Origin of the sequence: Acinetobacter towneri DSM 14962 = CIP 107472, from assembly GCF_000368785.1 — a bacterium.
GTDB classification, from domain to species: Bacteria; Pseudomonadota; Gammaproteobacteria; order Pseudomonadales; family Moraxellaceae; genus Acinetobacter; species Acinetobacter towneri.
This window is the reverse complement of the sequence record NZ_KB849688.1, coordinates 442,849-558,191: the sequence shown is the minus strand read 5'-3', so window position 1 is coordinate 558,191 and position 115,343 is coordinate 442,849. Positions and strand designations below refer to the sequence as shown.

111 protein-coding genes, 1 tRNA gene and 2 pseudogenes (1 of these 114 running past the window's edge) are annotated in these 115,343 nt (G+C 42.0%); 58 read left to right on the top strand and 56 right to left on the bottom strand.

The genetic code is table 11. The features are described from left to right. From F947_RS04190 to F947_RS04180, 3 genes are all read left to right on the top strand, one after another. On the top strand, nucleotides 1-447 hold the 3' end of the coding sequence (locus F947_RS04190; protein WP_004972445.1) for a nitrite/sulfite reductase. The gene continues 1,197 nt to the left of window position 1, outside the view; only the last 447 of its 1,644 coding nucleotides appear in the window; its start codon lies off the left edge, out of view; its stop codon occupies nucleotides 445-447. Beyond that, nucleotides 440-925 (top strand): DUF934 domain-containing protein, encoded by a 486-nt coding sequence (locus F947_RS04185; protein WP_004972443.1) that lies wholly within the window; start codon nucleotides 440-442, stop codon nucleotides 923-925. The genes F947_RS04190 and F947_RS04185 overlap by 8 nt, the downstream gene beginning before the upstream one ends. A gap of 307 nt (nucleotides 926-1,232) precedes the next feature. Then, nucleotides 1,233-2,219 carry a diaminopimelate dehydrogenase gene (locus F947_RS04180; RefSeq protein ID WP_004972441.1) on the top strand — a complete coding sequence of 329 codons (987 nt, stop codon included), beginning with the start codon at nucleotides 1,233-1,235 and terminating at the stop codon, nucleotides 2,217-2,219. A 131-nt stretch (nucleotides 2,220-2,350) separates the two neighbouring features. Here F947_RS04180 and F947_RS04175 read toward each other — a convergent pair whose 3' ends face one another. Together F947_RS04175 and F947_RS04170 are read right to left on the bottom strand one after the other, a co-directional pair. Beyond that, a complete protein-coding gene (locus F947_RS04175) occupies nucleotides 2,351-3,526 on the bottom strand; it encodes a thiolase family protein (RefSeq protein WP_004972439.1) in 1,176 nt (391 codons plus the stop codon). A gap of 130 nt (nucleotides 3,527-3,656) precedes the next feature. Then, a complete protein-coding gene (locus F947_RS04170) occupies nucleotides 3,657-4,175 on the bottom strand; it encodes a GspH/FimT family pseudopilin (RefSeq protein ID WP_004972436.1) in 519 nt (172 codons plus the stop codon). A 375-nt stretch (nucleotides 4,176-4,550) separates the two neighbouring features. Between F947_RS04170 and omp38 the strand changes: the two genes are divergently transcribed. Then, nucleotides 4,551-5,591, top strand: a complete 1,041-nt coding sequence (gene omp38, locus F947_RS04165; protein WP_004972434.1) for an outer membrane protein Omp38 — start codon at nucleotides 4,551-4,553, stop codon at nucleotides 5,589-5,591. Nucleotides 5,592-6,093: 502 nt separating this feature from the next. Here the strand turns inward: omp38 and F947_RS04160 are convergent. The 3 genes from F947_RS04160 to F947_RS04150 form a co-directional block, all read right to left on the bottom strand. Then, on the bottom strand, nucleotides 6,094-7,557 hold the full coding sequence (locus F947_RS04160) for an amino acid permease (protein ID WP_004972431.1): 1,464 nt from the start codon (nucleotides 7,555-7,557) through the stop codon (nucleotides 6,094-6,096). Then, nucleotides 7,557-8,591, bottom strand: coding sequence for a methyltransferase (locus F947_RS04155; protein ID WP_004972429.1), 1,035 nt, complete (start codon nucleotides 8,589-8,591; stop codon nucleotides 7,557-7,559). Before F947_RS04155 ends, F947_RS04160 begins: the two co-directional genes overlap by 1 nt. 65 nt (nucleotides 8,592-8,656) lie before the next feature. After that, nucleotides 8,657-10,027: a uracil-xanthine permease family protein gene (locus F947_RS04150; protein ID WP_004972426.1), complete on the bottom strand. Its 1,371-nt coding sequence runs from the start codon at nucleotides 10,025-10,027 to the stop codon at nucleotides 8,657-8,659. Nucleotides 10,028-10,199: 172 nt separating this feature from the next. Between F947_RS04150 and typA the strand changes: the two genes are divergently transcribed. Next, nucleotides 10,200-12,038 (top strand): translational GTPase TypA, encoded by a 1,839-nt coding sequence (gene typA / locus F947_RS04145; RefSeq protein ID WP_004972424.1) that lies wholly within the window; start codon nucleotides 10,200-10,202, stop codon nucleotides 12,036-12,038. A gap of 200 nt (nucleotides 12,039-12,238) precedes the next feature. After that, nucleotides 12,239-12,673, top strand: a complete 435-nt coding sequence (gene mscL / locus F947_RS04140) for a large conductance mechanosensitive channel protein MscL (protein ID WP_004972423.1) — start codon at nucleotides 12,239-12,241, stop codon at nucleotides 12,671-12,673. 91 nt (nucleotides 12,674-12,764) lie between these two features. Here the strand turns inward: mscL and F947_RS04135 are convergent, their stop codons facing one another. Both F947_RS04135 and mutM read right to left on the bottom strand, forming a co-directional pair. Then, nucleotides 12,765-13,043, bottom strand: a complete 279-nt coding sequence (locus F947_RS04135) for a peptidylprolyl isomerase (protein WP_004972420.1) — start codon at nucleotides 13,041-13,043, stop codon at nucleotides 12,765-12,767. After that, nucleotides 13,040-13,900 (bottom strand): bifunctional DNA-formamidopyrimidine glycosylase/DNA-(apurinic or apyrimidinic site) lyase, encoded by an 861-nt coding sequence (mutM, locus tag F947_RS04130; protein WP_004972419.1) that lies wholly within the window; start codon nucleotides 13,898-13,900, stop codon nucleotides 13,040-13,042. Before mutM ends, F947_RS04135 begins: the two co-directional genes overlap by 4 nt. Nucleotides 13,901-14,188: 288 nt before the next feature. Here mutM and F947_RS04125 point away from each other — a divergent pair, with 288 nt between their 5' ends. Together F947_RS04125 and F947_RS04120 are read left to right on the top strand one after the other, a co-directional pair. Further along, a complete protein-coding gene (locus F947_RS04125; protein WP_004972418.1) occupies nucleotides 14,189-15,325 on the top strand; it encodes an NADH:flavin oxidoreductase/NADH oxidase in 1,137 nt (378 codons plus the stop codon). A gap of 124 nt (nucleotides 15,326-15,449) precedes the next feature. Next, nucleotides 15,450-16,382, top strand: coding sequence for an AEC family transporter (locus F947_RS04120; RefSeq protein ID WP_004972414.1), 933 nt, complete (start codon nucleotides 15,450-15,452; stop codon nucleotides 16,380-16,382). A 101-nt stretch (nucleotides 16,383-16,483) separates the two neighbouring features. On the opposite strand, the gene F947_RS04115 is transcribed toward F947_RS04120, so the two are convergent. Next, a complete protein-coding gene (locus F947_RS04115) occupies nucleotides 16,484-17,290 on the bottom strand; it encodes a tetratricopeptide repeat protein (protein WP_026438287.1) in 807 nt (268 codons plus the stop codon). 190 nt (nucleotides 17,291-17,480) lie between these two features. Then, nucleotides 17,481-18,203, bottom strand: coding sequence for a CAF17-like 4Fe-4S cluster assembly/insertion protein YgfZ (gene ygfZ, locus F947_RS04110; protein ID WP_004972410.1), 723 nt, complete (start codon nucleotides 18,201-18,203; stop codon nucleotides 17,481-17,483). A 256-nt stretch (nucleotides 18,204-18,459) separates the two neighbouring features. Here ygfZ and acnD point away from each other — a divergent pair, with 256 nt between their 5' ends. From acnD to F947_RS04045, 14 genes are all read left to right on the top strand, one after another. Next, a complete protein-coding gene (gene acnD, locus F947_RS04105; RefSeq protein ID WP_004972407.1) occupies nucleotides 18,460-21,066 on the top strand; it encodes a Fe/S-dependent 2-methylisocitrate dehydratase AcnD in 2,607 nt (868 codons plus the stop codon). A 295-nt stretch (nucleotides 21,067-21,361) separates the two neighbouring features. Then, nucleotides 21,362-21,592, top strand: coding sequence for an antitoxin (locus F947_RS04100; RefSeq protein ID WP_004972406.1), 231 nt, complete (start codon nucleotides 21,362-21,364; stop codon nucleotides 21,590-21,592). Next, nucleotides 21,592-22,011: a type II toxin-antitoxin system tRNA(fMet)-specific endonuclease VapC gene (gene vapC / locus F947_RS04095; protein ID WP_004972405.1), complete on the top strand. Its 420-nt coding sequence runs from the start codon at nucleotides 21,592-21,594 to the stop codon at nucleotides 22,009-22,011. Before F947_RS04100 ends, vapC begins: the two co-directional genes overlap by 1 nt. Nucleotides 22,012-22,141: 130 nt before the next feature. Next, a complete protein-coding gene (locus F947_RS14185; protein ID WP_004972403.1) occupies nucleotides 22,142-22,285 on the top strand; it encodes a zinc ribbon-containing protein in 144 nt (47 codons plus the stop codon). A 106-nt stretch (nucleotides 22,286-22,391) separates the two neighbouring features. Further along, nucleotides 22,392-22,964 (top strand): DUF4126 domain-containing protein, encoded by a 573-nt coding sequence (locus F947_RS04090; protein ID WP_004972402.1) that lies wholly within the window; start codon nucleotides 22,392-22,394, stop codon nucleotides 22,962-22,964. 565 nt (nucleotides 22,965-23,529) lie between these two features. Continuing rightward, the gene (locus F947_RS04085; RefSeq protein WP_004972400.1) at nucleotides 23,530-23,781 is read left to right on the top strand and encodes a DUF6868 family protein; all 252 of its coding nucleotides are present in this window, start codon (nucleotides 23,530-23,532) and stop codon (nucleotides 23,779-23,781) included. 119 nt (nucleotides 23,782-23,900) lie between these two features. After that, nucleotides 23,901-24,614, top strand: a complete 714-nt coding sequence (locus F947_RS04080; RefSeq protein ID WP_004972399.1) for an SIMPL domain-containing protein — start codon at nucleotides 23,901-23,903, stop codon at nucleotides 24,612-24,614. A gap of 165 nt (nucleotides 24,615-24,779) precedes the next feature. Continuing rightward, on the top strand, nucleotides 24,780-25,445 hold the full coding sequence (locus F947_RS04075) for an RluA family pseudouridine synthase (protein ID WP_004972397.1): 666 nt from the start codon (nucleotides 24,780-24,782) through the stop codon (nucleotides 25,443-25,445). A 281-nt stretch (nucleotides 25,446-25,726) separates the two neighbouring features. Then, nucleotides 25,727-26,659: an SNIPE associated domain-containing protein gene (locus F947_RS04070; RefSeq protein WP_004972395.1), complete on the top strand. Its 933-nt coding sequence runs from the start codon at nucleotides 25,727-25,729 to the stop codon at nucleotides 26,657-26,659. Nucleotides 26,660-26,844: 185 nt separating this feature from the next. Next, nucleotides 26,845-27,222: a ribonuclease E inhibitor RraB gene (locus F947_RS04065; RefSeq protein ID WP_004972392.1), complete on the top strand. Its 378-nt coding sequence runs from the start codon at nucleotides 26,845-26,847 to the stop codon at nucleotides 27,220-27,222. A gap of 115 nt (nucleotides 27,223-27,337) precedes the next feature. Beyond that, a complete protein-coding gene (locus F947_RS04060) occupies nucleotides 27,338-27,703 on the top strand; it encodes a DUF488 domain-containing protein (protein ID WP_004972391.1) in 366 nt (121 codons plus the stop codon). Between the two features lie 93 nt (nucleotides 27,704-27,796). After that, the gene (locus F947_RS04055) at nucleotides 27,797-28,138 is read left to right on the top strand and encodes a zinc ribbon domain-containing protein YjdM (protein WP_004972388.1); all 342 of its coding nucleotides are present in this window, start codon (nucleotides 27,797-27,799) and stop codon (nucleotides 28,136-28,138) included. A 240-nt stretch (nucleotides 28,139-28,378) separates the two neighbouring features. Then, nucleotides 28,379-28,720, top strand: coding sequence for a YegP family protein (locus F947_RS04050; protein ID WP_004972386.1), 342 nt, complete (start codon nucleotides 28,379-28,381; stop codon nucleotides 28,718-28,720). A gap of 146 nt (nucleotides 28,721-28,866) precedes the next feature. Next, on the top strand, nucleotides 28,867-29,934 hold the full coding sequence (locus tag F947_RS04045; protein WP_004972381.1) for a DUF1176 domain-containing protein: 1,068 nt from the start codon (nucleotides 28,867-28,869) through the stop codon (nucleotides 29,932-29,934). A 331-nt stretch (nucleotides 29,935-30,265) separates the two neighbouring features. Here the strand turns inward: F947_RS04045 and F947_RS04040 are convergent, their stop codons facing one another. Both F947_RS04040 and F947_RS04035 read right to left on the bottom strand, forming a co-directional pair. Then, nucleotides 30,266-31,201: a tRNA dihydrouridine synthase gene (locus tag F947_RS04040; protein WP_026438289.1), complete on the bottom strand. Its 936-nt coding sequence runs from the start codon at nucleotides 31,199-31,201 to the stop codon at nucleotides 30,266-30,268. 316 nt (nucleotides 31,202-31,517) lie between these two features. After that, the gene (locus F947_RS04035; protein ID WP_004972376.1) at nucleotides 31,518-32,327 is read right to left on the bottom strand and encodes a cytochrome C assembly family protein; all 810 of its coding nucleotides are present in this window, start codon (nucleotides 32,325-32,327) and stop codon (nucleotides 31,518-31,520) included. A 139-nt stretch (nucleotides 32,328-32,466) separates the two neighbouring features. On the opposite strand from F947_RS04035, the gene ffh reads away from it, so the two are divergent. Then, a complete protein-coding gene (gene ffh / locus F947_RS04030; protein ID WP_004972374.1) occupies nucleotides 32,467-33,876 on the top strand; it encodes a signal recognition particle protein in 1,410 nt (469 codons plus the stop codon). 136 nt (nucleotides 33,877-34,012) lie between these two features. Here ffh and F947_RS04025 read toward each other — a convergent pair whose 3' ends face one another. Both F947_RS04025 and F947_RS04020 read right to left on the bottom strand, forming a co-directional pair. Then, nucleotides 34,013-34,753, bottom strand: coding sequence for a type III pantothenate kinase (locus tag F947_RS04025; protein ID WP_004972372.1), 741 nt, complete (start codon nucleotides 34,751-34,753; stop codon nucleotides 34,013-34,015). Next, nucleotides 34,750-35,517: a biotin--[acetyl-CoA-carboxylase] ligase gene (locus tag F947_RS04020; protein ID WP_004972369.1), complete on the bottom strand. Its 768-nt coding sequence runs from the start codon at nucleotides 35,515-35,517 to the stop codon at nucleotides 34,750-34,752. Before F947_RS04020 ends, F947_RS04025 begins: the two co-directional genes overlap by 4 nt. A gap of 28 nt (nucleotides 35,518-35,545) precedes the next feature. Here F947_RS04020 and F947_RS04015 point away from each other — a divergent pair, with 28 nt between their 5' ends. The 5 genes from F947_RS04015 (at nucleotide 35,546) to ligA (ending at nucleotide 44,017) form a co-directional block, all read left to right on the top strand. After that, entirely contained in the window at nucleotides 35,546-36,355 is an 810-nt protein-coding gene (locus F947_RS04015) for a sulfite exporter TauE/SafE family protein (RefSeq protein ID WP_004972366.1), read from the top strand. 219 nt (nucleotides 36,356-36,574) lie between these two features. Next, the gene (locus F947_RS04010) at nucleotides 36,575-37,270 is read left to right on the top strand and encodes a GntR family transcriptional regulator (RefSeq protein ID WP_004972365.1); all 696 of its coding nucleotides are present in this window, start codon (nucleotides 36,575-36,577) and stop codon (nucleotides 37,268-37,270) included. Between the two features lie 10 nt (nucleotides 37,271-37,280). Beyond that, a complete protein-coding gene (gene smc / locus F947_RS04005) occupies nucleotides 37,281-40,745 on the top strand; it encodes a chromosome segregation protein SMC (protein WP_004972364.1) in 3,465 nt (1,154 codons plus the stop codon). A 1-nt stretch (nucleotide 40,746) separates the two neighbouring features. Continuing rightward, on the top strand, nucleotides 40,747-41,796 hold the full coding sequence (locus tag F947_RS04000) for a cell division protein ZipA C-terminal FtsZ-binding domain-containing protein (RefSeq protein ID WP_004972361.1): 1,050 nt from the start codon (nucleotides 40,747-40,749) through the stop codon (nucleotides 41,794-41,796). A 184-nt stretch (nucleotides 41,797-41,980) separates the two neighbouring features. Beyond that, the gene (gene ligA, locus F947_RS03995; RefSeq protein WP_004972359.1) at nucleotides 41,981-44,017 is read left to right on the top strand and encodes an NAD-dependent DNA ligase LigA; all 2,037 of its coding nucleotides are present in this window, start codon (nucleotides 41,981-41,983) and stop codon (nucleotides 44,015-44,017) included. A gap of 88 nt (nucleotides 44,018-44,105) precedes the next feature. On the opposite strand, the gene F947_RS03990 is transcribed toward ligA, so the two are convergent. Then, nucleotides 44,106-45,167, bottom strand: coding sequence for an SDR family oxidoreductase (locus F947_RS03990; protein WP_004972358.1), 1,062 nt, complete (start codon nucleotides 45,165-45,167; stop codon nucleotides 44,106-44,108). Between the two features lie 324 nt (nucleotides 45,168-45,491). Here F947_RS03990 and ftn point away from each other — a divergent pair, with 324 nt between their 5' ends. The 6 genes from ftn to bioD all read left to right on the top strand — a co-directional run bounded on the left by ftn (nucleotide 45,492) and on the right by bioD (nucleotide 50,878). Then, nucleotides 45,492-45,956, top strand: coding sequence for a heteropolymeric bacterioferritin subunit Ftn (ftn, locus tag F947_RS03985; protein ID WP_004972356.1), 465 nt, complete (start codon nucleotides 45,492-45,494; stop codon nucleotides 45,954-45,956). A gap of 188 nt (nucleotides 45,957-46,144) precedes the next feature. Then, nucleotides 46,145-46,876, top strand: coding sequence for an alpha/beta hydrolase family protein (locus tag F947_RS03980; RefSeq protein WP_004972353.1), 732 nt, complete (start codon nucleotides 46,145-46,147; stop codon nucleotides 46,874-46,876). 99 nt (nucleotides 46,877-46,975) lie between these two features. Next, nucleotides 46,976-48,259: an adenosylmethionine--8-amino-7-oxononanoate transaminase gene (bioA, locus tag F947_RS03975; protein WP_026438290.1), complete on the top strand. Its 1,284-nt coding sequence runs from the start codon at nucleotides 46,976-46,978 to the stop codon at nucleotides 48,257-48,259. Then, the gene (locus F947_RS03970; RefSeq protein WP_004972348.1) at nucleotides 48,256-49,413 is read left to right on the top strand and encodes an 8-amino-7-oxononanoate synthase; all 1,158 of its coding nucleotides are present in this window, start codon (nucleotides 48,256-48,258) and stop codon (nucleotides 49,411-49,413) included. Before bioA ends, F947_RS03970 begins: the two co-directional genes overlap by 4 nt. A gap of 8 nt (nucleotides 49,414-49,421) precedes the next feature. Then, nucleotides 49,422-50,231, top strand: a complete 810-nt coding sequence (gene bioC / locus F947_RS03965; protein ID WP_004972347.1) for a malonyl-ACP O-methyltransferase BioC — start codon at nucleotides 49,422-49,424, stop codon at nucleotides 50,229-50,231. Then, entirely contained in the window at nucleotides 50,228-50,878 is a 651-nt protein-coding gene (gene bioD, locus F947_RS03960) for a dethiobiotin synthase (protein WP_004972346.1), read from the top strand. Before bioC ends, bioD begins: the two co-directional genes overlap by 4 nt. Before the next feature lie 367 nt (nucleotides 50,879-51,245). Here the strand turns inward: bioD and rluB are convergent. The 6 genes and pseudogenes from rluB to F947_RS03930 form a co-directional block, all read right to left on the bottom strand. Beyond that, nucleotides 51,246-52,166, bottom strand: a pseudogene (rluB, locus tag F947_RS03955) (23S rRNA pseudouridine(2605) synthase RluB); the annotation flags it as partial. A gap of 41 nt (nucleotides 52,167-52,207) precedes the next feature. Continuing rightward, complete coding sequence (scpB, locus tag F947_RS03950; protein ID WP_004972340.1) at nucleotides 52,208-52,801, bottom strand: SMC-Scp complex subunit ScpB; 594 nt, start codon at nucleotides 52,799-52,801, stop codon at nucleotides 52,208-52,210. After that, complete coding sequence (locus F947_RS03945; RefSeq protein ID WP_004972339.1) at nucleotides 52,798-53,592, bottom strand: segregation and condensation protein A; 795 nt, start codon at nucleotides 53,590-53,592, stop codon at nucleotides 52,798-52,800. The genes scpB and F947_RS03945 overlap by 4 nt, the downstream gene beginning before the upstream one ends. A 219-nt stretch (nucleotides 53,593-53,811) precedes the next feature. Then, nucleotides 53,812-54,093: a hypothetical protein gene (locus F947_RS03940; protein ID WP_004972337.1), complete on the bottom strand. Its 282-nt coding sequence runs from the start codon at nucleotides 54,091-54,093 to the stop codon at nucleotides 53,812-53,814. Between the two features lie 68 nt (nucleotides 54,094-54,161). Continuing rightward, complete coding sequence (locus tag F947_RS03935) at nucleotides 54,162-54,779, bottom strand: L-threonylcarbamoyladenylate synthase (protein ID WP_004972336.1); 618 nt, start codon at nucleotides 54,777-54,779, stop codon at nucleotides 54,162-54,164. Between the two features lie 91 nt (nucleotides 54,780-54,870). Then, nucleotides 54,871-55,533 (bottom strand): elongation factor P hydroxylase, encoded by a 663-nt coding sequence (locus tag F947_RS03930; protein ID WP_004972334.1) that lies wholly within the window; start codon nucleotides 55,531-55,533, stop codon nucleotides 54,871-54,873. Nucleotides 55,534-55,631: 98 nt separating this feature from the next. Here F947_RS03930 and F947_RS03925 point away from each other — a divergent pair, with 98 nt between their 5' ends. The 6 genes from F947_RS03925 (at nucleotide 55,632) to lysM (ending at nucleotide 59,415) form a co-directional block, all read left to right on the top strand. Next, nucleotides 55,632-56,189: a YceD family protein gene (locus F947_RS03925; protein ID WP_004972332.1), complete on the top strand. Its 558-nt coding sequence runs from the start codon at nucleotides 55,632-55,634 to the stop codon at nucleotides 56,187-56,189. Nucleotides 56,190-56,265: 76 nt separating this feature from the next. Next, nucleotides 56,266-56,448, top strand: a complete 183-nt coding sequence (gene rpmF / locus F947_RS03920) for a 50S ribosomal protein L32 (protein ID WP_004972331.1) — start codon at nucleotides 56,266-56,268, stop codon at nucleotides 56,446-56,448. Nucleotides 56,449-56,652: 204 nt separating this feature from the next. Further along, nucleotides 56,653-57,639 (top strand): ACP S-malonyltransferase, encoded by a 987-nt coding sequence (fabD, locus tag F947_RS03915; protein WP_004972330.1) that lies wholly within the window; start codon nucleotides 56,653-56,655, stop codon nucleotides 57,637-57,639. After that, nucleotides 57,636-58,370 (top strand): 3-oxoacyl-ACP reductase FabG, encoded by a 735-nt coding sequence (gene fabG, locus F947_RS03910; RefSeq protein ID WP_004972328.1) that lies wholly within the window; start codon nucleotides 57,636-57,638, stop codon nucleotides 58,368-58,370. Before fabD ends, fabG begins: the two co-directional genes overlap by 4 nt. A gap of 83 nt (nucleotides 58,371-58,453) precedes the next feature. Then, nucleotides 58,454-58,690 (top strand): acyl carrier protein, encoded by a 237-nt coding sequence (gene acpP, locus F947_RS03905; RefSeq protein WP_001279871.1) that lies wholly within the window; start codon nucleotides 58,454-58,456, stop codon nucleotides 58,688-58,690. A gap of 251 nt (nucleotides 58,691-58,941) precedes the next feature. Continuing rightward, nucleotides 58,942-59,415 carry a peptidoglycan-binding protein LysM gene (gene lysM / locus F947_RS03900; RefSeq protein WP_004972325.1) on the top strand — a complete coding sequence of 158 codons (474 nt, stop codon included), beginning with the start codon at nucleotides 58,942-58,944 and terminating at the stop codon, nucleotides 59,413-59,415. A 326-nt stretch (nucleotides 59,416-59,741) separates the two neighbouring features. On the opposite strand, the gene F947_RS03895 is transcribed toward lysM, so the two are convergent. The 3 genes from F947_RS03895 to F947_RS03890 form a co-directional block, all read right to left on the bottom strand. Further along, entirely contained in the window at nucleotides 59,742-61,025 is a 1,284-nt protein-coding gene (locus F947_RS03895) for a ribonucleotide-diphosphate reductase subunit beta (RefSeq protein ID WP_004972324.1), read from the bottom strand. A 139-nt stretch (nucleotides 61,026-61,164) separates the two neighbouring features. Continuing rightward, a complete protein-coding gene (locus tag F947_RS14955; RefSeq protein WP_004972322.1) occupies nucleotides 61,165-61,299 on the bottom strand; it encodes a hypothetical protein in 135 nt (44 codons plus the stop codon). A 196-nt stretch (nucleotides 61,300-61,495) separates the two neighbouring features. Continuing rightward, complete coding sequence (locus tag F947_RS03890; protein ID WP_004972320.1) at nucleotides 61,496-64,327, bottom strand: ribonucleoside-diphosphate reductase subunit alpha; 2,832 nt, start codon at nucleotides 64,325-64,327, stop codon at nucleotides 61,496-61,498. A 589-nt stretch (nucleotides 64,328-64,916) separates the two neighbouring features. Between F947_RS03890 and bfmR the strand changes: the two genes are divergently transcribed. Beyond that, nucleotides 64,917-65,633 carry a response regulator transcription factor BfmR gene (gene bfmR, locus F947_RS03885; RefSeq protein WP_004972318.1) on the top strand — a complete coding sequence of 239 codons (717 nt, stop codon included), beginning with the start codon at nucleotides 64,917-64,919 and terminating at the stop codon, nucleotides 65,631-65,633. 63 nt (nucleotides 65,634-65,696) lie between these two features. After that, nucleotides 65,697-67,364 carry a sensor histidine kinase BfmS gene (bfmS, locus tag F947_RS03880; protein WP_004972315.1) on the top strand — a complete coding sequence of 556 codons (1,668 nt, stop codon included), beginning with the start codon at nucleotides 65,697-65,699 and terminating at the stop codon, nucleotides 67,362-67,364. 99 nt (nucleotides 67,365-67,463) lie between these two features. On the opposite strand, the gene putP is transcribed toward bfmS, so the two are convergent. The 5 genes from putP to F947_RS03855 all read right to left on the bottom strand — a co-directional run bounded on the left by putP (nucleotide 67,464) and on the right by F947_RS03855 (nucleotide 72,285). After that, nucleotides 67,464-68,954, bottom strand: coding sequence for a sodium/proline symporter PutP (gene putP / locus F947_RS03875; protein WP_004972313.1), 1,491 nt, complete (start codon nucleotides 68,952-68,954; stop codon nucleotides 67,464-67,466). A gap of 221 nt (nucleotides 68,955-69,175) precedes the next feature. Beyond that, a complete protein-coding gene (locus tag F947_RS03870; protein ID WP_004972306.1) occupies nucleotides 69,176-70,033 on the bottom strand; it encodes an SPFH domain-containing protein in 858 nt (285 codons plus the stop codon). A gap of 1 nt (nucleotide 70,034) precedes the next feature. After that, complete coding sequence (locus F947_RS03865; protein WP_004972304.1) at nucleotides 70,035-70,520, bottom strand: NfeD family protein; 486 nt, start codon at nucleotides 70,518-70,520, stop codon at nucleotides 70,035-70,037. A 131-nt stretch (nucleotides 70,521-70,651) separates the two neighbouring features. Then, nucleotides 70,652-71,569 (bottom strand): patatin-like phospholipase family protein, encoded by a 918-nt coding sequence (locus F947_RS03860; RefSeq protein WP_004972301.1) that lies wholly within the window; start codon nucleotides 71,567-71,569, stop codon nucleotides 70,652-70,654. A 62-nt stretch (nucleotides 71,570-71,631) separates the two neighbouring features. Continuing rightward, a complete protein-coding gene (locus tag F947_RS03855; protein WP_004972299.1) occupies nucleotides 71,632-72,285 on the bottom strand; it encodes a 1-acyl-sn-glycerol-3-phosphate acyltransferase in 654 nt (217 codons plus the stop codon). A 227-nt stretch (nucleotides 72,286-72,512) separates the two neighbouring features. On the opposite strand from F947_RS03855, the gene F947_RS03850 reads away from it, so the two are divergent. After that, nucleotides 72,513-73,796, top strand: coding sequence for an MFS transporter (locus F947_RS03850; protein WP_004972297.1), 1,284 nt, complete (start codon nucleotides 72,513-72,515; stop codon nucleotides 73,794-73,796). 271 nt (nucleotides 73,797-74,067) lie between these two features. Here the strand turns inward: F947_RS03850 and F947_RS03845 are convergent, their stop codons facing one another. Further along, a complete protein-coding gene (locus F947_RS03845) occupies nucleotides 74,068-74,745 on the bottom strand; it encodes a YetF domain-containing protein (RefSeq protein WP_004972295.1) in 678 nt (225 codons plus the stop codon). 151 nt (nucleotides 74,746-74,896) lie between these two features. Here F947_RS03845 and F947_RS14455 point away from each other — a divergent pair. Then, nucleotides 74,897-75,152, top strand: a pseudogene (locus F947_RS14455) (endonuclease domain-containing protein); the annotation flags it as partial. 122 nt (nucleotides 75,153-75,274) lie between these two features. Here F947_RS14455 and F947_RS03835 read toward each other — a convergent pair. From F947_RS03835 to F947_RS03825, 3 genes are all read right to left on the bottom strand, one after another. After that, nucleotides 75,275-75,766, bottom strand: coding sequence for a hypothetical protein (locus F947_RS03835; protein WP_004972294.1), 492 nt, complete (start codon nucleotides 75,764-75,766; stop codon nucleotides 75,275-75,277). 4 nt (nucleotides 75,767-75,770) lie between these two features. Then, complete coding sequence (locus tag F947_RS03830) at nucleotides 75,771-77,009, bottom strand: AAA family ATPase (RefSeq protein WP_004972291.1); 1,239 nt, start codon at nucleotides 77,007-77,009, stop codon at nucleotides 75,771-75,773. 82 nt (nucleotides 77,010-77,091) lie between these two features. After that, complete coding sequence (locus tag F947_RS03825; protein ID WP_004972290.1) at nucleotides 77,092-79,986, bottom strand: valine--tRNA ligase; 2,895 nt, start codon at nucleotides 79,984-79,986, stop codon at nucleotides 77,092-77,094. Nucleotides 79,987-80,237: 251 nt separating this feature from the next. Here F947_RS03825 and F947_RS03820 point away from each other — a divergent pair, with 251 nt between their 5' ends. The 3 genes from F947_RS03820 to F947_RS03810 are packed head-to-tail and all read left to right on the top strand — an operon-like array spanning nucleotide 80,238 to nucleotide 82,609. Then, nucleotides 80,238-80,906 (top strand): hypothetical protein, encoded by a 669-nt coding sequence (locus tag F947_RS03820; RefSeq protein WP_004972289.1) that lies wholly within the window; start codon nucleotides 80,238-80,240, stop codon nucleotides 80,904-80,906. 42 nt (nucleotides 80,907-80,948) lie between these two features. Next, nucleotides 80,949-81,755 (top strand): SDR family NAD(P)-dependent oxidoreductase, encoded by an 807-nt coding sequence (locus tag F947_RS03815; protein ID WP_004972288.1) that lies wholly within the window; start codon nucleotides 80,949-80,951, stop codon nucleotides 81,753-81,755. A 56-nt stretch (nucleotides 81,756-81,811) separates the two neighbouring features. Further along, nucleotides 81,812-82,609 (top strand): PA3715 family protein, encoded by a 798-nt coding sequence (locus tag F947_RS03810; protein WP_004972287.1) that lies wholly within the window; start codon nucleotides 81,812-81,814, stop codon nucleotides 82,607-82,609. 27 nt (nucleotides 82,610-82,636) lie between these two features. Here the strand turns inward: F947_RS03810 and F947_RS03805 are convergent, their stop codons facing one another. The 8 genes from F947_RS03805 to sdsA all read right to left on the bottom strand — a co-directional run bounded on the left by F947_RS03805 (nucleotide 82,637) and on the right by sdsA (nucleotide 93,360). Beyond that, nucleotides 82,637-83,098, bottom strand: coding sequence for a YbjQ family protein (locus tag F947_RS03805; RefSeq protein WP_004972286.1), 462 nt, complete (start codon nucleotides 83,096-83,098; stop codon nucleotides 82,637-82,639). 31 nt (nucleotides 83,099-83,129) lie between these two features. Then, nucleotides 83,130-83,486 carry a YbjQ family protein gene (locus F947_RS03800; RefSeq protein ID WP_004972285.1) on the bottom strand — a complete coding sequence of 119 codons (357 nt, stop codon included), beginning with the start codon at nucleotides 83,484-83,486 and terminating at the stop codon, nucleotides 83,130-83,132. A 141-nt stretch (nucleotides 83,487-83,627) separates the two neighbouring features. Next, complete coding sequence (gene adeK, locus F947_RS03795; protein WP_004972284.1) at nucleotides 83,628-85,073, bottom strand: multidrug efflux RND transporter AdeIJK outer membrane channel subunit AdeK; 1,446 nt, start codon at nucleotides 85,071-85,073, stop codon at nucleotides 83,628-83,630. After that, nucleotides 85,073-88,252 carry an efflux RND transporter permease subunit gene (locus F947_RS03790; RefSeq protein WP_004972283.1) on the bottom strand — a complete coding sequence of 1,060 codons (3,180 nt, stop codon included), beginning with the start codon at nucleotides 88,250-88,252 and terminating at the stop codon, nucleotides 85,073-85,075. Before F947_RS03790 ends, adeK begins: the two co-directional genes overlap by 1 nt. 13 nt (nucleotides 88,253-88,265) lie before the next feature. Then, nucleotides 88,266-89,528, bottom strand: a complete 1,263-nt coding sequence (locus F947_RS03785; RefSeq protein WP_004972282.1) for an efflux RND transporter periplasmic adaptor subunit — start codon at nucleotides 89,526-89,528, stop codon at nucleotides 88,266-88,268. A 21-nt stretch (nucleotides 89,529-89,549) separates the two neighbouring features. Further along, nucleotides 89,550-90,167, bottom strand: a complete 618-nt coding sequence (locus tag F947_RS03780; protein ID WP_004972280.1) for a phosphatase PAP2 family protein — start codon at nucleotides 90,165-90,167, stop codon at nucleotides 89,550-89,552. A gap of 142 nt (nucleotides 90,168-90,309) precedes the next feature. Next, on the bottom strand, nucleotides 90,310-92,370 hold the full coding sequence (locus F947_RS03775; RefSeq protein WP_004972279.1) for a site-specific recombinase: 2,061 nt from the start codon (nucleotides 92,368-92,370) through the stop codon (nucleotides 90,310-90,312). Nucleotides 92,371-92,382: 12 nt separating this feature from the next. Continuing rightward, nucleotides 92,383-93,360 carry an All-trans-nonaprenyl-diphosphate synthase gene (gene sdsA, locus F947_RS03770; RefSeq protein WP_004972277.1) on the bottom strand — a complete coding sequence of 326 codons (978 nt, stop codon included), beginning with the start codon at nucleotides 93,358-93,360 and terminating at the stop codon, nucleotides 92,383-92,385. Nucleotides 93,361-93,832: 472 nt separating this feature from the next. Between sdsA and rplU the strand changes: the two genes are divergently transcribed. The 8 genes from rplU to F947_RS03730 all read left to right on the top strand — a co-directional run bounded on the left by rplU (nucleotide 93,833) and on the right by F947_RS03730 (nucleotide 100,432). After that, entirely contained in the window at nucleotides 93,833-94,144 is a 312-nt protein-coding gene (gene rplU, locus F947_RS03765; protein WP_004972275.1) for a 50S ribosomal protein L21, read from the top strand. Between the two features lie 19 nt (nucleotides 94,145-94,163). Then, nucleotides 94,164-94,418 (top strand): 50S ribosomal protein L27, encoded by a 255-nt coding sequence (gene rpmA, locus F947_RS03760; RefSeq protein WP_004972273.1) that lies wholly within the window; start codon nucleotides 94,164-94,166, stop codon nucleotides 94,416-94,418. A 230-nt stretch (nucleotides 94,419-94,648) separates the two neighbouring features. Further along, nucleotides 94,649-95,347 carry an outer membrane lipoprotein periplasmic chaperone LolA gene (gene lolA, locus F947_RS03755; RefSeq protein WP_004972272.1) on the top strand — a complete coding sequence of 233 codons (699 nt, stop codon included), beginning with the start codon at nucleotides 94,649-94,651 and terminating at the stop codon, nucleotides 95,345-95,347. Nucleotides 95,348-95,477: 130 nt separating this feature from the next. After that, nucleotides 95,478-95,816 (top strand): avidin-fold protein, encoded by a 339-nt coding sequence (locus F947_RS03750; protein WP_004972270.1) that lies wholly within the window; start codon nucleotides 95,478-95,480, stop codon nucleotides 95,814-95,816. A 420-nt stretch (nucleotides 95,817-96,236) separates the two neighbouring features. Beyond that, on the top strand, nucleotides 96,237-97,031 hold the full coding sequence (locus F947_RS03745) for an RsiV family protein (protein WP_004972268.1): 795 nt from the start codon (nucleotides 96,237-96,239) through the stop codon (nucleotides 97,029-97,031). 123 nt (nucleotides 97,032-97,154) lie between these two features. Continuing rightward, the gene (serS, locus tag F947_RS03740) at nucleotides 97,155-98,426 is read left to right on the top strand and encodes a serine--tRNA ligase (protein WP_004972265.1); all 1,272 of its coding nucleotides are present in this window, start codon (nucleotides 97,155-97,157) and stop codon (nucleotides 98,424-98,426) included. 63 nt (nucleotides 98,427-98,489) lie between these two features. Then, nucleotides 98,490-99,860, top strand: coding sequence for a siroheme synthase CysG (gene cysG / locus F947_RS03735; protein ID WP_004972262.1), 1,371 nt, complete (start codon nucleotides 98,490-98,492; stop codon nucleotides 99,858-99,860). Nucleotides 99,861-99,952: 92 nt separating this feature from the next. Further along, nucleotides 99,953-100,432: a tRNA (cytidine(34)-2'-O)-methyltransferase gene (locus F947_RS03730; RefSeq protein ID WP_004972260.1), complete on the top strand. Its 480-nt coding sequence runs from the start codon at nucleotides 99,953-99,955 to the stop codon at nucleotides 100,430-100,432. A gap of 195 nt (nucleotides 100,433-100,627) precedes the next feature. Here F947_RS03730 and F947_RS03725 read toward each other — a convergent pair whose 3' ends face one another. From F947_RS03725 to rpoD, 6 genes are all read right to left on the bottom strand, one after another. Then, nucleotides 100,628-102,022: an APC family permease gene (locus F947_RS03725; RefSeq protein WP_004972258.1), complete on the bottom strand. Its 1,395-nt coding sequence runs from the start codon at nucleotides 102,020-102,022 to the stop codon at nucleotides 100,628-100,630. Nucleotides 102,023-102,289: 267 nt separating this feature from the next. Continuing rightward, entirely contained in the window at nucleotides 102,290-103,474 is a 1,185-nt protein-coding gene (locus tag F947_RS03720) for an iron-containing alcohol dehydrogenase (protein ID WP_004972256.1), read from the bottom strand. 1 nt (nucleotide 103,475) lies between these two features. After that, on the bottom strand, nucleotides 103,476-104,009 hold the full coding sequence (locus F947_RS03715; protein WP_026438100.1) for a hypothetical protein: 534 nt from the start codon (nucleotides 104,007-104,009) through the stop codon (nucleotides 103,476-103,478). Nucleotides 104,010-104,084: 75 nt separating this feature from the next. Beyond that, nucleotides 104,085-104,741 (bottom strand): lipoyl(octanoyl) transferase LipB, encoded by a 657-nt coding sequence (lipB, locus tag F947_RS03710; RefSeq protein ID WP_004972253.1) that lies wholly within the window; start codon nucleotides 104,739-104,741, stop codon nucleotides 104,085-104,087. A 152-nt stretch (nucleotides 104,742-104,893) separates the two neighbouring features. Next, entirely contained in the window at nucleotides 104,894-105,187 is a 294-nt protein-coding gene (locus F947_RS03705; RefSeq protein ID WP_004972250.1) for a YbeD family protein, read from the bottom strand. A gap of 113 nt (nucleotides 105,188-105,300) precedes the next feature. Beyond that, entirely contained in the window at nucleotides 105,301-107,187 is a 1,887-nt protein-coding gene (gene rpoD / locus F947_RS03700; RefSeq protein ID WP_004972247.1) for an RNA polymerase sigma factor RpoD, read from the bottom strand. Between the two features lie 373 nt (nucleotides 107,188-107,560). Between rpoD and F947_RS03695 the strand changes: the two genes are divergently transcribed. Beyond that, nucleotides 107,561-107,770, top strand: a complete 210-nt coding sequence (locus tag F947_RS03695; RefSeq protein ID WP_004972246.1) for a PA3496 family putative envelope integrity protein — start codon at nucleotides 107,561-107,563, stop codon at nucleotides 107,768-107,770. Between the two features lie 68 nt (nucleotides 107,771-107,838). Continuing rightward, complete coding sequence (locus F947_RS03690) at nucleotides 107,839-108,363, top strand: YecA/YgfB family protein (RefSeq protein ID WP_004972244.1); 525 nt, start codon at nucleotides 107,839-107,841, stop codon at nucleotides 108,361-108,363. Between the two features lie 105 nt (nucleotides 108,364-108,468). Here the strand turns inward: F947_RS03690 and F947_RS03685 are convergent, their stop codons facing one another. From F947_RS03685 to trhO, 5 genes are all read right to left on the bottom strand, one after another. After that, a complete protein-coding gene (locus F947_RS03685; RefSeq protein WP_004972243.1) occupies nucleotides 108,469-109,011 on the bottom strand; it encodes a hypothetical protein in 543 nt (180 codons plus the stop codon). Between the two features lie 225 nt (nucleotides 109,012-109,236). Then, nucleotides 109,237-109,653, bottom strand: a complete 417-nt coding sequence (locus F947_RS03680; protein ID WP_004972241.1) for an ABZJ_00895 family protein — start codon at nucleotides 109,651-109,653, stop codon at nucleotides 109,237-109,239. Nucleotides 109,654-109,701: 48 nt separating this feature from the next. Further along, nucleotides 109,702-110,316, bottom strand: coding sequence for a DedA family protein (locus F947_RS03675; protein WP_004972240.1), 615 nt, complete (start codon nucleotides 110,314-110,316; stop codon nucleotides 109,702-109,704). 75 nt (nucleotides 110,317-110,391) lie between these two features. Further along, nucleotides 110,392-110,679 carry a hypothetical protein gene (locus F947_RS03670; RefSeq protein WP_004972238.1) on the bottom strand — a complete coding sequence of 96 codons (288 nt, stop codon included), beginning with the start codon at nucleotides 110,677-110,679 and terminating at the stop codon, nucleotides 110,392-110,394. A gap of 342 nt (nucleotides 110,680-111,021) precedes the next feature. After that, entirely contained in the window at nucleotides 111,022-111,954 is a 933-nt protein-coding gene (trhO, locus tag F947_RS03665) for an oxygen-dependent tRNA uridine(34) hydroxylase TrhO (RefSeq protein ID WP_004972236.1), read from the bottom strand. A 217-nt stretch (nucleotides 111,955-112,171) separates the two neighbouring features. Here trhO and F947_RS03660 point away from each other — a divergent pair, with 217 nt between their 5' ends. Beyond that, on the top strand, nucleotides 112,172-112,657 hold the full coding sequence (locus F947_RS03660) for a DUF1289 domain-containing protein (protein ID WP_004972234.1): 486 nt from the start codon (nucleotides 112,172-112,174) through the stop codon (nucleotides 112,655-112,657). A gap of 95 nt (nucleotides 112,658-112,752) precedes the next feature. Here the strand turns inward: F947_RS03660 and panD are convergent, their stop codons facing one another. From panD to F947_RS03635, 5 genes are all read right to left on the bottom strand, one after another. Continuing rightward, nucleotides 112,753-113,133 carry an aspartate 1-decarboxylase gene (gene panD, locus F947_RS03655; RefSeq protein WP_004972232.1) on the bottom strand — a complete coding sequence of 127 codons (381 nt, stop codon included), beginning with the start codon at nucleotides 113,131-113,133 and terminating at the stop codon, nucleotides 112,753-112,755. A 146-nt stretch (nucleotides 113,134-113,279) separates the two neighbouring features. Beyond that, nucleotides 113,280-113,861 (bottom strand): aminoacyl-tRNA hydrolase, encoded by a 582-nt coding sequence (gene pth, locus F947_RS03650; protein ID WP_004972230.1) that lies wholly within the window; start codon nucleotides 113,859-113,861, stop codon nucleotides 113,280-113,282. Nucleotides 113,862-113,879: 18 nt separating this feature from the next. Further along, entirely contained in the window at nucleotides 113,880-114,176 is a 297-nt protein-coding gene (rplY, locus tag F947_RS03645; protein WP_004972228.1) for a 50S ribosomal protein L25, read from the bottom strand. Between the two features lie 101 nt (nucleotides 114,177-114,277). Beyond that, entirely contained in the window at nucleotides 114,278-115,231 is a 954-nt protein-coding gene (locus tag F947_RS03640; RefSeq protein WP_004972226.1) for a ribose-phosphate pyrophosphokinase, read from the bottom strand. 36 nt (nucleotides 115,232-115,267) lie between these two features. Further along, nucleotides 115,268-115,342 (bottom strand) — tRNA-Gln (locus F947_RS03635). Between the last annotated feature and the right edge of the window lies 1 nt (nucleotide 115,343).

Here is a 115,343-nt window from a genome sequence, read left to right as displayed (position 1 = left end):
GCGCGCGCGCATATTGGCTTTATTACCGATATTATTTGCTGTCCGGGTGGTGATTTCTGTTCACTTGCCAATGCCAAATCTATTCCAATTTCAGAAGCCATTTCACGCCGTTTTGATGATTTGGATACCATTTATAATCTTGGCAAACTGGATTTAAATATTTCAGGTTGTATGAACGCTTGTGGTCATCACCACGTTGGTAATATCGGGATTTTAGGTGTCGATAAAAAAGGCGCGGAATTCTACCAAATCACTTTGGGCGGGCATGCAGACCATGATGCGTCAATCGGTGATATTTTAGGGCCATCTTTTGCTGCTGAAGTGATTCCTGATGTGGTGGAAGAAATTTTAAATACCTACTTAGATTTGCGTAGTGAAGGTGAAGACTTCATCGACACTTATCGCCGTGTCGGCATTCAACCATTTAAGGAGCGCGCTTATGCTTAATACTGCACTACCTGTGCTCGCAAAAGATGGCACGATTGCAGACAATACTTATCAAGTGATTGCTGAAGATGCAGCATTACCGCAAGGTGATGTGGTGCTCAGCGTTGAACAGCTTGATCAGTTGGCACAAATTTCAGGTAAAAAAGCCCTATATTTAACGGTAGATGCTTCGCCTGAAAACCATGAATTTCCATTGGCAGAACTGGATGCAATTTTTATTGAATTTTCAGGTTTTAACGATGGCCGTGGTTATTCTTTTGCGGCATTGTTACGCCGTCAAGGCTTTCAGGGTGAACTTCGCGCAGTCGGTGATGTCTTTAAAGACGTCTTAAATTATATGAAGCGTGCAGGTTTCGATACTTTCGTGATTAAAGAAGGTAAAGATGTGCAAGAAGCTGCAGCAGGTTTGGCGGACTTTACCCATCCTTATCAAGCTTCTACCGCAGTGCCAAAACCAAATTATCAAACAGGTGCGTAATATATTGATGATGGATTTCATCGAAATGTAGATAGATTTTATCGAAATATCGCGGTTCACACATTTACAAACAGCCTGCCATGTGCAGGCTTTTTGTTTGCCTTAAAATGATCAAACGGCTTGTTTTATCGCACTTCTTAATGATTTAATTTACCGCAAAGTGCTGTAGTATAAGCACGCTGATGTAGCATCGCAGTCTTATGTAGGCGTTATTTTTACATTATCAAAAATCAATCAAGACGATAATTTGATGTGATTATCCTCTGATTTATTTTTCAATTTTTTCATGATGAAGTGATTTGTCTTTATGCAAAATTCTATCCGTATTGGTATTGCTGGTTATGGCAACTTAGGTCGTGGCGTTGAAACGGCGATTCATAAAAACCCAGATTTACAATTGGTGGGTATTTTTACCCGTCGTGCGCCTGAAAGCGTTTCACCATGTTTTGCTGAAACAGCAGTGTTTCACATGGATTCATTGTCAGATTTTCAAGACAAAATTGATGTGCTGATTTTATGTGGTGGTTCAAAAGACGACTTGCCACAACAAGGTCCAGTACTGGCGAGCCAATTTAATATTGTCGATAGTTTCGATACGCATGCACGTATTCCTGAATATTATGCATCTGTAGATGCACCTGCGACAGCGAACAAGAAAACTGCACTCATCTCAATTGGTTGGGATCCAGGCATGTTCTCGATTAATCGTTTATTTGGTGAAGCGTTGTTACCAGATGGTGAAACCTATACTTTTTGGGGTAAAGGTTTAAGTCAGGGTCACTCAGATGCCATTCGTCGTGTTGATGGTGTAAAAGCAGGTGTGCAATATACCATTCCATCGAATGATGCCATTGAACAAGTGCGTAGCGGTGCGCGTCCTGTATTAAGCACCAAAGATAAACATACTCGTGAATGTTATGTCGTACTTGCAGAAGGTGCCGATGCTGCTGCGGTAGAGCAAGCGATTGTGACCATGCCAGATTATTTCGCTGACTACAACACAACCGTAAATTTCATTGATGAAGCGACTTTAGCCAAAGATCACCAACGCATGCCACATGGTGGTTTTGTCATTCGCAGTGGTAATACCAGCGATGAACAAAAACAAGTGCTTGAATTCTCATTGAAGTTAGACAGCAATCCTGAGTTTACCGCGAGTATTTTGGTGGCTTATGCACGTGCTTGCTATCGTTTAAACCAAATGCAGCAATATGGTGCAAAAACTGCTTATGATGTTGCGCCAGGTTTATTGTCAATGAAATCGCCTGAACAGTTGCGTGCAGAATTGCTCTAAACTTTTTAAAGCTATAAGCAAAAAGACGAATCAATGATTCGTCTTTTTACTTTTTGAATAAAGAAGGGTTAGGGAATGACTTTATTCAATCTACCTCAATCCCTCTTTACGAAATAGGGGTTGCAAGGCACTTAAAGTAATTCAATCGCGACCGCAGTTGCTTCACCACCACCAATACAGAGAGCAGCCACACCACGCTTGCCACCTGTACGTTTAAGCGCATGAATCAAAGTTAGGATAATACGTGAACCTGTAGAACCCACAGGATGCCCAAGCGCACATGCACCACCGTTAATATTCACTTTTTCAGGATCAAGCTTGAACTCATCCATTGGGCACATGGTGACCATAGCAAAAGCTTCATTAATTTCCCATAAATCTACATCTGCAACTTGCCAAGCTGCTTTATCCAATACTTTTTGAATCGCAGCAACAGGGGCGATGGTGAACTCCGATGGATGTTGTGAATTGGTGGCATAAGCCACAATTTTCGCCAATGGTTGCAAACCTTTGCTTGCTGCATTTTCTGCAGATGTCAGGACTAAAGCCGAAGCGCCATCCGAAATTGAGCTGGCATTGGCTGCGGTAATTGTGCCATCTTTGGCAAAAGCTGGACGAAGGGTTGGGATTTTTTCAATATTGGCATTAAACGGTTGTTCGTCTTTATCGACAACCACGTCACCTTTACGTGTTGAAACATGTACAGGCACAATTTCATCGGCAAAATAGCCTTCATTTACGGCAGTTTGCGCACGTTTAAGAGAGCGAATCGCAAAATCATCCATTTGTTCACGGGTATAGCCTTTGCTATTGGCCATATCTTGTGCGAATGAGCCCATTAAACGCCCTGTTTCTGCATCTTCTAAGCCATCTAAGAACATGTGATCTTTCACATCACCGTGTCCCATGCGGTAACCCGCACGTGCTTTAGTCAGAATATAAGGTGCATTACTCATTGACTCCATACCACCAGCGACAATGATTGAGGCAGAACCTGCTTTGATTGCATCGGCTGCTTGCATGACAGCTTTCATACCAGAACCACAGAGTTTGTTGATGGTGACCGCACCTGTAGAATCTGGTAAGCCTGCTTGACGCATCGCCTGACGAGCAGGGCCTTGCTTTAAGCCTGCAGGCAGGACGCAGCCCATAATGACTTCATCGATTTCTGTTGCTTGTACCCCCGCACGTTGAATGGCCGCTTGGATACTTGCCGCACCTAATTCTGGTGCAGTCACATTGGCTAAACTGCCTTGAAAGCCACCCATTGCAGTGCGTGCACCATTTACAATAACGATATCCGTCATTTTATTCTCCCAGTTTTTTATATGTGCTTTTGTCTAGATTTAATTCCAAGCAGGAATAGATCACTTCAGCAGTATAGGCAAAAAAAGATGAGAATAAAGTGACAATATAAAGATCATTTAGACTGCTCAGTTAACATCCATTGATGTCTTCAGCTCGAGTTTGCCCCATTTTACTAAGCACCAGTCGTTTGCTCGCGACGTGAGTAGAGCAGTAAAAGAAACTACCATTCGAGCCGATCGGCAAACCTTGTTGTGCATTAAAAGTTACACTGGGTATGTTTAAAGTGCCACGCCAATCCAGAGTTCCGTATTTAAGTGCAGTTTTTTCTGTATAAAGAATGTATTCATTGTTGTCTATCTGACGATTTTTATTTCGATCAATAAAAATCATAAAACCCGTATTCCAGTTTTGCTTACTGCATTGGCTAAAGTCATGTGTTGGACAGATCACAACATTACTATGATGGGTGAAGGCATGGGAGCGTGCTATTTTCAGGCTGGACTGTAATGAATACTGAATTCGCTTGAGTTCTTGTTCTGCCATCAGCTGATGAAAATAGGGCAGGGCAATCATGACTAAAATCGCACTAATTGCTAACGTGACGATCAATTCAAACAGCGTGAAGCCGTTTTTTCTTATATTCGACATAAGTCTTTACCTGTTATTGTTATGTTTTTTTATGATTAATTTGAGTAATTTGTTGTTTTATAGCACTTTATGTGTTGTATAATAATTACTAAACAACTTTTCGTGAAAGTGTTAGAATAAACCGCAAGAAAGATAGGCTATTCGCACCAAATAATTGAGTAAAAAGTTACCGAATTACAACGGAAATTGTAAGTAATTTTGTCAATAATTTACTTGATTAAAATTATCAAGCACTTGGAAAAGTAAAAAAGTGTTTGTATGATTCAAAGTGACTAGCTTAAAAATAATACTGGGGTATAAGAAAGCCTATCTCAGGGTAGTCGAAAATTTAGGCTTGAGCTTGAACAACAATTGTTATCTCTGGAGGATAAATCCATGAAAATGAGTCGTATTGCATTAGCAATGCTCGTAGCTGCTCCTTTAGCTGCTGCAAACGCGGGCGTAACTGTTACCCCATTAATGCTTGGTTATACTATGTTTGATACACAGCATAACAATGGTGGTAATGATGGTAGTTTAACAAGTGGCGCAGAACTTGATGATGACTTGTTCGTTGGTGCAGCACTTGGTGTTGAGCTTACTCCTTGGTTAGGTTTTGAAGCTGAATATAGCCAAATCAAAGGTGATGTGAGTAACGGTGGTGAATACAAGGGTCAAAATATCGCAGGTAACTTCTATGCGACTTCTGATCTAATCACTAAAAATTATGACAGCAAAATCAAGCCATACGTACTTTTAGGTGCTGGTCACTATAAATATGACGTAGAAGGTGCTAATGGTGTCGGTTATATCCGTGATGGTGAAGAAGGTACTTTAGGTAATGCAGGTGTGGGTGCGTTCTTCCGTTTGAACGATGCTTTATCTCTTCGTACTGAAGCACGTGGTACTTACCACTTTGATGAGCAATTCTGGAACTACACAGCTTTAGCTGGTCTTAACGTAGTTCTTGGTGGTCACTTGAAGCCAGCTGCTCCTGTAGTAGAAGTTGCCCCAGTTGAAACCGTTGCTCCAGTTCAACCTGCTCCACAAGAGTTGACTGAAGACTTGAACATGGAACTTCGTGTGTTCTTTGATACAAACAAATCAAACATCAAAGATCAGTACAAGCCAGAAATCGCTAAAGTTGCTGAGAAGTTAGTTGAATATCCAAACGCTACTGCTCGCATCGAAGGTCACACTGACAACACTGGTCCACGTGCATTGAACGAACGTTTATCTTTAGCTCGTGCGAACTCTGTTAAATCTTCACTTGTAAATGAATACAATGTAGATCCAGCTCGTTTGTCTACTCAAGGTTTCGCTTGGGATCAACCGATTGCTGACAACAACACTAAAGAAGGTCGTGCTATGAACCGTCGTGTATTCGCGACGATCACTGGCAGCCGTACAGTGACTGTTGAACAACAAGCTCAATAATTTGAGTTAAGTTGAAAAAACGACTCTTCGGAGTCGTTTTTTTATGCTTCTCTTTTATGAGGTGTCTGGATTAAAGAGTGCCTGAAATGATTTACATTCAATACGTTTAAAAAATATTGTAAAAGTATGATTATTAGAATAATGAGTAAATAAAGTAGAGGCTGATGGTGCTTAATATTTCGGTTTGTTGAATTGTAAACTAAGCCGAATTTTTATATCAAGTTTATCGTCAATTCATTTAAAAACTCCAAAGCGGTGCCCCAGATCAAATTTTGAAACAAGATATATGTACTGAATGTCTATCAGTCGATCAAGTCGTTGTTTAGCGATTATAAAATCAACATTGAGCAGTTTGTGATGTGATCTCTCGCCGTATTATCAATAATGAAAGTGCTTTAAAAATAAAATTTGTCTTAAATTTGCGCCATAAAAAAACAGCCAAATGTTGGCTGTTTTTAGAATCTTGGCTTCTCAAACGAAGTGCAATAGAAGAAGATTTACTTTAGTCATGATCAGGATGTAGTGGTTTCACATCCATCTCCTGATATGCAATCAGTTTGGTTTTGTGTTTCCATTTATAGCCTAACCAAATGACCAAGAACAAAAGAATACCAATATAAGTCGATAAAACAGCGAGCCATTCACCATCAAGTACAGCTTGGTAGTTTTGCCCTAATACAACAATCGCACATAAAATAAAGGCAAACCATGGCGCAAAAGGAAAGAATTTGGCGCGGTAATCTAAATCTTCAAGTTTGTAGCCTTGTGCCAAATAGCCTTTACGGAAGCGGTAATGCGATACAGCAATTCCGAGCCAAACGATAAAGCCACACATGCCTGACATATTCAGAAGCCAGTTAAATACTTGTTTTTCACCAATAAATGTTGTTAAAAAACATAGTGCAGCGATTGCTGTTGTGGCATACAGTGCATTCATTGGGACGCCACGAGCATCCAAGCGGGCAAAAGCTTTTGGTGCACTGCCTTTACGTGCCATATCAAATAGCATACGGGTCGATGAATACATACCCGAGTTACCAGCAGAAAGAATCGCAGTTAAAATTACTGCATTCATGACACTTGCGGCAAAGGCAAAGCCTGCCTGTTCATATAGTAAAGTAAACGGAGAGAGTGCAATGTTATCGGTGGCGGCTGCTTGAAGTAAACGTGGGTCATCATAGGCGATTAAGGTACCAATAATGAAAATACACACGATATAAAACAACAAAATACGCCAGAAGATTTGTTTAATTGCAATCGGAATTGTTTTCTTCGGATTTTTAGATTCACCCGCAGCAACCCCCACCATTTCTGTACCCTGAAATGAGAATCCTGCAATCATTGCTACCCCAATTAAGGCGGATAATCCACCTACAAATGGAGCTTCGCCTTTGCTCCAATTGGCAAAAGTAGCAACATCTGGAGTCAGCATGATTTTGACAATCATAAAAATACCGATAATGATGAATGCCACAATCGCAAGGACTTTGACCAGTGAGAAGAAAAACTCAGATTCCCCAAAACCTTTGACGGTTAAGGCATTAATACCAAATACAACCGCTAGAAATAAGGCGCTCCAATAGAAGCCAGGAATATCGGGAAACCAGAATTTCATAATGAATTGTACAGCCACCAATTCAAATGCCACGGTAATGGCCCAGTTGTACCAATAGTTCCAGCCGAGTGCGAAACCAAAACCACCCTCGACATATTTACTGCCATAGGTAAAGAAAGCCCCAGAGGTTGGATTGTGGGTGGCAAGTTCCCCTAAACTGGTCATCAAGAAATAAATCATCACACCAATGAGGGCATACGCAAGCAAGGCGCCACCAGGACCAGCGTTGGCAATGGTGGCCCCTGAAGCAAGGAATAAACCTGTACCAATTGAGCCACCAATGGCGATCATGTTTAAATGACGCGCACCGAGCTTACGCTGTAACTGTCGATTGTTTTGAGTTTCGCTCATCATGCGTCCTTCGTATTTTTTTGTGTACTGGCAAACAGCACTTTAAAGCCTTGTTGATCTGCCTTGATTGTGCATTGACCGAAACTTTGTTCAATTAAGAGTGGATAATTCAAAAAGCGATTAGCCACAATCCAAAGTTCACCACCCGATTTCAGGTGACGACGTGAGGTTTTACACAGATTTTCACTGGCATCGTAATGTGTTTGAATGCCTTGGTGGAACGGGGGATTACTCACGATGGCATGCAAAAATAGCGGTGCATCTTCAACGCCTGTCACGGCTTTAATTTCAAGTTGTTGTGGATTGAGCTGATTTTTTTCAAACGTCATTAGCGTTGACGCTAAAGCAAAGGCATCGACATCTAAAGCAAAAATACGATTTTCAGGGTTAAGTTTGGCTAAGTAAGCACTGATCACACCCGCACCACAGCCAAAATCTGCAATTTTCCCAGCAGTAACCTGATTCAAATAAGGCAGTAATACAGCCGTGCCAACATCCAAGTGTTTTTGGCTAAATACACCCGGCAAGGCACAAATCTGTAAATCGCCTTTAGGTGTAGCAACTGTATAGTTTTGCGCCCAATCTGCTAAGGCTTTAGTTTGAACCTTGCAGTCTAAAATCAGCTGCCATAGTTGGCAGTGGCGGGCGCTATCTAGTTTGAGTGTTTTGCCATAAGGTTGTAATTGCTTTGCAGCCCGTTCAATTCCTGCTTTCTTTTCACCGACTAAAAATACGCTGCTGCCTTGTGGGAGTTGTGCGGCAATGGTGTGAATCAGGTAATTGAGCAGTTCCTTGGATTTCGGCACAAAAATAACAGCCTGATCAAATTCACCTGCAGGCAATTCTGCACCAAAATGCACTTGCGCCTGTCGATTTTGAAAGTATTGATAGTCGTTAAAATTCCATGTCCAAACAGAAGCTTGGATTGAGTCACCCAATTCTGCGAGGAGTTGATCGGTCGGGGCATTGATCAGTAGAACGCGACCAGACAAATAGTCGTATTGTCTGAGTAAAACTTCGCTTTGGGGGTTCATGGTTCTCTCTCCAATAGAAAAACACTGTCTAAGTTCAGCTCAGACAGTGTTTTTTGGACATGCAATTACTTTTTAGTTTCAGGAAGCACAATATTTAAAATGAGTGCTGCAATACCGCCTGTTGCAACGCCTGAACTGAAAATATTACGGAATAATTCAGGTAAGTGTTCCAGAATTTGTGGCACTTGTGCAACACCTAAACCTAAGCCCAATGAAATTGCAATAATCAGCAAGGCACGACGATCTAAAGCGACACCTGAAAGAATATTGATTCCCGAAGCGGCAACAGCACCAAACATCACCATCACAGCACCACCTAATACGGCTTGAGGCACAGCCTGAATCACACCCGCGACTGCAGGAAGTAAACCTAAAATGATGAGCAGGGCAGCAATCCAGATACCGACATAACGGCTAGCAACACCTGTAAGTTGAATCACGCCATTGTTTTGGGCAAATACCGAACTTGGGAAGGTGTTGAAAATACCTGCCAAGAATGAGTTAGCGCCATTTACCAATACACCGCCTTTAATGCGTTGCATCCATTGTGGGCCATCGACAGGTTGATTGGAGAGTTTAGAGGTCGCGGTAATATCACCAATGGCTTCTAATGACGTCACCAAATAAATAAATGCCAATGGAATGAATAAGCTCCAAGAGAAATCCAGTCCAAAATGCATCGGAGTCGGCACTTGTACTAGAGGGGCATCTTTCAGACCTGAAAAGTCGAGATGACCCATCATGCCTGCCATTGCATAACCAATCACCAAGGCAATTAAAATGGCAGAGCTTTTAATCCACGTGATATTGATGCGGTTCAAAATAATAATAATTGCCAAGACGGTACACGACATAATCAGGTTGTCGGTATTGGCAAAGGTATTATTGCTCATGGCTTGGTAGCCACCGCCCATACTGATTAAACCTTCTTTAATTAAGGTCAAACCAATGAGAAGTACCACAATACCAGTGACCAATGGGGTAATCAGCTTTTTGACCCACGGTAAAATTTGCGATACGCCCATTTCAATAAACGAACCTGCAATGACCACGCCAAAAATTGCCGCCATGACCGATTCAACAGGTGTGCCTGCGGCGACCATAGCAGAGCCAATACCAATGATTGGGCCAATAAAGTTAAAACTGGTGCCTTGCACAATGAGCAAACCTGCACCAAAAGGGCCGACTTTTTTACATTGTAAAAAGGTTGCAATGCCTGAAATGACCAAAGACATTGACAAGATCATGTTGGTATCTTGTTTGGAAACACCTAAAGCCAAGCAAATTAAGAGACCTGGTGTGACAATTGGAACAATAATTGCCAGTAAATGCTGAAAAGCTGCTAAAAAAGCGATGAATGGTTTTGGACGGTCATTCAGACCATAGACCAAATCGAGCTGGTCTTTTGGGTGGGGAGAGTGGTTTAAATCAGACATGAGTCATAAAAAATTGCAAAAGTGGCGCTATTCTAATCGAGTTACACAGCTTTACAAAACCCAAAGCACGCCACTCATCAAAAAAAATTGTGTGTGTCAATAAAGTGTCACTATAAAACTTTAGTATTTTTCTGTATAATTTGCCCTCAAATTTATAGCGTATTGAATTTAAATGTCTGATATTAAAACTCTCCGCAACATCGCAATTATTGCGCACGTTGACCACGGAAAAACAACTCTTGTGGATAAACTTTTACAACAATCGGGCGCACTCGGTGAACGAGCGGGCGAGATTGAGCGTGTCATGGATTCAGGCGCTATTGAAAGTGAACGTGGTATTACCATTCTTGCAAAAAACACTGCAATCAAGTGGTTAGACAAACGTACTGATACTGAATACCGCATTAACATTGTGGACACCCCGGGACACGCCGACTTCGGTGGCGAAGTTGAACGTGTAATGTCGATGGTGGATTGCGTACTTCTTTTGGTTGACTCACAAGAAGGCCCAATGCCACAAACACGTTTCGTAACGCAAAAAGCGTTCGCACGTGGTTTGAAGCCAATCGTGATCATCAACAAAGTAGACAAGCCAAACGCGCGTCCAGACTGGGTTATTGATCAAGTATTTGACTTGTTTGATAACTTGGGTGCAACCGATGACCAATTAGACTTCCCAATCGTATATGCATCAGGCTTACGTGGTGTTGCTGGTCCTGCGCCAGACGAATTAGCGGAAGATATGACGCCGTTATTCCAAACAATTGTAGATATCGTCGAGCCACCAGCAGTTGATGTTGATGGTCCATTCCAAATGCAAGTCTCTTCACTTGACTATAATAGTTTCGTGGGTGTGATTGGTGTGGGTCGTATTCAACGTGGTTCTGTGAAATTGAATACACCTGTAACCGTGATTGACCAAGAAGGCAAAACACGTAACGGTCGTATCTTAAAAATCATGGGTTACCACGGTTTAGAGCGTATCGACATCGAATCTGCATCTGCAGGTGACATCGTTTGTGTAACAGGCATGGACGAATTACATATTTCTGACACGATTTGTGATCCGAAAAATGTAGAAGCTTTACCGCCGCTTTCTGTAGACGAACCAACCGTATCGATGACATTCCAAGTCAACAACTCACCTTTTGCGGGTAAAGAAGGTAAGTTCGTGACTTCACGTAACATTCGTGAACGTCTAGACCGCGAATTAATTCACAACGTTGCACTTCGTGTAGAAGATACTGACAGTCCAGACCGTTTCAAAGTATCTGGTCGTGGTGAGCTTCACCTTTCTGTATTGATTGAAAACATGCGCCGTGAAGGCTTCGAAATGGGTGTATCTCGTCCGCAAGTCATCTTGAAAGAGATTGATGGCGAAATGCAAGAACCATACGAAAACGTGACTTTTGACGTAGAAGAACAGCACCAAGGCGCTGTGATGGAACAAATGGGTAACCGTAAAGGTGAGATGACCAATATGGAAGTAGACGGTAAAGGTCGTATCCGTATTGAAGCCACTGTGCCTTCACGTGGTTTAATTGGTTTCCGTTCTGAATTCATGACCATGACTTCTGGTACGGGTATCATGACGTCAAGCTTCTCACACTATGGCCCAATGAAAGCAGGTCAAGTTGCGAAACGTCAAAACGGTGTGTTGATTTCTATGGTTCAAGGTACTTGCCTTGGCTATGCATTGTTCACATTGCAGGACCGTGGTCGTCTATTTGCTAAACCTCAGTTAGAAGTTTACGAAGGTATGATCGTAGGGATTAACTCTCGTTCAGACGACATGACAGTTAACCCAACTAAAGCGAAACAGTTAACTAACGTACGTGCTTCTGGTACTGATGATGCGTTGACATTGGTACCTGCAATTGAATTCACGCTTGAACAAGCGCTTGAATTTATTGAAGATGATGAATTAGTTGAAGTAACACCTAAGTCAATCCGTATCCGTAAACGCTGGTTGACTGAAAACGAACGTAAACGTAACCGTTCTGGTAAATAAGTTTTAAAAATGATGTTGTCCTCATGCGGGGCAGCAAAATTTAAAAATGCCATCAATTTATTGATGGCATTTTTTTGTTTAAATTAGCAAACCAATATATAAAAGCAGATGATTTCCAAGTAAATTACGTGGAAATGAAGCTATAAAGTTAATGTATACTTCGTCACATAAATTAAAGTCAAAAAAAACTGGAGATTTAAATGAGTATTATTCAAGAGTTCCGCGAATTTGCGGTAAAAGGCAATATGATCGACTTGGCTGTCGGTGTGATTATTGGTGGGGCATTTGGTAAAATTGTTGACTCATTAGTGAAAGATATCATCATGCCATTGATTACTGTGATCACTGGCGGTGGTGTGGATTTCACACAAAAGTTCTTTGTTTTGGGCGATAACCCAAACAATTTACAGTCTTTAGATGAGTTAACCAAAGCAGGTGTAAATGTCCTGACCTATGGTAACTTCCTTACGATTTTAATTAACTTCATCATTTTGGCATGGGTGGTGTTCTTAATGGTGAAAATGATTAATCGTATGCGCCGTAAACAAGAAGAAGCAGCGCCAGAACCAGCAGCAACGCCAGAAGATATCGCGTTGCTACGTGAAATTCGTGATGAATTGAAAAAACGTCAATAATTTTTAATACGCAATCAAAACAAACGGCGCTTTATGCGCCGTTTGTTTGCACCCTATTCTCTAGGATGGAGAGGCGCTGAAGGCATAAAAATTACATCCGAAACTTTACTTCTACCAAATGAAAACCAAACTGACTTTTTACAGGGCCGTGTAGTACGCGTTCTGCTGCGGTAAACACTAATTTATCAATCACGGGTACCAATTGTCCTTTTTTGACCTCACCCAATTCCCCACCTTTTTTTCCTGAAGGGCAGGTCGAAAATTGTTTGGCAATTTTGGCAAAATCAGCACCTGATTGAATCCGCTTTTTCAGTTGTTCACAGGTTTCTTTATCTTTCACTAAAATATGACGCACAATAGCGGTTCTCATACTTTTTTACCTCGTTTGCTTGTTGCAGCTTTAGTCGAAGTGAGTACTTTTTTCAAAGGCTGACATTCAGGACAAAATACCGAGGCACGTTGGCCCAGTTTTAAATTTTCTAGTGTGGTTTCACAGTTCACACACATTTCACCTGCACGTCCATACGCCAACAAGGTTTGTTGGAAATAGCCATTTTCGCCCATCGCATTGCTGTAATCACGTAAGGTCGAACCGCCTAAATCAATCGCTTGTTTTAAAATGCGTTTGATTTCGAGCACTAGTTTTTCAATCTGTTTCAAACTGAGTGATGATGCAGGTTGTGCAGGGTGAATACCTAAATTAAACAGACTTTCCGTGGCATAAATATTGCCCACACCCACCACGACATGGTTATCCATAATTGCAACTTTGATGCCAACATTTTTGTTTTTGAGCTTCTGTGCAAGATAGTCGGGGTTAAAGGCATCACTCAACGGCTCAGGGCCAAGTGGATCTATCAGTTTGCGTTGAGAGCTTTCATTTAGCCATAAAATACAGCCAAAGCGACGTGGGTCGTGGTAGCGCAATTGTATATCTTCAAACTGAATAATCAAATGGTCGTGTTTGCGTAAATCTTCCTGCGCATCGCAAAGACGAAAACTGCCCGACATGCCTAAATGCCACAACATGCTGTCCTGTTCAAATTGCGCCAGAATGTATTTGGATCTGCGGGTCAATTGCAGTAATTTTTGTCCTGTGAGTTTATGTAGGTTTTCTGGAATGGGCCAGCGTAAATTGGCTTGACGTACTTCTACATTCAGGACTTTTTGATCAAGTAGCGGCAATAGACTAGTTTTGGTAGTTTCAACTTCTGGTAATTCTGGCATGGTACAAATTCAATCCGCTTTTAGAAATTAAGCAGGCAAGGACATACAGTAATGCGCTTAATATTGGGCATTATCCATAGAATACAAGCCATAGTGTGCTGTCGCAAAATTATTCTGTGTAAAACAAAAGCAGGCTTTGCAAAAACCATACAACACGTTATAAATAAATCATTTTTAAACATCTATTATAGAAAAACCATCTAAAACAGATGGCAGATTCTGAGTGATTACTTCTTTTTTATTTAATGATTCGCTTTTGGTGAATCGCACTGTATGAGGGCTTGCAGCGTGACATTACTTTTTCAGCCGATTCAATTTGGATCACTGCAACTTGCCAACAAAATTGTTATCGCCCCGATGTGTCAATATTCTGCCAATGAACAAGGTGAATTGAGCTATTGGCATGAGCAGCAATGGGCCAATTATGCCTTGTCCGGCGCAGGGATGTGTATAGTAGAAGCCACGGCAGTGCAGGCAGAAGGACGTATTAGTTATGCAGATTTAGGCTTATGGAATGACATGCAGCGTGCGCAGATGAAAGCACTATTGCATAAAGTTAAAAGTTTATCGCCTATGCCATTTGCTGTGCAGTTGGCACATGCGGGTCGTAAAGCTTCAACCGATAAACCGTGGCAGGGCAAAGGACAGTTTGCACCGAATGAAGAACATGGCTGGCAGACGGTATCGGCCAGTGAGTTACCATTTCAACCGCACGAACATCCTCCGCATGCTTTAACGCAAGATGAAATTCAACAGGTGATTGCAGACTTTGCCAGTGCCGCAGTACGAGCGGTGGATGCAGGTTTTGATTTAATCGAAATTCATGCTGCACATGGTTATTTGCTGCATCAATTTATGTCACCACTGTCTAATCACCGCCAAGATGAATATGGCGGCAGTTTGGAAAATCGGATTCGCCTTACATTGGAAGTATTTCAAGCGATTCAAAATGCTGTTCCACAAGGCTATCCAATTGGGGTGCGAATTTCTGCAACAGACTGGATGGATGATGCAGAGGGTTGGAATGTGGAATCTTCAGTAGGTTTGGCAAAAGCACTGGAGCATTTAGGTGCGGCTTATATTCACGTGTCGAGCGGTGGTTTGCATGTCGATCAAAAAATTGATGTGCATGCGGGTTATCAAACACCATTTGCACATGCCATTAAGCAAGCTGTAAAAATTCCTGTAATTGCGGTGGGTTTGATTACCGAAGCGATGCAGGCAGAAGGTATTTTGCAATATGAACAGGCCGATGCGATTGCGATCGCACGTGCGATTTTATATGACCCTCGTTGGCCATGGCATGCTGCGGCAGAATTGGGTGAAAAAATTGAGATTGCCCCGCAATATTTGCGCTGTCAGCCGCATGGGTTTCGTACTTTATTTGCGCCGTTTAAATCCACAGATACGGAAGTGGAATCCTAATATTTTATCTGCTTAAAATAAGTGAAACTTACACTATTTTGCCATGCTTTATAGGGAGATTCGGTGTAAGGTAAATCAGTAAAAACCATGTCGATCATGGGCAACACTGAAAAAGGATGTCAGGGTGTTACTGAGTATTTTATTTCCCATTTGTACCGTAGTACTGTTGGGATATTTTGCCATCAGAAGCCAATTTATTGAAACCAGTGCGATTCAGTTTCTAGGTCAATTTGTCATGAAAGTGGCGTTGCCTGCATTTCTATTGCAGGCATTGGCCAGTAAAAGTTTGTCAGAAATCTGGCATCCTGCTTATTTCTTAGGTTACGGTGGCGGTTCTATTCTGCTGTTTATCTGTGCCTTTTTACTGTATCGGCATTATTTTAATTCAAATTTGACCCATGCCAGTGTATTGGCAATGGGTGCATCAATGTCAAATACAGGGTTTATTGGCACTGCTATTTTGACTTTGTTGATTGGCAGTCAATCGGCAATTTATTTGTCTTTAACTTTAATTGTCGAAAATTTAATTATTGTAGCTTTGATGCTGATTTTGGCAGAACGAGGGCTACAATCTTCAGCGAAATCAGGTTGGCAGGTGTATGCCGAAACTGTGCAGCGCTTACTGAAAAATCCAGTAATTTTATCTATTTTATTGGGTATGCTGTGCGTATTGTTGAATTTCAAACTGCCGCAAGCTATTGCACAAGTGCTGGAAATGTTGGGCAAAACTGCTTTACCTTTGGCTTTATTTGTGATTGGTGGAAGTTTGGTCGGCATGCAAATCAAGTCGGTGAATTTGCAAAGTATTGTTTTGGTTGCATTCAAAGTATTGCTGATGCCACTCACGATTTTTGGAATTTTATGGGCATTAGATGTGAACCGAGAAATGCTATTTGTCGGGACTTTGCTTGCGGCTTTACCAATGCCAATTGCCTTTGGTATTTTCGGGCAGCACTATGGTTTACATGAAAAAGCCTTAGCCCCCTTGGTGTTGAGTACAGTTTTTGGTTTTGTGATGGTGGCGATTTTATTGACACAATCGGGTAAGTATTTATAGCAACGGTATCGAAGTGCTCAAATCATAAAAAAGTCTGTACCATGCTGATACAGACTTTTTTTAAAATTTCTCTGATTAATAGCCTTTATAAAGAAACTATCTTAACTTTTCTTAGCGGTTGCCTTGTTGGAAGCTTTGGCTTGATCTGCCATCATTTTTTCAACCACAGCCAATGATTCTTTGGCTTGCGCTACATTTTCCTGTGCCAGTGAGGCAAAAATCTTTTTCGCTTCAGGCAAGTTTTGCGGCACGATATTGCCATTCACAAACATATTGCCCACTGCCATGAGTGCAGGAATATAACCCTTTTGCGCCAAGTTTTGAATGCTTTGCAGCCCTTGCTTAATTGGTGCTTCATCTTTGTTTTTAAAGCCTGTGCTAATTTCGTACAAGGCTTTTGCATGTATGGCTTGATAATGATCTTTGGCAATTAAAGGTTGTAATAGTTTTAAACCTTTTTGGTCAGATGCTGCCGTATTTTCCGAGAAATATAAAACGGCTAAATCGACTGTGGCATCATTAAAACCCTGATTGGATGCCGTCTGTAAATATTGTTTGGCTTTAGCAGCATCCTGTTTTAAACCCAGTGCGCCAGTAAGATAGTTTTTGCCTAAAACATAACTCGCAACAGGGTAGCCTTTTTGGGCAGATTGCTCATACAACTGAATGGCTTTCTTTTCATTTTTTGCTGTGCCTTGTCCAGTTTGTGTCAAATAGCCTAAGTTATACATGGCTTGCGCATTGCCTGTTTTGGCAAGCTTTTCTAATTCCTGATAGGCATCTTTAACCTTGTTGGCTTGCATTAATTGTTCAATTTTGGCAAAAGCAGGATCGGTTGGAATGTTACTATTTGCCATACTGATGCTGCTAGATAGGGCGATTGCACCCGCAATGAGTAGTTTTTTCATCATTTGAGTTGTACCTTGTTCTATTTTACACATCATTCCGTTGATGTGCGTTTTGTTTTTACAGTGGTGCATTCATCATAAGTTGAAAAGTGTGAATGTAAATATAAAAAATGTGTACGAATGCTTTTTTTTTCATTGTCATTTGAAGGGAATCTTGCGACTCCCTTAACCTGAGCGGGTGGAATCTATTTTATTGCGGACGTGCAACATCGCCATTCAAATGTTCAGGCAAAGCCAATACTTGTACAGCTAACTCTTCCAAAGCACTTGGTTTGGCAACCACCAACGCTTTAAAACCTTCTGCAGTCGCTATGCTATTCACCACTTCCACATCATTATTCAGTTTGGCGGCAGGTGCAGGGGCTTCGCCTGAACCCTGAATTAAATGCAACCAATGTTTTGGTTTGGCTTTAAACCATAAACGTGCCACGACTTCCTGACCCAAATAACAGCCTTTGTCATAATGCACGCCATCTCGTTGATGCAAACGCAATTCCTGCGGTTGAAACACTTCTGCTGTTGAGGCTTGAATCCATGCCTGACCTGTTTCAATCGCTTGTAGTTGCCATGCGTTTAAATCAGTCACTTCAGCTGAAAATTCAGTTTGATTGCCCTGAATGGTTGGGTAAACCGTACCGATGGTTTCAAGCTGCATTTTTGAAAATGCACCAAACTTTTTAATGTGTTTGGCTAAATCTTCGGCTTGGTCGGCTGTGCTGATGATTTCAAAACATTCGGACGAGATTTTTTTAAGCCAGAAGCCAAACTGAACGCGTCCTTTTAAACTGCAAATTGCGGTATAACAGGTTGTATTTTCAGCTAATGTTTCGACATTGACTGTTACCTGACCTTGCAGGAATTTTTGTGCATCGACACCGTTTAAACTTAAAGCACTGAAAGCTAAATCGCGCATGAATAACCTTTCACATTGAAATCTAAGACTAAAGAATGAGGTCAATTTTGCGCTATTTTTCAAAAAAAAGCATTTTTAGGGCAAGAATTTTACTCAAAATGTAATTAAATGTTTCAAAAACCCCTGTTTTTATATTTAAGTGTATGAAATATATAGGATTTGGGAAATGGGTTTTTGGCAGCGTACAATGCTTTCGACGGGTGGAAACAATCATCCCATAAGATGTTGAGAACAATAGAGTAAGGGCGAATACCAGATGAATAACAACTACCGCAAACCACTGCAAGGCACTCAGCTCGATTTTTATGACGTGCGACAAGCCGTTGAAGATATCCAGCCAGGCGCTTATGCCAAACTTCCTTATACCTCAAAAGTACTTGCAGAACAGTTAGTGCGCCGTTGTGATCCTGCAATTTTAGAACAATCTTTAAAACAATTGATTGAGCGTAAACAAGAGCATGATTTTCCGTGGTATCCAGCGCGTGTGGTATGTCACGACATCTTGGGGCAAACTGCGCTCGTTGACTTAGCAGGTTTACGTGATGCAATTGCCGATCAAGGTGGCGATCCTTCTAAAGTGAATCCTGTCGTACCTACCCAGTTAATTGTCGATCACTCTTTAGCTGTGGAATATGGCGGTTTTGACCCAGATGCTTTCCGTAAAAACCGTGAAGTGGAAGATCGTCGTAATGAAGACCGTTTCCACTTTATTGAATGGACGAAAACTGCATTTGAAAATGTTGATGTGATTCCTGCGGGCAACGGCATCATGCACCAGATTAATCTGGAAAAAATGTCTCCAGTCATTCAAAACCGTGAAGGCATTGCATTCCCAGATACTTGTGTGGGTACAGATTCACATACACCACATACCGATGCTTTGGGTGTCATTTCTGTGGGTGTGGGCGGTCTTGAAGCTGAAAACGTAATGTTGGGTCGTGCTTCTTGGATGCGTCTGCCAGATATTATTGGTGTTGAGTTGGTTGGTCAGCGTCAGGCAGGTATTACGGCAACCGACATCGTATTGGCTTTAACTGAGTTCTTGCGTAAAGAGCGTGTGGTCGGTGCGTATTTGGAATTCTTTGGTGAAGGTGCAGATAGCATGTCGGTCGGGGATCGTGCCACGATTTCTAACATGACACCTGAATATGGTGCAACTGCTGCCATGTTCTACATCGACCAAAACACCATTGACTATTTAACCTTAACAGGTCGTGAAGCAGATCAGATCAAACTGGTTGAAACTTATGCCAAAGAAATTGGTCTTTGGGCATCTGAAATGACTCAGGCTGAATATCCACGTGTATTACGTTTTGATCTTTCAACGGTAACTCGTAATATTGCAGGCCCATCGAATCCGCATGCACGTGTTTCAACTGCAGACCTAAAAGAAAAAGGCATTGCAGGTGTGGTTGAAAACCGTACCGATGGTTTAATGCCAGATGGTGCCATCATCATCGCTGCGATTACTTCTTGTACCAATACCTCAAACCCGCGTAATACTGTAGCAGCAGGTTTGTTGGCACGTAAAGCCAATGAGTTAGGTTTAGTACGCAAACCTTGGGTGAAATCATCATTTGCACCAGGTTCTAAAGCGGCTGCATTGTATTTGGAAGAAGCAGGCGTACTGAAAGACTTAGAAAAACTTGGTTTTGGTATTGTGGCTTATGCATGTACCACCTGTAACGGTATGTCGGGCGCATTAGACCCAGCGATTCAACAAGAAATCATTGACCGTGACTTGTATGCGACTGCGGTGCTGTCGGGCAACCGTAACTTTGATGGTCGTATCCATCCGTATGCGAAACAAGCATTTTTGGCATCGCCACCGTTGGTTGTGGCTTATGCGATTGCAGGAACGATTCGTTTTGACATCGAAAAAGATGCTTTGGGCACAGATCAAAATGGCAACCCAATTTATCTGAAAGATATTTGGCCATCTGATGCTGAAATTGATGCCTTGGTGAAAGAATCGGTTAAACCTGAACAATTCCGCCAAGTGTATATTCCAATGTTCGATTTGGGCGAGTCAGAAAAATCTGAAAGTCCGCTCTACGACTGGCGTCCACAAAGTACTTATATCCGCCGTCCACCATATTGGGAAGGCGCATTGGCTGCGCCACGTACTTTAGCCAATATGCGTCCGTTGGCAATTTTGGGCGATAACATCACCACAGACCATTTATCTCCATCGAATGCGATTATTTTAGACTCGGCAGCAGGGGAGTATTTGGCAAAAATGGGCTTGCCAGAAGAAGATTTCAACTCTTATGCAACGCATCGCGGTGATCACCTGACTGCACAACGTGCAACTTTGGCGAATCCGAAATTGTTTAATGAAATGGTGGTGCGTTCAGACGGCACAATTAAGCAAGGTTCTAAAGCGCGTGTTGAGCCTGAAGGCGAAGTAATGCGTATGTGGGAAGCGATTGAAACTTATATGAACCGTAAGCAGCCGTTAATTATTATTGCGGGTGCAGATTATGGTCAGGGTTCAAGCCGTGACTGGGCTGCAAAAGGCGTGCGTCTTGCGGGTGTGGAAGCGATTGTGGCTGAAGGTTTTGAGCGTATTCACCGTACCAACTTGGTGGGTATGGGCGTATTGCCACTTGAGTTTAAAGCGGGTGTTAACCGTAAAACTTTAGGTTTGGATGGTACGGAACTTTATAGCGTGATTGGTAATATTGCGCCACGTTCGACTTTGACTTTGGTGATTGAGCGTTCAACGGATGATGGTAAAAACCAAACAATTGAAGTGCCAGTAACTTGTCGTTTAGATACCGAAGAAGAAGTATCTGTGTATGAGGCGGGCGGTGTATTGCAACGCTTTGCGCAGGATTTCTTGGAAGGGAATGTGGCTTGATGATGTTTTAAGAATCTTCTTTAATTTTTCTTCTTTAAAGAAATGTTAGAGAATGATTATTGTTGAGAAAAGACCTCATTGTTAAGTGAGGTCTTTTTTTTTGGAAGATGAATATATTGTGAATTAAACAGCAAACTCCTTGTAAACCTAACTTAATTTTCTAAAAAGTATCTTTCATTCAAAAAATCAGCAGTTATCAAAAACAATAAAATTTAAAAGTAGAAGTTTATTTGGTTGAAAAACACCCAATAAATACCTATCATAAGATATGTATCAAAAACGATGGAGTAGCCCAATGACTACCGCAAAAGTTTTTATGACAGGACGAAGTCAAGCCATTCGATTGCCTAAAGAATTTCGCTTTGAAGGCAAAGAAGTTGAAATCTTTCGTCGTGGTGATGAAGTGATTCTTCGTGAAAAACCAGTCACGGTAGATCGGTTATTTAAAGCGTTATCCCAAATGCCAAATGACTTTTATGCAGATGAAAGAGAAGATCTGCCGCCTCAAGAACGGGAAATGTTCTAATGCAAGTACAATATTTATTAGATACAAATATTTGTATTTACATTATTAAATACCGACCTGAAATTGTGCGTCAGCATTTTGAAAAACATCTTCCGCATCGAAATATATTAATTTCTGTCATTACGTTGGGAGAATTACGTTTTGGTGCAGAAAAAAGTCAACATAAAGAAAAGGCTTTAAAAGTCATAGATGAATTAACATCAATGATTCAAGTGGTTGAATTGGATGAAAATGTTGCACACCATTATGCAGAAATACGCCAGAACCTTGCATCTAAGGGGCAGATCATTGGCGCAAATGACTTATGGTTAGCAGCACATGCACGTGCAAATCATTGGGTCATGGTCACCAATAACGAAAAAGAATTTACTCGTGTCGATGGATTAAAAGTCGAAAACTGGGTATCTAATCCTTTGTAAGTGAGTTAGATTTTTTATAAAAATCATCCTTTGCCTAACTGCCCTCATCACCCGTCAAAATGGACAATAGACAATCATCACAGAATAGATATACTGGATTGACCATTTCTAAACCACACGGAGAACAAAGATGGTAACTGCAGGTGATAAACCAGGAACAGGCTTCTATTTTTGTGTCCAATGCGGGCATCGCGTTTACTTAGAAATTGGTACAGACCGTCTACCACCGTGTACCAAATGCCATGGCACCCAATATAACAACAAGGTTGCCTAAGCTACACGACATAAAACAGCTGATCCTGTTTTAATCTAAAGCCCTATCACCCGATGGGGCTTTTTGCTATTTTACCTAAAGAAAACCCAAGGCAATGAGGTACAACATGGAAACAATACTCGGTTTATGTGTCGGCATTGGGCTAAGTGCTGCCAGTGGTTTTCGGGTTTTCGTACCTTTATTGGTTATGAGTGTTGCCGCGCTCATGGGTTGGTTTGAACCCTTAAAAGGTTTTGAATGGTTGGCGATGCCTGCTGTTTGTCTGGCTTTGACCGTGGCAACAATCAGTGAAATTGCTGCGTATTATGTACCGTGGGTTGATAACTTACTCGATACCGTTGCAACGCCTGCCGCCATGATTGCAGGTACACTCACCACAATGGCTGTAAGCAGTGGCGAAATGTCGCAATTTGCCAGTTGGGGTTCTGCCATTATTGTCGGTGGTGGAACAGCGGGTGTGGTGCAAATGAGTACAGTTGCGGCACGTGGTGTATCAACCGCAACCATAGGTGGTGTTGCAAATCCTGTGATTTCTACAGGAGAGTGGATTGGGGCTGCCGTACTTTCAGTGTTGTCCTTCATTGTGCCTGTATTGGTGGTTTTTGTGGTGCTCCTGACTTTAATTTGGGCAATTCGCTGGATTCGAGGCAAAAAGAAAGTTGTTGAATCCTCAACATAGGTTTTTGGGTCAGTTTGAAAATATTTTAAAAACAAGCATGGTAATAAATTTGATATTTGAGCTTTATTTGATGATTTAAGTGCATAAAAAATGTCTATTTGGAAAATTTTTTAAAATATGACTTAAAAAGTGATAAAAATTTTAAAAATTAATCAAAATAAAATCATTACGGGGAAACAATCCCATCCTCAAATCACTACTATATATCTCAAGGGTGTGATGGGGATCGAAAAGAGTAGATTGCTACCAGTTGCGTACAACGTGCGTGTAGTACTTACCCAAAAGGTCTCGATTCGGCTTAGGACGCTATAAACCAGAAGTTTATAGGCTATAAGATCATGGCTTATCCAGCATGATAGTTGAAGTAAACCACAGTTGTTTTCCCTAACACCCTAAAGAATATTGTTAAAAATATAAAATACAAAACAAGATCAAGACAATAAAATCCAGACAAAATAAAAGCTTAAATGAATTTTAAACCATCTTTCTGCTACAAAACTCCCATCAAATTTTTCATTCAAATCTGTTAATTTGCAATAATCATCTACATCTAATTAGGTGTGATATGAGTGTTGATTACGATTTTTGGTGTCGTTTATTACTGACCTGCGCACTGATTAACTATGCCATTTTAATGCTGTGGTTTGTGGTGGTGATTTTCGCGCATGACTGGCTGCGACAGTTACATGGCAGATGGTTCAAATTGTCAGATGCAAGTTTTGATGCCATTCATTATGGCGGCATGGCAGTCTATAAAATTGGGGTATTGCTATTGAATATTGCGCCACTCATTGCGCTGTATATGATGCGACCTTAATTTAAAACTCTATAAACAAGCATCGAAAAGCATAGAAACAACCGCTTTAGACAGTACATTAAAAACACACGGTCATTGAAATAGAGGCGAAAAGCCCGCAATTTGAGGAGTTGGCAAACATGAATCAATTTAAACCTGCATTGATTTTAGGCGGTCTAATTTGTTTGGGAATGGTGCTCGCAGGTTGGATATTGGGCAATAGCGCACTCAAAATTAAACAATATGAGCGTGTGGTTTCAGTCAAAGGTTTGTCTGAACGTGAAGTAAAAGCCAATGTGGCGGTGTGGCCAATTCGTTTTAGTACCGCCAGTCAAGACTTGGCCGCGCTGTACGACACCATGCAAAGCCAAACATCCCAGATTCAAAACTTTTTAAAAAATGAAGGTTTTAGTCCTGAAGAAATCACCATTGCTGCTCCTGTAATTACCGATAAATACGCCCAGCAATATGGTGGCGATGGCAATGTTGCTTTGCGTTATACCGCACATCAAACCATTACGGTCTATACCAAAAATATTGATAAAGTGCGCAGCGCACAAAGCCGTTTGGTCGATTTAGGTAAAAATGGAATTGCCTTTGGCGGTGAGGATTACGGGCAACGCACCGAATATTTATATACGCAACTAAATGACATCAAACCTGCCATGATTGAGCAAGCCACACAAAATGCCCGCAGTGTTGCAGAAAAATTTGCTGCAGATTCTGACAGTCGTTTAGGCAAAATTAAATCGGCCAATCAGGGCGTATTTAGTATTGAAGACCGTGACAGCAACACGCCATATTTGAAAAAAGTACGTGTGGTGTCTACGGTGGAATACTATTTAGCAGACTAAGTTTGGCAGACTAAGTTTCGCAGACTAAGTTTGACAGATTAAGCTTGGCAGACTCAGCCAATTCAAAATCTAAATCTTTACACTAAAAAGTACATCGCCCGACTGAATTGACAGTTCGGGCTGTGCTTGATATTTTGCCCGCACCGCTTTGTATGCTGTATGTTCATGGCTTTAAACGACAACTTTATTTATGCACCTCCACAAGAACCCTTAGTGATTGTCTATGAAGATGACGATTTATTGGTGATTGATAAGCCCGCAGGTTTATTGTCGGTGCCTGGGCGTTTGCCCGAACATCAGGACAGCGCATATTTAAGAGTACTCGCAGATTATCCTCAGGCAAAAATTGCCCATCGTTTAGATATGGCGACCTCAGGTATTCTCATGTTTGCCAAGCATCGTGATGCAGAAGTCGCATTGAGTAAAATGTTTCAGGCGCGAACAGTAGAAAAAAACTACATTGCTTTAATTCAAGGCAAACTTGAAGGTGAGGGCAGTGTCGATGTGCCTTTAATTACCGATTGGGAAAACCGTCCACGCCAAATTGTGCATTTCGATTTAGGCAAGCCTGCGCAAACGCTGTATCAGGCTTTGGAATATTGTGCGGTTGAAGATATTACCCGTGTATTGCTCACCCCGCTTACAGGGCGCTCACATCAGTTACGAGTACACATGCAATATATTGGACATCCCATTACAGGCGATAAGTTATATCATCCTGAACCGAAAAAAAGCACTTTAGGTCGGATGGCGCTGCATGCCAGTTATTTGGCTTTCACGCAACCTTTAAGCCAAGTTCCTGTTGCAATTCGAGCACAGCTTCCTTTTTAGAGATTTTGGGATTCAATTTTTCTAACAGGCGCACATTTTTCAATTTTTTTGTGAAAATACTCAAAAATTGGGATAGTCTTCGTGCCGCTAACTCGCTAACGTATCCTTAGAGTTGTCGTTATTCATTTGCCTTGGCATAAATGAAGGAAATGAATAACTCGCTGTTTTAAAATTTTGTGTTTTTGAGTGTGGTGGGCTGTCAAAGCGGGTTAGAAAGCGTCTTTAAAAACTGAAGATGGTTTTTCAAAATATGGCAGACCAATGCGGGTGGGAGAAGTTATATGCTGTATATATTGGGTGCAATCATTATTGTTTTGGTGGTGATTATTTTTTGGCAATCTCAGCGCCGCCGTGAGTTGTCTGCCAGCATTCAATCTTTACAAAGCAATTTAGACCGCACTCGCTCCAATTTGGCGTCCGATGAGTTAGAAAGTAATGAATTAGAGCATCAGCTCACCATGCTACGCATCGAAATAGGCAGTTTAAAAGGTCGTTTAGAAACCTTGCAGCACTATCAACATATTTTAGACGTTGAGCAATATGTATTAGAACGTCGCCAACAAGTAGAAATGTTTGTAGAAATGATTAAATCCGAAGCGGAAAATACGCGGGAGCAGTGCAAGCAACAAGTTGAAAAAGTTCGAGATTTTTTAGCCGAGCATGAGCAAAAAACCAAAGCCAAAACGCTTAAAACAGCACAAGATCAATTGGGTGCTTTTTATAACTTGGTTGAAGAACGTCAGCAACTCGAACAGATTATGACCGCGCTGTATCATAAAATTGAACATCATACGCCTGCTTTTCAGTTGCCTGCACAGCAGCTATTGGATGATCTGATTGAAGGTTATGGCTATAGTGATGCAGCACAACACCTGCAGCAAGTACGACACAAGATTCAAGATGCGGTTAAAAATCAAGAAGTTGCGCATTGTGCTTTTGTCGATGAGCAACGCCGTCTAGCGGCAGTGACTTTGCTGGCTCAAGCATTTAATAGTAAAGCAGATTTATATTTGGCGCAGCTGACTGAACATAATCTGGCTGAATCGCTTCAAGCTTTGCAGGATGATTTTACTTTGCTGAATCATTATGCGGCTGCATTTGGACACGCAAAAATTCTAGACTCTTACTTAACACTTCGACAAGAAGAATTAAAGTTTGCTGCTTTACTGTTGGCATTTAAACAGGAAAGCATCTTGTCAGATGCCACAAATTAAACTGGCTGCAAATGCTTAAAGCAATTGTAGTGTCATGTAAAAGCAAGCTTCTGGGTAATTCAGACTAAAGTCAGTGTAAAACGAGATGAAAATTGAGTCCTTCGGGCAAATTTGTGCTATGTTGAATTCACTATTTTGTCACTTGCCAGATATATATTGGCTAAAAAGATAACAAGGATATTCGCATGACACGTGACTATGAACAATTCCCTGATGATGATAATGGCAATGTACTTTGGCAAATGCATGAAGATGGGGATGACCTGACAGAGCCACATGAGATTGAGTACTCCATCGCTTTTACCACACAAGAACAAGCTGAAAAATGTGCTTTGTATTTGTTGGCCGAAGAACAAAAAATTTCATTATTCCAAGATGAAGAATCTGACGCAGTTGAATGGATCATTACCATTTATGTTTACATGGAACCAGAGTATTCAGACATTGTCGATTTAGAGCAATGGTTCAGCAAAATTGCTGAAGAACATGGCGGTGAATACGATGGCTGGGGCTGTATGGCTTACGTCTACGATGATGAAGACGAAGACGATTACGAAGATTAAATCGGGTATCTGAAAAGCATGTGTTGATCACATGCTTTTTTATTTGTGATACATAATCTGCTGCCTAAAACTTTGGCGCTGATGACGTCATCATAAAAGATGCAGAGGTGCAAATATGGATATTGCAATGAAACGCGCTTATCTTGAAGCGACTCAGGCAGATGGAACACGGGTGCTGGTTGATCGCTTATGGCCGCGTGGTGTGAGTAAAGAACGCGCTCGTATTGACTTATGGCCCAAAGAAATTACGCCTTCGACTGGGCTGCGTAAATGGTATCATCAAAACCCTGAACAACATTGGGATGAGTTTCAGCAGCGTTATATAGCTGAATTAGCAGAGCAAGAAGAGGCTTTACAGGCGTTGTGTGAACTGGCACAGCAGCAAAAAATCACTCTGGTCACAGCAGCTAAAGATGAGCAGCACAATCATGTAGTGGTATTAAAACGGGTGATGCTGCAACGCTTAGCACAGTCCAATTAAAGAGTTTTATTTGATTATCCTTGTGCTTTATAAGGATTTTAAGTTTATGAAAATTCAGTAAAAAATGCTATAATATAGTTTTTGAGGTTTTTTATGTCTTTGCCAAATTGCCCAAAATGCCAATCAGAATACACTTACCAAGATGGCGACCTACTGATTTGTCCTGAATGCTCACATGAGTGGAAAGAAGGGGAACAGCTAGAAGAAACTGCTGCTGTGATTAAAGATGCAAACGGCAACGTGTTGGCAGATGGCGACACGGTGACTGTGATTAAAGACCTGAAAATTAAAGGTTCTTCGGCTGCTGTAAAAGTGGGAACGAAAGTGAAAAATATTCGCTTAATTCCAGATGCAGCAGATGGTCATGACATTGATTGTAAGATTGATGGCATGGGGGCTATGAAATTAAAATCTGAATATGTGAAAAAAGCTTAAGTTTAAGCAGATTTCAACAGCGCAGGCGACTTGAGTTGCCTGCGCTTTTTTATGGAGTTTATAAAAGTATTTTAGTATTCAAATTGAGCAACAATAACTTTAAGAGTGTACAAAATTAATACTGTTTTCTTGTGCCTAAGTCCTTTATATTTTAAGTGAAAAGAATAATTTTTAGGCAGTTTAAAGCCTAGCATCATTCAACAACACACTTCACCACTCATAAGAAAACTGGGGGCAAGTATGTCAGGATGGTTTGAGATTTCACAAGCAAGCAATGGTCAGTACCGCTTTGTACTTAAAGCTGGGAATGGCGAAATTATCTTAACCAGTGAACAGTATAAGGCGAAAGCATCGGCAAAAAATGGCATCGCTTCGGTACAAAAGAACAGTCAGGATGATGGGCGTTATGATCGATTGACATCTAAGAATGATAAGCCGTATTTTAATTTAAAAGCTGCCAACCATCAGATTATTGGTACGAGTCAGCTCTATACTTCTGAACAATCACGTGACAAAGGCATTGAGTCGGTGAAAACCAATGGCGCAAGCACCACGGTCAAGGATTTAACGCAGGAATCGTAATCTTTTGCATTAAATCTTGATGTTAAATTGCATTAGAAAAGCATGCTCTGGCGTGCTTTTTTATTGAGCTAAGTAGGCAAGGTGTTAAATCTAGCCTTGATTAAGTCGTTGAATCACAGATGACAATTTCAGGAGTTGCAAAGATTATGAATTTCAAATGCAATCTAAAAATATTACTGGCGATCGGTGGTTTGTTGGGTAGCGTAAATATTTTTTCAGCACCCATCACTGCTGAAAAAATGATTGCTGCAAGCCAGTCGACTGCTTTGCAAGGACTGTATTTTCAGCATCAAGATTGGGAGTTGGCCTGTGATAATACAGGAACTTGCCGTGCTGCAGGCTACCAAAGCGATGATGATTTTGAACTACCGATCAGTATGTTATTGACCCGTCAAGCAGGTGCAAAGACTTCTGTACAAGGGCAATTGCAAATTCAGGAGGATATTGCTCAAGCGACTTTATTTTTAAATGGACGTGCTTTGCAGCAATTAAACTTTCATGAAAGTATCGCCAATCTATCTACTGCCAGTGTGCAAAAGCTGTTGGCACAGGCGCGTCAGCATGTCGTGATCGAGTTAAAACATGGCCAACAACGCTGGAAATTGTCTGATGCAGGCATGAGTGCAGTGTTGCTAAAAATGGATGAATTTCAAAAACGTGTGGGTACAGACTCCGCAATATTGGCAAAAGGCAATCAAGCATCCACGCAGGTCTTAAAAGCGCAAGCGATGCCTAAAATTAACATTCTCATGCAGCCTCAACACCGAACCGCCAAAGCACAGGTGCTTACCGCGGCCAGTGCAGAAAAGTTATATCCAATTTTACAAAAAACCGTAGATCGTGAAGATTGTTATATGCTGTTTGAACCTGAACAAGCAGAACAGCAGATTCATACTTATCCCTTAAATCAAGATAGCGTGTTGGTTGAGGCAAGCTGTTGGCGAGGGGCTTATAATTGGGGTGTGGCTTATTGGGTTATGGATAAAAAACTGCAAAAGATACAGCAATTTGTAACTGATTCTGCTTCAGAATTTAGCAATGGACAGATTTTTGCCTATCAAAAAGGGCGTGGAATTGGCGATTGTTTCAGTCAAATTGAGTGGGCGTGGAATGGTCAGCAGTTTGTCAAAAGCTATCAATTCGATGCAGGACAATGCAAAGGTTTTGCAGGCAGTGCATGGGAAATGCCAAGCTTTGTCAGCAAGGTTGAATAGCCGATATTCACTAGGGGCTTTTGACATTTCATAAATGGCTTGCGCTGTAGGCTAAAACTGAGCAGATCAGGCATGAAACGCAAGTAATAGCGAGACTATTGCTAAGTTTCATAACACAATCTGAGAAAGTTTTAGCCACAGCCTTTCAGGGCGAGCATATTTTTTGCTGCTATTGCGTTATGTGCCAGTCATTTAGAATGACTAAATTTCCTGTCCCATGCCTTATATCAGCTAAAAAATATGCATCGCCGCAAACATAGACGAATTGTCAGCAGACCCTAATAAAAGCTGAAATTTTTTAGATGAAGCTTGAGTTTGATGGATTCAATGTTTAAGTCGTGTGCGCGACTAATTTTTCAATGATTTCATCCAGCTTTTTCAGACGCTTGATTTCATCCCACAAAGCTTTGGCTTCGGGATAATGTTTCGACATCATGCCGAGCCATTGTTTATAACGTCCCAGCATCCCAATTTCTGTTTTGGCAGGGCCGTGAATAAAGCGAATTTGTAGTTGCAGCAAATCTTGCCAACTCAGCAAAGGCAGGTCTGAATTTTGACGAATACATTGGGTCAAATCTGGGGTGGTGACCGCACCACGACCAATCATCAAATCTTCACAGCCCGATTCTAACTGGCATTGTTTGGCATCGGCATTGTTCCAAATTTCACCATTGGCGATGACGTTAATCTTCAAGGCTTCACGAATAGGACGTAGCTGATCCCAAAATGCGGGAGGCGTATAGCCATCGGCTTTGGTACGTGCATGTACTGTAACCCATGCTGCGCCTGCATCTTCAATGGCGTGCGCATTTTCTAGCATGAAGTTCCGATCCATATAGCCTAGACGCATTTTGGCGGAAACTGGAATATGAGCAGGAACGGCATCGCGAACCGCTTTAACCAGTTCATATACTACTTCGGGTTCATCGAGTAAAACTGAACCGCCACGATGCCGATTGACTGTTTTGGCAGGGCAGCCAAAGTTCATATCAATTGCAGGTGCACCCATAGCCGCAACTTTGGCTGCATTGGCGGCTAACATTTCAGGATTATTCCCCAAAAACTGAACATGCACAGGCGTACCTGCCGCAGTTTTGCCATTGGTGAGTAGTTCTGGGCAATAGGTGTGGTAGATATGGTCTGGCAAAATGCTGTCTGTGACCCGAATAAACTCTGTTACACACCAGTCAAAACTGCCTACAGACGTGATTACATCACGCATGATGGGGTCGGTTAAGCCTTCCATGGGTGCAAGAATCAGTTTCACAAGATGCTGCCAGTTCAAACAAAAGTGGAGTTATACGTTTTTTTCTGTGGGTTGTCTAGGAAAAGGGTTTTGAATTGAAGTGGTTGTAGCTAAGGTTCTGGTATTTAAGCTGTTGTATTTGACACAGTGATCTGTATCTCAAGTTTTATCTAGTCCATGCAGTTGATGTGCATCCTAGACTAGATCTTTTAATTGAGTTCTTACATCGTTAGAAATCATTTAAATGATTGGCTTAATTTAAACAGCCCATTCCCCCTCGACTATGCTATTAAATAATTGATCATCCTACACTTTGAATGAGCAAAATAAAAACACCTTACTTACTCAAAATCATTTCCAACACAAATTTAGAACCAATAAAACCGAGCGCCAATAAAAAGAAGCCAATAATGGTAAAGCGAATCGCTTTTTGTCCACGCCAGCCAAACTTATAACGCCCAAGTAACAACGACCCATAGACAAACCAAGAAATAATACTAAAGGCAGTTTTATGTGCTAAATGCTGTGCAAAGAAATGTTCTACCGTAAAGAAACCAAAACCTAGTGCGACTGTGAGTAAGGCAAAACCTGCAATCAACATATCAAACAGCAAAGATTCCATATCTTGCAAAGACGGCAGCAAATTTACCCAAACCCGACGTTTTTGTTTGTTTTTCAGTTCGCGGTTTTGAAACCACATGAGCACGGCATGAATGGTCGCCATCAACAATACGGCATAAGCAGACAGCGATAAAATAATATGAATATCTAAACCAATCGAGTTTTGGTTAATAAATAAATTATGTTGGCTGAATGAAAAACCTGCAATTAAACCCACTGCTGCTACAGGAATACCAATCAAATTTAGCGCAATTACAGGTCGGTAACTGCTGAACAGCAAGCTCAATAACAACATTAAACCCGCAGTAAATGACATTAGGTTAAACACGTTGTAGTTGACACCCATCGGCGTCCACATATCGTTATACAACACGGCAGCATGCAGCAATAAGCCCAAACTGAGCAGAGAACGAATAAACCAGTGATTTGGCGCACGTTTAGACATTAAATGTGAAAATAAATACCAAAAAGAACTGGTATAAGCGATTAATGCTAAAATCGTATAAACCAAGGGGAGACTGATCATGTCAAACCTTTTTCAGGATGATGAATATTCATTTATATAAATTCGATGCGAACTACAGTATCCTATAGCATCTTGTGCATAAATTTTCTATTTTAAAGAAACATTTTTTTGCTAATGGCTATTTTAAGCGGAATTTGCAATGTTTGATACCTTAACAGAACGACTCACGCAGAGTTTAAGAAATGTTACTGGCTCAGGGCAGCTAACCGAAGACAATATTAAAGATACGTTACGTGAAGTACGTATGGCACTTCTTGAAGCCGATGTGGCGTTACCTGTAACTCGTGAATTCATCGCGAAAGTTAAGGAAGAGGCATTGGGTCAGGAAGTGATGACTCAGTTATCCCCTGGTCAGGCGTTCGTCAAAATTGTCTATGACGAACTCACAAAAATGATGGGCGAGGCCAATGAAAGCCTTGACCTTGCTACCAAGCCACCGGTTGTGGTGTTATTGGCAGGTTTGCAGGGTGCGGGTAAAACCACCACTGCAGCAAAATTGGCACGTTTCTTACAAGAACGTCAAAAGAAAAAAGTGGCGATGGTGTCTGCCGACGTTTACCGTCCTGCGGCAATTAAACAGCTACAAACGGTTGCAGGCGAAGTTGGCGCAATTTTCTTTGACTCAAATGCCAATGAAAACCCTGTCGATATTGCCAACCGTGCCATCGAACAGGCAAAAATTCAGTTTGCTGATGTGTTAATTGTCGATACTGCAGGTCGTTTGCACGTCGATGATGACATGATGGATGAAATCAAGGCATTACATTCAGCGATTAAACCGACTGAAACCTTGTTCGTGGTCGATGCCATGACGGGTCAGGATGCGGCAAATACAGCCAAAGCCTTTAATGATGCCTTGCCATTAACAGGTGTAATCCTTACTAAAACTGATGGTGATGCGCGCGGTGGTGCAGCACTTTCAGTTCGTGCGATTACGGGTAAACCAATTAAATTCTTGGGGATGGGTGAAAAACTCGATGCCCTAGAGCCATTCCACCCAGAACGTGTTGCACAACGTATTTTGGGCATGGGTGACGTGCTGTCTTTGGTCGAAGAAGTTGAACGTAAAATCGACAAAGAAAAAGCCGAAAAAATGGCGAAAAAACTGCAAAAAGGCGGCAGCTTCAACTTTGAAGATATGCTGATGCAGTTTGAACAAATGAATAAAATGGGCGGCATGATGGGCTTCTTAGACAAGTTGCCTGGCATGAGCAACTCAGGTATTCAAGATGCAATTGCGCAAGCCAATCCTGAAAAGCAAGTGAAAAAGATGGAAGCGATTATCCAGTCGATGACCATCAAAGAGCGTCGTAACCCAGACCTGATGAATCCAAGCCGTAAAAAACGTATTGCTGCGGGTTGTGGTATGGATGTGTCAGAAGTGAATAAGTTGATCAAGCAACATGCACAAATGGCAAAAATGATGAAAAAATTTGCCAATCCATCGGGCATGGCAAAAATGATGCGTTCACTGGGCGGTTTACAAAAGCAATTCAGTGGCGGCGGTATGGGGCCATTGTTTGGTGGCAACGACCCAACCAAGAAATAATTGTTAAAAACATCTTAGAATCAAAGTGTTAAAAAAGCAGGCGCATAAAAATGCGCCTGCTTTTTTGTTGTTCTTTATTCGTAGATGACAGCTACACCGAAAGATTTATCAGCGTAGATGGAGCAATGTTTGGTTTTTAGTGCACTTCATGGGTTGCATATTGAATATAACGCTGCAAACCTTTGAGCAATAAATCTTGCTCGACTTGCGGTTGATATTGCTGCAAGAATTTGGCAAACAGCGGTGCATCGCCACCCGTTAAAATCAGTTTACGTGGTGACTGTCGAATTACATGCTCAATGGTGCTGAGCAAGCCGAGTAAAATACCATGATGAACAGCATCAATGGTGCTGCGTCCTGGGGTGAGTTCATCAAATGCAGCATCGGGAATTTTAATGCCTTTGGTGTTTTGAATCAGTGCATCACGTTGCAAATATAAGTTCGGTAAAATATAGCCGCCTAAATGCGTCAGTCCATCCGCCAAATCAATAGTCAGCGCCGTACCACAACTAATGACACAATAATTTTCTTGTGGGTCATTTGCCACGGCAAGCACTTGCAGCCAGCGATCTATCCCCAGTTGTTGAATATCATATTCACAATGCAAACCTGCATAATCTGCATGCACTTTGGCATAAATCACAGGCACATTCAGGGTTTTTAAAATCAAGTGAATGCGTTGATTATTCTTCTGATCTTGTACCGATGACACGCCTACTTTATGCACATTCAGACTTTTAAAGTGTTGAATCAAACCCAGCAACAAATCGGCAGGAGATTGCAAATGCAATTCTGCTTCATGTTCGATGATGCGGTCTTGTTCTGTGACCCAATATTTCAGGCGGGTGTTACCAATATCTAGCCATAAATTTTTCATGAAGATGACTCGGCATGATCGATAGGGCGTAAACGTCCCTGATAAAAAACTTCAAGCCCTTGTGCCGTTTCAATTTGCACTGCGCCATCATCCTGAATGCCTAAAAAAGTACCCTGACAAGTACCTTTAAAATGTTCAAATTCAACTTGTTGTTGCATAAATGCGGCATGATGATTGAAGCGAGATGCCAAATTATAGCAATCGTGATTAAACCAGTCGCAGGCTTGTTGAATGGCAAGATAAAGCTCTGCGATCAGGCGCACACGATCAATAGATACCAAACCCAGTTCGGTTAAAGATGTGGTTTTTTGATCAATAACTGCTGAGCTGACAGGTGCAAGATTAAGCCCAACCCCAACAATGACTTGCTGTGCAGAAATTGGCTCAATTAAGATGCCGCCCCATTTGCCTTGCGGGCTGTATAAGTCATTTGGCCATTTTACTTGTAGATTCAGCGCCTGTAGACTCGGCATTTGCAAGATATTTAACGCAATTTCTAAAGCCAAACGCCCATTTACAGGTGTTCGTAAATTTAGCAATGTGCTTAAATAGATGTTCCCTTCGGGTGATACCCATTGCCGTTGACGTTGTCCTCGACCATGCGTTTGTCTGGTACTGCATACCAAGACACTCTGCACACCTTTTTGTGCAATTTCCCGTACATCATCATTGGTGGAAGTGGTAATCGGCTTCAGGATGAGTACTTCTGGAAGCTGTCCTGCTTCTGTGAGTTGTTGTTGCAGTTGTCGGGTTTCTACATCCATACGAATTTACAAATAGTGGAATATATTTATGGAGTTAATCATATATTTATTGATTGGTGCAATTGCTGGATTTGCAGCAGGGCTGTTTGGCGTGGGCGGCGGCTTAATTATTGTGCCAATTTTATATATTGTGTTCACTCAACTCAATTATGACCCATCGGTGTTAATGCACATGGCGGTGGGGACATCATTGGCAACCATTATTGTAACTTCGATCAGCTCAGTTACGGCACACCATAAAAAAGGTGCGGTGATGTGGCCTGTATTTCGTAATCTTGCGCCTGGTTTAATTGTGGGTGCATTTGTTGGTGCAGGTATTGCCGATTTCCTTTCGGGGCAAGGCTTACAATTATTAATTGGCGGTTTTGCACTGTGGGTGGCTTTTAAGATGTTTAGAGGCGCAAATATTGCGGTTGATCCTTCACATCATTTGCCTTCAACTGCAAAGCAAGTCATGGCGGGCGGTGGGATTGGCATTGCCTCTGCAATTTTTGGGATTGGCGGTGGCAGTTTAACAGTGCCGTACTTAAACCGTTACGGCGTGGTCATGCAAAAAGCGGTAGCAACCTCAGCCGCTTGTGGTTTGCCAATTGCGGTGGCGGGCGCATTAGGCTTTATGTGGTTTGGTAAGCAAGCCGAAGTTGCAGTACCCAATACCATTGGTTATATCCACATTTATGCATTTATAGGCATTAGTGTGATGAGCTTTATTACTGCCAAAGTTGGTGCGAAAGTGGCACATTTGTTATCGCCAGCGATGTTGAAAAAATGTTTTGCCTGCTTGCTGACCACCGTTGGCTGTTATTTTGTATATCAGGGTATGCGAGTATTTTTCTAAGTTGAGTCGCTATTTTCTTTGTTTTAAGCCATGTAAAATTGGCTCTAGCGCCATGAAATTGTCGGACAATGTCATGGCGTTGTGATCTGTTTCGCAGTAAAAAGAAAGATGCTTGTATCGGAGCTATGCTTGCAGTCGAAGGATGATCCTGAGATGTCTTAAATGAGAGTAGCTCCGAATTTTCATCACTGCATCTTATAAAAACAAGATAGGAACAGTATGCAACAACAAGAATCAGAAAGTTTATCGGAACAAATTGCCCGACACATCGCAGAACAGATTATTAGCGGTGATTTGGTTGAAGGTGAGCGTATTCAGGAATTGCGCATCGCCAAAGAACTGGACGTGAGTCGTGGTTCGGTACGTGAAGCGCTGTTGTTATTGCAACGTACTCATCTGATTGAAATTTTTCCACGTCGTGGTGCAATTGTGTCGGAAATGTCGGCACAGCAAGTCCGAGCTTTGTTTGACAGCAGCAGTTTGTTATTGGGTTATATTGTGCAGCGTATTGCGGACACGTGGCGAATGCATGAAGCCGAAGCCTTACAACAACTTTTGCTGCAACTGGCAGAGCAATGTCGCTTGGGCAATACTGAAAAGTTTTATGATTTAATTTTTCAATATCTGGCACGGCAGCCTGATATGGTGGGAAATTTATATTTAATGAAGTTCTATCAAGAGTTATTGCCATCGTTAAGACGCAGTTACTTTTTGACCTTAAATACTTCGCGTCGGGAGTTACAAGAATCTTTTGAATTATTTAAACTGGTGAGTGATGCAATTTTAAGCAGAAAATCACAACAAGCCACTTTATTTATGGAAGATTTTTGCCGACACTTGCGCAACTTGGTGTTGGAATCTCTGACCCGTATGAAACAGATCGAGCTTGCATGGGCAAGACGTTCACGCCGTTAATTGGGACATTATGCGTTTAAGCAGTTTAAAACTTTCTGGCTTCAAATCTTTTGCCGACAGTACGACCTTACATTTTAAAGCCAACCGTACCGCTGTGGTGGGGCCGAATGGTTGTGGTAAATCCAATGTGATTGACGCCATTCGTTGGGTGATGGGCGAATCTAGTGCGCGCCAGTTGCGTGGCGGCAGTATGCAGGATGTAATTTTCACAGGAACTGCCAAACGCAAACCTGTAGGTGTAGCCAGTGTTGAACTGCGTTTTGACAATACCTATGGCAAATTGGGCGGTGCTTATAACGCCTATAATGAACTGTCGGTACGTCGGCAGGTCAACCGTGATGGTAAGTCTGAATATTTTTTAAATGGAACCAAGTGTCGTCGTCGTGACATCACCGATATTTTTCTGGGTACAGGTTTAGGCCCGCGTTCTTATGCAATTATTGAACAGGGCATGATTAATCGTTTGGTTGATGCTAAACCTGAAGAAATGCGGGTGTTTATTGAAGAAGCGGCAGGCGTGTCACGTTATCAGGCGCGTCGTCGTGAAACCATGCTGCATTTGGATCACACCACGCAGAACTTGGCGCGTTTGGAAGATATTGCTTCAGAACTAAAATCGCAATTAAAAACCTTAAAACGTCAGTCAGAAACAGCAATTCAATACAAAGCGCTTGAGAGCGAAATTCGCACCATTAAAGTCGAAGTGTTGTCTTTTCAGTGTGAACAAAGTGCACGTTTACAGCAAGAATATACCCTGAGTATGAATGAGTTAGGGGAAAGTTTTAAATTGGTGCGCTCTGAGCTGACCACTTTGGAACATGACTTAACTGCGACCAGTGAGTTGTTTCAGCGTTTGATTCAGCAATCGACACCGCTACAGCAAGAATGGCAACAGGCAGAAAAGAAACTGGCTGAACTGAAAATGACTTTGGAACAAAAACAAAGTTTGTTTCAGCAAAATACCGCGACTTTATCGCAGCTTGAACAACAAAAAGCACAAACCAAAGAGCGTTTGCAGTTGATTGAATTGCAGCTAGAGAGTTTGGTCGATCAGCAAGAAAACCAACAGGCAAATCTACAGCAGCAAGATCATTTGGCGCAGCAGCAGAGCCAGCAATTTCAGGATTTAAAAGCACAGCAACAAACCCAAGCTGCACAATATGCCCAAGTTAAAGCGCAAGTAGAACAGCAACAACAAAAGCATGTGCACATGCAGGCGCAAAGTGAGCAGTTAGCCAAAAATATCAGCCGTATTGAACAGCAAAAACAAACCCTGACACAGCAGTTTGCACAAATTCAGCCGCAAGATCAGCAAGAGGGAATGCAACAACTGCAAGACGAAAAGACCCGCTTGCAGGCTGAAATGCTAACACTAGAACAGAATATTCAAGACAGCACTCAGCAACTCGCCACGTTGCAGACCAACTATAATGAGCACAAAGCACAGTGTGCGACCTTAAAATCTGAGATTCAGATTTTGCAGTCAGAACAGAAAAACCTCAATCAATTGCTCATTAAGCAAAGTCCAAAAGCCCAAACCGATGTGGTGCAGTTGATGCAAGTATTACAACTTGCAGATGTGGCGAAACCATATGCCAATTTAATTGAAAAGTTCTTGGCTAAATGGTTATCTGCGCAGGTGGTAGAAGCAGATATTGAATTTCAGGACAGCCGCGCACGTCAGCTAAAAATTCATTTGGCTGTAGATTCAAAAACATCAAAAATACAGCTTTCGGGGTGTGAGTCGCTCAGTGACTGGATTGCTTCACCGCAAAGTAGCTTGTGGCAAAGTGTCGCAATTACAGAAAGTTTATCGCAGGCTTTGGCATTGCAAGTGCAATTACAAGCAGGGCAGTCTATCCTTAGTTTAGATGGTTATCATGTGGGAGCAGACTGGGTAATCGGGCTGTTTTATGATGAAGCGGCACAGGCAGGGCAAGGGGCATTAAGCCATCGGATTCGCTTGGATGAAATTGAACAGGCGTTGGCGTTGCAACTGCCACAATATGAGCAAGCAGAACAGCAACTGCCTGAATTGCAGCAACAGGTAAAACAGTTGCAGCAGCAATTGCAGCAACAACAGCAACAGCTCAAACAGCAACAACAAGCCTTGCAAACGCTAGATGTGCAAATGGCGAAAGCCGAAAGTGCGGCACAGGCTTTTGCAGTACAGCAACAGCAATTACAGCATCAATTGGCACAATTAGATGAGCAGCTTGAAGAAGATGCCATGCAAAAAGATGATCAGGAAATTGATTTGCATGCTTTGGCTTTTAAACTTGAGCAAGCCTTACCGCAGTATAAAATCTTGCAATTTCAGGTCGAGCAGCTGAATGAGCAGCTGGATAGTTCACAGCAACAGTTTCAGCAGCAGCAACAAGAAGTGGATCTGTTACGTCGTCAAGCGGTACAAACTCAGCAGCAAATTGAACTGTTAGAAAAAGATGCCACTTTCTTAAAAGCACAATATCAACAAATTGTGGCGCAAATGGAACAAGCCAAAAAGTTTGTCGATCCTGTTCAGTTGGAATTGCCTGACTTGGAAACTCAGTTTTCAGAGCAGCAGCAGCAGACTGAAAAGCTGCAAAAAACTTGGCAGGAATGGCAAGTGGAATTGAACAGTGTGCAGTCCAAACAGCAGCAACTGACCGAGCAACGGCAGCAGCAACAGCAGCAAGATGAACAATTACGTGCCAAACTCGAAGAAAAGCGCTTGGCATGGCAATCGGCAAAGTCGGACTATCAGCATTATTCTGAACAGTTAAAAGATTTAAACAGCGAGATCATCACAGGTTTGCAGATTGATGTCGCTGCGCATCAACAAAAACTGGCGAAAGCGCAGCAACAGTTTGATAAATTGGGTGCGGTCAATTTGGCGGCTTCGGAAGAATATGAAGAAGTATCTGCCCGTTTTGCAGAATTAAGCCATCAAATTGAAGACTTGGAAAATACCGTTTCGCAGTTACAGGCGGCAATGAAAAGTATTGATCAGGAAACTCGTAAACTGTTTATGAATACTTTTGATCAGGTGAATACCGAATTGCAGGAGTTGTTTCCTAAAGTCTTTAATGGCGGTGAAGCGAGTCTGAGCTTGGAAGATGACTGGCAATCTGGGGTGAAATTGATGGCGCGTCCACCGGGTAAGCGCAACAGTTCTTTGGCCTTACTTTCAGGGGGTGAAAAAGCACTGACAGCTTTGGCTTTGGTTTTTGCAATCTTCCGTTTAAACCCAGCGCCATTTTGCGTACTCGATGAAGTTGATGCACCGTTAGATGATGCTAACGTGGGGCGCTTTTGTAATTTAGTAAAAGAACTTTCTGAACAAGTGCAATTCATTTACATTACACATAATAAACTTGCTATGACGATGGCAACCGACCTCTTAGGTGTTACCATGCCTGAACCGGGAACCTCAAAATTAGTAACCGTAAATTTAGAAGAAGCCGCAGAATACGGCCTAGTCGCGGAGGCATAATATGGAAATCACCACAATCATTGGAATTGTCATCGCTATTGTGATCATGGCGTTTGGTTTGAAAATGATTCTAAAAAAACCTGTAGATTCAGCGCCATCCTTAGATTCGGAACTGCAATTTAATGCAGAAAGCCAAAAACCGATTATTCCACGCCATGTACGTGACCAATTGCAAAGCGACGCTACGCCACCGCGTGTGGAGCCGACTTTAACGGTAGATGAAGTTACGCAAGATGCGCCTGCCAAGTCTGAACCACAGGCTTTAACGGATGATGTCGTGGCTTCTTCAAGCACAGAAACTGACAAAGTTGAACCGAGTTTGCAGGCAAATACAGAAAATTCTGAGCTTGATCCATCCACAACGATATCGAAGTCTGAAGTTGCACAAGACACGCCAAGCCCGACAGCGACAACTTCAGAATATTCATTATCGGATGAAATTCAGCAAGTGATTGTAGAAACTGAACCGAATGCGCAGACTGTCGAGCAAAACAAAGCTTCGACTGAATACAGTCTGAATCAACACATTGAAACTGCCGAAATTTCAGAATTTAATGAAGAAAGCAGCATTTTAGATTCGCATTTGCATGAACAAAAAATCATGGATGAAGAAAGTGCCTTGGCAACCGCTGAATCTTTTATCGCGCTGAATGTCTTCCCTGAACGTCGCATACTTTCGGGCGATAAAGCCTTAAAAGTCTTGATGAAATATGGTTTACGTTTCGGTGAAATGTCATGTTTCCATCGCTATAACGAAGATGGCACTAAATTATTATTTTCAGTTTTACAAATTAATGATGAAGGCGCAGATGGTTTTGATTTAGAAACTTTATCGAGCGAACAAGTTAAAGGTTTAGCGTTCTTCCTCGCTTTGCCGCACAGCGATGTGCAAAATGCCTTTGATACCATGGTCAGCATTTCAGGACTGATTGCACGTGAAATTGATGGAACGGTCTATGACCAAAACCATTTAGAGTTTACTCCACAATTACGTGAACACTGGCGTCATCAGGCGATAGATTATCGTGCTGGTCAGGCAAGTCATGCCTAGAATTGCGATCTCGTACTGGGTATAAGCTACGTCAAGTGTTTGGCAATTGAACTGAGTGCAGTAGGATAAATTGCAACTTTGCAGCCGCATTTTTATAATGTGCGCAGCAATACAAGCTGTAGCATGCGCTACATAGAAAAAATTGAAGGGCGGAACAAGACCGCCCTTTTTTATGGTGGAAAATATGTCTGTAGATTTAACCGTCGTGGCGCAAATGCGTCAATTGATTCAACTGCTTGCCAAGCACAATCATGCCTATTATGTGATGGATCAACCGACAATTGCAGACAGTGAATATGATCAGCTTTTCCATCAACTAAAAGCGTTGGAACAACAGTATCCAGATTTAGTTCAACCCGATACACCGACCAATAAAGTCGGTGGCACACCTTTGGCAAAGTTCACCACGGTTACACATGCTGTGCCAATGTTGTCTTTAGGCAATGTGTTTAATCAGGAAGAATTATTTGCCTTTGCAAGACGTGTCGAAGAGCGTTTGCCCAACCAAAATATTGAATACGATGTCGAACTCAAATTTGATGGTTTGGCGATTTCACTTTGGTATGAACATGGTGTTTTAGTGCGTGGTGTGACCCGTGGTGATGGGGAAACAGGGGAAGACATTACCCACAACGTCAAAACTATCCGCAATTTACCGAAAGTTTTGAGTGCGACAGAAACGGCTATTCCTGAATTTTTGGAAGTGCGTGGTGAAGTGTTGATGCCAAAACTTGGTTTTGAAAAACTCAATGCGGCCAATACAGCCAAAGGTGAAAAAACCTTTGCCAATCCACGCAATGCAGCAGCAGGCAGTTTGCGTCAGTTAGACCCGAATATTGCGGCTTCACGTCCTTTAGCATTCTATGCTTATGGCATTGCGCAATGTGTGCCGCCTCATGGACAAAGCACCATGTCCGACAGTTTGGCATGGTTGGGGCAGTTTGGTTTTGAAATTGGCGAACGTCATTTTGTCTGCAAGAGCATTCAAGATGTTCAGGCGGCCTATGAGCAAATTAACCTTGAGCGTCCGAATTTAAGCGTTGAAATTGATGGCATGGTGGTCAAGGTCAATGACTTGAAACAGCAACAGCAATTGGGCTTTTTAAGTCGTGAGCCGCGCTGGGCGACTGCCTATAAATTCCCTGCAGTTGCCGCTTTAACCACCATTGAAAATATTGATTGGCAAGTGGGGCGCACAGGTACGTTGACGCCTGTGGCACGTTTAAACCCCGTTGCGGTAGGTGGTGTGACGGTATCCAATGTTACTTTGCATAATATTGGTGAAATTCACCGTTTGGATGTGCGTTTAGGCGATACGGTCAGTGTTTACCGTAGTGGTGATGTGATTCCCAAAGTTGAAAAAGTCTGGCCTGAATTTCGCCTTGCCGATGCGCAAGAAGTGCATTTACCTGAACAATGCCCTGTGTGTGATTCGCCTGTGGTGATGCCTGAAGGTGAGGCTTTGGCGCGTTGTTCAGGCGGTTTGTATTGTGCGGCACAGCGTATTGAAGCGATTCGTCATTTTGTGTCACGTAAAGCCATGGATATTGAAGGTTTGGGTGATCGTTGGGTGGAGTCATTACTGCATCTGAACTTGCTACAAAATGTGGCTGATATTTATCATTTACACGAACACCGCGACACTTTGCTCGGCATTGAAAAAATGGGTGAGAAGTCGGTTCAAAACTTGATTGACTCGATTGAAAACAGCAAAAAAACTACTTTGGCTGCGTTTATTTATGCCTTGGGAATTCGTGGTGTGGGCGAAACCACCGCGCGGATGCTTGCCAATACTTTTCAGACTTTAGAGGCTTTGCGTGAAGCTGATTTAGAAGCGTTAAAGAAAACTCCAGATGTGGGAGATATTACGGCAGAATGGATTTTGGACTTTTTCCAAGCGCCGCATAATTTAGAAGTGTTGGATCGTTTATTAGCTGCAGGCATTCATTGGGATGCTCCGATTGCACCGACACGTCAGCCTTTGAATGGTGAAAGTTGGGTGATTACAGGGACGTTGAGCCAAATGGGACGCGATGAAGCGACTCAGTTGTTGCAGGCTTTGGGTGCACGGGTGAGTGGCAGCGTTTCGGGGAAAACCAAATGTGTCGTGGCGGGTGAGAAAGCAGGCTCGAAGCTGGAAAAAGCTGAGAAGTTGGGTGTGCAAGTCATGAATGAAGCTGAGTTTATTCAGCTGATGCAGGAATATGGTGTGCTTGAATAAGCATCTCTAGGCATTGTTGATCTGATTTAAGTACAAAGGCACTTCAACGATGAAGTGCCTTAGTTTTTCGCTTAGAGATGCCGAGGACTTAGCGTTTCTTTACAATCCCATCATCAATGAGTTGCTGAAAATGTTCGACTAGACTGGTTTCAATATTGCGGTAGTGCATGCCCAATTCACGCTGACTTTTTTCCGCATTAAAATAAATTGGGTAGCCCATATTCAGTTCCACAAATTTACGGGAAAAACCAAGTAGAGGGCCAAAGGCTTTAAAGGCAAATTTAGGTAACTGATTGCGTGGGAAAGGGTATTTACGTCCAAAGTGCTGGGCTAAAATTTTACCCATTTCCAATAAGCTGAGTGTGCCACCGCTAATAATATAGCGACCTTCAGCAGCAGGGTTGAATGCGGCCTGAATGTGAGCATCGGCAACATCACGCACATCGACAATGCCATTCCACATAGCAGGGACACCTGCCAAGGTCATACCGTTGGCAAACTGCAATAACACTTCCACGCTGCCCGATTGGGTGTTTTTGGTCAACGATGGGCCAAGCACCAAAGCAGGGTTGATACAGACCAAATCCCAGCGGTTTTGTGCCTTTGCCATTTCCCAAGCTTTGCGTTCAGCTGCCACTTTTGAATAAGGATAAGGCTGATGCTCAGGGCTGCTGCTAGTATTCCAGTGACTTTCATCAAAGCGATTATTGGCCGTATTTAAAATATCAATCGCATCGCCATAGGTTGCAGCAATACTTGAAGTCACCACTACACGCTTTACCGATGCAGTACGATTAACGCTGTTTAATACATTTTCGGTGCCTATGACGGCAGGTTCAATAATGTCTTTAACTGCATCTTTATAATTGGTGACCACAAAAGGCGAGGCCATGTGCAGCACGATTTCACAACCTTGCATGGCGGCATCAAAAGCACCTTCTTCAAGTAAGTTGGCTTGGAATAATTGTAAGTTGCCTGTGCTTTTTGCCGCGATATCAGTCAGATGTTGAAAACTGTGGGTTTTATTCAGATCACGCACCGTCGCGTGTACGGTATGTCCTTGTTCAAGCAGGTTTTTAATGACCCAACTGGCAATATAGCCTGTTGCGCCTGTGACTAAAATGGGTGCAGATGTATTTAGATTTGTCATTATTTTAAGAAAGTGATGGAACTCGTGATTATCATAAAGCAGCTGGGTTTTAAAATCCGCTTTTTAGGCGTTTTTTACGATACTTGAGCGTCAAAGTATGGTTTCTTTCAATATTTACAAAATGATGCAAAATCATTGTATTGTCATTTTTAAAGCTAAGTTTTGCCAAGCAGTTGTTTTATATATGGGAATTTTTAAGTTATATTGCAAATGCGTATGTTTCTCATTTTAATTTTATAAAAATCATGGGTTTACAATAATTAACTTTTGCAATTTTGCCTGAATGTGTCCATAATGACTGGATTAAGAAAGGGAGTACAGCAAATGCGTGGCAATCCAGAAGTCGTAGACTATTTAAATATGTTGATTGGTGGCGAACTGGCTGCTCGCGATCAATACCTGATTCATTCGCGTATGTATGAAGATTGGGGTTTAAGCAAAATTTTTGAGCGCATTGACCATGAAATGCAGGAAGAAGCGCAGCATGCCGATGCTTTAATTCGTCGTGTATTGTTCCTTGAAGGCACTCCAAATATGCAGCGCGATGACATCGACGTGGGTGAAGATGTGGTGTCTTGCTTAAAAGCCGATTTAAAACTGGAATACGAAGTACGTGAAAAATTGGCGCAAGGCGTAAAATTGTGTGAAGAAAAAGGCGATTATGTCAGCCGTGATATGTTGCGTCAGCAAATGACCGACACAGAAGAAGATCATACGTACTGGTTGGAAAAACAATTACGTTTAATTGAATTGATTGGTTTACAAAACTACATTCAATCGCAAATGTAATCTGATCAAAGCAAAATAGACCAAAACCCGATTTATGATAAGTCGGGTTTTTTTATAGATCGGTTTTTATAGATTGGCTTTTTTATATCAATTGGTTTTTTTAAGGATGTATCTTGGTGCTTTGCAGATGTCGATTGAGCCGATTCAGTATTATACTGAGGTGATTTTCTAACTTGAGAGCAAGCCACGTGCAACAACAGATTTTATTGATTACAGGCTGGGGCGGTGGTACTGCACTCTTAAATCCGTTACAGCAAGCCTTAACTGCACAAGGTTTTCGGGTTGAGCTCATCAATATTTTTAACGCTACTGATGCTCAAGTCATGCAGCAACAGGTTGAATTTGCACGTCAGTTTGATGTAATTATGGGCTGGTCACTGGGTGGGCAATTGGCAACGCTACTGGTCGATGCGATTGCCAGCCAATATGCAGGATATAAAACCTTAATTACCATTGCATCCAATCCGTGTTTTGTTGCACAAGCCGATTGGGATACCGCTATGCCACAAGCCACGTTTGCCCAGTTTAAACAATCTTTTGCACAAGACCCAATTCTGACCCTAAAGCGTTTTGGTTTTATGGTGTGTCAGGGTGTCACTAGTAGTAAAACCGACCTATTACAATTACAAAGTTTGGTTCAGCCACAGCCGCAATCTTTGCTTCAACACGGTTTGGATTTATTGGAAAACTTAAACTTGGTGACTAAGCTTAAAAATTATACAGGTCTGCAGTATCATCTTTTTGCCGAGCAGGATATTTTAGTTGATTGCAAAGTTGCAGCTAAACTGCAAAATTTAGCTGCAAAGTTTTTAAGCGTAGATGTTTTGCAAGGCTCGCATGGGCTGCCATTGTTCCATGCCGATGAGTTGACTAGCAAAATCTGCCAATATTTACAGAAAAACCCGCCAACAGGTCCATAAGTGACAAATCTCGCAATTTATTTTATCTGTAGACAGGTTTAAGATTTAGCACATCAAGTTTTTTACAAGATCAAGGATGATGGTGGGATGACAGAACAGATGGATTTGGCTTTTGATCGTGAACATCTTTGGCATCCTTACACCTCTATGACTCAGCCCTTAACAACCTTTAAGGTTAAGCGGGCATTTGGCAGCACCATTGAACTTGAAGATGGTCGCCAGTTGATTGATGGCATGTCATCGTGGTGGTGTGCGATTCATGGCTACAACCATCCTAAACTGAACCGTGCTGTGACCGAGCAACTCGACAGTATGGCGCATATCATGTTTGGTGGATTGACCCATCGTCCTGCCATTGAGTTAGGGCGTTTGCTGCTCGAAATTACCCCACCGAGTTTAGATAAAATTTTTTATGCAGATTCAGGTTCAGTTGCCGTTGAAGTGGCGCTGAAAATGGCGGTGCAATACTGGACAGCACAAGGCAAAACCGAGAAAACCAATTTTATTACCACCCGTTCTGGCTATCATGGCGATACATGGAATGCCATGTCGGTCTGTGATCCTGTCACAGGGATGCATCAGGTTTTTGGCTCAAGTTTGGCGCGTCGTTATTTTGTATCTGCACCGAAAACAGCCTTTGATCAAGAATGGAATCCTGCTGATATTGCAGAATTGGCGCAAAGTTTGGCAGAGCATCATCAGCAGGTTGCTGCCATGATTATTGAGCCGATTGTGCAAGGTGCAGGCGGCATGCGCTTTTATCATCCTGAATATTTGCGTCAAGCCAAATTGCTCTGTGAACAATATGATGTGTTGTTAATTTTTGATGAAATTGCCACAGGTTTTGGGCGTACAGGCAAGTTGTTTGCATGGGAACATGCACAGGTCGAACCCGATATTATGTGTATCGGCAAAGGGCTGACAGGCGGTTATATGACCTTGTCTGCCACATTGACCACGAAGCATGTTGCAGAAATGATTTCGCAGGGTGAGGCAGGTGTGTTTATGCATGGCCCGACCTTTATGGCAAATCCACTGGCTTGCGCGGTTGCAGTAAAAAGTACCCAATTATTATTAGAACAAGACTGGCAAGCCAATATTCAACGTATACAACAGCAACTTGAACAGCATTTAACACCATTGGCTAATTTGGCATGGGTGCAGGATGTGCGAGTTTTAGGTGCAATTGGTGTGGTAGAACTTAAACATGCTGTCGATATGCAAAGCCTGCAACAAGAATTTGTGCAACGTGGTATTTGGGTACGTCCTTTTGGTAAATTGGTTTATGTGATGCCGCCGTATGTGATTACAGCAGCAGAACTAAATACTTTATTGCAGCAATTGGCTGAGGTGGTGACAGGTATGCAAGGAGCGAGCGCATGAGTTTACTCGATCACTATGCAGAACAGCTTGATCAGCTTCGCCAACAGGGCAATTTTCGTCAATTTCGCAGCAATCAGCAGCAAGGTAAAACAATTGAAATTCAGCAACAGCAGATGCTGAATTTATCTTCCAATGATTATTTGGGTTTAGCCTCTGATTTGCGCTTACGTGAACAGTTTTTTGATGAAACGCCCAATGCACAGCGTTTAATGAGTGCATCTTCATCACGTTTGCTGACTGGAAATTTCCCTGCCTATGAACAGCTTGAAGCCACATTAACGCAATTATTTCATGGGCGAGCTGCCTTGCTGTTTAATAGCGGCTATCACATGAATATTGGTATTTTACCTGCATTGGCAGATGCGAAAACTCTCATTTTGGCCGATAAACTGGTACATGCCAGCATGATTGACGGCATTCGTTTGTCATCTGCAAAATATTTGCGTTATCGGCATAATGATTTGGCACATTTGCAGCAATTGCTGACGCAATATCATGCCGATGATAATTATGAACGCATTATTGTGGTGACTGAATCCATTTTTAGTATGGATGGTGATGAAACTGATTTAGCCGCATTGGTCGCGCTGAAACAGCATTTTGCCAAAGTCATGTTATATGTCGATGAAGCACATGCGATTGGCGTACGTGGGCAGCAAGGTTTAGGTTGTGCCGAACAATATGGTGTGATTGATGCCATTGATTTTCTGGTTGGGACGTTTGGCAAAGCCGTTGCTTCAGTTGGGGGATATTTGATCTGTGATCCGATTATCCGTGATTACCTAATTAATCGGATGCGCCCGCTAATTTTTAGTACCGCACAGCCACCTATTTGTATGGCGTGGACGCAGTTTATGCTGAATCAGATTGTGCACATGCAGGCACAGCGTCAGCATTTGGCGGCCTTGAGCCAATCTATACAGCAGGGGATTCAGGCCAAAGGTTTTGCTTGCCCATCAACTTCGCAAATTGTACCTGTGATTATTGGCGACTCTACTGCAACTGTAAGCAAAGCCCGACAGTTACAGACTGCAGGTTTTTATGTGATGCCTGTACGTCCACCGACTGTGCCGCAAGGCAGTTCAAGACTGCGGATTTGTTTAAATACGCAATTTGAAACGGCAGATTTAACACAGTTACTGGATTTGCTTTGAGTGTGCGTATGCGTATAGATAAGGCACAAGTGGCACAGCGTTTTGCCCGCGCTCATCAGAGTTATAAAACGCATGCCGTGGTACAGCAGCAAATTTGTCAGCAGTTAATGGCAAAAATGCAGCAATATGTTGTACAGCAAAAGTTGTCAGATCAACCTCAGCCTTGCTTTGAAAACGTCTTGGAAATCGGCTGTGGTTCAGGGAATTTAACCGACTTGCTACTGCGTGAATTTCAAATTCAACAGCTGACTTTAAATGATTTATATGCCGAAGTGTTGCATGCGTATCTGCATCATCCTCAAACAACTAGTACGCAAATTCATGGCTTAATTGGCGATATAGAACAGCTCGATTTTCCGCAGTCTTTGGATTTAATTTGTTCGAGTTCGGCTTTGCAATGGGTGGAAGATTTTGGAGCATTATTGCGCAAGGCGAATCAAGCGTTAAAGCCGCAATGGTATTTGTGCTTTTCGACGTTTGGCCCTCAAAACTTGACTGAAATTAAGCAATTAACAGGTCAAGGCTTACATTATTTGAGTATGGATGCGTTACAACAACAGCTCAAACAGCAGGGCTTTGAAGTATTACACTGTTCAGAGCAGTTTGAATCATTAAGTTTTGAACATCCCAAACAGATTTTGCAGCATTTAAAAGCCACAGGTGTCACGGGTACAGCACAAGGGCAGCGTTGGAACAAAACGACTTTAACCGAATTTTATCGGGGCTATGAACAATTTAGTCAGCAACATAGTTCACAGAAAAAAAGTTACACGCTCACGTATCATCCTATTTATTGTCTTGCACGGAGAATGCCATGACAGCTCAAGTTTATTTTGTGAGTGGTATTGATACAGGGATTGGCAAAACCTATGCCACAGGTTATTTGGCCAAGACCATGAATGAACAGGGTATTCAGACCATTACCCAAAAGCTGATTCAAACGGGCAATCAAGACGTTTCAGAAGATATTGAGCAGCATCGTAAAATTATGGGCACTGAATGGTTGCCTGAAGATGATGACAAACTAACGATGCCTGAAATTTTTAGCTATCCTGCTTCACCACATTTGGCTACACAAATTGATGGTCGTGAAATTGACTTTGCTAAAATTGAGGCTGCGACTGCGCAACTGGCGGCAAAGTATGATGCAGTATTATTAGAGGGTGCGGGCGGGCTCATGGTGCCGCTGACCACAGACCTACTCACCATCGACTATATTGAGCAAAAACAATATCCTGTTATTTTGGTGAGTTCTGGGCGTTTGGGCAGTATTAACCACACTTTGCTCAGTTTGGAAGCTTTAAAAACACGTGGTTTGAATTTACATGCATTGGCATATAATTTGAACGATGAATCACAAGACCCTTTAATTTCGCAGGATACTGCCAAATATTTAAAAAATTATTTGTCAAAAAGCTTTCCAAAGGCACAGTGGATTGAAATTCCTGTATTGCCGAATATCTAATCCTTATTATTTTTTTCCAACAAATTTGCCCAATAAAAAAGCCACACATTCATGTGTGGCTTTTTATCAATTTGGCATATTTCAGCTTTTAGAATTTTTTAAAGCTTTTATTGCCAAACGGTTTGCGTGGTGCATTTTCGTCACGGCGTTCACGGTTGCCGTAGCTGTTACCATCCTGACGTGGTTCTCGGTTGCCGTAGCTATTGCCATCTTGATGACGTTCACGGTTGCCATAGCTGTTACCATCTTGGCGACGTTCACGGTTGCCATAGCTGTTGCCATCTTGGCGACGTTCGCGGTTGCCATAGCTGTTACCATCTTGACGACGCTCACGGTTGCCGTAACTGTTACCGTCTTGGCGTGGTTCGCGGTTGCCGTAACTGTTACCGTCCTGACGACGTTCACGCGGTGCAAAACCTGTGTTTTGTGCAGCTTCTTCGGTGTCACGACGTTGCTGACGCAAGAAACCACCACGACGTGCTGCCAACGGTTTTTCCTGCATACGCTCATTGCGACGTTTTGCCATGCCGTACAAACCTGTGCCTTGACGTGGTTTTAACTCAACCGCTTTGGCAAGGTTATCGATGTCATTTTTATCCAATTCCATCCAGCGACCTGTACGTAATTCACGCGGTAAAATTACCGTGCCGTAACGGGTACGCAATAGACGGCTGACTTTCAGACCTTGTGATTCAAAAATACGACGAACTTCGCGGTTACGACCTTCTTTTACCACCACTTGATACCAGCGGTTAATACCATCACCACCAATTTCAGAGAAAGATTCAAATTTAGCAGGGCCATCATCTAGCACCACACCACGCAGCATGTTGTTTTTTAGTTGTGGTGTCACTTCACCCATCACACGAACGGCATATTCACGTTCAATTTCGTTCGATGGGTGCATTAAACGGTTGGCTAATTCACCATCGTTGGTGAATAGCAATAAACCTGTCGAGTTAATGTCCAGACGACCAACCATTACCCAACGATCATTGGCAATTGCAGGCAGGTTATCAAATACAGTTGGGCGCTGTTCTGGGTCGTTGCGTGAGCAAATTTCGCCTTCTGGTTTGTAGTAAATCAGAACGCGACGACGAATTTCATCTTCAATTTGGAACTGAACTTTACGACCATCGATGCGAAGCTCATCACCTGGTTCGATACGTTCACCCACTTGGGCAACTTGGCCGTTGACACTCACACGACCAGCGGCAATGACTTCTTCCATATAACGGCGAGAACCCAAGCCTACTCGTGCGAGTACCTTTTGCAACTTTTCACTCATGACAGCATAACCTTAGAAATGATCATCAACAGTTTACCTATTCAAGACACAGACGCAGATGCATCGAGTGCCATGAAAGCTTCCTTGGCATCCTGTAGGGGAGGCAATTGACTTAAGGAATTCAAGCCAAACGCATTTAAAAATTGAGGCGTTGTAACCAACAACGCAGGTCTTCCTGGGAGTTCTCGGAAACCTGATTCTTTAATCCAGTTCCAATCAAACAATGTGCGTAAAATTTGACTATTGTTTGATACTCCGCGAATTTGTTCAATATCTGCTCGGGTCACAGGTTGGTGGTAGGCAATCACCGCCAGTATTTCTAGCAGTGAGGGCGAAAGTCGGGTCGGACGTTCAGGCCACACCTGTGTAATAATTGTACGATACTTTGCCCGCACCTGAAAACGGAAACCTTGTGCGGTTTCGATCAGTTCAATCGAGCGACCATGTTGTAACATGGCCAATTGTTGTAAAAACTGGCGTAATTGCGCTTTGCTATATTTATCTTGAAAAGCTTCTTTCAGACGCGCTAAAGACACAGCACTGTCACTGGCAAAAATAATTGCTTCGAGTTGCATCAGCACTTCATGCTGTTGTTCGCCTTCAGACAAGCTCGAAATTATGGGTTCTGGATTCATGCCTGCGCCCCTTGAATGCTCAATGGTGCTTCAATCCCACTGCTGATAATGCACACTTTTTGCTGGCGAGTCAGTTCTAAAATCGCCATAAAGGTCACAACCATGCCCATGCGTCCCTGACTTGGTTTTAGCAACGCATCAAAACTCAGTACTTCACCCGATGCGAGTTTGGCTTCAATAAATGCAATCCGTTCTTCAAGTAAAACAGGTTCTTGCAAAACTTGATGGGTGACAGGTTCAGGACGATTAAAAATACAGAACAAGGCATCACGTAATTGATCGGCTGCATAGCCAACATTATTGACTGCGGTATGCCCTAAGCTAAGATTGGTAGCAAAGGTATCGCGTTCCAAAACAGACATTTGCCCCAAGCGTTCAGCTGCTTGCTTGACTCTTAAATAGGTTTCTAAACGGTCAATCAGCTCTTGTTTTGGGTCTTTTTCAATGCTGCTGATACTTGCAGGTTTAGGCAACAATAGGCGGGATTTTAAATCGGCCAGTAATGCCGCCATCACCATATAATCGGCAGTCAGTTCAATATTTAGCGATTTCATGGCATCCATATACGACAAATATTGCGATGCAATCGGGGCAATATCTAACTGAAGTAAATCGAAGCCATTTTTTTGAATCAGGTAAATTAAAAAGTCGAGTGGTCCTTCGAAATGCTCTAACAGAATTTCAAATGCTGCAGGAGGAATATACAAATCCTCAGGAATCGACTCTTGCCACTCATCTAACACACGAATGTGTTGGGCAGGTTCCATCGCATTGTGGAGGGATTGATTCATTACAGTGTTGGGCCACGCGAATTTTCAAAAGCATGCAAATGCTATTTCCGCTTCAGATAAGAAGGAGATGGAGAAATAGCTCAGAATTAATAGCGACTAGTCTAAAGGATATCGTGATTGAAATAAATCTGTTCTACGACCAAATATCAAAAAAAGCCTAAAATAAATCGGGATTGAGGGAGATTTAAGGCAAGTTGTAAAAATTAACTCATTCAATCTTTAAGTATTTATTTCTGTTTTATTCTGTAATGCGTATTCAATCATTGCCATGCAGCTGTCTTGTAAACACAGATTACGAGTTTGCGATTGCGCTAAAAGTGCTTTACATAGTGCTGCATCTAAAAAGTAAGTATAAGAATCGGGAGGTTCAGGTATTGTTGCTGTGAATGCAGTTTGGGAGCACACGATTGCATCGGACTCTAGCGTCCACGGATGTTGCACATAAATGTGCATCTCATCCGAAAACTGCTGCAAATTTAACAATACCTGAAATAAAGTCATGGGTTTAATTCGTGCAAGCAAGGCTTTTAAACCGTAGTGCTGTCAATCGCTTTGCAGGTGGTGAATGCTTATTCAAAAGCACTCACATCTCCCACACCGCGACGCACAATTTGCGGGTTGTCGCCCGATAAATCAATAATACTGGTGGTGCTAAGTGTGCCTAAGCCACCATCAATCAGTACATCAATACGTTTGTTGAGTTGTAGATCAATCTCGTATGGATCATCTAAAGGGTCTTCTTGCCCCGGTAAAATCAGGGTGCTGGTCAGTAAAGGTTCGCCTAATTCTTTAAGCAGCATGCGACAAATAGGGTTGCTTGGAATACGCAAACCAATGGTTTTTTTATTGGGATGCATCAAGCGACGTGGAACTTCACTGGTCGCAGGTAAAATAAATGTGGTGACCGCAGGCGTATTGTTTTTCAGCAGACGATACATGGCATTGTCCACTTTGGCGTAGGTGGCAATATCCGATAAATCGGCACAAATAATGGCGTATTGGTGTTTTGCGCCTAAACCACGAATTTGTGAAATGCGTTCCATCGCGTTTTTGTTACCAATTTGGCAACCAATCGCATAAGCAGCATCGGTTGGATAGACCACCACATCGCCTGCACGTATGCGTTCAACCGCTTGGCTGATTAGACGCGGCTGTGGATTTTCAGGATGTACTCTTAAATGCAACATGCGAATTCCTCAGTAGCGTAAATGTGACGTTAGGCTCATTATGAAAGGGGATTGATGTCAGTTGCAATCATTGCCTTGTGCTTTATTGCATTTAATCCAAATTTTTTCGTTCAAACTCTGCAATTTGTAATGTTTTGCCACCTCGGGTGCAGTAACAAATACATTCAATAAAGCGTTTTGCATCGCGTGGTAATTTGGCTTCTCCGTTAAAATAACGCTGTACTTGGGCAAAGACATTGTCTTTAAATGTGCGGCCATCTCCACCTTCACCGGTCAGGTTATCTAAAGATACACGGAATTTACGTCCAAACGCTTGAGCAAATAGCCATTCAATGGCTTGAGGCTTAATTTCAACCTGTTCAAATAAGGCTTGTTGTTCCTGAGTGCGACCATCGGGAGCATACCAATAGCCTAAGTCTGGCAATAAACGTCGTTGTTCGCCTGCAATGCACCAATGGCTAATTTCATGCAAGGCACTATTAAAGAAACCATGTGCAAATTGAATTCGTGCAGGCTGTGTTACCGTGGCAGGAAAGTACTCAGGTTCAAAATCACCTTTGACCAAGTTCACATTTAGGTGGGAAAACCAGTGATTAAAGTGTAAGATGAGCCAGTCCACCTGTTCCGTTTCTGTATTGAGTTTTGCCCAGTCCGAGAGTTGCACTTGGGGGTGCGAAGTGTCAGAATTGGTGGTTGGAAGTGTGCTCACAAGTGATGAAAAATTCACTTCTGTTTGCGGCTGCAACAGATGCATGACTGTGTTACCCAAAATTGGTCTGTCTAAATAAGTACAAAATTGTATCTTAATCTTTGACAGAGTACTGATGAATTTGTAGAATTGCCGCCTTAATTATGTCAGCAAATACCTTTCCGGCACAGATTGAGCCGTTTAAATGGGCTGAACAGGGCTTTACATGGTCAGGTAACCTGCCATTGTCTCGCTTTGCTCGTATCGCCCGTGAAGCTGTTGGATCAATTGATGATCAATTGGTTAACATAGACTGTAAGCTATCAATGGATGCGTATCATCGCATTGTATGGCTAGATGGTCATATTGAAACGAAAGTTCCAATGGAATGCCAGCGCTGCTTGGGTTCTGTAGAAATAGACCTCGTTTCAGATTTTCATCTAGCTCTTGTGGATGATGAGTCACTGATAGAGCGCTTGGATGAGGATGCTGATTTCATTGTATTAGGTGAAAGTGAAGCCACCACCAAAGGCGATTATGATTCGCCTGCGACGGCTAATTTACTGTCACTTATAGAAGATGAATTGTTATTGTTGTTGCCTTTATCTCCTAAGCATGACGCTTGCGAGCATAAGCATCAACCTGCCATTCAGAACATTGCCGAAGAAAAACGTGATAATCCGTTTGATGTTTTGGCAAGTTTGAAAGGTAAACTTAACTGAAAATTATGTTATAATTTTTAGTTAAGACAACTCAATTTGTTCTGATCCATTTTTTCGATCTTTGTAAGGAGCCATCATGGCCGTTCAGCAAAACCGTAAAAGTCGCTCTCGCCGTGACATGCGCCGTTCACATGACGCTTTAACCGAGAATGCATTAACTGTAGACCAAGCTACTGGTGAAACTCATCGTCGTCACCACGTAACTAAAGATGGTTTCTACCGTGGTCGTCAATTATTCGCTAAAGCAGATGCTGAATAATTGGTGATGTATTAAGCGTCAAGCTTAGTAGAAAAAATGGGAGCGTAAGCTCCCTTTTTTTGTGCCCGATTTTTGTTGTATTTGGCAATTACTAAAAACAAAATTAAGTGTTAAATTTCCGCTCCATAACTGAGCTTACATGAGAAGGTGTGGGTTGTAGCTGCAAAAAACTACAATTTGCGCATCTTAATTAAAGGATTTTTTATGTCTGCTAAACGACTCGAGCAAGTAGCTCAAGCCACTAAAACTGCATTTGTCTTTCCTGGTCAAGGCTCACAAAAAGCCGGTATGTTGGCTGAGCTTGCAAAACAGTTTAGCGGTGTGCGCGAAACATTTGCAGAAGCCTCTGAAGCGATTGGCTTTGACTTATGGCACATTGCACAAAGTGGTGAAGGTTTAGACCAAACAGAATTTACTCAGCCTGTATTACTCACTGCAAGTATCGCTTTATGGCATGTGTGGTTAGAGTTGGGTGGTGTTGCACCAAAATATTTGGCAGGACACTCATTGGGCGAATACAGCGCATTAGTAGCTGCAGGAAGCTTGAGCTTGGGCGATGCCGTTAAACTGGTAAACTTGCGCGGCAAATTAATGCAAAACGCTGTGCCACAAGGTCAGGGCGCAATGGCTGCCATTTTAGGCCTTGAAGATGCCAAAGTGCTTGAGCTATGTGAACAAGTGAATGTGCAAGGTCGTGGCTCGGTAGAAGCAGCCAACTACAATGCACAAGGGCAAGTGGTTATTGCAGGCGATAAAACTTTAGTCGAAGCAGTAATGGCATTGGCCAAAGAAAATGGCGGTAAAGCCATTGCCCTGCCTGTATCTGTACCTTCACACTGTTCATTGATGAAACCTGCTGCCGAACAGTTTGCACAAGCTTTGGAACAAACTGCCATTGAGCTACCGCGTATTCCTGTAATACAAAATGTCAACGCTGGAATCGCGGCAGATGTTGCGCAATTAGGTCAGGCACTCACTGCGCAATTGTACCAATCGGTGCAGTGGACACAAACCATGCAATACCTACAAGATCAGGGTATTGAATATATCGTGGAATGTGGCCCAGGCAACGTATTGGCGAATCTTGCGAAGCGTTTACCGAATATCGAAAAAGCATTCCCACTCGACACACAAAGTCGTATGGAAGATGCACTAAATGCCATTTTAGTGGCAGAAGGGAAAATTGCATGACACAAGAACGTAAAGTTGCATTAGTCACAGGTGCAAGCCGAGGGATTGGTGCAGCCATCGCTCAGCAACTCATTCAAGACGGTTTTTTTGTGGTAGGTACTGCCACTTCTGAAGCGGGCGCAGAAAAATTATCGGCAAGTTTTGCAGAAAACGGTGCAGGTAAAGTATTGGATGTCCGTGATGGTGCAGCCATTGATGCATTGGTTTCTGAAATTGAACAAAGCTATGGTTCAGTTTTGGTTTTAGTTAACAATGCGGGCATTACCAAAGATAATTTGTTACTGCGTATGTCAGAAGATGATTGGGATGACATTCTCAACATTCACTTAAAGGCAGTTTACCGTTTATCTAAACGTGTCTTGAAGGGCATGACCAAAGCACGTTTTGGACGCATTATTAATATTAGTTCTGTGGTAGCACATTTTGCGAACCCAGGACAAGCGAACTATTCTGCGGCAAAAGCCGGTATTGAAGCATTCAGCCGTAGCCTTGCCAAAGAAATGGGCAGTCGTCAAATTACAGTAAACTCGGTTGCTCCGGGCTTTATTGCAACTGAAATGACAGATCAGCTAAGTGAAGAAATTCGCAAAAAAATGAGTGAGCAAGTGGCATTAAACCGTTTAGGTGATCCACAAGATATCGCAAATGCAGTGAGTTTCTTGGCTTCTGACAAAGCTGGTTACATCACTGGTACAGTGTTACACGTAAATGGTGGTTTATACATGAGCTAAGCTCAAGTATAAACTTTCAAAATTTTATAGATTCAATTAAACTAACGGCATTAAAAACGCCACAAGCAATGAGGAGAATTCCTGTGAGCGATATCGAACAACGCGTTAAACAAGCGGTTGCAGAACAACTTGGTCTTAAAGCTGAAGAAATCAAAAACGAAGCATCTTTTATGGATGACTTAGGTGCTGACTCTTTAGACTTAGTAGAGCTTGTAATGTCTTTCGAAAACGATTTTGACATCACAATCCCAGACGAAGATTCTAACGAAATCACAACAGTTCAATCAGCAATCGACTACGTAACTAAAAAACTTGGTTAATTGTTGATTTCAGCTCTGCTGAAATGAAAGCCACCGCAAGGTGGCTTTTTTATGCGCTGTCGTTTTTACAATCGAATATGAAAAAGGCGCATTTTGTTAAATGTGTGATGTAGCTTACATTTTGTTACCAGGCTAGTGTCTAATCACAACCGAAGTCGCTTATTTTTTTAGTTATAAATGAATGAGAACAGAAACGTGCTTATGTAAGTGAGCGACGCTTTATAAACAGCAGAAAAAAATAGGAGTACCTCATGGGTCTTTTTGATTTTGTAAAAGGGATTGGTAAGAAAAATACAGCACCTGCAGAGCCACAAGCTGCACCAAGCACACCTGCAGAACCATCAGCACAAGAAATTGCCAATAAACTTTTGGGGCATGTGAAAAGTTTAGGCTTACCTGTGACAGGTTTATCGGTGAGTTATAACGCAACTACTGACTTAGCGACAGTGCGTGGACAGGTCAACAGTCAGGCAGACCGTGAAAAAATTATTCTTGCAGTGGGTAATATTGACCATGTTGCACAAGTAGATGATCAACTCACAGTTGCAACCCCAGAACCAGAAAGCAAGTTCTATACAGTAAAATCAGGCGATACCTTATCTAAAATTTCTAAAGAATTTTATGGGGATGCCAACCAATACAACAAAATCTTTGAAGCTAACCGTCCATTACTAAAAAATGCCGATGACATTTTCCCAGGACAGGTGTTGCGTATTCCTGCATAAATGTGAGCAGCCTGAATAAAGGCGCGTGATGCGCCTTTATTTATTTTGTTTTTTGTCGTTTTTGGGCTGTTGGATTATTGTCCTATTCTCATAATGAACAAAAGAAGTAAAAAAACGGCATTGTTGTATAAATATTTTGTAAGATAACGATTTTTAAAGGTTTATGGAAATTTTAAAAATAAATAAATTAAAAAAATCAAATTGTTAGGTATTTGCACAACCTAGCCATTAAATACTCGATCGTATCTTTAAAAAAACCGCCATGAATGGCGGTTTTCTCAATGACAACTCATGTGTCTCACAACGATATTTTATGTGTCGCGATATTACCAGCTCAATGCACCGCCAGTCTGGTAATCGGTCACACGCGTTTCAAAGAAGTTCTTCTCTTTACGCAAGTCCATCATTTCAGACATCCATTGGAACGGGTTGTTTACGCCAACAAACTGTTCAGGTAAACCGAGCTGACTTAAACGACGGTTACAGATGAATTTCAAATATTCTTCCATCATACCTGCATTCATGCCCAACACACCACGTGGCATAGTGTCACGCGCATATTCAATTTCAAGCATCGTGCCTTCAAGAATCATTTGAATCACTTCTTGCTGGAATTCTGAAGTCCACAAGTGCGGGTTCTCAATCTTGATTTGGTTAATCATGTCGATACCAAAGTTCAAGTGCATAGATTCATCACGTAAAATGTACTGGAATTGCTCTGCAACACCGTTCATTTTGTTACGACGACCCATCGACAAGATTTGGCTGAAACCGCAGTAGAAGAAAATACCTTCAAGTACACAATAGAATGCGATTAAGTTGCGTAGCAAAATTTGGTCGTTTTCTGGTGTACCTGTTTTGAAAGTAGGATCACTTAAAGATTGCGTATACTTCAAGCCCCATGCTGCTTTACGCGCAACCGATGGTACTTCGCGGTACATATTGAAGACTTCGCCTTCATCCATACCTAACGATTCAATACAGTACTGGTAAGCGTGAGTGTGAATCGCTTCTTCAAAGGCTTGACGCAAAATGTACTGGCGGCATTCTGGGTTGGTAATGTGGCGATAAATAGCCAATACCAAGTTATTAGCAACCAATGAGTCTGCAGTAGAGAAGAAACCAAGTGAACGCATAACAATGGTGCGCTCATCTTCAGTTAAACCATTTTCAGACTTCCACAACGCGATGTCGTGGTTCATGTTCACTTCTTGCGGCATCCAGTGGTTTGCACAACCATCTAGATATTTTTGCCATGCCCATTCGTATTTGAACGGTACAAGCTGGTTTAAGTCTGCACGACAGTTGATCATGGCTTTATCATCAACCTGTACGCGAGATGCACCCATTTCTAGTTCTTCAAGACCAGGTGCAACGTCCAATTGATCTAGAGCGTTAGATGCTCTTGCCAACGGATCGGTTGAATCTGTTGCTCTACTTCTAGGGGCTGCAGCGGGTTGTGCAGCTGCCACAGGCGTCTGTGGTTGCTCTGCATGAGATACCATCTGCGTATCATGCGCTTTTTGCGGCTCGACGGGCGCAGACTTGTGTTCAGGAGCAGCCGGTTTTTGCGAATCATCTTCGAAATCGTCCCAACTTAGGATAGACATATCAATTCTCTCTTCGTTGCTTTATATCTTTTATGGACATCCAGCTACGCTGAGATGTCTTAATATACGCTTAATTTGTGAAAGCAAAATTAAGTTTTGCTCATCTTGGTCTGAAAAATGTACATTCCGACCAATGTGCTCACGACTTATTTTGCTTTCGCTGTTGTTTTGCCGCTTGTACCCAAAAGTAAGCAATTGGTGCGTAAAACAACACTACAAAGGAAACCAGCAAGACCGCGAGTCCTAACATATAGTTGTGGGTCATGTGTGGCATGTAGTGGTTTCCTTATTAATTTAACAATCCATTTTCTTGTACTAAATCCATGCATGATTAATCATGCATGGATAAAATATGTTTACTATTTCTCATCGCCTTTGATAGCAACTATTAAGGCGGTAAATACTGCCATGAATAATACTATCAATAATAAAATTACAATAAGTAGTACAAGAAAATATGGAATAGTCATTTATTGACAAGCCTCACAATCAGGGTTGTCAATGCTGCATGCTTGTGGCACTGGCGCTGCATTTGCAAAGCCGTCTTCCTCTGCAGGAACTTCAGGTTTAATTTCCTGCGCTACCGCTGCAACAGGTGCTGCCGTAACAGTTGCAGGTTTTACTGCGTTCAATGCGCCCGTGTTAATAGTCGATTTCTCTGCAGAAGTCGCACCTAATGCACGTAGGTAGTAGGTGGTTTTCAGACCACGTAACCATGCCATTTTGTAAGTCAGGTCAAGTTTCTTACCGTTTGCACCTGCAATGTACAAGTTCAACGATTGCGCTTGATCAATCCATTTTTGACGACGTGATGCTGCATCTACAATCCAGCGTGGCTCAACTTCAAACGCAGTCGCGAAAATTGCTTTCAATTCTTCAGGAATACGTGAAATTTTTTGTACTGAACCTTCAAAGTGTTTCAGGTCATTCACCATTACAGAATCCCACAAATCACGCGCTTTCAATGCACGAACAAGGTAAGGATTGATTACTGTAAATTCACCAGACAAGTTCGACTTCACATATAAGTTCTGGAATGTCGGCTCAATAGACTGAGAAACGCCACAAATATTTGAAATGGTTGCAGTCGGTGCAATCGCCATCACATTTGAGTTACGCATACCGTCTTTTTGAACTTTGGCACGTAAGCTGTCCCAATCTAAACGCTGTGTACGATCTACTTCAAACATACGTTCTGGACGTGATTTCGCCACAATGTCTAAAGAGTCAATTGGTAAGATACCTTGATCCCACAATGAACCTTTAAATGTTTCGTAAGTACCACGCTCAACCGCCAAGTCGCTAGACGTTTGAATCGCGTAGTAGCTGATTACTTCCATAGATTCATCGGCAAATTCAACTGCAGCATCTGAACCATAAGCCAAGTTCATCTCATAAAGCGCATCTTGGAAGCCCATGATTCCCATACCTACAGGACGATGTTTCAAGTTTGAATTACGTGCTTGTGGTACAGCGTAGTAGTTAATGTCGATGACGTTGTCGAGCATACGCACTGCAGTTTTAATAGTACGTGCTAATTTTTCACGGTCTAACACACCACCTTGAACGTGTTGTACAAGGTTGATAGAACCCAAGTTACATACCGCGATTTCATCTTGGTTAGTATTGAGGGTAATTTCAGTACACAAGTTAGATGAGTGCACTACACCAACGTGTTGTTGCGGTGAACGTAAGTTACATACGTCTTTGAATGTGATCCACGGGTGACCTGTTTCAAACAACATTGACAACATTTTGCGCCATAAGTCCTTCGCACGAAGTTTTTTATGCAGCATGTTAGTTTCTTTAGCAATGCTTTCGTAGTACGCATAACGCTCAGCAAAAGCTTCGCCCGTCAAGTCGTGTAGGTCTGGTGTTTCAGATGGCGTAAACAATGTCCATTCTGCATCTTCAAAGACACGTTGCATGAACAAGTCAGGTACCCAGTTGGCTGTGTTCATATCATGGGTACGACGACGGTCATCCCCTGTGTTTTTACGCAGCTCTAGGAATTCTTCGATGTCTAAGTGCCAGGTTTCTAAGTACGCACATACCGCACCTTTACGCTTACCACCTTGATTGACCGCAACAGCAGTATCGTTCGCCACTTTAAGGAACGGAACAACACCTTGAGATTTACCGTTAGTTCCTTTGATATAGGAGTTCAAGGCACGTACTGGCGTCCAGTCATTACCTAAACCACCTGCCCATTTAGACAGCATTGCGTTGTCACGCATTGCGCCATAAATGTTGTAAAGGTCATCGGAAATTGTAGTTAAGTAACAGCTTGATAACTGTGGGCGTAGCGTACCTGAGTTAAACAGGGTAGGCGTAGATGCCATGTAGTCGAAGCTAGACAATAAGTTATAGAACTCGATTGCACGTGCTTCACGGTCATCTTCATTGAGCGCCAGACCCATTGATACACGCATAAAGAACAATTGTGGAAGTTCAAAGCGTACGCCATTTGAGTGAATGAAATAACGGTCAAATAAGGTTTGCAGACCTAAATAGGTAAACTGGTTTGAGCGCTCAGGTTGAATCGCTGCAGCAAGTTTGGCAAGGTCAAACTCAAGTAAGTCTGCAGAAAGCAAATCAAGCTCAACACCTTTTTTCAGGAAAGTTTCTAATGCTTCGCCTTCAGGTGTATCTGTTGCTAAACCTAAAAACTCTAAACCTGTTGCCACCAAGTCATTACGCAATAAACGCGCAGTCACATAAGTATAGTTCGGCTCTTGCTCAATACGGGTACGGGTCGCCATCATCATGGTGGTTGAGATGTCAGACTCTTTTACACCGTTGTAGAGGTTTTTCACGGTTTCATCAATGATGGCATCTACATCAATGCCTTCTAAACCTTCTGCCGCTTTATTCACGGTTGCTTTTAAAGCACCTAAATCTAGTGGTTTAAGCTGACCGTTTGCATCAGTGACTTGTAAAGTTGGGTGATGGTTTTCACCTGCTTGCTTACGTGCTTCTGAGCGTTGTTCACGGTAGATGACATAAGCACGAGCAACTTTTTGCTCGCCTGTACGCATGAGCGCAAGTTCAACTTGGTCTTGAATTTCTTCAATGTGAATGGTTCCGCCAGACGGTAAACGGCGGTTGAATGTGTTCAACACCATTTCAGTCAGTTGTTCGATCCGATCATGAATGCGGCTTGAATCGGCGCTTTGTTGACCTTCTACAGCCAAAAACGCTTTGCCAATTGCAACTGCAATTTTTTCAGCATCAAAAGCGGCAACATCACCAGTGCGTTTAATCACTTGTAATTGACCAGGGGGTGAGGTGATTACGCTCATGTCAGCATAGCTCCATTGTCATCTATTGTTATGTTTATGGACCATTAAACTGGGCAAAATTTAGGCCGCAGTGATTGAGGGATAAACACAAGACTTAGTGGTTTAAAATTGAATTGAACACAAGATACGGGAAAATTGAGGGTAGATCAATATTGACTTTTTCTTTTAAATTTTGACTATTTTAGGATTCAAATTTATCTCAAAAATACCGAATTTTGTCCTTTGGGCTATAAGCCTTATCAGACAAGGGCATAGCATAGCAAAGCTCGGAAAAACTGCTTATAGATAACCTTGTGGATAACTTTAAAAGTTGTGAGATAATTTTTCCAAAGGCGGCAAAGGCTTGATCTAGTGCAAAAAATACCCATTTTGTAACTTTATATTTCTTAAATCTGTTTAAAAATCACCAAAACTAGAAAAGTGCTATAAATTCAATGCTTAATAAAAATATAACAAAATAATACGCAGATGTATCAGTTTGGTGAACAGTATCTTGTTTACAATGTAAACGTGTGTATATTGCAAATTATATCAAGACCTATCTCTCAGATTTTAAAAGGATAGGTCGAATCCAATAAAGGGACAGGTTATGAGTCAAGAAGAAAAGTTACCAAAAATTTTAATTGTTGAAGATGATGAACGCCTTGCACGTCTTACGCAGGAATACTTAATTCGCAATGGTTTGGAAGTTGGGGTAGAGCCGGATGGCAACCGTGCCATTCGCCGTATTATTGCAGAGCAACCCGACCTTGTGGTGCTAGATGTGATGTTACCAGGCGCAGATGGTTTAACCATTTGTCGTGAAGTTCGTCCACATTATCATCAACCAATTTTAATGCTTACGGCTCGTACCGAAGATATGGATCAGGTGCTAGGTCTGGAAATGGGTGCAGATGACTATGTCGCAAAACCTGTTCAACCACGTGTGTTATTGGCGCGTATTCGTGCTTTATTACGCCGTACCGACAAAGTGACTGAAGATGAAGTCGCACAGCGTATTGAATTTGATGATTTAGTGATTGATAACGGCGGCCGTGCTGTGACTTTAAATGGTGAGTTGGTTGATTTCACTAGCGCAGAATATGACTTGCTATGGTTATTGGCTTCGAATGCGGGGCGTATTTTATCTCGAGAAGATATTTTTGAGCGTCTGCGCGGCATTGAATATGATGGTCAAGACCGTTCAATTGACGTGCGTATTTCACGTATTCGTCCAAAAATTGGCGATGATCCTGAAAATCCAAAACGTATTAAAACTGTGCGCAGTAAAGGTTATTTATTCGTTAAAGAAACCAACGGCATGTAATACGCTTTTTTTCTGAGTTAAATACCGACTCAAATATAAAATAAGTCACATAGGACGGGTTTTGTGCTTAAACACAGTATATTCTTGCGCATCTATGCAGGATTGGTGATCTTAGTTGCAGTAGTTGCCATTTTGGCTTACTTATTGGTGCAAATCATCAACTATCAGCGTGCGCAAGAATATCGTGAGTCTTTAACTGATGGTATGGCTTATATTATTAGTGAAGGGATTGCACGACAACAAAACGAACAGCAAAAGAAAGACTGGATTTCTGATGCATCCGATTTGCTAGAATTGCCCATCTATTATGTGCAGGCAGACAAAGTAGATTTGTCGCGCACAGAGCTTCGACGGATTAACGAACGTAAAGCCGCTGTGCGCTATGATGCCGAAAATATGATTGCCTATATTATTTTGGGCATGAAAGATGATCCAACTCATTATTTATATATCAAGGCAGATAAAATTACAGAACGGCAAATGAAAGCTTTGCCGATTTTTGTTTTAGATTATTTGGTGTATTACCCGGGTCAGGAAAAAGAATATCTAGCCAAAATTCAGCAGCACTTTTCTTATCCGGTCAATATTAAAAATATTCAGGAACTGCCACTCGATTCTGAACAGATTGGGCGTTTAAGACTCGATCACAGCATTATTTTATATCGTGACAATGCCACCGTGCGTGGTACAACCATCTCGATTGTGTCACCGATGCCAAATTCACCCTCAGAAGTCTTGGTTTTAGGGCCTGTGCCGTTATTTAACTGGATGCCATTCCAGTTGGCAGCAGGCATTACCTTGCTCAGTATGTTTATGTTGAGCTTGGGGGTTTATGGTTTGATCTTGCCTATGCAACGTAAGATCCGCCAAGTGAACTATGCCTTAAACCGCACCAAATCGGGTGATTTAAACATGCGTTTGCCTGTAGATGGCACAGATGAAATGGCAAGTTTGGCATCTAGTTATAACAGCATGTCCGACCATATTCAGCGTTTGATTGAGGCGCAGCGTGAACTGATGCGCGCTGTATCGCATGAGCTGCGCACGCCTGTGGCACGTATTCGTTTTGGTATGGAAATGCTGGCAGAAGAAGATGATTACGAATATCGCTTACAGCAAGTCGAAATGATTGATAAAGATATTGAGGCTTTAAACACCTTGATTGATGAGATCATGACCTATGCCAAACTTGAACAGGGCATGCCATCTTTAGAAATTGAAAAGATCGTTTTGGTTGAAGTGCTAGAGCAGGTGGCTACGGAAACAGAAGCATTGAAAACCCAAAAAGATATTCAGTTGCTTGCACCACCTGTGACTTTGGAAGTGGAAGCTGAACGCCGTTACTTGCACCGTGTGGTACAGAACTTGGTGGGCAATGCAGTCCGTTACTGTGACCATAAAGTCTTGATCAGTGGCGGTATTAACGAACAAGGCATGGCCTATGTTTGTGTGGAAGATGATGGGCCGGGGATTCCCGAACAAGACCGAGAACGTGTATTTGAAGCCTTTGCTCGTTTAGATGACAGCCGCACCCGTGCTTCAGGTGGTTATGGTTTAGGTTTATCTATTGTGAGCCGTATTGCTTATTGGTTTGGTGGGAAAATTGAAGTCGATCAGAGTCCAAACTTGGGTGGTGCACGTTTTATGATGGTTTGGCCTGCCAAACGGTTTAGTAAGGCAAGAAAAAAAGTCGCAGCAGAGAAAGAGAAAACTACAGATTCATTGACTTGATTTGAGTGTACTAAAACTTTTCTCAGACATAAAAACCAGTGCAGTTCAAGGCACTGGTTTTTTATCGCTTTTTTATCTCTATGCAGATCAATCTATAACTTAGTGCGATTCTTTATATAGCTGATCGGCCTGTTCAAAACGGTCTGTCACTTCATGACTTGGCGCTTTGCCCAATAAACTCACTACGACAATCGCAATCCAAGAACAGACAAAGCCCGGAATAATTTCATAAATACCTGTATCTGCCCAAAGGTTTTTCCAAAGAATGACCATAAGTGCGCCGACAACCATCCCCGCCAATGCACCATTTAAAGTCATGCGTTTCCAGAACAAAGACAAAATGATTAGTGGACCAAATGCTGCACCGAAGCCTGCCCAAGCATAAGAAACCAATCCCAAGACTTTTGATTCAGGATTACCCGCCATCCAAATAGCAAGCAGCGCAATCATGAGTACCATGCCGCGTCCGACCCACACCAATTCATTTTGTGAGGCATTTTTACGCAGGAACGATTTGTAAAAATCTTCGGTTAAAGTACTTGAACAGACCAAAAGTTGACAGCTTAGGGTACTCATCACAGCAGCTAAAATTGCAGCCAGTACCACACCTGCCACCCACGGATTAAACAGGATTTTGGTCAGTTCCATAAATACTGTTTCAGGGTTGGCATTGACCACACCTGCCAGTTCAGGATGTTGCTGGAAGTAGGCGATACCAAAAAAGCCCGCAGCCACCGCACCGCCTAAACATAGTGTCATCCATGTCATGCCAATACGACGTGCATTCGGAATAGACTTGACTGAATCAACCGCCATAAAACGCACTAAAATATGCGGCTGTCCAAAATAGCCTAAGCCCCATGCCATGAGGGAAATGATCGCGACCCAGCTTAAATCACTGACTAAATTCAGCGCCTGCGGACGAGCCGCTTCTAAAGCAAGTGTGACTTGGCTTAGGTCAGAAAAGCTGAGTAGGGTAATGATAGGGGTCAGCAAGAGCGCAAAAATCATCAAGCCAGCCTGAATGGTGTCCGTCCAGCTGACTGCCAAGAAACCACCAATAAACACATAGCTGATGGTGGCAATAGCACTAATCCACAATGCAGTGCTATAAGGCAGATCAAACATACTTTCAAATAAGCGCGCACCTGCAACCATGCCCGAAGCACAATAAATCGCAAAGAAAATTAGAATTACGCAGGCAGATACAATCCTTAAAATTTTTCTTTGATCATTAAAACGGTTAGAAAAATAATCAGGCAAAGTCAGTGCATTGTGCTGTACTTCGGTGTGTACTCGTAAACGACCTGCCACCAAAAGCCAGTTTAGCCATGCGCCAATAATCAGACCAACGGCAATCCACATTTCAGACAAACCTGAAAGATAAATGGCACCGGGCAAGCCCATCAGCAACCAACCACTCATATCGGATGCGCCTGCAGAAAGTGCGGTGACAAAACTGCCAAGACGACGACCACCTAAAATGTAGTCCGAGAAATTTCGAGTCGCGCGATAAGCCAATAAACCAATGACAATCATGGCGACAATATAAAACAGGAAAGTAATAATGGTGGGGTTGAGTGCGCTCATACAGTATCCATTTGGGTTTTGGACAGTCGATGAAAATACAGACTGCTGCTAGACGTGAGTCACTCAATTTTGTGAGTGCAGACATCTCATCTGCGGTGCTGATTTCATCAAGAAACGCGAAATTTAACCATACATTAAAAAATATTTCAGATTTTTTTCTGAATGGGCATAAAATAGGCAGCTTGAAAGCTGCCTATCATCTTGATGTTTATCTGATTTGCTTATGGATTATTGCGACCCATAACACCACGAATGGTATTCAGGACATCTGCAGGTAAGACCACAGTTTTGGCATTGTTGGATTTCGCCATATCTTGCATGGCTTTTACATATTGCTCACCCAATAAGTATGCCACAGGAATTTCTTTATCACCTACCGCAGAGCTGACCATTTCAATGGCACGTTGAGAAGATTCTGCCAATACAACTTGCGCTTCTGCATCACGACGTGAAGCTTCCAAACGACCATCGGCTTCTAAAATAGCCGCTTGTTTTTCACCATCGGCTTTGGTTACGGTAGCACGACGCTGACGTTCTGCTGCAGCTTGTTCTTCCATAGCTGCCTGCATGGTATGCGATGGTTTAATATCCTGAATTTCTACAGTTTTAAGGGTAATTCCCCAGTCTGAAATATCATCAGAAATGGCTGCTTTGAGTTTGGCTTTGATGTGATCACGTGAAGACAAGGCATCATCCAAATCCATTTCACCCACAATAGAACGCAATGAGGTTTGAACAAGGTTTTGAATCGCCCAAGTATAGTTTTCAATGCCATACACTGCTTTTTCAGGAGTCGTGAGGTTTATGTACGCAACCGCATTCATGAGTAGAACTGCATTGTCACGGGTAATAACTTCCTGAGATGGGATATCTAATACAATATCTTTGGTGGTGACTTTATAGGCCACTTCATCGACATAAGGAATGACGAAGTTAAGTCCCGGTGCAAGTGTAGTGTGGTATTTACCCAGACGTTGCACAATCCACTTATAACCTTGCGGAACAATTCGCACGCCTTTAAAAATGGTAATTCCAACAAAGGCTAAAATCGCTAAAACAATAATAGATCCACCAGACATTTTAATTTCTCACTTTTTCGTTGTCATGTGCGCTGTGATGCGGCTGCACCACCAAATCATTACCCAAAATATCAATCACGCGAATACGATCTCCCACTTGCACAGGACTCGTGGTGCGGCAGTTCCATTCGTCTGAACCAAGTACGGGCATCGGGAAACGGACTTTAATTTGATCGTGTTCCAAGTTGGTTTGAATAACCATGCCAATTTGTCCAATAGTGGCTTCGCGTGACAAGCCTGCTTTGGTTTTATCGGTAGATAAGGGTTTGATAAATTTAAACCACGCCAAGGTACATAGTACCGACAAGATAATCCACATCACCAATTGGGTGGTGGTGCCCATCATGGGGAACATCAAGTATAAAATACCGACCATGACTGCCCCAACGCCAAACCATAAAGCGGCAAATGCAGGCAAGACCAGTTCTGAAAGCATTAACAGAACGCCTAGTACAAACCAGTGCCAAGGTTCAAGAACGAATTCCATACATCTACTCGCGTATTTTTTTACGATTGGTTAATTCTAATTGCTTAGAGAAACGCATCGACTTAAAAAGATGCGTTCTCATCACTTTAACAGATCAATAAGTTTATGAATATTAAAAAAATCACTGAATCTTAAAATTTCGGACGCGGTGCAGGCTTCAGCGCAGCAGGGGATTTTTTAAAGTTACTGATGGCTTGCAGAATTGCTTTGACCTGTAGTTGTGCGGCTTTCTCACCTTCCAAAATGGTTTGGTTACTGGCTTTTAAATCTAGAGTACCAATATGTCCAACTTTAGGTTGAATCACAATATTGGCCTGCGCCAATTCCTGATTGATACTTTGCTGCCCCATAATATTGAGGGTTTGATCGAGTAAGCCCCACATGCTGACAGGTTGATTGCCAGTCGGACGTGCAGAAATATCTACCGCAATGACTAAGTCGGCACCCATGGCTTTAGCTGTTTGTACGGGAATCGGGCTAACCAAGCCGCCATCCACATATTGTGTTCCGCCAATGGTGGCAGGTACAAAAACATTCGGAATACTGCAAGAGGCACGTACGGCTTGACCAGCATTGCCTTTAATAAAGTCGGCTTTACGTCCATTATCTAAACGTGTGGCAACGGCAGCAAAACGAATTGGAAATTTCTCAATCGGTTTATTTGCCACGTGTTGATTGACAAAGTCTTGTAACTTTTGACCTGCAATAAAACCCTGACGGTTTAAGGTTAAATCACGGATGTCGGATTCTTTAAAGGTCAGGGCAATGTGTTGGAGTTGGTAAGGACTTTTGCCACTGGCGTATAAACTGCCGACAAAGCTGCCTGCACTGGTGCCTGTGACAATTTTTGGTTTAATCCCGTGAGACTCTAAAACTTTAATGACGCCAATATGTGCAAAACCTTTAGCACCACCGCCACCCAGCGCCAGTGCAATTACAGGTTCACGTGCTTGGATAGGTGTGGTGCTTGGCGGTGTTTTTGTTGTTTTGTCGCAGCTAGCCAAAGTTAGAGCTAGTACGCCCACTAAAGAATAACGAATCAGTTGCATATCAAATCTAAATTTAGATCAAAGAATATTGCGCCCATCTGAACAAAAAATAGAAACTTTGACTAGCCCTTTTTCAAAAGCTTTTGTAACGGTTTTGCCAACCAATGTGGATTTTTAGCCGAAAACTTGCCGTGATATTGCGTATAAATTGCATCTAAATCTTGAGCATAATCGCCCGTAGGATGAAACACGCCCAAAATATGAATGGTTTTGTGTGCATAATCAAAAGAGAACATCACAATTGGGATATTGGCGCCGTAGGCAATATGGTAAAAGCCACTGCGGATATTTTCGGCTTGTTTACGTGTGCCTTCGGGCGCCATACCAATCCAGATTTTTTCTTTTTTTCGTACAATCTCAATAATATCTTGGGTATGTCCTTGAGGAGAATGGCGCACCACAGGAATTACCCCAATCCAGTTTAAAAGTGGCTTGAGTGGGGTTTCAAATAAAGTGTGCTTACCAAAAATAGTAATTTGAATACCTAAACCGAGTAGGGCGGTAAAACCATGCCACGCATCAATATTTGACGTATGCGGTGAGATAATAGCAACTGCTTTGGGCAAGTTGGGAAATTCGCCCACCATTTGCCAGCCTTGCGCCAAAAAAATATTTTTAAATAAAGCACGACTGCTGGCTGTTCCACGTTGTGGAACTTGGTCGGGTAACTGTGGAAATTGCCGTGCACTGCGTGCAAAAGGATTGGTGATTTTCATGAATGCGATGTCATCCTGACGTGCGTGATTAACAACAATAAATACCCAATATCATGACGCATGAATCTAAATCTATTCAAGATATTAGACTTTCGCTTTGTCTGATTCATTGGCAAAATAGTCGAAATCTGAATGTGAAAGTGATGAAAAATAACAATCCATTATTCAAAATTTTAGTGTAGTACTGCGTTTTTTTGATCTTTTGCCCATATCTAAATTGAGATGCTATGCCCAATTTGCGCCAAACTTATTTGTTGTTATTTTCTCTGTATTGGGCGCAGGGCTTGCCTGTTGGTTTTATGACCCATGCCTTGCCTGTGATTTTACGTGCGCAAGGTGTGTCTTTGGCACATATTGGCGGTTTCGGTTTGTTAATGCTGCCATGGTCAATCAAAGTGTTTTGGGCACCTTTGGTGGATCGCTTTGGACATTCATATTTTGGGCATTATCGTAGCTGGATTTTGCCGTGCCAGTGGCTGAGTGTTTTGGTGCTGATTGGGCTGTCCTTTTTACCGATTGAGTCCTTAAATCATCCTATATATTTGTGGGTGTTTTTTGTGGCTTTGCTCGGTATGAACTTGGTCGGTGCAACCCAAGATATTGCCACCGATGGTTTGGCGGTCAATATTTTACAAGCCAAACAGCAACATTGGGGTAATACCTTTCAGGTGGTTGGTTCACGACTGGGCTTTATTGTGGGTGGTGGTGCAATTCTGTGGGCATTGGATTGGCTAGATTGGCAAAAAACTTTCTTAATTTTAGCGGGATTGGTGTTTTTAAATACCTTGCCAATTTTAATGTTTAAAGAGCCACAACATGCTGCTAAACAAGTGCTTGTTCAAGCTCAAAGTAAAATGTCATTTCACGCACGTCTTGCTGCGATTCGTGAATATCTGCGCTATTTTGTGGAAACGCCTGTACTGTACGCATGGCTATGGGTGTTACTCAGCTTTAAAATTGCCGATGGTTTGGCTGGCCCTTTATTAAAACCTTTAATGGTAGATTTAGGCTTAAGCTTTTCTCAAATTGGCATTTATGTGACCATGTTGGGAGCAATGGCCGCTTTGTTGGGTGCAGGCATCGCAGGGTTGATGCTGAAATGGTGGTCTAGAGCGCATGCCCTCATCATTTTTTCTGTGCTTAAAATTTTGAGTTTAGTGGCCTATGCTTATTTGGCTGAATTGTATGAACAGCAAGTTGATGTGGCACACTGGCTGATTTATAGCATTAATGCTGCGGAAGATTTTTGCTCTGCCATGTTACTTGTAGTGATGCTAACCTTGATTATGCAGTACAGTCGTAAACAATATGCAGGGACTGATTTTACATTTCAGGTTGCGATTATGGCGACTGTGAGCGGGGTACTTTATACCCTGAGTGGAATCTTAGGCGATGCTTTAGGCTACGCGAATTACTTATTGTTGATTTGTATTGTTGCGATTTTTTGCCTTGTACCGATCTGGAAATGGGCAAAGCTTGCGAAAAGCACTCATTTATCAGCACTTGAATAAGAATATAGATCATCAAGACAGGATGACAGACTTAAACCACTTTAAAAAATACATTGAGTGAAAAAATAAAAGCGACCCTTAAAGAGTCGCTGGAGTATAAAAGGTATCCACATTGAAGTAGATACCGATCTCGTTTTTGTGATTTTCAAAAATTATTATTTGCGCTTTCAGTGCTTCACTTCGGCAGCGCAGGCAGTATAACTTTAAATTATGACAATCCTGCGACAGTTTAAGTCGCATAGAGATGTGTTGCAGGTAAAATCAGCATATTCTAGCTGCGGTATGGGGTATTGATTGCCTGTGTCCATTGTTGGTGATTACAACGCGGGCAGACTTCATTGGCATGTTTAAGTAAACGGACATGCCCGCAATACATGCAGGCATAATAAGTGTGTGGAACTATGCGGTACGCGAGTTGGCAAGCTTTAGGAAATAAGGGTAAACCATAGCGTGTGGCATCGCCATGAAAAAACAACATGCTGAATTTTCCATCACTTTCTAGTAAGCCAACACGTACTTGCCCTAAATGCTCCACGCCTTGTTGGCGCATTTCGGCAAAGAATTCATCATGCGACATTTTACCGTACTTAATTTTTTCTAAGACAAGTTCGCCATTTTCTACAATATACAGTGATTTACCTTCAATCAAATCTTCAAAGGGTTGGTATTTCATCATGAGCCATGTGGTCAGGCGATACATTGCAATCACTACTGTCATCACCACCAAGGCGTGTACCAAAGGTAAATCCTCAGTGAACATGGGGTCGCCCGCAATAGAACCGAGCGATAAAATAATGGCCAATTCAAAAATAGAAAGCTGGCGTACTCCGCGTTTCCCTGTAAGGCGCAAAAATATAATAATCATGCTAAACATGAGTGCTGCCCGAATCATTAATTCGGCAACAAATGTCCATGTGGTGTCGTGAATAAAGATGGTAAACCAATCCATAGATTGTCTATTTTGTTATTTTGATGCTTGATACTATGGTTAAATTGAGTGGGTAAAATAGTGGTTTTGAGTAAATAACTGCAATTACTTGAGTGGTTTAGGAAAACAAAAAAACTGTTATATTGTCTAAAAACTATAAATACAAAAAATAATGAATCAGAAGATGAATTCACAACTATTACAATTTGCCAAATCTATGCGTCATGTTGCTATGGATGCTGAAAATTTGCTGTGGCAGTGACTTCGTGCCAAGCGTTTTATGAATCTGAAATTTCGTCGTCAGTATGTAATTCAACCTTATATTGTGGATTTTTTTCTGTCATGAAATTGGTTTGGTGATTGAGTTGGATGGTGGTCAGCATGGAACAGATGATGCTGTCGAATATGATGCAGAACGGACGAAGTTTTAGAGATTGAAGTAAAAGTTCCTAAGTGTTTTTATAATTAGTGACTTTTATTCAATTTAGTTTTGTGTAAAAAGCTAATGTTTCTTTCATTTCAATTAAAATGAAAGAAACATTTCATGAAATTAGAGATTTATACTAGAAGTAGGTTTTACTCTATCGAGGGTTATCCCTGTATTTTTTTTAAGATTTCGTTTGATCTTATCAAGTTCAGAAGTTTTGCTAGGGCAACGAGTTGTTACAGCATATGCTCTTTTATTGTTACACAAATAATCAGGATGGTTTTTCTTTAGATAATTATGAGTTTCTTCAATTTGAAGAACAGCTTTATCTAAATCTTCACCTTTTAACTCAATAAAGATAGTTTCTTTTAAATTAAGACTTTGAGTACTACAGCTAATATTGGTTGGGCAATGTGTCAAGGGATTATTTTCTCGACTTTTGCATTTATGTTCGTAGACTTTATAAAGCCAATCACATTTATTACCCGCAGTAATTAAACCACCATCAATTTTTACTTCACAAACGTAAAAATTTTTATTATGTAAAGAAAATGAAGACTTATTCTCTTTCTGAGAAAAAATCTTTTTACATGAACAAGATTCGTAATTAGTCATAAAATTAATCTTGAGGCTCAAATTCTAATAATTGATTATAAATATCAGAAGCATGGCTAGATGCTTTATCTAATTCCTCTGAATCGATCATTGAATATTCTTCATTGATTATTGAATATAAAAAACCATCCTCTATTTTATAAGCACATATATCATTTATATCAATTGCTGACGTAGAAGGAAGAATATGATCGTATTCTTCTTGAGAAAGTAATCCTCTCTTCATTAAGTCTTTTGCATATAAGTAGTTATTAAGCTCACTTAAAATGTATGGACTATGGGTAGTAATAAAGAAGTTAAAACTATTACTATACATATTCGTTAAAAGTTTAATAATTTTTGCTTGTGAAATAGGAAAAAGATGTGCCTCTGGCTCTTCTATAAAAATATAGCTTTCATCTTGGATGTAAGAAAGTACAGCAAGAGTTATTAACATCGGTAGAGCTTCTTGTTGCCCTGAAGAAGTATGAATAACTTCTGTTTTACTGTTATTCTTAACTAAAAAAATTTTATCATCTATTTTTGAGATTTCACCACCTAAAATATCTTTAATAAATTGAGTAGGTAAGATTTCTGCAAGATCATTTTTATTTCTTAGGAAGAATGAAAGATAAACTTCATATAATCTTCCGAAGTCAACTAATAAGGGGTCTAAATTATTTCTACTACTTAAGATAGTAAATAAGTTTTCTTGAAATTGGGAAAAGAAAGATCTAGATGCAGGAATAAAATTTGCATCTTCAATGAAAATTTTTAGGTCTGAATTTTTTAACCAATTACGTATCTGTTCTTTATATAAGAATTCAACAGGTAATGAATATTTCATTTCTTTAGAAGATTTATTTTCATCCATTTCTTCTAATAAAATACTCATTTTGTCTAAGCATTTTTTATATGCGGTAACGATTTTCGGGTCAAAGCTTACGAGTAATTTCCCTGCATCATTACTTATTCTTATCAATAAATTATCACTGTGATAGGTAATAGAGAAATCTTGATGTTCCCATGCATAACTAGGAAAAAGAGAAGTAAAACGCTCTATGAAGGATTCACTAAATTGCTCAAAAGTTTCAATTTTTGAAATATTTTTTCTTAGTGATGACTCACAACTTTTAAAGAAATACACTGTTTTTGCAAGTACACTCTTACCAGTTCCTTGTGAACCGATAATAACATTAATTTTTTTAATATCTAAAAATGCTTCTTTAATAACTAAGAAGTTTTTTACAACTAAAGTTTCCATATAACCTTTATATGTAAGAAGACTATAACGTCAATCTAAACTGAAATGACGTTATAGTCCATAGACTAGATGTTTTATGTAATTAAAGCGCTGCAATTTGCTCCATATTCGCTTTAATCTTCGCTAACTGATCAGCAAACTCAGCTAATTTCGCACGTTCACCTTCAACAACCGCTGCAGGTGCCTTGCTGACAAAACCTTCGTTCGCAAGTTTAGTTGCAATTTGATCGTGCTGCTTTTGAACCTTGTCTAAGTCTTTTTGCAAACGACCCAATTCCGCTTTCGGGTCAATTAAGCCCTTCATTGGAACGAACACAGACACATGACCAACTACAGAAGAAGAAGACAATGGTGGTTGTTCGCCATCCGTCAAGAAGGTAATGCTCTCAACTTTCGCCAATGCTTTAAACAACGGCTCAATACGAGAAATCTGTGCTTTTTCTGCTTCAGTCGTGTTCTGTAAAAGTACAGGTAATAAACGTGCATTACCTAGACCCATTTCACCACGAATGTTACGCACTGCACCAATCAAACCTTGTAGCCATTGCATATCTGCTTCGGCTTGTTCGTTGATTTTGGCTTCATCTGCAACAGGGTAGTTTGCCAACATAATGGTTTCGCCACCCAAGCCAATCATTGGCGCAAGGGTTTGCCAAATTTCTTCCGTCAAGTACGGCATGATTGGGTGCGCAAGACGTAAAGAAGCTTCCATCACCGCAAGCAATACACGACGAACTTCAGCTTTACGTTCTTCAGAAACAGACTCATCATTCAGAACTGGTTTGGTCAGCTCTACATACCAGTCGCAGTATTCATTCCAAATAAAGTCATAAATCGCTTGCGCAGCCAAGTCTAAACGATACGTTGCAAACGCTTGATGAACAGCTTGCTCTGCCTTTTGTAAACGGCTCACAATCCACTGTTCAGGCAATTCCCAAAGGTCTTGACGTGCTTCTTGACCAACCGTTTGACCTTCAACATTCATCAATACAAAACGGGTAGCATTCCAAATTTTGTTGGCAAAGTTACGATAACCTTCCACACGTTTCATATCAAACTTGATGTCACGACCTGTGTTTGCCAATGCACAGAAGGTAAAACGAACTGCATCTGTACCATAAGCCTGAATCCCTTCTGGGAATTCTTTGCGGGTCGATTTTTCAATTTTCGCTGCTTGTTTCGGGTTCATCAAACCTGTCGTACGTTTTTGCACTAAAGTTTCAAGATCAACACCATCAATCAAGTCTAATGGGTCAAGTACGTTGCCCTTAGACTTCGACATTTTTTGACCTTCGCTGTCACGAACTAAACCATGTACATACACAGTTTTGAACGGAACTTGTGGCGTACCATCTTCATTTTTCATGAAGTGCATGGTCAGCATGATCATGCGGGCAACCCAGAAAAAGATGATGTCAAAGCCAGTGACCAATACATCTGTTGGATGGAAGGTGTTTAAGAAGTAGTTGGCTTTGTCTTTTTCAGCATCGCCTGTCCAGCCTAAAGTTGAGAATGTCCACAGACCTGATGAGAACCATGTATCGAGTACGTCTTCGTCTTGGTTTAATTCAACGTCAGCGGGGATGTTGTTTTTCGCACGAACTTCTGCTTCGTCACGACCAACGAATACATTACCTTCAGCATCGTACCAAGCGGGAATACGATGCCCCCACCATAATTGACGCGAGATACACCAGTCCTGAATGTTGTTCATCCACGCCATATACATATTGCTGTATTGTTCAGGCACGAACTTGATGCGACCATCTTTCACTGCTTCAATTGCAGGCTGCGCCAACGGTGCAATTTTGACATACCATTGATCTGTCAATAATGGCTCAACAATTACGCCCGAACGGTCACCGCGAGGTGGTTTCAAGGTGTACGGTTGGATTTGATCTAACCAACCTTCGCTTTCCGCTTGTTCAACTAATTTTTTACGTGCTTCAAAACGCTCTAAACCAATGTAGTCTGCAGGTGCAGGAATGGTTTTAGAAATTTGTTCGCCTGCTTTCGCAATATATTCAAACTCAGCCAATACTTCAGCATTTTTGTTGAAGATATTGATGATTGGCAATTCGCAGCGTTTACCCACTTCATAGTCATTGAAGTCGTGTGCAGGGGTAATTTTTACACAACCTGTACCGAATTCTTTATCGACATACTCATCTTTTACGATTGGAACGGCACGACCTGTAATTGGGAGGATGATGTTTTGACCAACAAGGTGCGAGTAACGCTCATCATCAAGGGCAACCGCAACCGCAGTATCACCCAGCAATGTTTCAGGACGAGTGGTTGCTACTACAATGTGATCTTTACCATCGTGAGTGCGTAGTGATTTATCTTCAAAGAAATATTTGAAGTGCCACAATGAACCTTGTTCTTCTTTATCCGACTCAACTTCTAAGTCAGAAAGGGCAGTTTGTAATTTTGGATCCCAGTTTACAAGGCGTTTGCCGCGGTAAATTAAACCTTCTTCGTGTAATTTCACGAAAACTTCTTTCACCGCATTCGATAAGCCTTCGTCCATAGTGAAGCGTTCACGTGACCAATCTACCGAAGAACCTAAACGGCGGATTTGACGGGTAATGTTACCGCCAGATTGTTCTTTCCATTCCCAGACTTTTTCGATGAATTTTTCACGACCTAAGTCATGGCGGCTGATATTTTGCGCGCCCAATTGACGCTCTACTACCATTTGTGTGGCAATACCCGCGTGGTCTGTACCCGGTTGCCATAAGGTATTTTTACCCGACATACGGTTAAAGCGCGTGAGGGCATCCATAATGGCGTTGTTAAAACCATGACCCATGTGCAAGCTACCTGTGACGTTTGGCGGCGGAATCATGATACAGAATGATTCGCCTTTTTCAGACGGCTTAAAGTAGCCGTTTTCTTCCCAAGTCTTGTACCATTTTTTCTCGATCTCGGTAGGATCGTAGGTTGTAGCAATATTTTGCGCTGAATCAGTCATAGTAAGAACAGGTTAAAAGTGAATAAAAAATTGCAACTATTGTAGCAAAAAAATTGCCCGCTAAGCGAGATTCAACTCAGCCAAACTTATCGCAATTGGCAGTTGGGCAAACTCATCGTATGATGGGCGACAAGTATGATAAAAACCTCAAGTTCTCCGTTGCCTGTAACACTGTTTTAAACTGGGTTTAAGCAATGGATTTTAAAATAGATGAAAACACATCAATACGGTCAAAATAGGCAAGTTCAGTTATGACTTATGCTGTATCTTTAAAATTAAAACCAGAAACATATCAAAGATTTCAACACATTCATCAACAACTCAATGCAGGTGAATCGGAAAGTTTATCTAAAGCTTTGGGGGCGGTACTGACCGATATTTCTTGTGAAATTATTGAGCAACTTTTTGGTGAATTGTCACGTTCTAGTCATTCACTGGATGGTGAATCTGAAAAAATTATTCAGCAAGTCATACAAACCATGCAAAAATATATGCCATGGTCGGTGTCGTTTTTTGGCAATGAACGCTTAACGCCTATGGTGAATTATCTGGCAAGCATGATGTATCAGCAGGAAGGGCAAGGTTTTGTGACTTATCCTGTCGATAGTATTGTTATGAAAGAAACGTTGGGTTGTATTGAGCAAATTCGGCAGGGCAACAGTGCATGTATTGCGCCTGCATTTAAAGGGTTTACTCAAATTATTGATCAGGGCGTGGGTTATTTAATTCGTGATCCGAAAAAAATGCTGAAATTTAATTTGGTGGTCGATAAAACTTTAAACGGCGTGATTCATTTGACTACGCAACTGGGGTATAAACGCCTAGAAAAAATGGGTGCGCAATTCGATTTGGAAAGTGCAGAGATATATTTAAACCATTTTCTTGGGTTTTTGCAGCATCCTGCAAAACCTAAGACTTAAATTTTGATGACTTAAATTTTTAAATAACGCGGACAAACGGTTATGGCAAAACGGGAAAACTTGGAACATAAAGTGGTGTGGATTACAGGTGCATCTTCTGGCATTGGTAAGGCATTGGCAAAAGAGTGTGCTTTACAAGGTGCACAAGTGATTTTAACCGCACGTCGTTATGAAGAACTTGAAAAAGTACGCGTGAGTTTGCTGAATCCTGAACGTCATCTTTCTGTATGTGCAGATATTACCAATGAAAGTCAGGTGTTACATGCGTATGAACAAGTTTTGGCACGTAAAGGACGCATTGACTGGCTAATTAATAATGCAGGTTTAAGTCAGCGCGCTTTAATTGCCGATACCACTATGCAGACTGAACGCACCATTATGGAAGTGGATTATTTTTCTCAGGTCTTTCTGACCAAAACTGTCTTGCCGACCTTTTTACAGCAAAAACATGGTCGCATTATTTTTGTATCTAGTGTTGCAGCATTATTGGGTACGCAATATCGCGCGTCATATTCTGCAGCGAAAAGTGCCATTCACATGTGGGCGAATAGTTTGCGTGCCGAAGTAGCGGAGCAGGGCGTACAGGTTTCAGTTGTTTTCCCAGGATTTGTGAATACCAATGTGTCTTTTAATGCGTTGAATGGTGAAGGCAAACCACAAGGACATCAAGATGAAGCCATTGAAAATGGTTTAGATGCCGATGTTTTTGCTAAAAATACAGTTAAAGCACTCATGGCAGGCGATGAATATATCGTGGTCGGGGGCGCTAAAGAAAAACTGGGCGTGTTGGTGTCGCGTTTATCGCCAAGTACTTTATATAAAATGATTCGTAAAACCAAAGTGAAGTAATTTTTAATCAAAGTGACTTCAAAATAAAATAATAAAAACAAAAAGAAGGATGAGCCATGCGTTCAATGATGAAAGGTATTTTTTTATTTATCAGCGCGTGGCTTTTCGCTTTCTTAGGGATGACTCAAACGACATTTGCCAAATTACAAACAAACGATGATTCGTTGTGTAAACAACCTGAATATATTGAAAAGATTTTACGACAGCACACAAATACAACCACAGTGAATGAGGACTTTTTGGCTTGTGCGGATTTCCCCAATGTTCCTGAACAAACTTTAATTGCTTATGCTGAAACTCAGACAAAAGATGATCAACCTGTAGATGATTATCAGCTGACTTTTTTAACCGTAAATAGTAAAACGCAAAAGTTTCATTCAATCTATCACGTGAAAGAGCTTTTGCCTTCAGATGCAATTGAACTGCGTTCTATCCAATTAGATTTGGCGCCGTATCAAGTTTCTGAAAGCTTAAGGGCAATTGGTTTAAGAAGGAATTATGCAGGACGTTCAAGTGCTAATCCATTTTCGGCGCAAGTACTCGATTTATATGATTTACAACATAACAAGAAAATTTTAAACGGCTTAATCGTAGCGCGCTATCAGGCAGAAACCGATACACGTTGTAATGCCAAAGTAATAGAAAGCAAAGCTATTTTAATGATCTTGCGAAATACAACTCGACAATATTTTGATATGCAATTACGTGATCGTATTCAACATTATGAAATGTCGGGCGATTTAGAAAATTGCAAAGAAACTAAACGAGTGTCTACTCAACAGCGTTTCACTTTAAAATTTGATGGTCGGCAATATCAAATTCCTCAGCCTTATCGAGATCAGTATTTATACTAAATTCTTTACAAACGCTGAAAGATGTACTCAGCGTTTTGCAGAGAATTGACTAACGCTATTTTGAACCGCCGTTCCATAAGCAAAGACTTCGACCATGCCGCCTTGCATCCCCAATTCTGTGGTGCTTAAACGCAGCCCCATAATATGATTTGCGCCCATTTTTTCAGCTTCTAATTTTAAACGGACGATGGCTTCACGACGCGCCCGCTCGACAATACTTTCATAACTGGTCAAGCGCCCGCCAAAGAAGTTCTGAATATTGGCAATCACAAACTTAAAATAATCATGAGAAATGACCACATTGCTGTGTATCAATTGCCCAAAATTGGGACTGGTCTGGAAGCGGTTATTATCAATCTGAATATAACTTAAACGCAGTTCTTGCTCGGCTAAATATTTGAAATGTTTGCGTTCGTTGTGTCGCCCAAAACCAAAGCCTACGGCAAATAAAATCGCAAAGACAACAATTTGCAGAATTAAATTATCCATGTGATGTTATTCCTGTTCAATAATCTTTGCTTTAGTGTGATGCTGGAAATGGGTCTGGAAGTTTAGGAATATCTGCCTCGACCACCACTGCTGTACCATAAACAAACAATTCCGAAGCACCTTGAGCGATATTTGAAGTAGAAAAGCGAATCCCAACAATAGCATTGGCACCTAAACCACGTGCTTTAGCAATCATACGATCCATCGCTTCTTGGCGTGATTCTTCTAGTAATTCGGTATAAGCCGTTAATTCACCACCGACAATATTTTTGAGTCCTGCCAAGAAGTCACGCCCCACATGCTTACTGCGTACGGTGCTGCCATAGACCACATCAATTTGCCGTGAAATACGATGACCTGGTACAGATTCAAGATTACTAAGCAACATAAGATTCTAATATTTAAAAACAAGACGTATTGAAGATATGAAATGTGCTTGCAAAAAGCAATAAAAAAGCCCACCGAAGTGAGCTGATTTAGTCTTTATATCTGAGCTGTTAAGCAGCAAATTTAAGGTAGACGCAAAGACTTATTGCGCTTTACGTTCTGCCGATGATGCAGGTTGTGATGTGGCATCTGAAGTATTGGCTTTCACACCGCCACCCAAAGATTTATACAACTCCACCTGATTGTTCAAATTGGCTTGTTCCAACAACAATAAACCTTGTTCTGCTGCATAAGACGTACGCTGTGCATCCAACACGGTTAAATAGTTGTCAATGCCTGCGCGGAAGCGTGCATTAGATAATTTATAAGTGGTATTGGTCGCATCAACCAAGCGTTTTTGTGCCGCTAAACGATCACCAATATTTTGACGAACTGCCAAAGCATCATTCACTTCACGGAATGCAGACTGAATTGATTTTTCATAGTCAGCCAAAGCAATTTGTTGATCCGTTTCTGAAATTTTGATGTTGGCTTGGCGTGTGCCCCAATCAAAAATTGGCAAGTCGATGCTCGGGCCCACTGCCCAAACAAAACTGCCTGATTTAAACAAATCACTCAAGTCAGTTGATGCATAGCCTGCATTGCCCGTGAGGCTAATGCTTGGGAATAAACGTGCTTTTGCTGCACCAATATTGGCACCCGCAGCCGATAGTCGATACTCTGCAGTACGAATATCAGGACGGTTATTCAGCAAGTCACTTGGTAAGCCAGCGCCAATTGCGGTAGTTTTGGTAATGTGCGTCACACGCTGCGTTGGCAATAACGCACTTGGAACTTGTTCGCCCACCAACAAGTTCAGCAAGTTTTGTGCTTGCGCGACTTGGGTTTTGTAGTTGGCGACATCATTACGTGCAGTTTCAACTGAAATTTGTGCCTGACGGACAGGTAATTCACTATCAATGCCGACATCAAAACGCTTTTTGTTGAGGTTATAAGACTCAAGCTGTGTTTTTAAGGTTTGGTCTGCCAGTTTTAAATTGGCATTGGCAAAAGAATAGTTGAGCCATGCTTGCGCCACCTGACCAATCAAGGCAATTTGTGTGGCATCACGCGAGCTTTGAGTTGCCAAGAAGTTATCTAATGCATTGTCTTTTAAGCTGCGTACACGACCCCAAAAATCTAGTTCGTAGGCAGTTACACCTAAACCAACGTTATAGCGTGTGTGTGTGCCTAAAGCAGTACCTTGATCTTGACGCAGTACGCCACCGCTAGCACCAATGGTAGGTAACTGGTTGTTTTCGGTAATTTGATAGGCTTGTTGGGCACGTTGGATATTCAGCGTCGCTGTGCGTAAATCACGGTTATTGTTCAATGCCATATCCAAGACTTGTAATAAGCGTTGATCGGCAAAGAAATCTTTATAACCTTGTTCAGCCACTGAAGTACCCGATGCAGCAGCAGTATAGCTGCTTGGAATACTTGTCTGAGCGACGGGCTCTAGCCCACGCATACTTTGACAGGCTGTCAAAGCAAGCGCGAGGGCAGAAACCGCAATACCACGGCCTGTATGCGACCATAAGTTTTGCATCACGATACATGCTCCTGATTATTTTGTTGTTTTGGTTTGTATTTAAAGATACTTCTAATCCAGACATAGAATACAGGAATAAAGAAGATCCCTAACAAGGTTGAGCTAATCACACCACCTAACACACCATAACCGACCGAGTGTTGGCTACCTGCACCCGCACCTGATGAAAGTGCAAGCGGCAATACACCAAAACCAAAGGCCAAAGTGGTCATAATGATTGGGCGTAAACGCATTTTTGCAGCATGCAAGGTCGCTTCAAACAGGTCTTCACCTTTTTCTTGTAGCTCTTTGGCAAATTCCACAATCAAAATCGCGTTTTTGGCTGATAAACCAATCACGGCAATAATTGCCACTTGGAAGTAAATGTTGTTGGATAGGTTCGGGTTTTTGAACAAGATCATGCCCCCGAAGGTGAGCAATAATGCTCCGACAATACCCAACGGTACCACCAACAGCACCGAGAATGGAATAGACCAGCTTTCATACAAGGCTGCCAAACACAAGAATACAATCAGTAATGACAGTGCATAGAGGAATGGTGCCTGATCGCCCGATTCACGTTCTTCAAGTGATAAACCTGTCCATTCATAGTCAAAGCCGTTTAAGCCCATAGATGGAAGTTTTGCGACAATTTCTTCCATCGCTTGCATGGCTTCACCAGAGCTGACACCTGGCGCAGGTGCACCCTGAATGTTCTTGGCAGATACGCCGTTATAGCGTTCCAAACGAGGTGAACCATAAGTCCATTCACCTGTTGCAAAGGCAGAGAATGGCACCATTTCACCACGGTTGTTGCGGACATACCACTTGTTCAGGTCTTCAGGCATCATGCGTGAGTCTGATTCAGCTTGAACATAAACTTTTTTCACACGACCACGGTCAATAAAGTCATTGATGTACGAACCACCCCAAGCCATGCCCATGGTGCTGTTGATTTCAGCAATGCTGACACCTGCCGCACCTGCTTGCGCTTGGTCAATAATAATACGGTACTGTGGTGTATCTTCTTGACCATTTGGACGTACGCCCATTAAGCGAGGGTCTTTAGATGCTTCACCCAACACAATATTACGTGCCATGGTGAGTTTTTCATGACCATTGCCCGCAGCATCTTTCAGTTGCAAGTTAAAGCCTGAGCTGACACCTAATTCTGGCATCGCAGGAAGCTGTAATGGCATGATGTAAGTGGCATCTTTCACAATCATGTTCAGTGCCATACCACGCTGGATAATTGCACCAACTTGAGATTCAGGGCTTGTACGCTCACTCCAGTCTTTTAACTTAATGAACGCCATACCTGCGTTTTGACCAACGCCTGAGAAAGAGAAGCCTGAAACACTAAATACCGACTGCACATGCTCTTTTTCATTTTCTCTGAAAAAGTTGGTCATGCTGGTCATGGTGGCGTCAGTACGTTCCAAAGTTGCATTTGGTGGGAGTTGTACCAATGTCATCACCACGCCCTGATCTTCATCAGGCAAGAATGATGATGGTAGTTTTTGGAACACTAACACAATAATGCCCAGTACCACTGCATATAAAACCCCCGAGAAGATTTTATGATGCGTCATGCGGTTAACACCACCTTGATATTTAACCGAGAGCTTATCGAAACTGCGGTTAAACCAGCGGAAGAAACGCGCAAAAATACCGTTGCTTTCAGGCTTGTTTGGATCGTGTTGTTTAAGAATCGTGGCACATAGGGCAGGGGTAAAGGTCAACGCTACGACCAGTGACAACACCATTGCAGTCACAAGCGTAATTGAGAATTGACGATAAATAACGCCTGTAGTCCCACCAAAGAATGCCATAGGTACGAATACCGCAGACAATACCGAGGTAATCCCGATCAGTGCGCCTGAAATCTGTTTCATCGACTTTTCAGTCGCCGCCACAGGGTCAAGATGTTCTTCGACCATGACACGTTCTACGTTTTCCACCACGACAATTGCGTCATCGACCAATAGACCAATCGCCAGTACCATGGCAAACATGGTCAGGGTGTTAATCGAGAAGCCAAACATGTTGATCACGGCAAAGGTACCCAGTACCACCACAGGTACGGCCATAGTTGGAATAATTGTGGCGCGCCAGTTCTGCAAGAACAGGAACATCACAATAAAGACCAAAATGATCGCTTCAATTAAGGTTTTAACAACACTCTTAATCGAAAGTTCAATAAATGGCGTGGTATCAAAAGCCAACTCATCCTTTAAACCCGCAGGGTAGTTAGGACGTAATTGCTTGAGGCGTTCTTCCACAGCAGCAGCAGTATCTAGGGCGTTAGCACCTGTAGATAATTTAATTGCGACACCGCCCGCAGGCTTGCCGTTGTATTTAGAAATAAACTGATAGTTGTCTGCACCAAGTTCAATTCGTGCGACATCACCCAAGCGCACTTGAGCGCCTGAAGCGGTATTTTTTAGAAAAATATTGCTGAATTGTTCAGGTGTTTGCAGCAAGCTTTGCGCAGTTACTGTAGCATTCAAAGCCTGACCTTGAATTGCAGGTGCGCCGCCCAATTGACCTACCGCAACCTGTGCGTTTTGGGTACGAATCGCTTGAGCAATATCACTTGGTGTGACTTGCAAGCTTGCCATTTTGGCAGGATCCATCCAAATACGCATTGCGTATGAGCCACCAAAGACTTGTACTTCACCCACACCTGCAACACGGCTCAGCGGTTCAGAAATGTTAGAGTTAACATAGTCTTTAATATCATCGGCAGACAGGCTTTCATCAGGTGAATAAAAAGCGAGAACCTGTAAGAAGCTCGCTCCTGATTTGGTCACTTTCACGCCTTGACGTTGCACATCATCAGGCAAGAGCGCCGTAGCAGATTGCAATTTGTTCTGTACTTGAACCTGTGCAATATCTGGGTCGATACCTTGTTCAAAGTTTAACGTAATGGATGCAGAACCGTTCCCCGCACTGTTGGATGAAATATAGCGCAGACCATCCAAGCCGTTCATTTGTTGTTCAATAATTTGCGTTACTGTGTTTTCCACAGTTTCAGCAGATGCACCCGGATAGGTTGCAGCAATGGTGACCGTTGGCGGTGCAATGGTCGGATATTGGGCAATTGGCATATTGGTGAGGGTAATAATCCCCGCCAACATGATTACCAATGAAATCACCCATGCAAAAATGGGGCGATGAATAAAAAAGTGAGCCATTAACGTCTACTCCTTATGTATTTGAAGTAGCTTTTGATTCAGTTGCTTGGGCTTCTGAGGCTGGTTTGGCATCCCCCGATTTTGCTGGTGCAGCAGGTGCAGCTTGAGGAGCAGCGCCTTGCGGTTGATACGGCTTAGCGACCACTTGCTGTTCAGGTTTTACTTTGGCAATACCTTCGACAATCACTTTATCGCCAGTTTGCAAACCTTCAGTCACAATCCAGTTGCTGCCTTGCGTACCAACTGTGGTCACAGGACGCGGTTCAACAATACCTTTGGCATTCACAATCATTGCCATTGCCTGACCTGTTGGGGTACGGCTAATCGCAGCTTGTGGAATTAAGATTGCGTTAGGAATCACACCTTGCACAATTTGCGCAGTGGCAAACATACCCGGCAATAATAAATGATTTGAATTTGGGAACACGGCGCGTAAAGTCACGGTGCCTGTTTCTGGGTTCACGCTGGCATCAGAAAAAGCCAAACGACCTTCAACAGGGTAGTAGCTGCCATCTTCAAGTTTTAATTTTACTTTGGTGTTGTTGCTGCTATTTAAACTACCTTGACTCAATTGCTGACGTAAACGTAGTAACTCTGCGCTGGACTGATTGATGTCTACATAAATTGGGTCTAAGCGTTGAATCGTCACCAACGGTTCCGCCTGACTCGCAGTAACCAATGCACCTGCAGTCACAGTAGAGCGGTTAGTTTGCCCTGAAATTGGGGCACGTACAGTCGAATAGCCTAGGTTAATTTCGGCATTGCGTACTTCTGCTTGAGTCGCAGCAACATCGGCTTCGGCAAGTTTTACCTGTGCCACAATGTCATCATATTCTTGTTTAGAGATTGCATTGCTGCCTACCAACTGACGGTAACGACCTTCTTTAATGCGTAACACATTCAATTGCGCTTGCTGGCGGGTGAGTGCTGCACGGCTACTGTCTAGACTGGCACGGTTGGTACGTGAGTCAATTTCATAAAGCGCCTGACCCTCACGCACGTAGCTGCCTTCGGTAAATAAACGTTTCAGAACCACACCACTGGTTTGTGGGCGAACTTCTGAAATTTCAAAGGCTGTGGTACGTCCAGACAGTTCTACAGACTGTTCCACGCTTTGTGGCTGTGCCACCAGTACGCCAACCTCAGTCGGTGGCATTTGCTGAGCTGCACCTGCTTGCTGTGCATCTTTTGGATCTTTGCTACAACCCACAAGTGCTAAACTTGTGGCTAATGCGCAAGCAGTCAGGGCAGGAGCCCAAAGCTTTGCAGACATCATTCTTTCACCTCTATTAGATTTTTATCTAAACTTATGTATTGGTTTGTCTTGCAGATATTGAGCGCAAAACAGATACCACAATGTGATCCAAATAAAACTTATGCTCCAACCAGAGAGGACATCTGAAGGATAGTGCACTCCCAGATACACACGGGAAATGCCCATCAGCAACATCCATAACCACGCGCACACAGACAAAATTTTATGCGCTGGATGTTGCAAACTCAGGTAAATCACCAAACAACCTAAAGTTGCAGCATAAAAACTATGAGCGCTTGGAAATGATGCGCCAAAAGTTTCCACCAAATGCAATGCTTCAGGCGGGCGAGGTCGCGCGAATAGGTATTTGAGCAGCCATGAAAGCGCAATACTTACGACCAGTCCTACACTGATAAAAACAATTTTTGTGTATTTTTTATACCATGCCAAATAGAAACACCATAGGCAGGTTAAAAATAATACAAATGGCATGCCACCTAATACAGAAAGTGTGATTGCCAATTGATTCAAATGTGCGGTGCGCTGGGTACTTAAAAACTCCACACTGGCAACATCAAATTGTTGCCAACTTGGAATGTTTAGCACTAACACACTGATTATAAATAGTAAACTACCGAGATAAAGCAGTATTTTAGGCATGCTAAAAATCCCTGTAAGTTTAACCGATTTGAGCACGGTTGATGAATGGAATAAAGTGTACTAGTCAGTACACTTTATTTCAAGCCAATGTAAATGAGAAGAATTTCTTTTTTTGTTACTTTGTGCGCAATGTAAATGTGCACTAAATTTTAGCATTTCGTTCAGTATTTGAGGATGAATCGTCATCCACTGTAATTGGTTGTTTCGGTGGCCAAAAGAAATCACTTGGACGGGTTAAGAAGTGAGTCAGCACCAATTTTGCCAAAGGTTTCCACTGTTCAAAACGTACCCGACGCGCACGCAATGCCACAATAATGGTTAAAGTAAAGCTGACAAATAAGTTGGTTAAACCAATTAGCAGTACGCCTAAAAAGGACACAATAATCAGGCCAATTTCAGGTGAGCCATTAATATTCATTAAACCCTGAATAAAGTTGGCAGAAGCGAAGGCAATGTGGCGAATATCAATCGGTAAACCCAAAATATAACCCAGTGTGGCGGTACTGCCGAGCATAATCCCGAACAGGAAATTACCTGCCAAAGCCCCTAAGTTTCGTTCTATATAATTGGCAAATATATTGAGACGTTCTTGCCCGAGTAGCTTTTTTAAATGCAGATGGGCTTTTAGGCGTGGCCCGACTTTACGATACACGGCCATGTTATCGAAATAACCTGCAATCAAACCAGACAGAAATAAAAATACCCCTGCAATGGCGGCATGTGGAATGGCAAGTGAAGTAAACGGATTCAAGTCGTGCAGCATATTGGATGCTTTGGCATGTGACATCAACGGTTCATGCAACATGGCATCCCAACTAAAAGCAATTAAGGCTGCGACTGGAATGGCAATCGAGATATTGCCCAAAATGGCGACGAACTGCGTGCGGATAATATTAATAATTAAGGCAGCAAGTTCGGCAATTTGTGCCATTTTAGAGCCTTTACGATGCTGTACCGTAGAAGCCAATGCTGCAGCAGTCATTGCGGGTTGTTTGGTGGCAACAGTAAAGTGCAAGACATGAATCAGCATAAAACCAAATGAATAAATCATACTGTTGATGATGGCCTGCATCATCGGAGCGAGCACTAAACGCGAGGCGAGGGTTTTTAAAGTCGCCATCGTGGCAATTAAAACACCTGCACCTGCCGCAGCTTTATACATGCCCCAAAAGCCGTCTTTGTCGGTACTTACATAATGCTCACCCGTTTTACTGGCATTTTCAGTGACTTGTAAGGCAATTAACTCACTGTTTTCTGCAAGCAAGGAGCGTACACTGCGTTCGCTATACAATGCCGCAGTTACATCTACCAGTAATTGTCCTGCCGAAACATAACGGACTTTGTCTTGCGCCACGATTAAATTCAGCAACAGTTCAATCCGCTCTAAACATTGTTCAAGTAAAGACAATAAGTAGGTCAGACTGATGCTGACGCCAGTTCGTTTGGTGGCACGACGAATTTTACTGCTGACATCATGACATTGGTCAATCATCACCAAAGCTTGAGAGGCATCGGGTGGTTGAATGGCACTGATTTGATCGTGTTGTTGATCGGCAACTTTATAAAGCTGAATAAACTCGTTGATTTCGCGGTTTTGTGCCAAAAAAGGTGAATCATATTCACTTAGTTCAGGATAGGCACTAATAAATTCAGGATATAAACCAATGCCGCTGACCCGATATGACAGCACTGTTAGAGCTTTAATAATTTCACTGCGAATCAGGCGTTTTTGTGTTTGTCCGCCATGTCCGCGATTCAGTAAAGTAAATAATTGCTGCCATTCGGTATCTTCAATATTGTCGAGCCAGTATTTATCACTACGTAGTGGAAAAACTCGACGGACTAAATCTTGCAGTTGGCTTTCATCATTAATCAGCGGTAAAAAGTGCGCGCCCAAACGCTGAAACAACTGATTCCAAAAACCATCGAGCGATAAAATTCCCGTGTCGGCATATAAACTGGTTTGTTTGTATTGATTGATTAGACGTAAAACAAAATGTTGCAAGGTTGAGCTGGCATCGGGTGTCAGCAGCAAGGCTTGTAAGAAAGCTTGAAACTTTTGATGAGTTTCTTCTAAATCTTGAGTGTCACTTGGACGGATACGATTGACCAGTTCAATCAGCAGATTTTCATCCAGAACAGCTTTTGGTGTATCCAGCTGTTCTTGCATTTTTCTAAATAAATCGTTGAGTTTTATATGCATAAGCTGCTTAAATTATTGAATGCGATGTAAAGCCAATAAGGCTAAATTCTTTAAGGCCTGACGATACTCCGAGTCTGGCAGTGCTTCTAAAGCGGCAATAGCGGCTTCTGTTTCTTCTGTGGCACGTTGGCGGCAATAATCGAGAGCGCCAGAGGACTGCACAATGGCAATAACCTGATCGAGGTCAGAAGTACCACCTGTCGCAATACTGCGACGAATAATTTGATGTTGTTCGCCAGTGGTATTTCTTAATGCAGAGATTAAAGGCAAAGTTGGTTTGCCTTCCATTAAATCATCGCCAATATTTTTACCTAATGTTTCAGCGTCTGATGTGTAATCTAAAATATCATCAATAATTTGGAAGGCATTGCCAAAGTGTCCTGCAAATAAACGCAACGGCTCACGGTACTGTGGCGTGCCTGTTAAAATTGCTGCACCTTCAGTGGCAAGTTCAAATAAACGTGAAGTTTTGCCGTGAATAATGTCTAAATAAATTTGTTCTGTAGTGTCAGGTTGATGCTGTGCCTGTAATTGTAAAACTTCACCTTCGGCAATTTCACAAGTCCCTGTAGAAAAGTCTTTTAGCAATACCAAATCGTTTAAATCGACCAATAAGTCAAAGGCGCGTGAAATTAAAAAGTCACCGACTAAAACCGCTGTTTGGTTATTCCAAGTGGCGTTAGCAGTAGGTCGACCACGACGTAAACCAGACTCATCCACCACATCATCATGCACCAAAGTTGCGGTATGCAGCATTTCAATAATTGCAGCCAGTTTACGTTGACGCTCTAAATCTTCTGCACCACAAGCTTTGGCAGCAAGTAGGCACATAATTGGACGCATGCGCTTACCACCAGCTTCGACCACATGCTTGCTAACCGCCATCACTAACGCGACTTTAGAGGTAATCCCTTCATTAATAAATATATCCATCGCGGCAAAATCAGAAGCAACAGGGGCGAGAATGTCTTGCTTAAAGTCGATGGTCATGTGAAGAGAAACCTCAATAATATTGAATGACAACTTAGTTGAATCAGTTGTAACTTATGTTACAGCCAAGAAAACTGCTTAAGTCTGCGAAAATAACGCAATGAATGCAATAGTTAGGCACCTGCCAAATGCTGTAATTGTTAATTCTACTAGAAAACGAAGTCAATAACTTTGTGGGTAAATTCAGTTATTTGCTCAAGTTGGGCATGATTTTAACAAGCACAGCAGTTTACGCCAACACAATCTGTCTGTATTGATTGATCCATTGAATATGGATGAGGCTGCAGAAAGTCATTTACGCGGCTGAGTATTAAATAATCAACCTTGTTGTGCAATAATTGCCGTAAATGGCTTGTTGTTTGTGCGAATATCGCTTAAAATCCTTGCCCTTGAATAACCCCCAGTGGCGTTCGTTTTAAGATCGATATATCCCTTTATCGGCACGACGACACGGGCATGTTTGGAGTACATTATGTACGCAGTAATCCAAAGCGGTGGTAAACAGCACCGTGTTGTTGAGGGTGAAACCCTTAAAGTTGAATTATTGAAAGCTGAAACTGGCGCAACTATTACGTTTGATGACGTATTAATGGTTGTAAACGGTGACAACGTTCAAATCGGTGCTCCAGTTGTTGCTGGCGCTAAAGTAACTGCAGAAGTGGTTGGTCATGGTCGTCACGACAAAATCCGTATTGTTAAAATGCGTCGTCGTAAACACTACCGTAAGCAACAAGGTCACCGTCAATGGTTTACCGAGTTGAAAATTACTGGTATTGCAGGCTAATCACTAGGAGTAAATAGACATGGCAACTAAAAAAGCCGGTGGATCGACTAAGAACGGTCGTGATTCGAATCCTAAGATGTTAGGTGTTAAAGTTTACGGTGGTCAAACTGTAGCTGCTGGTAACATCATCGTTCGTCAACGTGGTACAGAATTCCACGCTGGTGCAAACGTAGGTATGGGCCGTGACCATACTTTATTTGCTACTGCTGACGGCGTAGTAAAATTCGAAGTGAAAGGTCAATTTGGCCGTCGCTACGTATCTGTTGAAGCGTAAGCTGAAATAGTGAAAAAACCCACAAGTGATTGTGGGTTTTTTTATGCTTGTATGATGGAAAATTAGGGTCAAAGGATAACTTTTAGTTCTTCATCATGATGGATAAATTTCTACATTTTATATTAATAAGCATACAAAACTTCTTATTTTCTATCATATTAGCGCCAGAAATTGGTTTAAGATGGGACATCCAAAACATTGCGATTGAGCAAATATAAAAAGGTGAATCTATGAATATGCTTCGTAAAACGATGTGTGCTGTGGCATTGGGTGCAACCACTTTAGCGCCAATCATGAGTACTACAGTGTTCGCTGCGCCAGTGGCAGCATCGGAGCAGCAAGCGACAGCAAACCTTGTTAAACAATTAAATGGCATTAAAAGTTTTACTGCCAATTTTGAGCAAACCACAAAAGTTAGCAACAATGGCAAGGCTTTGCCAAACCGTGGTTTATCGGCACAGCACATGAACCAGAATTTTAAAGGGGTTATGAAAGTTGAGCGTCCGGGTAAATTCTTTTGGGAAACCACCAGTCCAGCCAAACAAACAATTGTGACTACGGGTAAAACCGTATGGATTTATGACCCAGACTTACAACAAGCGGTACGCCAAAGCCTAGATGATCAAGTGGCAAATACGCCTGCGTTGTTGCTTTCGGGCAATACCAATCAAATCATGCAGTCGTATCGTGTGACCCAGCCGAATAAGTCAAAGACTTATTACACCTTATACCCAAAAAGTGATGATGGCGTATTTCAGAGTTTAACCATTAGTTTTGGTGCGCGTAACGCGCCAACCTTAATGATTTTGCAGGATTCATTGGGACAAACCACGCATGTGCGTTTTAACAATGTGAAAGTCAATGCCCAAATTCCTGCATCGACCTTTAACTTCACACCGCCAAAAGGCACGGACATTATTGATCAATAATTGAATGTTTTATACGTTCTTTTAAAAGCATAATTTGCTATCCCTTTCTAGCCTTCTCCCACAGGGAGAAGGCTCTTTTAATCCCAATTTGGTTTATCGCTCATAATTTTTAGCTTATGAAAGGACTCTGATGTCAATTTTACATAATAAAAAGTTTGTAAATCAGCAAAACACCGCGAATGGTGAGGTATCTGGCTCAACAGTTTTTTACTATAAACAAGTAGGGGAAACAATTGAAGCTACTTATTCTGGCGGAAGTATTAGGCAAGGGCATCTGTTGGGAGTCATGACTTCAGTAGATACATTTAGTATGGTTTATCATCATGTCAATCAGTTAGATGAACTACGTATTGGTCAATGCAACTCAACTATCATTTTGGATGAAAACGGAAAAATCAAATTGCTTGAACGTTGGCAATGGTTAAATGGTGATTGTTCAACAGGTGAGTCTGTACTTGTAGAAATTTAATCCGATTATTTAGGTTTTAATCATAGATTTTTAGTTGAAGCATTTTCAATACAGCGGAAATTTATTTGAATATTCTTCCTGAGAAATCCACAATTTCTGTGGATAAATCTCGGGATAATTCATATTTTGCAGTATGCGGGATATAGATTGAGTCATCACAGATCATCATTTTGCACTAATGATGTGTTATCAATATTTTGATTTATAATGAAAAAATAAAAATAATCATACAAAAATATGAGCATTAATTTTAAGCAACTTTATCCCCCGATTATTCCGTTACACAACTGCTCTAGGATTGAACGGCGAGAGTTATCTATAGTCTTGACTAATTCAATTGAAGCAATTTTATCGCAAGATTTGTGCAGGTTTGCATTTCTAATCATTGGACTTTATGAATCGTGGTAGAAGGGGAATTTAATGCAATATTTAAAATCACAGGTGTTTTTGGGTGCTGTCGCTTTAAGTTCGGTTCTGTTGTTGACTGCATGTCAGCCAAAGAGTGAGGCAACTTCTAAAACCGAAACTGAGCAAGCTGCGCCTGCATCTGTCACAGCCGAGATTCCTGTGATTCAAGCTAAAGTGGTGGCGCTTAAATTGCCACAACAGCAAATTTGTGATGAAGAAGGCTGTACTGCTTACGATATTCAGACAGTAAAAACCAATGTGGCGTGGATTGATGAATATTTTATGCAGCGTTTGCAAAAGGCAGACCCAATTGCATTTTCTGAAGCTGCGGCATCAACTGCAACGCCAAAGGTAGAAGAAACCGATCCTATGCGACTGAGTCAGAGTTCGAGCTATGTGCGTTATATCGGGCAACATGCCAATTTAGCGACGTTTAGTTTGCAAAGCTACAGTTACCCTGCGGGTGCGGCGCATGGTATCCATCACCAAGAATTTGTGACTTTTGATTTAAAACAGAAAAAGCGTTTGGCGTTGCAAGATATTATGCTGCCCAATACGGAAGCCAAAATGACCGAAGAATTGTTTAACCATAATTATAATTGGTTAAATGAACATGATATTTCCCGTGAAAAGTTTAAATTGAGCGATAATTTTTATTATGGCGCTAATGGTTTGGTCTTTGTCTATCCGTTGTATGAATTAGCATCTTATGCAGAAGGTATGCCTGAGTTGATTCTGCCTTACTATGCGACGGAAAAATTAATTAAGCCTGAATATTTGCCAAGTTTGCCGCAGTATCCTCGCTAATAAAATTGCACAAAAATACCCAGAGATTGCTGTAATAAGGTGCAGCCGTGAATCGGGTTACTGTATTTTTTAACCCGAAGCGCTTACACTATAGCCAGTTTTTTTCTTATTCCAAGATTGGCTATGATTGACCCGAAATTACTCAGAAATAATATTGAGGCTGTAAATTTAGCCTTGGCAAAACGTGGTGTGCAATTAGATGTGGCAGAGTGGGCAGCACTTGAAGCACGTCGTAAAGAATTGCAATCTAAAACCGAAGCATTACAGGCAGAGCGTAATTCGGGCGCAAAACAAGTCGGTCAGATTAAAAAAGCAGGTGGTGATGCTTCTGAAATTATGGCGCGTATGGCTGCTATTGGCGATGAAATCAAAGCCGCTGAAGTGGCTTTGGCAGAGTTGCAAGATGAGTTAGAAGCTAAATCATTGTCTATTCCAAACTTGCCAGATGAGTCTGTGCCTGAAGGTAAAGACGAAGCTGATAATGTAGAAGTATTGAAATGGGGCACACCACGCCAGTTTGATTTTGAAATTAAAGATCATACCGACCTTGGCGAAATAATGGGTGGTTTGGAATTTGAAACTGCAACCAAATTAACAGGTTCTCGTTTTAGTGTTTTAAAAGGGCCATTGGCACGTTTACAACGTGCAATTACACAGTTCATGTTAGATACACATACTGTTCAAAATGGTTATACCGAAGCGTATGTGCCGTATTTGGTCAATGCAGATTCATTGCGTGGTACAGGTCAGCTGCCTAAATTTGAAGAAGATTTGTTCAAATTACAAGGTGAAAAAGAATACTATCTAATTCCAACTGCCGAAGTTCCAGTAACCAACTTTGTGCGTGATGAAATCATTGACCCTGAACGCTTGCCATTAAAATATGCAGCGCATACCCCTTGTTTCCGTAGCGAAGCAGGTTCTTATGGTCGCGATACCCGTGGTTTAATTCGTCAGCACCAATTTGATAAAGTCGAAATGGTGCAGATTGTAAAACCAGAAACCTCAATGCAGGCTTTAGAAGAATTGACTGGACATGCAGAAGGTATTTTGCAGGCACTTGGTTTACCGTACCGTAAAATTATTCTATGTGGTGGCGATATGGGCTTTGGCGCAACTAAAACCTATGACTTAGAAGTTTGGGTGCCAAGTCAAAACACTTACCGTGAAATTTCATCATGCTCAAACATGGGGGATTTCCAAGCGCGTCGTATGAAAGCACGCTACCGTGCCGACCAAAAGAAAACTGAATTTGTGCATACATTAAACGGTTCAGGTTTGGCGGTAGGACGTACTTTATTGGCTGTTATGGAAAACTATCAACGTGCCGATGGTTCGATTGAAATTCCTGCAGTATTACGTCCGTACATGGGCGGTTTAGAGTTTATTGACTAAGTTGAGTGCAGGTCGACTTAGGATGAAATTGCTTACAATCAGATTTAAATATTGAGGTTTAGTGTGGATATTTTTCCAATCTCGTTAAAGTTGCAGCAGCAACCTTGTCTGATTGTGGGCGGTGGGCATATTGCTTATCGCAAAGCGGTGTTACTGGCTAAAGCGGGCGCAAAAGTTGATGTGCTTGCCCCTGAAATTGATGTCAATTTATTGCAACTGGTGCAACAAAGTCAGGGGCAGTATGTACAGGATGTTTTTAGTCCATCTACTGCGTTACGTCACTATCGTTTGGTGATTGCTGCAACGGATAACAATTTGGTCAATCAGCAAGTTTTTGCAGCTTGCGAAGCCGAAAATGTGCTGGTCAATAGTGTTGATGATCCACCACATTGCCGTTTTATGGTGCCTGCCATCATTGACCGTTCGCCTTTGGTGATTTCAGTCGCGAGTAATGGCACATCGCCTGTATTGTCACGTCAAATTCGTACACAACTGGAAAGTACCATTCCGCATGGTATGGGCAAACTGGCAGAGTTTTCAGGTCAGTGGCGTGCCGCAGTAAAACAGAAAATTGTAAATCCAGATGAGCGCCGTATTTTTTGGGAGGAGCTATATGCCAGTCCTCTTAAAGAACAGGTGTTCAACGACAATCTTGACGCTGCAAACCAAAGTATCCAACAGGCTTTAGCGGAATGGCAAACACCGAAAGGCGAGGTGTATTTGGTTGGTGCAGGGCCAGGTGATCCTGAGTTACTGACCTTAAAAGCCTTGCGTTTAATGCAGCAAGCCGATGTGGTGATTTATGATCGTTTGGTGTCTGCACCTATTTTAGAATTGTGTCGCCGTGATGCCGAAAAAGTCTATGTCGGAAAAGCACGTTCTAACCATGCTGTACCGCAAGAAGGCATCAATGCATTATTGGTGAAATATGCACAAGCAGGTAAGCGAGTTTGCCGTTTAAAAGGTGGCGATCCGTTTATTTTTGGGCGTGGCGGTGAAGAAATTCAAGAATTGTATGAAGCAGGTGTGTCATTTCAGGTCGTACCGGGCATCACCGCAGCCTCGGGCTGTTCGGCTTATGCAGGTATTCCACTGACTCATCGAGATTATGCGCAAAGTGTGCGTTTTCTTACTGGACATTTAAAAGAAGGTTCGCCTGAATTGCCGTGGTCAGAATTGGTGTATGAACAGCAAACTTTGGTGCTGTATATGGGCTTGGTTGGCTTAGAAAGCATTTGTGAAAAACTGATTGCACATGGACAACGGGCGGATATGCCTGTCGCCTTAATTTCTAAAGGCACGACCCCTGAACAAAAAGTGGTGGTGGGGACGTTGGCGGATATTGCCAGTAAAGTCGCACAGCACCACATTCAGGCGCCTACCTTGACCATTATTGGTGAAGTGGTCAATTTACGTGAACAGTTGAAATGGTAATGAATCTCCCCCAACCCCTCTTTTAAAAAGAGGGGAGTTCCTACATTTTCTAAAGGGAGCTGGGGAGGGATTGTGAAAAGTAGAGAAAATTTGTGATCCACGTTGTTTTATATGAGCCTGAAATTCCAGCCAATACAGGAAATATCATTCGTTTGTGTGCCAATACAGGTGCGCAATTACATTTGATTAAGCCATTAGGTTTTGAGTTGGATGATAAAAAGCTGAAACGTGCAGGTTTGGATTATCACGAATGGGCACGTATGCAGATTTGGGACAATCTTGAGCAATGCTTGGCTGATTTAGACAGCAAAGGCGTGGGTTTAGATGCGATTTATCCATTAACCACCAAAGGCACAGAAACACCACATACTTCGGATTTAAACCGACCTGTTGCCTTGTTGATGGGGCCTGAAACACGCGGTTTGCCAGAAGCCGTACGCATGTTGTTTCCGCAGCAGCACTGGATTCGTTTACCCATGGCAGAAAACTCACGTAGTTTAAACTTGTCCAATGCAACGGCTGTGATTGTGTATGAGGCATGGCGTCAGCAAGGTTTTAAAGCATTGCTCTAATTTGAGCATCAATTCATTTCAAATTTGATGCGATCTTCATCGTAATTGTATGCATTGATAGATAAAAAGCTGAGACAAAATTGTACTTAGCTTTTTTATTTTCGCTATTTTGCTGCTTTAAAGCTGAAACCCATTTGAGGCATAAGAAAAGGCGCATAAAGCGCCTGATCTTAAGAGGTTGAGATGCTATTTGTCTTAGCGATCATCAAACTCATTGTGCTGCGGAGCAGGGTGTTTAAAGCCTTTGGTTTTATAACCGAGGTATAAAACCCCAAACATCGCCCACCATAAGCCATACTTCAATGAAGTTTCATCGACTTCGAGCCATAAAGCAAAGACTGCAATAAAGCCGCACAACGGTACGATCACAAAATTGAGAAGGTCTTTAAAGCCTTTGGTGCGACCATCACGTAGCGCATAACGTGAAATCACCGATAAATTCACAAAGCTAAATGCGGTGAGGGCACCAAAACTGATTAATGAAATGACAAAATCCAAGTTCATAAAACCAGCAGTTAACGCCACAGCACCTACAATTAAAATATTGTATGAAGGTGTATAGCTACGTGGGCTGATATGACCAAAGATTTTTTTGTTAATCACGCCATCACGACCCATCACGTACATTAAACGCGAAACGCCTGCATGAGCCGAAATACCAGATGCCATTACCGTTACAATAGCAAAGGCAAGCACATAAGACTGGAACAGCGAGCCGCCTACCAAGAGCAGAATTTCTGGCTGCGTTTCTGCAATATTTTTAAAGTAGCTGCCCGGTTCATTTGGGAAGAAAATCTGCATGAAATAGGTGCTGACAATAAAAATTACACCCGCAATTAGCGCAGTTAAGAACATTGCCTTCGGTAAGGTTTTTTCAGTGTCTTTGGTTTCTTCTGCAAGTGAGCTGAGTGAGTCAAAACCTGTAAATGAGAAGCAGAGTAGGGTTGCACCTGTAATCAATGCGCCTACCGAAGTAAGTTCATTCCAGAAAGGTTCTAAGCTCCATAACTGATAACGTTGCTCGGCAGTAATTGGACCATCGGCATTGAAGCCTGCCTGAAGTTTGGTGTACATCATCCATGTAAATACGCCAATGACCACCAACTGTACCAAAACGATCATACTGTTAAAGTTGGCGACAAAACGCGCGCCACGCAAGTTGACACCCGTCATAAATGCCGTGAGTACCACCACCCAAATCCAGTGATTCACATCAGGGAATAAGGCTTCCAGATAAATCACCGCCAAGATGATGTTGACCATTGGTGAGAGTAAATAATCTAGCCAAGATGACCAACCCACCATAAAACCAACGTTGGGATGAATCGATTTTTGTGCATAGGTATACGCCGACCCAGAAGAAGGATAACGACGAATCATGTGACCATAACTTAAAGAAGTTAAAAGAATGGCAACCAGTGCAAAAATATAAGATGTGGGTACGTGAAAATGACTTTCTTCCGATACTAAGCCGAAAGTGTCGAATAACGTCATCGGTTGAATGTAGGCTAAACCAATAATAATAATGTGCCAGAGTCCTAGCGTTTTTTGCAGTTTAGCTGCCGATTGAGTCCCAGAGATATTTGTCAACGGCGTTATCCTCTTAATCGTTGATCAAGGATCAGTCATGTTTGTTCAGGATTGTTTGAGACGAACAATCCCCCCTACATAAAAAGTAAAAACGCGCCAATCTACTCCATAATGACGCGCTTTGTCAGTATCTTTGCTTTCTTTTTTAGCAGAAAAAACGCCATATTGATGAAAAAACATCAGACGCAGCAGTCTACCAATGAAAAGCCCGATGTTTAGAAAAACATCAGGCTAGATTTTCGGCTATGTTCGCCTATTTTGTAGGAATTACCAAGCCTTTTTTAAGATGGCTTTGAGTTCTTCTAAATTGGCTTCTTTCGGGTTGTAAATAATCGAACCATCGTTCAGGGCTTTTTCAGCGACTTCATCTAATTGTGCTTCGCTGACTTTACCAGTTTCTTGTAAAGTGCGTGGCAATTTAGTCAGTGCATATAAGCGGTCACGAATAGCTAAGAGTGTCGCAATGGTTTTATTGGCACGTAAATGTGCAGGGGTTTGTGCATAGACGTCTGCGCCAGCCAAAGGTAATAGTAGCTCGGCAATTTTATCGGCATTGACGTCTTTGTTGTATTCCAACACGTATGGCAAGAATAAATTCATGCACAGTCCATGTGGCAAATGTGCCACAGCACCCAAGGCATGACCTAAGGAATGCACCAACCCGACCATAGAGTTTGAAAACGCAATCCCCGCCATAGTCGATGCTTGTGCCAGTTCCAAACGGCCTTGTTCATCGCTTGGGTTGTCTAATACATTGAACAGGTTATTGCTGATTTTTTTAATTGCTGCAGTGGCATAAGTATCAGAAATTGGGTTGGCTGCCATGCAACTATAAGCCTCAATGGCGTGCGTCATGGCATCCATAGCCGTCATTGCTGTTAAATGTGGTGGCAAAGTTTGCGTCATACGCGGGTCTAAAATGGCTGCATGTGGCATTAAGTAATACGATGCAAATGGCATTTTGACGTTCTTTTCTGTGTCGGATACCACCGCAACCATAGTCACTTCTGAACCTGTTCCAGATGTGGTTGGAATCACAAAAAAAGGTTTCAGTGGGCGTGGTAAGTTATGCGCACCTGAATATTGCAATAAGTCATCACCGCCCTCGCTGACTAAAATATTGGTGGCTTTAGAGGTGTCAATGACTGAACCGCCACCCACCGCGATAATGGCATCACAGTTATTTTCACGGTACAACTGTGCCGCACGACGCACTGTTGCCACACTTGAATCTTGCGGGACATCATCAAAAACATAGCCAATCACGGCATCGGTAGATTCAAAAGCCGCTTCAATCGGTGCAAGCAAATTGTTGGAACGCACACCTTTGTCGGTAATGATCATTGGACGCTGCGAACCGAGTGTCGCCAATTCAAACGGAATATGTTCAAGCGCGGCATGACCTGCAATGACTTTGACTGGGCAAAAAAATTCGTAATAAGGCTTCGCCATGTTATGCACTCCGTTTGAAATAAGATTGGGCAACTTTTAGATAGATATTGGCTGCACCTGATAGTTTTTCTTTTAAGCTGAGTTCAGTCGGATATTGTTTTACCGCCAGTTCTGCCAGTAATTTAGGCAAGATCAGTGCTTCCATTTTATTCAGGCAACGTACCAAGCGAATTGCATAAGACACATCACCATCAGCAATCATGCGGTCATGCGCAAAGGCCTGTGCGGTACTTTCCTGAAATGAAAACACTAAAAATGCATGATTTAAGTGTTTGAAGGTAATGGTTAAATCGGGTTTTTGTGCCGTATTCTGTAACAGTTCTAATTGATGATCTGCAGTGACTTTGGCAACAAAGGCTGGACCATTCGGAAAAACTTTCATAGACAACACAAAGTTGCTGGGGAATTTTGCAACTTCCTGTTTAATTTCTTCATCGACCTGACTTGCCATGACTAAACCTCTGCCAATCACATCCATCATGAGTTTGACATAGGCCAGTTGCAAAGCGGGTTTCACAGATTTAGTTGAAATCACGCGCTGAATCCCTGTGTTATAAATCATTATTTAGAGTAAATACTCTATTTTATTTCTTATTGAAAAGAAAGCCATTTATACGTGAATGACTTGAACGTCATTAAAGTAACCGCTGTTTTGTAAAGTTTCAATGATATCTGCGCAGAAGTTTTCAAAATGTGGATAGTCATTGACTAAATCCATCACACGTACCATTTCCAAACCTGCATAGCCGCAAGGGTTGATACTTTGAAAACCAGTCAAGTCACAATCAATATTAAGGGCTAAACCATGATAACTACGGCCTTTACGAATTTTAAAACCAAGTGAGCCAATTTTCCGTTCATTGACATATACCCCCGGTGCATCGGCTTTGGCATAGGCTTCAATGCCGTATTTTTTAAGCAGCTCAATCATCAAGTTTTCAGCATAAGATACCAAAGTACGGACATTCCAGCCTAAACGGTTCAGGTCAAACATGAAGTAGGCGACCAATTGGCCTGGGCCATGCCATGTGACTTGACCACCACGATCAGTCTGTACCACAGGAATATCTGTCGCCATTAAAATATGTTCGGCTTTGCCTGCTTGCCCTTGGGTCAGTACATTCGGATGTTGTAAAATCCAGAGTTGGTCAGGGCTGTCTGCATCACGTTGTTCAGTCCAGTCTTTCATTTCCTGAAAGCGAGCTTGATAGTCAGTCAGGTCATGATATTGACGAATAATCAGGTTTGGCCGTTGTGCAGTATCCACAGTGATGCAGTCCTATCCATAAAAGCAAGAAATTGATTTTATTATACGAAAATGTGGCGGCTGTAGGGGATTTGTGGATTGAATAAGATTTTGGCAGCGCAGAAACAAAAAACACGCCCGAAAGCGTGTTATTTGAAAATCAATCTACAAAATTACAATGCAGTTTTAATCAGTGGGCAAGCTGCCAAATCTGCATAAATGGCATGCACTTGTTCCAATTCTTCAAAACGCAATTGTGCTGTAATTGAATGATACTTGCCTGTGCGTGATGGGGTAATGCTGATGCTTTGTGCATCAAACTCAGGGAAGTGCTTCACTAAAATTTCAAGCACAGCAATACGCAGTTCATCACCCGCGTCACCAATGAGTTTAATTGGGTAATCCATTGGAAACACCCAAAGATGCTCTTGTAGTTCACGAGATGGGGTACGGTTGAATAACGTCATAAGCGTGTGTCTCTATCTCTATATCAAACGCCTGCATAGGGCAGGCGTTTTTTGTCTTGTTGAATAAATGAGGCTGAATTTAAAAATTTCAATAGCTCATTTATGCAGCAATCTTAGTCATTTTCCAAGAACGAGCGTAAGTGTTCAGAACGAGAAGGGTGACGAAGTTTACGTAAGGCTTTGGCTTCAATCTGACGGATACGTTCACGGGTCACATCAAACTGCTTCCCAACTTCTTCCAAAGTATGATCGGTTGGCATATCAATACCAAAACGCATTTTCAGAACTTTGGCTTCACGTTCAGTCAAGTTTTCAAGCACTTCACGGGTCGCTTCTTTTAAGCCTTCAGAGGTTGCCGCATCAACAGGTGAGGTGATGTTGCTGTCCTCAATGAAGTCACCCAAATGTGAATCTTCATCATCACCAATTGGCGTTTCCATAGAAATCGGCTCTTTGGCAATTTTCAGAACTTTACGAACTTTAACTTCATCCATTTCCAAGCGTTCGCCTAATTCTTCTGGAGTCGGTTCACGACCCATTTCCTGAAGCAATTGACGCGATACACGGTTGATCTTGTTAATGGTTTCGATCATGTGTACTGGAATACGAATGGTACGCGCTTGGTCGGCAATAGAACGGGTAATCGCCTGACGAATCCACCATGTTGCATAAGTCGAGAACTTATAACCACGACGGTATTCGAACTTGTCTACCGCTTTCATCAAGCCGATGTTACCTTCCTGAATCAAGTCTAGGAATTGTAAACCACGGTTGGTGTATTTTTTTGCAATCGAAATAACCAGACGCAAGTTGGCTTCAACCATTTCTTTCTTCGCACGACGGGCTTTGGCTTCGCCTACTGCCATACGCTTAGAAATTTCTTTGATGCCTTTAACATCTAAGCCTAACTCTTTTTCAATGTCGGCAATTTTTTGTTGGAACGCCAAAATATCTGGACGTACTTTTTCCAAATAGCCTTTTTGGTCGGCAGGTGCTTTGGCAATGTGCTCGTCTAACCAAGCAAAGTTAGATTCCTGACCTGGGAATGAGGTACGGAATTGAGTACGATCCATACGACCACGACGCACCGCATAACGCATCACTTCACGTTCAGCAGTACGAATTTGTTCATGTGTACCACGAATCATTTCCGAAATAATATCGAATAAACGTGGCGTAAATTTAAACATCATGAATACAGTCGCTAAAGCTTCTAAAGCCTCTTGAGCTTCGGCACTTTCACGACCATGTTTTTCAATGGCAGCAATTTTTGCAAGATAAGCCTGTTCCAATTCACCAAAACGCATTCTTGCAATTTCTGGGTCTGGACCTGAATCTGCTTCAGATTCTTCTTCGGCTTCAGCTTCTTCTTCCTCATCGTCATCATCAAGTTTGACGTCTTTGGTTGGTTTGTTGCTGGTGTCTTCTTCTTTGTCTAAATCGGCTTCGTCTTCTAAAACTTCTGGAATTTCTTCATCGGTTTCAGGGTCTAAATAACCTGATAAAATATCGGCAAGGCGACGTTCGCCTGCTTCATAATCTTTATATTCTTGCAGTACCACTTGCACTGCGTTTGGCCAGTAGGCAATCGAGTGAAGTACATCGCGAATCCCTTCTTCAATACGTTTCGCAATGCTAATTTCACCTTCACGCGTTAACAGCTCAACCGTACCCATTTCACGCATATACATACGCACAGGGTCTGTGGTGCGACCAGGCTCATTTTCTACAGAGGCAAGTACCGCTGCAGCTTCTTCTTCAGCAACTTCGTCGGCAGCTTCCGCATTATCCTCGAACATTGCATCATCAGATTCAGGCGCACGTTCATGCACAGGAATACCGACGTCTTGAAGCATTTGAATAATGTCTTCAATCTGCTCGCTTTCTGTGATTGAGTCCGGGAGATGATCGTTAACCTCAGCGTAAGTTAGGTAACCTTGCTCTTTGCCTCGGCTAATCAGAGCCGCTACTTGCGAAGTAGGGGAATTCATATCGCTCATCTTTGCTTACTCTTCGTTGAATCTGTGGCAGTGAAAAACCGTGCATGATAGCACAATTCGCTTTAAATAGGGGGTGAATTGATCAATCAAGCATGATTTTAAAATGATGTTTGAATGAAGAATGTGATAGGAATATGGGGCTTCATTACTGTTTTTCAAGTCAATTTCCTTTTTGCCCGCAAAATATTTTTATGATTGGGGCGAATCTCAAATAATGATACTAACTTGTTCATAAATACACAAATTTGCCGCAATGTTGCAAGCTGTCTATGTTGCAGTTTTTTGAAAAAAATAAATAAAACTTGACAATATTTATAAAGGCAGATAAATAGCGGCTAGACCCTTCACATTTTTTCATTCTGAGGTAGTTTTAGTGTCTTCTACAGATTTTGAACTAGATGATAACTACGGTGATGATGATGTTAATTTCGATGAGGCATCAAACAAAATAAGCGCGAAAGAATCTTTAGAAAAGCGCCGTTTGATTGATGATTTACTCGCACAACGTCGTTTGGAACGTGAGCTCAAAGATTTTGATTATGATTTTGACGATGACGACGATTTTGACGATGAAGATGACTAAAATCAGGTACTGTATCTGGCATTGAAAATGCTATGCTACACCCCTAAATTGACACCGATGGATTTGAAATGACTGCTTTAGATTTAGACCTGTTAAGTGAATATCTAGATGGTGACCAAAACGAGTATGGTCTAGACTTCGCTGCAACGCATGGTTTCTTGTGTGCCATTGCAGTTGGACCTCAATTTGACCCATGGTTAAATGAATTGTTTGAAGGCAACCAAAAGAAAGTGCCTGCTGAAATTATTGCGCAAATTCAGGCTTGGTTAGAAAGCATTCGCCAAAGTTTAGCCAATGAAGAAGGCATTGAGTTTCCATTTGAAATTGAAGAAGCAGAAGTTGATTCAAGTTTGGGTGATTGGAGCGTTGGCTTTGTCGATGCGATGTTCTTAAACGAAGAAGCATGGTTTACGCCTGAATTTGAAGAGCAATTGGTTGATTTAACTTTGCCAATGATGGTGTTTAGCGGCATTGATGAAGAAGATCCACAAATGGAATCTTTCCGTCGCAATGGTCAGTTAATGGACGAAATTGCAGAAGAAATTCCTGAAAACCTGAATGAATTATATTTGATGTACCACACGCCTGATTAATGGCTTGGTTTACATATTGTGTAATATGTAATCCTCATAAAAAAAACGCACTGCGCAAATCGCAGTGCGTTTTTTATTATGGCGCTTCAATGATCATGTTACCAATTAGCGTGTCGCACGATCCCAAGCATCTTTGACAGCCAATTTAGCTTGTTCCCACGTTAAGCGTGAACTGCCTTTAATTTGCCCCCATTTGCTTCTTAGATCGGGCTCAACATCTTCGAAACGTGTGTGCGTATCATAATGTGGGCGGTTTTCATAACCAATGCGATAGGCATTTTGATAGTCACGATCATAATCTAAATCATGATAATGGTTGCGTGTTTCTGTAAAGTAGGTTGTATTTAAGCTATTGGTACGCCAGTAAGCTTCTTCTTCGGTAGGGTTTACAACTTCTGCTGCACCTTTACCTGCCAAACCACCCACTACAGCGCCTACAGCACCACCGACCACAGCACCTACTGGACCACCCAGCGCACCTACTGTTGCACCAGTAGCCGCACCGCCAACAGCACCTAAACCAGTACCGACAGGGTGTGCACCAGGTTCTCCTGTAATTGGATCGGCATTTAAGCGATCACGTTCTTCTTTTGGTAAGTTCTTAACCACATCACGGTCAATTTTTTCATTGCGTTCAAAATCTGACATTCGAATCACCTTTTTATCTTTGTATGCGTTATAGCGTTCCTATATTCATAAATCGCTATGAATAGGCTTAATCTACGCTGCTACAATGTAGGCTTATAGCCTATTCAGAATGCATTTCAGTTACAGCGCATGTCAGACGTAAATTTATGTGTGATATATCAGCCTGATGTTGATTTTAAGTGTTTGATGTTGCGGTTCAGTGTGAAATACGTACTTTAGGTAAGCTTATAAGTACTTTTTTTGATAATAACGGTTCGCATACCAACCATAGGCAACATGAAAAACTGCACCATGAATCGCAATCAAACACAGCATCACCACCGCAGCCAGTGCTAGTCCTGCTTTATCTGCAGCTTTTAAAATGGCTTCTGCATTCGGATTCATCAGCACCAAGAAAAACACAAAGAAGCTACCAATAATAATTGCCACCGCACTTGAGCCCCAAACCAGTTGAATTTTTTCATCACTGCTCGGTAAGCGTTGTTCTTTTTTGACAAAATGTCCTGCACTAATGAATGCTGCGGCAATTAATGCAGGGAGCAAGGTCAAGCCACCTAAGTTCAGACCAAAAATCAATACGGTAATGAGTAAGACCAGCGTAATACTGTAAACCGCAGCAAAAAATAATAAATATGGTTTCATGTCTGATTTTCCCCAAAAAATTGATTCAATTGCGCAGCAACACAAGCATTAGTCACGCATTTTACGGCGATGCCTACGGTATAAAATAATTGCGATGACTAAGAGCACCAAGCCTATAATGACATGGCTGACCTGACTGAAAATTTGCTGCATCAATTGTTGGTTTTCACCAAAATAATAACCCACGCAAGCTAAAAAAGTGGTCCAAATAATTGTGCCTAAACCACTATAAAACATAAATTTCCAAAATGGCATGTGGCTCATGCCTGCAGGAATACTGATGAGAGAACGAATAGCGGGAATCATGCGCCCAAAAAATACAATCCGATGTCCATATTGTTCAAACCAATGCAGGGAGTTTCGGACGTCTTGTTCTTTAATCCATAGATATTTACCGTAGCGATTGACCCAGTGGTAAATACTTTCATGTTTGCAGCGATAACCTACCCAATATAACACTGCCGCTGCGAACAACGAGCCGATACAGCCTGCAATGATGACACCCAATAGCAGTAATTGCCCTTGCGATGCAGAATAGCCTGCAGAGGGCATAATAATTTCAGAAGGAACGGGTGGAAAAACATTATCCAGAAACATTAACAGGGCAATACCAAGGTAGCCCAGTTGTTCCATAATGGAAATAATCCATTCAGTTAAGTTCATGCCAGTTGTGCTTTAGAAAAGTGCTTCTATCCTAAGCAGTACTGGACGAACAGTAAAGTCTTGCGCAATCTAGACTTAATCAAGCTCTGCATGGGTCAGGGTATAGATATATACACGTCTTAAGCTATATGCCACAAGTATAGGAATGGCACAGAGCAGGGCGTAATTCAAGAAATGCGCTTGCAGATGGTAGCCCACAAATGCTGCAATAATACCGCCTAAAATTGCACCTAAAGCCACAATAAAAGTATGTGACTCATGTTCCAAACAATCTTGCATTGTTGTGCTATGCGCAGCAGTCACAGATTTTACAGGCGTAAAACGTAGTGTGTGCATTGAATTTGAAATTGTTGTTTTAGGCATAGCGTCACTCCTGATTGCGGCATATAAATTTAGGAATACATAACGATCCTTGAATTTTGGGTTATGGGAGATGTTGAGTTTGTGCTAAACATCTGCACCAATATAGCCACAGATTTTGTGGCTTATTTTGATTGAATGCTATCACCCAATCTGGGGATATTGCGCAATGCTTGGTAAACAAGCGTTGTATTTTTATGTTCTATGTAATCTTGCGTGAAGCATATATGTAGACATAAAAAATCCCCATACTGGATGAGGACTTTTTCAATATGATTAGAGTGGTCGATACAACATCAACATGGCTTTTGTTAGACCTTGTTGATGTGTATGAGCCTGTACGGATTACAGACGTTTACGTTTAGCTGCGGCAATTTGTGATTGGCGCATACGGAAACCTTCTTTTTGTTTCTCACTGGTCTTATCAATACAGTACACACAAGATACACCGTGTTCATAGCTTGGTAATTCAACTTCTTCAGGCAGTAATGGCCAACCGCAAGCATGACATTTGGTGTTTTGACCTTCTTGCATACCATGTGTCACCGCAGTACGGCCATCAAATACGAAACATTCACCTTCCCATAAGCTTTCATCTGCTGGTGTTTCTTCTAAGTATTTAAGTACGCCACCTTTTAAGTGATAAACCTCGGTAAAACCTTCTTGCAACAATAAAGAGGTCGATTTCTCACAACGAATCCCGCCTGTGCAGAACATCGCAATTTTTTTATCTTTATGCTGTTCTAGGTTTTGTTTCACATATTCTGGAAATTCACGGAAAGTTTCGGTTTTCGGGTCAATTGCGCCCTTAAACGTTCCTGCTTTGTATTCATAGTCATTACGGGTATCAATCAGAATGACATCGTCACGAGCAATCAGTTCATTCCATTCTTTCGGGTCTAGGTAGTGACCGACTAAATCACGTGGTTTTACTTCTACACCCAAAGTCACAATTTCTTTTTTCAGCTTGATTTTCATTTTACGGAATGGCTTTTCAGAGCTATGTGACTCTTTGTATTCCATTGCGGTAAAGCCTTCATCCAACAGAAATTGGTGAACTTGATCAATCGCGGCACGATCACCCGCTACAGTTCCATTAATGCCTTCACCTGCCACAATGAGAGTACCGCAAAGGTTGATTGAATTTACCAAATCTAATAAGCGTTGTTGAAGATCGGCAGGATCTGCAACTTCTTTGAATTGATAAAGTGCGGCAACAACCCAAGTCGTGGTCGCTGGCTGTTCTACAGGTGCAAGCTGTTCTACAGTAGCGTTCATGGAGTACTCCAATAGATGAAAGACAAAAATTTAAGGCGCATATTCTAACCTGCTTTGTGTGAATATGCGAGAAAACCGAGTGCGGTACATGGTTTTAAAGCACGACACAACATTTTAAAAATGTAGCAGAACGGGGTATGATGCCACTCGTTTCAAAGAAGAATGTTGTGTTCATGTTGATGCGCCAACAGGTGTTGTTAAATATTGGAGTGTTGTGTTGAGTAAGGATCGTCAAATTGCCACTTTAACCCCGTGTGCAGGTCGTTGTTCTACGGTGTTTGGTGATGCTGTCTGTCGAGGTTGCCGTCGCTTTAACCATGAAGTGATTCAATGGAACAGTTATACGTCTGAACAACACACTGCCGTTTGGCGTCGTTTAGATGCACAGCTCGATCAGATTTTAGTGCCTATGTTGCCTTTTGCTGACCTGCGTCATGTCGAAGGGTTTATCCGCTCTAAGCGGGTGCGTTTACGTGATGATGCTTCAAAAGGGCGTAAGTTGTATCATGCACTGAAAATTTGTGAAAAAAATCGACATTTTACCGATGAAAGCGGCTTGGGCATTCACTACAAAGAAGTGCGACCTTTGTGGCAGGAATTTGAGCGTCGCGTGTTGGCGCTTGCAACCGCAAGTTATGATTTTGCATTTTTAAGGGCTGATGGTATTAGCCATAGCTTATTGCATAGCTTGCACGATGACTAATTTGTAATTCTTGCGATTAAAGACTAGAAAGACTTTTATTGAGCCATAAAAAAACTCGCAAAATTTGCGAGTTTTTTATTTTATACAGGAATGGCTTAAGCCACTTGTACAGGAATACAGTTTGCAGTGTGGCTCACGGTATTGTCTGGGTTTGCATAGACCAAACGTGGTTCGTGCGCATTGGCTTCTGCTTCAGTGAAGTCACCAAAGGTTGCAATAATAATAATATCGCCTACATCGGCTTGGTGTGCAGCACCACCATTGACTGAAATGATGCCTGAGTTGTCTTCACCACGAATTGCATAAGTTGTGAAGCGCTTACCATTGGTCACGTTCCATACGTGGATTTCTTCATATTCACGAATGCCAGCCAAATCCATGAGTGTTCCGTCAATTGCACATGAACCTTCGTAGTGAAGTTCTGCATGAGTTACAAAAGCACGGTGGATTTTGCATTTTAATAAACGAGATAGCATGGTGAGCGTCTCCTTAGTGGACCTAAGATTTTATCTTATGGTTGAATTCAAACACTGCTTGCTGGATGTCAGTTCCGAGCAGAAAGCGCATTTTGCTCTGAAAATTGCGACATGGCAAGTGTGATTGTTCAACAATTGTGGATTCATCAGTTCGGTTTATAGGCATTGATTTGATTCATGGCTTGTTGTACTTCGCCATTGACCAGTAACTTGATACGACCTAATGCATGTGCAAGTGCATCATCCATTAAAGTTTGCTCGCTACTTGGTGCTTTGCTCAGTACATGACCAGACACGCGTTCTTTTGAACCCGGATGCCCAATACCAATGCGTAAACGATGGAAGTTTGGACCTGTGTGCGGCACGATGTCACGTAAACCATTATGTCCACCATGACCACCACCCGTTTTTAGGCGAATGATCCCTGGGTTCATATCCAGTTCATCATGAGCAATCAGCATTGCTTCAGGTGCAATTTGATAGAATTTGGCGAAGGGAACAACACTTTGACCAGAACGATTCATAAAGGTTGTGGGTAATAACAGACGAACGTCTTGACCTTCGATATTACCACGTCCGCTGATCCCGTGAAATTTAGGATCGGCTTTTAATGTAATGCCATATTGATCTGCAAGGCGTTCTACAAACCAGAAGCCTGCATTATGGCGGGTTTGGGCATACTCTTTACCAGGGTTGCCCAAACCAACAATCAGTGAAATATTAGCCACTAATTATACCATGAACACTTATGCGCGTTTGAAGTCAGCGTGCATAGGTGTGTTTTTAGCAGGGTGACGTTGTAACGCTTGGATTTTCACGTTTTCAACTTTGTCGCCTACTTTGATTTCTACAACTTCTTCAAAGAAAGCATTGCTTTCTAAAGCTTTTACAAGCTCACGAAGTTCTAAAGTGATTGTTACAGGCTCAGCGTCGCCACCATAAATGATAGCTGGAACTAATGCAGCGTGACGAAGGCGGCGGCTCGCACCTTTCCCTTGGTTAGCTGCTTCACGCGCTTGAGCGTTTAATACGAAGTTTGCCATGATAGACATCCTTATTTTGAGTTTAAATAAACTAGATCTGCGACCAATCTAGTGATAGAAAACCCTGCCAAGTGGCAGGGCTTTGAAAATTTAGCGCTCTATTATAGATAAGAATCGAACATTGCGCTAATAGATTCTTCGTTGTTAATACGGCGAATTGTTTCTGCAACCATACTTGCTACAGATACTTGGCGAATTTTACCAAGTGCTTGAGCTTCTTCTGAAAGAGGAATGGTATCTGTAACAACCAGTTCATCAATCACAGAATTTTTCAGGTTTTCAATCGCTTTGCCTGAAAGTACAGGGTGGGTAGCATAAGCAACAACGCGGCGAGCACCAAAAGTTTTAAGTGCATCGGCAGCTTTGCATAATGTACCTGCAGTATCCACCATGTCATCTACAATGACACAGTCACGATCTTTTACATCACCAATCAAATGCATCACTTGTGATTCATTCGCTTTTTGACGACGTTTATCGATAATTGCAAGATCGATATCACCCATTTGTTTTGCAACAGCGCGCGCACGAACCACACCACCAACGTCTGGTGAAACTACCATGAGATTGTCGTGTGACTGTTGACGCAGGTCAGCCAATAGCGCAGGCGTACCATAAATGTTGTCTACAGGGATGTCGAAGAAACCTTGAATTTGGTCTGCGTGCAAGTCAATCATCACTACACGGTCAATCCCTACAGTGGTGAGCATATCTGCAACCACTTTAGCGGTAATTGGAACACGTGTAGAACGAGGACGACGGTCTTGGCGGGCATAACCGAAGTAAGGAATAACGGCAGTAATACGACCTGCACTTGCACGACGCAACGCGTCAGCCATCACCAAGATTTCCATGAGGTTGTCATTGGTTGGCGCACAAGTAGGTTGTACGATAAATACGTCTTTACCACGGACATTCTCGGTAATCTCTACAGCAATCTCACCATCAGAGAAGGTAGAAACTGATGCAGCACCTAAAGGAATGTGCAAGTGGCTTACGACTTTTTGAGCGAATTGTGGATGCGCGGTTCCACTAAAAACGACAAGATTGGGCATGAAGCACCCTTGGCGGTTGGTGTATGTAAGAATAGATGGCAGGGGTAGCTGGATTCGAACCAACGGATGCCGATATCAAAAACCGGTGCCTTACCACTTGGCGATACCCCTA

Coding starts and splice junctions, on each gene's coding strand:
- F947_RS04185 (WP_004972443.1), top strand. CDS start 440: ATGCTTAATACTGCACTACCTGTGCTCGCAAAAGATGGCACGATTGCA.
- F947_RS04180 (WP_004972441.1), top strand. CDS start 1,233: ATGCAAAATTCTATCCGTATTGGTATTGCTGGTTATGGCAACTTAGGT.
- F947_RS04175 (WP_004972439.1), bottom strand. CDS start 3,526: ATGACGGATATCGTTATTGTAAATGGTGCACGCACTGCAATGGGTGGC.
- F947_RS04170 (WP_004972436.1), bottom strand. CDS start 4,175: ATGTCGAATATAAGAAAAAACGGCTTCACGCTGTTTGAATTGATCGTC.
- omp38 (WP_004972434.1), top strand. CDS start 4,551: ATGAAAATGAGTCGTATTGCATTAGCAATGCTCGTAGCTGCTCCTTTA.
- F947_RS04160 (WP_004972431.1), bottom strand. CDS start 7,557: ATGAGCGAAACTCAAAACAATCGACAGTTACAGCGTAAGCTCGGTGCG.
- F947_RS04155 (WP_004972429.1), bottom strand. CDS start 8,591: ATGAACCCCCAAAGCGAAGTTTTACTCAGACAATACGACTATTTGTCT.
- F947_RS04150 (WP_004972426.1), bottom strand. CDS start 10,027: ATGTCTGATTTAAACCACTCTCCCCACCCAAAAGACCAGCTCGATTTG.
- typA (WP_004972424.1), top strand. CDS start 10,200: ATGTCTGATATTAAAACTCTCCGCAACATCGCAATTATTGCGCACGTT.
- mscL (WP_004972423.1), top strand. CDS start 12,239: ATGAGTATTATTCAAGAGTTCCGCGAATTTGCGGTAAAAGGCAATATG.
- F947_RS04135 (WP_004972420.1), bottom strand. CDS start 13,043: ATGAGAACCGCTATTGTGCGTCATATTTTAGTGAAAGATAAAGAAACC.
- mutM (WP_004972419.1), bottom strand. CDS start 13,900: ATGCCAGAATTACCAGAAGTTGAAACTACCAAAACTAGTCTATTGCCG.
- F947_RS04115 (WP_026438287.1), bottom strand. CDS start 17,290: ATGAAAAAACTACTCATTGCGGGTGCAATCGCCCTATCTAGCAGCATC.
- ygfZ (WP_004972410.1), bottom strand. CDS start 18,203: ATGCGCGATTTAGCTTTCAGTGCTTTAAGTTTAAACGGTGTCGATGCA.
- acnD (WP_004972407.1), top strand. CDS start 18,460: ATGAATAACAACTACCGCAAACCACTGCAAGGCACTCAGCTCGATTTT.
- F947_RS04100 (WP_004972406.1), top strand. CDS start 21,362: ATGACTACCGCAAAAGTTTTTATGACAGGACGAAGTCAAGCCATTCGA.
- vapC (WP_004972405.1), top strand. CDS start 21,592: ATGCAAGTACAATATTTATTAGATACAAATATTTGTATTTACATTATT.
- F947_RS14185 (WP_004972403.1), top strand. CDS start 22,142: ATGGTAACTGCAGGTGATAAACCAGGAACAGGCTTCTATTTTTGTGTC.
- F947_RS04090 (WP_004972402.1), top strand. CDS start 22,392: ATGGAAACAATACTCGGTTTATGTGTCGGCATTGGGCTAAGTGCTGCC.
- F947_RS04085 (WP_004972400.1), top strand. CDS start 23,530: ATGAGTGTTGATTACGATTTTTGGTGTCGTTTATTACTGACCTGCGCA.
- F947_RS04080 (WP_004972399.1), top strand. CDS start 23,901: ATGAATCAATTTAAACCTGCATTGATTTTAGGCGGTCTAATTTGTTTG.
- F947_RS04075 (WP_004972397.1), top strand. CDS start 24,780: ATGGCTTTAAACGACAACTTTATTTATGCACCTCCACAAGAACCCTTA.
- F947_RS04070 (WP_004972395.1), top strand. CDS start 25,727: ATGCTGTATATATTGGGTGCAATCATTATTGTTTTGGTGGTGATTATT.
- F947_RS04065 (WP_004972392.1), top strand. CDS start 26,845: ATGACACGTGACTATGAACAATTCCCTGATGATGATAATGGCAATGTA.
- F947_RS04060 (WP_004972391.1), top strand. CDS start 27,338: ATGGATATTGCAATGAAACGCGCTTATCTTGAAGCGACTCAGGCAGAT.
- F947_RS04055 (WP_004972388.1), top strand. CDS start 27,797: ATGTCTTTGCCAAATTGCCCAAAATGCCAATCAGAATACACTTACCAA.
- F947_RS04050 (WP_004972386.1), top strand. CDS start 28,379: ATGTCAGGATGGTTTGAGATTTCACAAGCAAGCAATGGTCAGTACCGC.
- F947_RS04045 (WP_004972381.1), top strand. CDS start 28,867: ATGAATTTCAAATGCAATCTAAAAATATTACTGGCGATCGGTGGTTTG.
- F947_RS04035 (WP_004972376.1), bottom strand. CDS start 32,327: ATGATCAGTCTCCCCTTGGTTTATACGATTTTAGCATTAATCGCTTAT.
- ffh (WP_004972374.1), top strand. CDS start 32,467: ATGTTTGATACCTTAACAGAACGACTCACGCAGAGTTTAAGAAATGTT.
- F947_RS04025 (WP_004972372.1), bottom strand. CDS start 34,753: ATGAAAAATTTATGGCTAGATATTGGTAACACCCGCCTGAAATATTGG.
- F947_RS04020 (WP_004972369.1), bottom strand. CDS start 35,517: ATGGATGTAGAAACCCGACAACTGCAACAACAACTCACAGAAGCAGGA.
- F947_RS04015 (WP_004972366.1), top strand. CDS start 35,546: ATGGAGTTAATCATATATTTATTGATTGGTGCAATTGCTGGATTTGCA.
- F947_RS04010 (WP_004972365.1), top strand. CDS start 36,575: ATGCAACAACAAGAATCAGAAAGTTTATCGGAACAAATTGCCCGACAC.
- smc (WP_004972364.1), top strand. CDS start 37,281: ATGCGTTTAAGCAGTTTAAAACTTTCTGGCTTCAAATCTTTTGCCGAC.
- F947_RS04000 (WP_004972361.1), top strand. CDS start 40,747: ATGGAAATCACCACAATCATTGGAATTGTCATCGCTATTGTGATCATG.
- ligA (WP_004972359.1), top strand. CDS start 41,981: ATGTCTGTAGATTTAACCGTCGTGGCGCAAATGCGTCAATTGATTCAA.
- F947_RS03990 (WP_004972358.1), bottom strand. CDS start 45,167: ATGACAAATCTAAATACATCTGCACCCATTTTAGTCACAGGCGCAACA.
- ftn (WP_004972356.1), top strand. CDS start 45,492: ATGCGTGGCAATCCAGAAGTCGTAGACTATTTAAATATGTTGATTGGT.
- bioA (WP_026438290.1), top strand. CDS start 46,976: ATGGATTTGGCTTTTGATCGTGAACATCTTTGGCATCCTTACACCTCT.
- F947_RS03970 (WP_004972348.1), top strand. CDS start 48,256: ATGAGTTTACTCGATCACTATGCAGAACAGCTTGATCAGCTTCGCCAA.
- bioC (WP_004972347.1), top strand. CDS start 49,422: ATGCGTATAGATAAGGCACAAGTGGCACAGCGTTTTGCCCGCGCTCAT.
- bioD (WP_004972346.1), top strand. CDS start 50,228: ATGACAGCTCAAGTTTATTTTGTGAGTGGTATTGATACAGGGATTGGC.
- scpB (WP_004972340.1), bottom strand. CDS start 52,801: ATGAATCCAGAACCCATAATTTCGAGCTTGTCTGAAGGCGAACAACAG.
- F947_RS03945 (WP_004972339.1), bottom strand. CDS start 53,592: ATGAATCAATCCCTCCACAATGCGATGGAACCTGCCCAACACATTCGT.
- F947_RS03940 (WP_004972337.1), bottom strand. CDS start 54,093: ATGACTTTATTTCAGGTATTGTTAAATTTGCAGCAGTTTTCGGATGAG.
- F947_RS03935 (WP_004972336.1), bottom strand. CDS start 54,779: ATGTTGCATTTAAGAGTACATCCTGAAAATCCACAGCCGCGTCTAATC.
- F947_RS03930 (WP_004972334.1), bottom strand. CDS start 55,533: ATGCATCTGTTGCAGCCGCAAACAGAAGTGAATTTTTCATCACTTGTG.
- F947_RS03925 (WP_004972332.1), top strand. CDS start 55,632: ATGTCAGCAAATACCTTTCCGGCACAGATTGAGCCGTTTAAATGGGCT.
- rpmF (WP_004972331.1), top strand. CDS start 56,266: ATGGCCGTTCAGCAAAACCGTAAAAGTCGCTCTCGCCGTGACATGCGC.
- fabD (WP_004972330.1), top strand. CDS start 56,653: ATGTCTGCTAAACGACTCGAGCAAGTAGCTCAAGCCACTAAAACTGCA.
- fabG (WP_004972328.1), top strand. CDS start 57,636: ATGACACAAGAACGTAAAGTTGCATTAGTCACAGGTGCAAGCCGAGGG.
- lysM (WP_004972325.1), top strand. CDS start 58,942: ATGGGTCTTTTTGATTTTGTAAAAGGGATTGGTAAGAAAAATACAGCA.
- F947_RS03895 (WP_004972324.1), bottom strand. CDS start 61,025: ATGTCTATCCTAAGTTGGGACGATTTCGAAGATGATTCGCAAAAACCG.
- F947_RS14955 (WP_004972322.1), bottom strand. CDS start 61,299: ATGCCACACATGACCCACAACTATATGTTAGGACTCGCGGTCTTGCTG.
- F947_RS03890 (WP_004972320.1), bottom strand. CDS start 64,327: ATGAGCGTAATCACCTCACCCCCTGGTCAATTACAAGTGATTAAACGC.
- bfmR (WP_004972318.1), top strand. CDS start 64,917: ATGAGTCAAGAAGAAAAGTTACCAAAAATTTTAATTGTTGAAGATGAT.
- putP (WP_004972313.1), bottom strand. CDS start 68,954: ATGAGCGCACTCAACCCCACCATTATTACTTTCCTGTTTTATATTGTC.
- F947_RS03870 (WP_004972306.1), bottom strand. CDS start 70,033: ATGTCTGGTGGATCTATTATTGTTTTAGCGATTTTAGCCTTTGTTGGA.
- F947_RS03865 (WP_004972304.1), bottom strand. CDS start 70,520: ATGGAATTCGTTCTTGAACCTTGGCACTGGTTTGTACTAGGCGTTCTG.
- F947_RS03860 (WP_004972301.1), bottom strand. CDS start 71,569: ATGCAACTGATTCGTTATTCTTTAGTGGGCGTACTAGCTCTAACTTTG.
- F947_RS03855 (WP_004972299.1), bottom strand. CDS start 72,285: ATGAAAATCACCAATCCTTTTGCACGCAGTGCACGGCAATTTCCACAG.
- F947_RS03850 (WP_004972297.1), top strand. CDS start 72,513: ATGCCCAATTTGCGCCAAACTTATTTGTTGTTATTTTCTCTGTATTGG.
- F947_RS03845 (WP_004972295.1), bottom strand. CDS start 74,745: ATGGATTGGTTTACCATCTTTATTCACGACACCACATGGACATTTGTT.
- F947_RS03835 (WP_004972294.1), bottom strand. CDS start 75,766: ATGACTAATTACGAATCTTGTTCATGTAAAAAGATTTTTTCTCAGAAA.
- F947_RS03830 (WP_004972291.1), bottom strand. CDS start 77,009: ATGGAAACTTTAGTTGTAAAAAACTTCTTAGTTATTAAAGAAGCATTT.
- F947_RS03825 (WP_004972290.1), bottom strand. CDS start 79,986: ATGACTGATTCAGCGCAAAATATTGCTACAACCTACGATCCTACCGAG.
- F947_RS03820 (WP_004972289.1), top strand. CDS start 80,238: ATGACTTATGCTGTATCTTTAAAATTAAAACCAGAAACATATCAAAGA.
- F947_RS03815 (WP_004972288.1), top strand. CDS start 80,949: ATGGCAAAACGGGAAAACTTGGAACATAAAGTGGTGTGGATTACAGGT.
- F947_RS03810 (WP_004972287.1), top strand. CDS start 81,812: ATGCGTTCAATGATGAAAGGTATTTTTTTATTTATCAGCGCGTGGCTT.
- F947_RS03805 (WP_004972286.1), bottom strand. CDS start 83,098: ATGGATAATTTAATTCTGCAAATTGTTGTCTTTGCGATTTTATTTGCC.
- F947_RS03800 (WP_004972285.1), bottom strand. CDS start 83,486: ATGTTGCTTAGTAATCTTGAATCTGTACCAGGTCATCGTATTTCACGG.
- adeK (WP_004972284.1), bottom strand. CDS start 85,073: ATGCAAAACTTATGGTCGCATACAGGCCGTGGTATTGCGGTTTCTGCC.
- F947_RS03790 (WP_004972283.1), bottom strand. CDS start 88,252: ATGGCTCACTTTTTTATTCATCGCCCCATTTTTGCATGGGTGATTTCA.
- F947_RS03785 (WP_004972282.1), bottom strand. CDS start 89,528: ATGATGTCTGCAAAGCTTTGGGCTCCTGCCCTGACTGCTTGCGCATTA.
- F947_RS03780 (WP_004972280.1), bottom strand. CDS start 90,167: ATGCCTAAAATACTGCTTTATCTCGGTAGTTTACTATTTATAATCAGT.
- F947_RS03775 (WP_004972279.1), bottom strand. CDS start 92,370: ATGCATATAAAACTCAACGATTTATTTAGAAAAATGCAAGAACAGCTG.
- sdsA (WP_004972277.1), bottom strand. CDS start 93,360: ATGACCATCGACTTTAAGCAAGACATTCTCGCCCCTGTTGCTTCTGAT.
- rplU (WP_004972275.1), top strand. CDS start 93,833: ATGTACGCAGTAATCCAAAGCGGTGGTAAACAGCACCGTGTTGTTGAG.
- rpmA (WP_004972273.1), top strand. CDS start 94,164: ATGGCAACTAAAAAAGCCGGTGGATCGACTAAGAACGGTCGTGATTCG.
- lolA (WP_004972272.1), top strand. CDS start 94,649: ATGAATATGCTTCGTAAAACGATGTGTGCTGTGGCATTGGGTGCAACC.
- F947_RS03750 (WP_004972270.1), top strand. CDS start 95,478: ATGTCAATTTTACATAATAAAAAGTTTGTAAATCAGCAAAACACCGCG.
- F947_RS03745 (WP_004972268.1), top strand. CDS start 96,237: ATGCAATATTTAAAATCACAGGTGTTTTTGGGTGCTGTCGCTTTAAGT.
- serS (WP_004972265.1), top strand. CDS start 97,155: ATGATTGACCCGAAATTACTCAGAAATAATATTGAGGCTGTAAATTTA.
- F947_RS03720 (WP_004972256.1), bottom strand. CDS start 103,474: ATGGCGAAGCCTTATTACGAATTTTTTTGCCCAGTCAAAGTCATTGCA.
- F947_RS03705 (WP_004972250.1), bottom strand. CDS start 105,187: ATGACGTTATTCAACCGTACCCCATCTCGTGAACTACAAGAGCATCTT.
- rpoD (WP_004972247.1), bottom strand. CDS start 107,187: ATGAGCGATATGAATTCCCCTACTTCGCAAGTAGCGGCTCTGATTAGC.
- F947_RS03690 (WP_004972244.1), top strand. CDS start 107,839: ATGACTGCTTTAGATTTAGACCTGTTAAGTGAATATCTAGATGGTGAC.
- F947_RS03685 (WP_004972243.1), bottom strand. CDS start 109,011: ATGTCAGATTTTGAACGCAATGAAAAAATTGACCGTGATGTGGTTAAG.
- F947_RS03680 (WP_004972241.1), bottom strand. CDS start 109,653: ATGAAACCATATTTATTATTTTTTGCTGCGGTTTACAGTATTACGCTG.
- F947_RS03675 (WP_004972240.1), bottom strand. CDS start 110,316: ATGAACTTAACTGAATGGATTATTTCCATTATGGAACAACTGGGCTAC.
- F947_RS03670 (WP_004972238.1), bottom strand. CDS start 110,679: ATGCCTAAAACAACAATTTCAAATTCAATGCACACACTACGTTTTACG.
- trhO (WP_004972236.1), bottom strand. CDS start 111,954: ATGAACGCTACTGTAGAACAGCTTGCACCTGTAGAACAGCCAGCGACC.
- panD (WP_004972232.1), bottom strand. CDS start 113,133: ATGCTATCTCGTTTATTAAAATGCAAAATCCACCGTGCTTTTGTAACT.
- rplY (WP_004972228.1), bottom strand. CDS start 114,176: ATGGCAAACTTCGTATTAAACGCTCAAGCGCGTGAAGCAGCTAACCAA.
- F947_RS03640 (WP_004972226.1), bottom strand. CDS start 115,231: ATGCCCAATCTTGTCGTTTTTAGTGGAACCGCGCATCCACAATTCGCT.